Below are 110,636 nucleotides of genomic sequence, written 5' to 3'. Positions count from 1 at the left end.
GGATTGCGACGATTGCCAGGAGCGCTGCTGCCGCAGCGGCCCAGGACCACCGCATCGGGCGCCTGTGCACAGTGGCGGCGCTTATTCCCTTGACGGAATAGGCGTGCACCGGTGTCGGGATATTCTTCAACTTGCGTGAACCCAGATCTTGAAATCCGATGTTCGGCAGGTGCTTCACCTGCTCGTAGAGTGTGCCGGACACGCAAATGCCGCCCGGCTCGGACAGCCCTTCGAGACGCGCGGCCACATTCACTGCCTCGCCATACAGATTGCCCTGCTCGACGACGGCATCCCCGAGGTTGAGGCCGACGCGAAATCGCATGCGCCAATCCTCGTCGAGCTTCTCATCCAAATGGGCCAGCTGGTCCTGGATTTCGACGGCGCAACGCATCGCTTCAACCGGGCTCGGAAATTCCGCGATGAGGCTGTCGCCCGCGCCCCCGAAGACGCGGCCCTCATGAATCCGAATGCGCTCCTCGATGATCGCAGCATGCTCCTTGAAGAGCGCAAGAGCGGCGTCTTCATCCCGTGCGATCAAACGGCTGTAGCCGACCGCGTCCGTCGCTAGAATTGTGACTAGCCTGCGCTGCATCAACCCTTCCACTTCAGCCACCGTAGCGGCATTCGACCCGGACGAAAAACGCGTATCCGGGCGTCAGTTCGGCTCTGCAGAAAAGGGGGATCATTCGGCCATGCGCGCCGAGCGATCAAGAACATGTGCAAGCCGCCCCAACGAGTACATAGGCATACGCTAATATACTTTGAGCGCGATTGGGCGTTTTAGCAAGACAAGGTTTCACTGAGCGGGCAATGCCATTCAGGCGACGCTCTTGGCAACGCGGCTCAACGCTGAAGCGATGATCCCTTCGATCAGTGCGTTGTACGGAAGCCCTTTCAATCGCGCCAGCAGAGGCAAATCGGAGTCCCTGGGATGCAGCCCCGCCAGAGGGTTCGCTTCCAGGAAGTTGACCTTGCCGTCCGCATCGCATCGCATGTCGATACGCCCCGCGTCGCGACAGCCGAGCCCTCTCCAGGCTGAAAGCGCCAGTTCCGCAGCGGCAAGACCGACGGTATCCGTTGCCAGGCGAGCATCGACCCGTTCTTCGAAGTGTTTCTTGTTCTCGTAGGAGTAGATGTCGGGTTCGGCCTCTGCCCGCAGCACCAGCTCCATGACTCCAAGCACCGTCGAGGCGGATCCTGTGTCAAGGATTCCCACGGTGAATTCACGGCCCGGCAGGTAACGCTCAACCAAGACCGGCTGGCGATGACGCGCCAGCAGTCTGTCGCATCCTTGCCTCAACTCGGTCCGGTCGCGGATCCTGGACGCGGCGGAAATTCCCTTGCTCGTGCCTTCGGCAACAGGCTTTATGAACAGCGGAAATGGCAGCGTCACATTCTCGACATCCGAAAGAGCCTCGACAACCGCAAAATCTGCTGTGCAAAGACCGTGATCGCGGACGATGCGCTTCGCGGCCGCCTTATGCAGCGTGACGGCGAGGGCGAGCGGATCGGAGAAGGTGTAGGGGATCCGATAGGTGTCGAGCAGAGCCGGCACCAGGGCCTGGCGGCCAAAACCATGCATTCCTTCGGCAATGTTGAAAACCAGATCCCAACGGTCACCATCGACCAATCGCTTTGCAAGGGCGCGAGCATGGCCGATGCGATCCGTCATGTGCCCCAGAGACTGTAAGGCGGACTCGATCGCTAGAATGGTATCGACGTGGTCAAACTCGGCCGTTTCTTCCTCGTCATACCCTTCGCGCGCATAGTCTTCACGCAAATCGAATGTGATGCCAATCCTCATGCTCGGCCACCTCTGTGTTTTCAAAACGGTCAGAGGGCGCGCCCGTCGCGCCGCGGCATTACTTGCATTTAAAATTGAAAACTTCCGGACGACAGGGTCGCCCGGAAATCTGATGATGCTGCCTCAAGGACTAATGGTCCTTTCAAGGCGTCTGTTCAACCGTTCAATAGCGGTTAGCTGCACCCGCTCGTCGCACCGCATGTGTCGCACTTCTCGCACGTGCCATTCCGCACCATCGTAAAATTCTGGCACTCGCTGCACATGTTGCCCGTATAGCCTTGAGCGATCGAGCGGATGCGGCGGGCGGCTTCCAGTTTCTTGGCGTCCGACTTGGCGGCGGCGGCTTCGGCGGCTGCCTTGTCGGAGAACAGGGCGGTGACGTCCGGTTCGGCCTCGCCGGCGATCTCCTCGGCGAGTTCGACGGCGCGTTCCTCGTAGTCGCGCTTGAAGGCGACGATTTCGGAGGTGGAGATCGATATTGCCGGTTCGAGTTTGCGGGCGGCACTGCCGGAGAAGGCGGTGACATTGGCGCCGCCGGACGAGGCCTTGGCGGGGGCAGCGGTGGCCGCACCCTTCGGCTCGCCGGAGGCGCGGTCTATCTGGCCGCCCTGGATCAGCGTCGGCTTGTGGCCGCGGGTCCAGCCGGTGGACAAGAGGTTGGTCTTGCCTTCCTGGATACCCTTGCCGAGCGCCGTGTTGGAGAAGTCGGACGTATCGACATGCGCCAGATCGTGGCGGTTGAGGTAGGAGACGGCGAGTTCGCGGAACACGTAGTCGAGGATCGACGTGGCGTTCTTGATCGCGTCATTGCCCTGCACCATGCCGGCCGGCTCGAACTTGGTGAAGGTGAAGGCCTCGACATATTCCTCCAGCGGCACGCCGTACTGGAGACCCAGCGAGATGGCGATGGCGAAGTTGTTCATCATCGCCCGGAAGGCAGCGCCTTCCTTGTGCATGTCGATGAAGATCTCGCCGATGCGGCCGTCGCCGAATTCGCCGGTGCGCAGATAGACCTTGTGGCCGCCGACGATCGCCTTCTGGGTATAGCCCTGGCGGCGGTTCGGCAGTTTTTCGCGTTCGCGGGTGACCCGCTCGATGACGCGTTCGATGATCTTTTCGGTGACGGTGACGGCCTGGGCGGCGGCGGGCGCTGCCAAAAAGTCCTCCATCGCATCCTCGTCCTCATCATCCTCGATCAGCGAGGCGTTGAGCGGCTGGGAAAGCTTGGAACCATCGCGGTAGAGCGCGTTGGCCTTCAGCGCCAGCTTCCAAGAGAGCATGTAGGCGGCCTTGCAATCCTCGACCGTCGCCTCGTTCGGCATGTTGATGGTCTTGGAGATCGCGCCCGAGATGAACGGCTGGGCAGCCGCCATCATGCGGATGTGGCTTTCGACCGAGAGGTAACGCTTGCCGATCTTGCCGCAGGGGTTGGCGCAATCGAACACGGGCAGGTGCTCGGCCTTCAGGAACGGGGCGCCTTCCAGCGTCATCGCGCCGCAAACGTGCACGTTGGCCGCTTCGATGTCCTTCTTCGAGAAGCCGATATGCTCGAGCAGGTTGAAGCTCATGTCGGAAAGCTGCTCGTCGGTGACCTTCAGCGTGTCCTTCAGGAAGTCGACGCCGAGCGTCCACTGGTTGAAGACGAACTTGATGTCGAAGGCAGCCTTGGTGGCGCCGTTGATCGCCTCGATCTTGTCGTCGGTAAAGCCCTTTGCCTTCAGCGAACCGGGGTTGACCGCCGGTGCCTGGTTGATGTTGCCATGGCCGACGGCATAGGCCTCGATCTCGGCGATCTGGCTTTCCGAATAGCCGAGCGTGCGCAAGGCTTCCGGAACGGCGCGGTTGATGATCTTGAAGTAGCCGCCGCCGGCAAGCTTCTTGAATTTCACCAGCGCGAAATCGGGCTCGATGCCGGTCGTGTCGCAATCCATGACGAGGCCGATCGTGCCGGTCGGGGCGATGACCGAGACCTGGGCGTTGCGGTAGCCGTGCTGCTGACCGAGTTCCAGCGCCTTGTCCCAGGCAGCCTTGGCATGGGCGATGAGGTCCTGATCCGGGCATTCGCCATGGATCAGCGCCACCGGATCGACCGACAGGCCTTCATAGCCCTGCGTTTCGCCGTGCGCAGCGCGGCGATGGTTGCGGATGACGCGCAGCATCGATTCGCGGTTCGGCTTGAAGCCCGGGAAGGGCCCGAGCTTGGCTGCGATTTCGGCCGAAGTGGCATAGGAGACGCCGGTCATGATGGCGGTCAGCGCACCGGCAATGGCGCGGCCTTCCGTCGAATCGTAGGGAATGCCGGAGGACATCAAGAGGCCGCCGATATTGGCGTAGCCGAGACCGAGCGTGCGGTATTCATAGGAGCGCTCGGCGATTTCCTTGGAGGGAAACTGCGCCATCATCACCGAGATTTCGAGAACCAGCGTCCAGAGGCGCACGGCATGCTCGTAATCGGCGATGTCGATGTTCTTGGTGGCGGCATCCTTGAACTGAAGCAGGTTCAGCGAGGCAAGGTTGCAGGCCGTGTCGTCGAGGAACATGTATTCCGAGCACGGGTTGGATGCACGGATGGAGCCGGCGGCCGGCGAGGTGTGCCAGTCGTTCATGGTCGTGTTGAAATGCAGGCCCGGATCGGCCGATGCCCAGGCGGCATGGGAGATCTGCTCCCAGAGGTCGCGCGCCTTCAGCGTCTTCATCACCTTGCCGTCCTTGCGGGCGGTGAGGTTCCAGTTGCCGTCCGCTTCCACGGCGCGCAAAAAGTCGTCCTTCAGGGAGACCGAGTTGTTGGAATTCTGGCCCGACACGGTGAGATAGGCTTCCGAATCCCAGTCGGTGTCATAGGTCTTGAACTCGATGCCCTTGTAGCCCTGCTTGGCAAACTGGATGACGCGCTTGACGTAGTTTTCCGGAACCTGGTCCTTCTTGGCGGCCTTGATTTCGCGCTTGAGGGCAGGGTTCTGCTTGGGGTCGTAGCAGGCATCGTTGTCGGCGGTGCAATTGATGCAGGCCTTCATGATCGCCGTCAGGTGCTTGGCGACGATCTTCGAGCCGGTCACAAGGGCTGCGACCTTCTGCTCTTCCTTGACCTTCCAGTTGATATAGGCCTCGATATCCGGGTGATCGATATCGACGACGACCATCTTGGCCGCGCGGCGGGTGGTGCCGCCCGACTTGATGGCGCCGGCGGCGCGGTCGCCGATCTTCAGGAACGACATCAGGCCCGACGACTTGCCGCCGCCCGACAGCTTTTCGCCTTCGCCGCGCAGGTAGGAGAAGTTGGAGCCGGTGCCGGAGCCGTATTTGAACAGGCGGGCTTCACGCACCCACAGATCCATGATGCCGCCTTCGTTGACGAGATCGTCACCGACCGACTGGATGAAGCAGGCATGCGGCTGCGGATGCTCGTAGGACGACTTCGACTTCACCAGCTTGCCCGTGAAGGGGTCGACATAGAAATGGCCCTGGCCGGGGCCGTCGATGCCATAGGCCCAGTGCAGGCCGGTGTTGAACCACTGCGGGCTGTTCGGTGCAACGCGCTGGGTGGCGAGCATGTAGGCAAGCTCGTCGCGGAAGGCGAGGGCATCTTCTTCGGAGGCGAAATAGTTGCCCTTCCAGCCCCAATAGGTCCAGGTGCCGGCCAGACGATCGAAGACCTGGCGGGCGTCGGTTTCGGAGCCGTAATGCTGCTCCTTCGGCAGATCCTTCATCGCGGCAAGGTCGGCTTCGGAACGCCAGAGCCAGGACGGAACGGAATTTTCCTCGACCTTTTTCAGGCGCGCAGGCACGCCGGCCTTGCGGAAATATTTCTGCGCCAGGATGTCGGCGGCGACCTGGGAAAACTGCGCGGGTACGTCGATATCCGCGAGACGAAACACGATCGAGCCATCGGGATTCTTGATCTCGCTGATGGCCTTGCGGAACTCAATCTCGGCATAGGCCGACTGGCCAGCCTTGGTGAAACGACGTTCGATCTGCATTTGTCCCTTGTCCTTTGTTTGCCGCATACCCGAACCCGTATCGGGCTCAGGGCACAATTGTCCCCGTCCGGCCGCACGGAGCTTCGCGCAGCCAGTTTTCCGTTTTCCGCTCTGATGGGAAACCCGTCTCGGGTCACCCTGTATCTTGTGCTGAATTTGGCTGCAAACACTAAATATAGTATCAACAACTTCTTTACGCCAGCTTTTTGTGACGTGTTTGGCGCCTGAGGAGATCACAAAAAATAACCGTCGCGACCGGCGGATCATCCACCGGGCCGCCTGAAACACAGACGATTTTTCTGAAATGAACCGGCCTCGTAACTTGCCCGGTCCCGCCGCCGCCGCAACGTAAAAACCATTAACGGCATTGTACCCGATTCCGTCAAGGGCTGGTTTGTGCCGTATTTATGAACACCAGATGTTGTGTGTGCAGCCTGTGGAAAACGGGGACAGAGGGCAAATACAGCAAAATCAGGTGCTTCGCCGGCTTACCTCCAGCGACGTCCGCAGCGGCAGGCTATTTTACGAAAATTCGCGGGTGAAAAACCACACTGGATTTACCATTACGATCATCCGCGATAGCCAAACGGGCAAGACTGTGGACTGGGGAAAAACTGATTCGGTAGACCGAGATCAATCGGCTTCAAAATGAGGGGGAGGATGACGGGAAGCTTGAAAAGCCGCTTTAGGTTTTTATCCCAAGCCGCTCTTTGAAAAACCACTTGGCCCGTTACAACGCATCGAGATTGATGCCGACGGTGATGGCGCCGATCGGCTGGCCGGTCTCTGGATCGCAAATCGTGAGGCTCGCCTGGGACTGCAGCGTCTGAGTCGATTCGTCCTTCTCTGCGCGATCGACGAAAAGGATGTCGGGGCCAACCAGATAGGTCTTCTGCCATTTCAACTCGTCGCCCTGCCAGTAATCCGAGCTGACCTCGCTCTCGCCGATGCTCAGGCCCTTGGCATCGATCACGAAGATCTCGGTGATGACGCCACCGGAGGCAACCTGCTTGTCCTTGAGGAATTTCGACAGCGGGCTGCCCATGACCGAATCGATCAGCGGCCGGACGTTGCTTGAAAATTCGGTGCGCCAGGCGGCGTCCAGGTCATCAATGTCGGCGGGCGTCAGGTGTGCATGACGTTCGTTCTGATCCTTCAGCCCTTCGATGATGACCGGAGCCTCTATCCACGCCCGGACATTGGCCTCGATATAAGCCGTGACCGGCTCGACGTGGGCGCCCCCTGCCATTGTTGCAGAGACCTGGGCCAAGCAGAGGCCAAAGCCAACCGCTGCCGAAACGAGCGTCCTGCGTAATATGGTCCGTCCTCCTCACTGCGATCCGTTGAGAAAGCCTCGGGCTTCCGTCCGGATTCTTGCTGCCGCGGCAATATCGCGGCGGACGAAGGCTCAATGTATCAGATCAGGCCACGGTAAAACCAGACCATATTCGAAAAGGCTCATCAATGAACCGATGCTGCAGACAAGCGAGGCGAGGCGCGGCAAAGGTGTCCGCGGAGAGCTGGGGTGTGCTCAGCCGCGCGAGCCCTTGGCGATCGGTTCCTGGTAGGTGAAACCCATGTCCCAGGGGAAATAGATCCAGGTGTCCTGACTGACCTCGGTGACGAAGGTATCGACCTGCGGCCGGCCCTTCGGCTTGGCGTAGACGGCGGCGAAATGCGCCTTCGGCAGCATGGCCCGGACCACGGCCGCGGTCTTGCCGGTGTCGGTCAGGTCGTCGATGATCAGGACGCCTTCGCCGCCATCGGCCTTCAGCTCTTCCGAAATGCCCTTCAGCACGTACATCTGCCCCTGCGCATCGTAGTCATGATAAGAGGCGACGCAGACCGTCTCGATCAACCGGATGTTCAGTTCGCGGCAGACGATCGCCGCCGGGACAAGGCCGCCACGGGTGATGCAGACGATCGCCTTCCACTCACCGCCATTGCCGGCAAGTCGCCATGCAAGCGCACGCGCATCGCGGTGAAACTGGTCCCAGGAAACGGGAAATGCTTTTTCAGGAAGTGACATGTTCAAGCTCCAGTTGATCGGGCATCCGGTTCGGGGAAGTGGTGCGGACGACGGGGGTCGAACCCGTACAGATTGCTCCGAGGGATTTTAAGTCCCTTGCGTCTACCAGTTTCGCCACGTCCGCATCTATATAAATCATGTACTTAGAGCAATGTTTCAGATATTCTGGCGCAAAACAATCCTTCGGTTTTGCAATATGCATTCATCGTCTGTTCCGTTCGGCGGTTTAAACAGAGTCCTTGCCCGTGGCAAGTGGTCCGTGATGACCAGAAGGACGATGTCAATCATTTCCGTTCAAGACATTCAAGGAGCCCATGGGGACGACCGGCTCGGCGGCCGCGTTATCGACTTGATCGGGTTTTAATTCGGAATCAAACGACTTTGGTCTCAGGCAAATGCCAGATCGTCGTCGGGTCGATCTATGTTGCAGCCACAATGGCGCGACCAATTCAGTCCTTCGGCAGCCCGCGATCACAGCGTCGAAGGCCTGGTTGACGTCGTAACTGCGGCGCCCAGTTTCCCAAAAACCGGATGCCGCAGTTACGACCTTCAGATGAAGTTTTGCATGAAGCGAGCGCCGGACTTCATGGCGTACTTTCGAACAAGCGCCGCCACCTCATGGATACCCTCGTTCCTTGAGGTCAATGACGTTTCCACCTTCCGGTCCGACATGGCGATTGGCTTGCCGAACAGGGAGTTCGTGTACTGAATGGAAGCCAAGAGCCGGGATTCGGATTCGGGGTGAGCACCCTTGTGCAGGCAACTGGTATCGACCAACATCACCGTTCCGGCTTTGCCCGTAATCTGCACTACATCGTCCGCCAACCCGGCTTGAGCGATGGCATCGTCGCTATGGCGACCATCGGCCCACAAGTGGGGAGGGCGCTTTCGGTGGGTTCCCCGAACAAGCGTATGAGGGCCGGACGAAAGTTCAACATCGGTCAAATAGACGAAGACCTTCACAAAGCCGAGCCGGTGCATATCGTGGTGGAACAACTGGGCCGTATCCGACAGTGCCTTGGTATTCTTTGCCTTCACGAAGGAGTTCAAAATCGAAACCGGGGTGTTGAAGATCGGCGGAACGCCCATGTAGGCCTGCACGATCGACATCAGCAGAGGGTCGGAGGCGATTTCGTACATTTCGTCAAAACTGGTGGCGAACCGCGAATTGAGCTTGATCTGCATGGGAGCGCCGTCTTTGCCCTCCACGGCAGCCTGAACCGCATCGCCGTTATCCTTGACCAGTTGATTCATGATCTTGTTGGACAGGCTTTTGACAATGGTGTCGGGGAGAAGCACCTTAGACTTCCACCAGCCGTACAGCTCGAGATGACGAGCAGCGCCGTTGATGACCTTCGCCCATGCATCCGCGTTCTGATCTTCGCCGTCTTCACCGTTCAGCATCGTGACGGCGGTATCGCCTTTATCGCCGGGCTTCTTGACGTAATCACTGAAGACGGTTGTAGCCATATCATAGGGGATATTGCGGATGTGGCTGGCCAGGACGTCGGAAAATACCTTGTTGCTGCGCCCTTCGGTCTCCGAATAAGCAGAGCGGAAATTGGCATAGTCCGCTTCGGTGGAGCGGCCGTTCGAAGCGACGTAGGATCTCCAGGATTCGATCATGCGGCGGGTGCGCCAATTGGGCTGAAGATAGCCGTCAATGTTCCGATCAAGATCGTCAACGGCCAATTGCTCAAGCTGAATGCTGGCATCTCTGGCTTCGATAAGCAGGCGGTCAGGAAAAGTATTCATTAAGTCCTCCTCGTTTTATATACCAAAAAATTACACCTACGCGTTCTCCGGTGAAATGAAGTGAGCGCTCTTGAAGGCAGAGACAATATTGGAAACAACCCAGTTTGCGACATGGCGGCCATCGTCTTCCCGAAAGCTGAGCGGTGCGTTTGCCATGACGATTTCATAGGACGGGAAGTAGGTGACATTCTCGTATTTGCGGGCGAGCGCACCAAGGGCTACCCGCAGAATGCTCTTGCCTTCGGTATTGGCGACAAGGATATCGTCCTCGCCAAAGGTGCGGGCCAGTCCCACGGGAGAAACAGTCACAACTATTTTCGCGCCGGGCCGGACTTGGTTGATTATCCCCACCACCCGGGACATGTTCTCCAGGTTTTCCTCGTAGGTGGACATGTAGAATTCGGTCTCGTCGGCGCCGGCGCCTCCCGAGTAGCCCGGCTTCTGACAGGCGATCTTGCCTGTACGTTTATTGCGAAAGACCTCTGCCATTCCCATGGTGAGGAAAAATACGGAAGCCTCGCGAATGCCGCGGTCGATCGCCACATCAACCAGTTCGTTTGCCTCAAGAAGGTCCTGCGGCGTTCGGGCCAAAATGAGCCGGCGATATGGATCCTGGTAGGCTGTCTCACCGCCCCAATAGGGATCCTTCGCGAGCCAATAGTCTTCTGGGTCCCTATCCCATTCGCCGATATGGCGCTCGAATTCCTGCAGGATCGTGAAAGTGTTGAAATAGTCGCTATGCGGTCGCGCGGGGAGGCGATCGATGCGGTATCGATCGTGTGCCATCGGCACGTCCTGCATCGGCGGTCCGACATTGAGACCTTCGGCCGTCAGGGCCACTCTGATGCGCTCTGCAAAACAACTACCAATCGTAAAAATCGTGTCCGAAGAACCGAATATCGGTTTTTTGGGGACGGTCATGAGTTTGTTCTGAAAGTGTGAACTCCAGCGCGGGTTGGGCGTATCCCTCGCCTGTATCTTCTGGATCAATGCTGATTTCGGCGTCGGTTGATTTCCGACCGGGGCTGCATTCTCATCATCGTTTGCCATGGTGACCCTCGGCGGCTGGTGTGCAGCGTCTCAGCATTCGTTCAGAAGTTGAGAAAAAGCTTTTTATCCCGTAAAACAGGCAGATGGCAATAGCGGTGACGACCTGAAAGAAGCGTCGGGCGAATGTTCGAAGGGCTGACGCCCAGCAAGCGTCGCGAAGAAATCGCTGCCTATCAAACTTTGACCGAGCGTTTTCCGACTATGGTTTTACACTTCAAAGCCCTATATTGACTGCTAGGTTATTTTGATTTGAGAAGTCGAATATGAGCAAAATTTCAGAAGTTCACGACGCTTTGGTTTATCAGATTGTGCCACTCATTTTGACCGGGCCGCTTGAGGTCGGTGGTGATGTCGCGGACGTGATGACGGTGCTCACAAGTGTTGTCGTTGGAATCGTGGCCGTTTGCGCGAATTTTGGAGCTGATGAGACCGCGGTGGATTTCATGGTCGCGGAAGTTCGACGGCGGCTTGCGGAGCAACGATTGGGGAAACCCGAAGGCACGGCATAGACTATCGAGGCTCCTTCGCGGGCCTTTTTTATTGCTCACCAAACTTCGATACTCGACGGCGAGTTTCCCGCCGGTTACGCAACAATGCCGGATTTAGAAAAAACCCCTCAAACGACAGGGTTATGCGCAATCGGTCACCGCTTTATATTTCATATGGTGAGGAAACGCCGAGGAGCCGTCGAAGTGTTGCAGGAAATCCCGTTGACGTGGAGACCGATCCGGAATCGCTCCTTCGCCGGCATGCTCGGTCAGCAAGAGCTTGCTTATGTGCTGCAGCACGATGGCCAGACGAATTGGAAATGGATGGTCTCCGGCTGCAACGGCACGGTCCGCTATGATTTCCAGTCCGCCGATACGCTGGATGAGGCAAAAGCCGCGGTGCAGGAGAGCGTCGAGCGGTGGTTCCGGCAGGCCGGATTGCTGGCAGAGGAGCCTGCGCGTTAAACAGGCGTCTCTCAGGACGGCCGCTTCATAGCGTGTGTTTCAAAAAAGAGCAACTAGCGATAATTATCGTCGATAACTTGCAGTTGAATCATAACCATTGAATATTACTATCGATCTTCGTAACCATCTCAAGAATGGGAGTTCCAGATGTCACATCGAGTGCATGTCACGGACCTTTTGGAGGCTGCAAAATTACTGGCCGACGCACAGCAGGATGTCATGCTGAGTTATTTGATCTGCATGGCAATTCTTGAAGCGAGACAGACACAGAAGGAAAACACCGCGAAAGCGGCGTAACGACCGCAAGGCCGTTGAACACGAGCTGACGAACCAAACATTGTTGGAAATTTGAAGGCTAATCCCAGGATTAGCCTTCTGCCTGTCAGCCGACGCGGCGCCATTAACCCTACGCGTGAAGGTTAATAGAAGCTTTCAGTTGATGCGCCGGGATGTTCCGGCTTAGATCACCGTGCCGAGGGAGGGAAACTCGGCATTTTCAGCACCAAAGAATATGCCCCTCTTCGGCGCCGGGGAGGGGCAAGGCGCTCGAATTCATCGCCGAGTTCTGAAGCACTTTGCCTCTATCGATCAATGCGAATTACTTGTCTTCTACGATGGCTTCCGGACGATCGCCACCATCAGCGTGTTCGAAATGCCAGTGGCCGCTCTGATCCTGAAAGCTGATTTCCTCATCGTCGCCGCCGACCTGCTGCTCGGCCGCCGCCGCTTTTGCCGCCGCCACAGCCATCTCGCGGTTCGGGAAGGCCTCGGAGAAAACGTCGGCAAGCTTGTAGGCCCATCCGCCATCATGTTGAACGATCGCATATACCACTTTCGTCATTTTCAACTCCCTGGAGCATGCCGTATTCAAACGCCCTTGTGGCGTCGGCGTGACCGGACAGGAACGGCCAATGCGGGCAATCGTTCCAGCAGCCGAAATACGCGTCGCGAATTTTCGTTTTGCGTCTTCGTTTTGCGTCCGGGCGGTTCAAGCTAGCACGAAACAGCGGCATTTCACCACTTTTACGGCGGATTGGCGGAGGACGGCGATTTCCGTTGCTCGTCTGCAAACCCTTCGCGATATCAACCGGCATGAAAAAGGGTGACCTTTCGGCCACCCTTCGATTGCGTTCGATTGCCGTGGAAATCGTCAGGCAGACAGCTTGGCCGCGATCTTGGCGACGTGGGCACCCTGGTAACGGGCGGCCTCGAGTTCGATTTCGGACGGCTGGCGGGCGCCGTCGCCGCCGGTAATGGTGGAGGCGCCATAGGGCGATCCGCCCTTGATTTCTTCCAGGCCCATCTGGCCCTGGAAGGCGTAGGGCAGGCCGACGACGACCATGCCCTGGTGCATCAGGGTCGGGATGAAGCCGAGAATGGTGGATTCCTGGCCGCCGTGCTGCGTCGCCGACGAGGTAAAGACCGAACCGACCTTGCCGACCAGCGCGCCCTTCATCCACAGACCGCCGGTCTGATCGACGAAATTGCGCATCTGCGACGCAACGGTGCCGAAACGCGTGCCGGCGCCGAAGATGATGGCGTCGTAATCGGCAAGTTCATCCGGCTTGGCGATCTCGGCGGCCTGGTCAACCTTGAAATAGGATGCCTTGGCGACGTCTTCGGGAACCAGTTCCGGTACGCGCTTGACAGTGACGTCTGCGCCCGCGGACTTGGCACCCTCGGCCACCGCGTAGGCCATGGTTTCGATATGTCCGTATGCCGAATAGTAAAGCACCAATACCTTGGCCATCGTCTTCTCCTGTGATTTGGCAATTCCTCTTGATTGCCTCTGGAGATAAGATTTATCAGTTTGCGTGCCGAATGTCTGAACCGAAGCGTGCGACAGACTGTTCGAGAATAATAGACAGTCGGATTTTCGACTGAACGATCTCCGTTTGACACAGGACCTTCCGATGACCAGCGAAAAAATCGTCACCGCCGCCATGCTCGCCATCGGCGACGAACTGCTGTCCGGTCGCACCAAGGACAAGAATATCGGCCATCTCGCCGATATGCTGACGCTCGCGGGCATCGACCTCAAGGAGGTGCGCATCGTCGCCGACGACGAGACTGCGATCGTGGCTGGACTGAACGGGCTGCGGGGGCAATACACCTATGTCTTTACCTCCGGCGGCATCGGCCCGACGCATGACGACATCACCGCCGACGCCGTGTCGCGCGCTTTCGGTGTCGAATGCGTACATGACCCGGAGGCCATGGAGCTGCTTGGTGCGATGTATGAACGGCGCGGCATGGAATTCACCGAAGCGCGGCGGCGCATGGCCCGCATGCCGAATGGCGCGCGGCATATCCCGAACGCGGTCTCGACGGCGCCGGGTTTCATCATCGGCAATGTCCATGTGATGGCCGGCGTGCCGCAGGTCTTCCAGGCCATGCTGGACGCGCTGCTGCCGCAGCTGGAAAGCGGTGCAATCGTGCAATCGCGTACCGTGCGGTCTCCGTTCGGGGAAGGGGATATCGGCGGACCGCTCGGAGAGGTGCAGAAGGCTCATCCGCTGACCAGCATAGGCTCCTATCCGAAATTCGACGGCAAGTCGTTTTCAACCGATCTTGTCATCCGCGCCCGCGACGAAGCCTTGCTCGATGCCGCGGAAGCCGACGTGAAGGCGATGATCGAAACGATCGCGGCGGCGAAGAAAAGCGCCTGACGCAGCTTACGGCGCTGGGGATGCCGCAGCGATCGTGAATTTCTGATCGACGCTGGCGGATTTGCCGCTGTTGAGATCATTGAAATGAAACCGGAGAACATAATCGCCGGCCGCCGCGCCGCTGACGTCGGTGGTCAGCGTCGCGTAGATCTCCTGGTTGCGGAAGAAGCCGGTAAAGGTGAAATCGCCAAAGGCCTTCTGGCTTGCCAGAACCTCGCCGGAGGCGCTGAGAATGTCCAGATCGACAGTGAAATGGGTCTGGATCTTGCCTGCGACCGTCGCCGGTTTCCAGCTCAGTCCGACGGGCTCGACATAGGAGACGAGGGCTTCGCCGGACTTGAACGACGGGCTCGGCTTCGGGTCATACATCGCATAGCCCACCGGATCGGCGGTGACGAAGACCGCCTTGCCGATGGAAAAGGGCAGCGTCGCGGAAAAATCGCTGATGGCGGAGCGCATGACATCATGGGCGCCGATGGCGTCGCCGGAGGCAGCCAATGCCTCGGCTTTCGCGGCGGCGTCCGCGAGTTGCCCGGCAGCAGCAGGCGCGGCCAGTAGCGACAGAACCATGGCCGCGCAGATTGCGCCTGTCAGGCCGCCTTTTTTATTGCCGGTGCGCATTGTTTCTCCCCCGATGCCATGTCCGTCCGGATTTTCGGGATTTGCCGTTCTGTGTCAAGGAGAAGCGACTATCCTTAAAGATGATTATAATATTCAACTTATTTGCGAATAGCTGTGGTTTCGGGACCGACGTTGTGGCATAGGCAGGGCGACACGAACCCGAACGAAAGACCGCACTCCATGAAGCAGGACGTTGATAACGCCGTCGAGGCTTTGCGCACGCTGTTCCCGGCGACGCCGCTGCAACTCAACGAACACCTGAGCGCGCGCTACGGTGCGGCGATCTACCTGAAGCGCGAGGATCTTTCGCCGGTTCGTTCCTACAAGATCCGCGGCGCGTTCAACTTCTTCCGCAAGGTCATCGATGCCGGCGGGACCGGAAAGACCTTCGTCTGCGCCTCGGCCGGCAATCATGCGCAAGGGTTTGCCTTCGTCTGCCGGCACTTTGGCGTGCCCGGCGTCGTCTTCATGCCGGTGACGACGCCGCAGCAGAAGATCGACAAGACGCGGATGTTCGGCGGCGAGTTCATCAGCATCAAGCTTGTCGGTGACTTCTTCGACCAGTGCTATCAGGCGGCACGCGAGCATGTGGAGCGGATCGACGGCGTCATGGTGCCGCCTTTCGACCATGCCGATATCATCGAGGGCCAGGCGACGGTTGCCGCCGAAATCGTCGCGCAATTGCCGGAAGGCACGGTTCCCGATCTGATCATCATGCCGGTGGGAGGCGGCGGGCTTTCCGCCGGCATGACCGGCTATCTGAAGGACGTGGTCCGGCCAGAAGCTTTCATCTTCTGCGAACCGGAGGGCGCACCGAGCCTGCGCCGCAGCCTGGAGACAGGCTCCGTGGTGACACTCGACCAGATCGACAATTTTGTCGATGGCGCCGCGGTCGGGCGGATCGGCGATCTCAACTTTGCGGCACTCAGGCACTTTTCAACGGATCAGGTGCTGCTTTTGGCGGAAAATGCCATCTGCGTGACGATCACCGATATGCTCAATGTCGAAGGCGTCGTGCTCGAGCCGGCAGGCGCGTTGTCGATCACTGCGCTCGAAATGCTGGGGCGCGAGGCTCTTGAGGGAAAGACTGTCGTCGCCGTCGTCTCCGGCGGTAACTTCGATTTCGAACGCCTGCCGGATGTCAAGGAAAGGGCCATGCGGCATGCGGGACTGAAGAAATACTTCATCCTGCGCATGGCGCAGCGCCCGGGCGCTCTCAAGGACTTCCTCGGCCTGCTGGGCGAAGAGGACGATATCGCCCGCTTCGAATACCTGAAGAAATCGGCACGCAACTTCGGCTCGATCCTGATCGGCATCGAAACCAAGCATCCGGAGAATTTTCCCCGGCTGAAAGCAGCGTTCGATGCGGCGGGGCTACGCTATCAGGATATTACCGACAACGAGATTCTCGCCAATCTGGTGATCTGATATTTATCCAGCAATATCCGTTAATTGCTTGATTTCTCTAAACCAGCTCAGGATGTTATCCACGATGCGGTTTGTCGTTGACGGCGACAGCGCATCGCCGGCGACCACATGCCCATGGGGGTCGCCGATTTCGCCCGGATCGATGATGGCCGCCGAGCCGCCCCAGCGGCCGGCGACGGCATCCGTTTGGGTCGCATCGACGACCTGATCTCGCGGCGATCGAATGAACAGCGCAGGCACCCGGATCGTTTCGAATGGCAGCGCCCGGACCTGCGCGACCAGGGTCGCCATTGGCAGCAGCGCCGGGACTGGATATTCGGTGGTCCAATAGGCGGCATGCAGATCATTCATCGGCGTGAAGGAACGGCGGCGGCCGAGGATAAGGCGCGCGCTGAGGCGGGCAAGAGGGGCAGTCAGCAGGAAAGCCCCACGTCCTTTGATCCTGAAGTTCGGCGCGAGAAACACGGCGCCCGCGACACGAGCGGCCAGCGGCGGCTGCGACAGCGCCCAGGTGGCGAGCGACGCCCCGGTGGAGGTTGCGATGATCAACGTCCTGTCGCCGAGCCGCGCGGCAATCTCCAGCGCTTCCAGCATATCCTTCTGCCAATCCCCGACCGATGCTTCGGCCATGGCATCGCCGCTGCGTCCATGTCCGGCAAGGCGCGTGTAGGACAGGTTGGCGCCGAGCGCTTTTGCCACGAGATCGGGTAGGGGGCGGACCTCGCCTTTCGATGCCGAAAATCCATGAATATAGACGACGGCGAGCGCTGTTCGGCTTTTTGCTGCAGGATCGGTCCAGATGATTTCCTTTGCCAATCCCGGCCGGATGTCGGGGAATGCCGATTCGCTGGCGGCAAGCCGTTCGTCGATACCGGCAATCGGTGCAATCACCTCAAACCCTGTTGTCATGATCCGGGCAATGCCTTTGCCATTCCCTTTTCTCCCAAGCCGGCGATGCGATCGCCGCCGATGAGAAACTTAGCCTTTGACAGCCCTGTTTGCCATGAGTAAGTCTTTCGCATGGCTTCCTTTCTGTCAAAATTGTTCGGTTTTTCCAGTGGCTCCAGCGCCGAGGCGAGTGCGTCGTCCGGCAAGACGGAAACCTATGGCGACTGCCTGATCCGGGCCAACCCGATGCGGGAAGGCGCCCAGTTCCGGCTGGCCGGCTCGATCGAGAAAGAGGTCGATGGGGTAGTGCGTGTTCGCACGTTTATTCGCGCCGACCTTTTCAGTTCGGAACAGGACGTGATCGACGCGACATTGCGCAAGGCGCATCAGATCATCGACCAGCACGGTCCGTCGCTGTTTTCTGACGACGCAGCCTCCCGTCAGGTCTGAACCCCGGACAGCCGAAAGTTGTCGATCGGCTGCGCACTGGTTGGTCACGTATTTCGAAATCCTTTTCGTAACACCGGAAATGCGGACGCACCCCAACTTTGGTTGAATATGAGCCAATTCACAGTGCCGCCGACAATCTGCGGGCTACACCCCTAAACTTTTCTTTAAACTTGCCGTTTATAAAGCACCGGAAGCCAATCCAAGCGAATGCCTGCCGATGACCAATGTATTCCTGTTTCTCTGCGAGGGCCTTGTCTATGTCGCGGTCATGGTCACGCTGCTGCATCTGCGCCATCTGCTCGGTATCGGCGTTTTCATCGCCGCGCTCGGCGTCCTGCATTTCATCGAGACCTATCTCGCCGCCGTCTTCTACGTGCAACTGCCGTTCGGGGTGATTTCGCCGGGGTCCGCCGTGCTTTTCGCCGGCAAGCTGATGATGATCCTTCTCCTCTATGTGAAGGAGGACGCCGCCACGGTGCGCCAGCCGATCTACGGCCTGCTCGCGGGCAACTTCCTCACCGTTGCGCTCAGCCTGCTGCTTCAGATGCACCAGACGGTATCGGCCGTACCGAATCGCACCGCCGATCTTGGCTTCATCGACGAGATGGGCTGGCTGATGCTGTGGGGAACGCTTCTGCTCTATCTCGATTCACTCATCATCATCCTGCTCTACGAGCGGATCGGGCGCTGGATGCGCGGCCTCCTCACCCTGCGTTTCCTCTTCTGCGGCATCGTCGTGCTGACGTTCGACCAGGCCGGATTCTATATCGCACTGCATGCCCTGAACGGTGCGCCGGCCGAAGTGTTCTGGGGCGGCTGGATTGCGAAGATGGGCGCCGCGGTCCTCTATTCGGTCGTCCTTGGCGCCTATCTGCATTTTTCCAGCCATTCCGTGATCTCCGTCTCACGCCTGCCGATCGGCGACATCTTCAACGCGCTGACCTTCCGGGAACGTTACGAGGATCTGCTGTCGAAGTCGGGGCGCGACATGCTGACGGGTGTACTCGACCGCAGCCGTTTCGAGTTCGAGGCCCCGCGGCTGATCCGCAATGCAGTGGCATCCGGCAGCGTCGCCAGCCTGATCATGATCGATGCCGACCATTTCAAGAGCGTCAACGACCGGTTCGGCCATCTGGAAGGCGACCGGGTGCTGAAATCACTCGCCGACGCAATCCAGTCCGGGCTGCGGCAGAGCGATCATCTCTTCCGCTACGGGGGAGAAGAGTTCGTCGTTCTGTGCGACGGCCTCGATCATGCAAGCGCACTGTCGCGCGCCGAGGACCTTCGCCAGCGCGTGCTCACGGATGTGACGACGTCGGACCGTTCGGCCGTTACCATCAGCGTTGGCATCGCCTCGACGCCGGTCGACGGCTCGACGACGCGTGATCTGCTGTCGAAGGCGGATGCCCGTCTCTACGAGGCAAAGCGCCGGGGCCGCAACTGCGTGGTCGGAAACGTTTGAGAGTTTTCAGGCCGGAAGCCGTCAGACGCCGACATTCGGCCGGTCGATGATCTCGCGCAGCGAGAAGCTGGAATTGATCTTGACGACATGCGGCAGCGCGGAGAGCCAATCCCTGTGGATGCGTTCGTAGTCTTCCAGATCCTTGGCAGCGACGCGCAGGATATAGTCGTATTCGCCCGACATGAGATAACAGACCAGCACATTAGGGCAGAGTTTCACCGCGGCCTCGAACTCGGTCAGGGTCTTGGCGAACTGGCCCGACAGCGAGATATGGACGATGACCATGATGCGGTAGTCGAGCGCCTTGTGCGACAGGCGCGCGTGATAACCGCTGATGACGCCGGATTTCTCCAGGATATCGACCCGGCGCGAACAGGCAGACGCTGACAGCCCGACCTTTTCGGCAAGCTCGGCATTGGCGATCCGGCCGTTCTGCTGGAGAATCCGCAAGATCGCAGCATCAATTGCATCCATCGCCGACAATCGAATATCCTTCGAATTTTTCTCTATAAACGCAATAGTCAGCGAAATAATACGGTATTGACCGACCTCTTTGCAAGGACATGCGGCGCGCTTTCTGTTTCGCTATGCGGGTAAAACTGCAACGGCGAAAGCCGCAAATGAGAGGAACGTGAGGATGCGTGTCGGTTGCCCGAAGGAAATCAAAAACCATGAATATCGTGTTGGCCTGACGCCGGGATCGGTGAGGGAATATGTGGCGCACGGCCACGAGGTGATCATCGAAACCAAGGCGGGCGCCGGGATCGGTGCGGAAGACGACGCCTACCGCGCGGCGGGCGCGAAAATCGTGGCCACCGCCAAGGACGTCTTTGAACAATCCGACATGATCGTCAAGGTCAAGGAGCCGCAGCCTTCCGAATGGGCGCAGCTTCGCGACGGCCAGATCCTCTACACCTATTTGCATCTTGCACCCGATCCGGAACAGACCAAGGGGCTGCTCGGCTCCGGCGTGACGGCGATCGCCTATGAAACGGTGACCGACGACCGCGGCGGCCTGCCTCTGCTGGCGCCGATGTCGGAAGTGGCCGGACGCCTGGCAATCCAGGCCGGCGCCACGTCGCTGCAGAAGGCCAATGGCGGCCGCGGCATCCTGCTCGGCGGCGTACCGGGTGTGCTGCCTGCCAAGGTCACGGTGATCGGCGGCGGCGTTGTCGGCCTGCATGCGGCGCGCATGGCGGCCGGTCTCGGCGCCGATGTCAGCATCCTCGACCGCTCTATTCCGCGCCTGCGACAGCTCGACGACCTCTTTGCCGGCCGCGTCCACACCCGGTTTTCGACCATCGACGCACTGGAGGAGGAAGTCTTCTCCGCCGATCTCGTCATCGGCGCGGTGCTGATCCCCGGTGCGGCGGCGCCGAAACTAGTGACGCGCGAAATGCTGTCGGGCATGAAGAAGGGTGCTGTCATCGTCGATGTCGCCATCGATCAGGGTGGCTGCTTCGAGACCTCGCATGCAACGACCCATTCGGATCCGACCTACGAGGTCGATGGTGTCGTTCACTACTGCGTCGCCAATATGCCGGGAGCCGTCCCGGTGACGTCGGCACATGCGCTGAACAATGCAACGCTCTATTACGGCCTGCAGCTTGCCGACCGCGGGTTGAAGGCGATTGCCGAGGACCGGCATCTGCGCGCCGGTCTCAATGTTCACAAAGGCCGGGTGACCAACAAGGCCGTTGCCGACGCGCTTGGCTATGAGAGCCATGCGCCGGAGGCCGTGCTGAAGATCGCCTGAGCGAGGCACCGACATCAATGATCCGGGCGGGGTCGGTTTTGCCGGCCCCGTTTTCATGCACGCTCGACACGGCACTGATAACAATTGTTGCGGGCCGAGCGGACATGCACATAGGCGATTTCCGGATACTCGAGCAGTTCGGCAGCGCGGGCATCGAGTTCATCGACCGGCGTCACTGCGCCACTGCCATAGACGATGCGATCGTCCGCGCCGTAGCCGCGCAGCAGATAATCCTTGCTCGTCGTCAGGATCGGCGGAATGTCAGCGCCGCCCGCATAGGCAACACACTCTTCCGCATGCAGGAAGATCGGACCGGTTTCCGCATAGGGCTGGAGCACCGGGAAGGGGCGGTAGGCGAGGATAAGGTAGGGATCGCCCGCGGCGATATTGGCGAGGCAATGGCGGCAGGGCATGCCCTGGCCGTCGGAGACATGCAGCTCCGGTGGCAGGCCATAGGCGTCGGGCTCGCGGCGGCGATAGCGTGCGGCAAGATCGCTCGGCATAGGTTGGTAATGCAGGGTCATCGCGGTGTTCCTCCGGTTTCAATGCCCGAGGAAATGCCATGCGCCGCAAGAGAACGACACCCGTTTCTTGCGGGCGCCAGGGCCTTCAGAAACCGCGTGCGAGTGCCAGAAACTCCTCGTCGCTCAGTGGCAGCACCGTCGCGTCATGGGTTGAAACCGGCGAGAAGCCGAAGCGCTGGTAGAGTTGAAGTGCGCGGGGATGGTCGAGCGTGTTGGTCGCGACACGGACAACTTTAGGATTGGAGTTCCAGGCGGCATAGAGCGTCTGCAGCAGAAACCATTTACCGAGCCCGAGCCCGAGCGCATGCTCGAACATGCCGAAATGGGACAGCTCGACATTGTCCTCATCCACCTGCAGGAGCTCGAAAAAACCGGCCGGGGCGCCGTTGACGTAGATCACGCTCACCGAGTTGCGCTTGTCATGCAGAGTGGCCGTGAGCTCTTCGTCGCTCATCCGCAGCCGGTCGACCCAGTTCCAGCGCCGGCCGACCTGCAGATAGAGGAAACGATAGAACGGTAGCGGGATTTCCGGCACGCGCATGATCGCGGTCTGGATATTGACCGGCACGGGCAGGCTCTGCTTGGGCGGTGCGGTCATTTCCAGTTCGGTGACGCGAACTTCGAGTGGCTCGATGCCTTTACCCTGTGTCATTCTGATCATTCTTTCCCGGTAATGACGGATGTGTCCGAACGGCTGCCCCATTCGGACCAGGAGCCATCATAGAGCCTGTTGTCGGTATGGCCCAGCGATTGCAATGCGAGCGTGATGATCGCCGCGGTGATGCCCGAGCCGCAAGTGGTAACCACGGGCTTGTCGAGATCGATCCCCGCCGCCTCGATGGTCTCGCGCAGGGCTTCCAGCGACTTGAACCTGCCGCCCACCGAAAAGACACCGGAAGGCAGGCTTTTTGCGCCGGGCATGTGGCCGGACCGCATGCCGGGCCTTGGCTCCGCTTCCTCGCCGGTAAAACGGGCGGCACCGCGCGCATCGGCGATCTGGCGGGAGCCTGTCGCGACGATCGCGCTCATTTGCGCAAACGAGGTCACCGCTTCGGCATCGAACCGCGGATGGAATCGCGCTGCAACGGGCTCAGGAACCTCTGTTGTCACAGGGCGGCCATCCGCCTTCCAGCCGTCGATGCCGCCATCCAGCACGAAGACTGACTTTGCACCCATGGTGCGCAGCAGCCACCAGACGCGCGGTGCCGTAAAAATGCCCGGACCGTCATAAACGACGATCGTGTCGGTCTCGCCGATGCCCAGACCACCGACGGCCTCGGCGAAAGCGTCAGGCGAGGGCACAGTGTGGGGGAGGCCGCTGGTCAGATCGGCGATCACATCCTGATCGTAGAAGACGGCACCCGGAATATGGGCAGCCGCATATTCGCCCTTCGGATCGCGGTTCTGCGCCGGCAGATACCAGGAAGCGTCGAGGATTTTAACTGACGGATCGGTCAGCCGCTGCTCAAGCCAGTCGGCGGAAACCACGAAGGCGCTCTTCTGTTCAGTCATAGGATTGTTCTCCGGTCAAAGGGCGGACGCAGTTTCCGGCTTACCGAACCGGATGCGGAAACGTCTATTTTCTTTGCCCTTTTTTTCGATCTTGGCGATGAAGATAGGGCCGACTTCCTGGGTTTCCGACACATGCGTGCCGCCGCAGGGCTGGCTGTCGATCGCGGCGTTTTCTCCAATGCAAACGAGGCTGACGCGGCCAAGGCCCACAGGAGGCCGGACATTCTTCGATTTGACGATATCGGGATTGGCGGCGAGTTCCTCGTCGGTGATCCATTGGAGATAGACCGGATGATTGCCATCGACCAGTTTCATCATCGCAGCGGTGACCTCATCCTTGTCGATGGTTTCGCTCATGTCGAAATCGACACGGCTCTCATCCTCGCCGACGGCGGCACCTGTTATCGGAAACTGGCAGACGACCGAGAGAAGATGGCAGGCGGTGTGCATGCGCATCAGCTTGTAGCGGCGCGGCCAGTCGATGTGCAGCACCAGCCTTTCACCGACCAGCGCAGCGGGCTGCTCGGCGACCGGAACATGGATGACGATGTCCTTGGTGTCGCCGTGGCGCGTGGTGGCGATCTCGATGCGGCTGCCATCGGCGCGCTCGAAGAAGCCGCTGTCGCCGGGCTGGCCGCCCGACGTCGCATAAAAACAGGTCTGATCGAGTTCGATGCCGCCGTCTTCCCGTATTCCCGTGACGATTGCTTCCGTGGTTGAAAGATAGAAATCGTCGCGAAAAAGGGCAATGGTCATGAGATGCTTATCCGACGGGTTCGTATGGCACCGTTATGCCGGAATTCCGCGTCAGCCAGGCCGGAACGGGAAGGCCCTTGGACTTCAGAAACGCCGGGTTGAACAGTTTCGACTGATAGCGGTTACCATAGTCGCAGAGGATCGTCACGATGGTATGTCCCGGTCCCAGATCTTTTGCCAGGCGAATGGCACCGGCAATGTTGATACCGGTGGAACCGCCGACGCAGATGCCTTCGTTTTCAATGAGATCGAACACCAGCGGCACCGCCTCGGTATCGGGGATCTGGTAGGCGAAATCCGGTGTGAAGCCTTCGAGGTTGGCGGTGATGCGCCCCTGGCCGATACCTTCGGTGATCGATCCGCCGGCCGATTTCAGCTCGCCATTGGCGTAATAATTATAAAGTGCCGCTCCTTCCGGATCGGCTATGCCGATCTTGATGTCCGGGTTCTTCGTCTTCAGGCCAAGGGCGACACCTGCCAACGTGCCGCCCGAGCCGACCGCGCAGATGAAACCATCGACCTTGCCGTCGGTATCCCGCCAGATTTCCGGCGCTGTGGTCTCCACATGGGCGTCGCGATTGGCAACGTTGTCGAACTGGTTGGCCCAGATGGCGCCATTCGGCTCGGTCTTAGCGAGATCCGCAGCAAGGCGGCCGGACAGCTTCACGTAGTTGTTGGGGTTCTTGTAGGGAACGGCCGGTACCTCAACGAGTTCAGCACCCAGAAGACGCAGTGCATCCTTTTTTTCCTGGCTCTGCGTCTCGGGAATGACGATGACGGTGCGATAACCGAGCGCCTGGGCAACCAAGGCGAGACCGATGCCGGTGTTGCCGGCCGTGCCCTCGACGATGACGCCGCCGGGCTTCAGCTGGCCGGACTTTTCCGCCTCCCGGATGATCGACAGCGCCGCGCGATCCTTGACCGACTGGCCCGGATTGAGAAATTCGGCCTTGCCGAGGATCGTGCACCCCGTCGCCTCCGAGGCGCCCTTGAGGCGGATCAGCGGCGTATTGCCGATGGCGTCGAGAACGGAAGGCAGAACGGACATAGGCGAACCTCTTGGCTGCGGGTAACTGCGTCAGGCAGGTGCCTGAACCTGATGATGAGCTGGACGGGGCGTATGCGAACGTATCGGCCGTGGCGGGCCTTCGCAATTCAACATACCGGAATCCTAGCGTCTTTTCGGCCGGGTTGCCCGGTGAAGCAAGAAATAGCGTTTCAACTCGGCGCCGTCACGGGCAAAAATCGACCCGGCTCAACTCTACGGTTTCAAAAACCGCGGTGATCCAAATCTTGACCCCCGGCGTAGTGAGGCGATAGTTTCCGCTGCGCGATGCGGCAAGACAGGTACAGAAAATCGATGGCTGATGTTCAGCTGGATACAGTGGATGCCTTGATGGCACGTTACGCTGCGGGCATTCTGCCAGAGCCGGCGCGCGTCCTCGTCGAAGCCCATCTCGAAATGCAATCCGTCAACAGGCCGAAGGTCTCCAAATACGAAGCGGCTGTCGGTGATATCCTGGAAAAGATGGAACCGGTTGCGCTCAATTCAAGAGACGCTGTCCTGAAAGCCGTCTTCGCGGCAGATCCGCTGGCGGCGGCCAAGGTTTTGCCGCGGCCGGCAAACGCACTTTTTCCCAAAGCCATCCGAGACTTTGCCGGGCTGGAAGCCGAGGAAATTCCGTGGAAAAGGAAGTTGCCGGGCTTCAAGGAGTACAGCCTTGGAAAAATCGACGGTTGCGACGTCAGCTTCTTCTGGCTCAAGCCCGGCCGGGTGATTCCTGCCCATACGCATGAAGGCTACGAACTCTCGCTCGTTCTGGACGGTGCCTTCAACGACGCTCGCGGGCGTTTCGTCAAGGGCGACATCTCGGTGGCGGACGAAAGCATCGATCACCGGCCGATGGCCGAGTCCGAGCGCCCGTGCATCGGCTTTGCCGTCTCCGACGCGCCGCTCAAATTGACGGGCTCGCTGCGCCAGTTGATCGGCGATCTCATCGGCTGACGCTGCTGCCGTCGAATGGCCCGAATGCGGGAACAAACTGCATTTCAATGCGTATTGTTGAGTGATCCCGTTCTTTCGGGAGCCAACGTCGAGCAGCGAAAGGAAAACCCATGACCGATTTTGTCGCACGCCCCGAACTGGGACTGGCCTGGGTCACGGGCGCAAGTTCAGGCATCGGCCGCGCCCTGGCGCTACGGCTGGTGAAAGACGGTTTCACTGTCGTCGTCACGGCCCGTGATCACGAGAGACTGGTCAAGCTTCAGCATGAAGCGGCAGGGCCTGGCAAGATCATCGTGCTGGACGGCGACGTGACCGATCCTCGCGACATGGAACGTATTCTCGCAGCCATCGAATACGAACACGGGTCGATGGTACTCGCCGTCCTCAATGCCGGTGTCTACATTCCGGTTCATGGCGAGGACATGCACCGCGAGGATTTCGAGAAGACCTTTGCGGTAAACCTGCACGGCACGGTCAATTGCATGCTGCCGGCGGTGCGCCACATGAAGGTGAGGGGCCACGGCCAGATCGCCATCGTGTCTTCCGTCACCGGATATGGCGGCCTGCCGACCAGTGCGGCCTACGGGGCAACCAAGGCGGCATTGATCAACATGGCGGAAAGCCTGAAATTCGATCTCGACAAGGCGGGCATCCGCCTGCAGATCATCAATCCCGGTTTTGTCGAAACGGAGGCAACGGCAAAGAACGAATTTCCAATGCCGGCTCTGGTCAGTCCGGAAACCGCGGCCGATCGTATCGCCGATGGCCTGAAGTCCAGCGGCTTCGAAATCACGTTTCCCAAGCGTTTCACTTACGCCATGAAGCTGGTCAACCTGCTTCCCTATGGTCTCTACTTCTGGCTCATCAACAAAGTAACAGGATGGAAGGCCCGTCCGCCCGTCACCGCTCGTCATGCCGTTGATGTGCTGAAGCGGGATCCTCAGGCGGTGTGAAGGACGACCACGGCGCCGAAGACCAGAACGAGCCCGACCCAACCGATCGGCTTCAGCCTCTGACCGAAAAGAACCCGCGCCGAGATCGCCGTGCCGAAAATCCCTGTGGCGCCGAGAATGGCGTAGGCGATCGCCAGTTCCATGCCTTTCACGGCTTCGACCAGCAAGGCAAAGGCCGCCAGCACCAGAAGGATGGAGAGTATCCCCCAGCCGCGACGGGCAAAACCGTTCGACTTGGTCGAGGCGAGATTGGCCGCGACATCGAGAATGCCGGCCAGGACCGCGAAAATGAAATAGACGTTAGGCGCGGTCATCGGCAATCTCCTCGTCCTCGTGGACTTCACCCGCATTGACCAGAATGATGCCGCCGACGGCCATCAGCAGCCCGATCATCTCCTGGTAATTCAGCACGTGATTGAAAACGAACACCGAAACGAGGGTAATCAGCGCGATACCGGAACCCTCCCAGATGGCATAGGCAACGCCGACCGAGATTGTCTTCACCGCCTTGGCAAGAAAGACATAGGAGAGCGCGATCGACACGTACATGACGGCATAGCCCCAGATGCCACCACCTGACGACGCCGCCTTCATGACCGTCAGGCCGATGACTTCGGTAGCAATGGCGAGCGCCAGAAAAACCCATGCAAGACGCACGTCATCACCTTTGAAACGATCGGTTGAAAAGCTGCGGCTTCCATAGGCATTTTGCCACGGACGGTAAAGCCGGGTGGCTAAGTTTATTGCCGGATACGGGCTTGCAGCGCAGCCTGCGCCGCCTCATCCAGCGGAAAGTTCCACATCAGCGCGATTGCCGCCAGTTTCAGGCTGATCGGAACCCAGGCGTAGATCACGGCAAGCGCAAACAGCGCGGTCGCGCCGTTCTCCGCACCCGGTGCCGGATCAAATCCGAAAAAACCGAGCATGGGGAAGACGATGCCGACGCCGGCGGCCAGCGAAAGTTTGGTCGCAAGGCCCCAGGCAGCGAAGTAAAAACCGCTGCGCTGATCGCCGGAGGCCGCGGTATCGGCGTCGATCACATCGGCCTGGATCGACGGCGGAAGCGAAAGGTCGAAGCCGAGCAGGAGCCCGGTCATGGCACAGATCATCGCGAAGGAAACGAGCGCACCAGGTTGGAGCAGGGGAGCAACTGAAAAAATGACACAGGCAACGATCATCGCGATCGCCCATGCCCGATGCTTGCCCAGCTTTCGCGCGGCCATGGCGGCAAGCGGTATGCCGACGATCGCACTGAGGAAATAGAGGAAAAGCAGAGGGCCGCGCATTTCCGGCAATTGCAGCCGCGCCGAAACGAAATAGAGGAACAGCGTCGCCGGAATGCCGTTGGCAAGGCCATTGAGGAAGAACGCCGCGATCAGCCGCAGAAATGGCCTGTTGCTCCGGAGAAAGAACAGGGCCTCTTTCAGCGGCAGGGGACTTCGCGTCAGATTGGCGGGTTCCGGCACGATCCAGACGGTGAGCCCGCCGAAGAGCACAAGCATCGCCGCCACGACGATCCCGAGTACAGCAAGGCCGGAAAAGCCCTTCTCCTCAAACCCGATCGCAAAAGGCAGCACGATGGCGATCAGCGTACCCGCCAGCGTCAGACCTTCGCGCGCGGATGTCAGCCGCGTGCGGCCATGATAATCGGCCACCAATTCGGCGCCCCAGGCGGAATAGGGCACGATCGCGAGCGTGAACCCCAGCGATGTGAGCATGCCCCACACGGCGAGCCAAGCAACGCCGGCGCCGTCCGCGGGCCAATAGAGCATCAGTGCCGACAGGGCGGCAATCGGCAGGGCCAGAAGGAAGAGCAGGCGCCGGCGCCCGAAACCGGAATTGATTCGATCGGCGGCATAACCGGCCAACGGATCTGTGATCGCATCGAAGAGGCGGACCAGCAACAGCGCCCAACCGGCGGAGGCGATCGGAAGACCGAGCGTTTCGGTGTAGTAGGTCGGAACGAGCGAGTAGAGCGGCAGGCCGAGCGCTGCCAGCGGCGCGGCGGGAAGGGCATAGGCAAGAAGCATCCGGCGGCTGATCTGCGATTGGGCAGCGCCGCCGGCTGCGCGCCTATTCATACACGATCTGTCTGACGTCGATGTTCCTGGCACGGAAACCGGCTTCGCAGTAAAACAGATAGAACTCCCAGAGGCGCTTGAAGCGGATATCGAAACCGAGTGGCTCGACCTTGTCCCAGACGCTCCAGAAGCGCTCGCGCCATTCGGCCAGCGTGCGCGCGTAATCGAGACCAAAACCGAAATCGCCGCTGATCTTCAAACCCACCTTGCGGCCGAGATCGATGAGGTGTTGGGGGGTCGGCAGCATTCCGCCCGGAAAGACGTATTTCTGGATGAAGTCCGGATTGGCGCGGTATTCCCTGTAAGCTTCAGGCTTGATGGTGATGATCTGCAGGCCGGCTTTGCCGCCGGGCTTCAGACAGCGTTGCAGCTGCGAGAAATAGGCCGGCCAGTATTTTTCGCCGACGGCTTCGAACATCTCGATGGAGACGATCCGATCATAAAGGCCGGTTTCGTCGCGATAGTCCTGGAACTTGATCTCGACCTTGTCGGACAAGCCGGCCTTCTTCATGCGCTCGTTGGCAAAGGCGAGCTGTTCGCGGCTGATGGTCAGGCCGGTCACCTTGCAGCCGATCTCGCGCGCGGCATATTCGGCAAAACCGCCCCAGCCGCAGCCGATCTCAAGCACGTGATCGCCTGCCCTGATGCCGGCGGCATCTGCCAGTGCCTTGTATTTGGCCCGTTGCGCAGATTGCAGATCATTGGCCCCCGTCGAGTAGAGCGCCGAGGAATAGGTCATGGTCGGATCGAGCCATTCCTTGTAGAAAGCGTTTCCGAGATCATAATGAGCCGAAATGTTCTTCCTGGATCCGGATTTGGTGTTGGCGTTCATCCAATGGCGAAATTTTTCGACCAGCCGCAGCACACCGCGCGCGCCGTTGGAGAAATTCCGGCCGACATCGGTGTTGACGAGGAACAGTTCAAGGAAGGCGCCGACGTCGGGACTGTCCCAGTCGCCGTCCATATAGCTTTCGGCGACGGCGATGGTGCCGCCGGTCAGTGCGCGCTGCAACAGGTTCCAGTTGTGAAGCGTAACGGAGGCAACAGGCCCCTGGGCCTTGCCCTTGATGACCACCGTTCTGCCGTCTGGCAAAGTAAGCTTCAAGCAACCGGCCTGCAGGTGAACGAGACCGCGCAGAACCATCTGCGCCTTTGCCGGCAGACCTTTGACAATCCGTGACAAACTTTCAGTTGAAAGACGCTCTCCGTCTTTCGGATCACAATAACCGGTGCCTGCTGTACTCATTCGACAGATCCTCAGCAATCATTGTTCTTGGTGCAAAGTAACCTCATTCCGCCGGTCCGCCAACCTGGGATTCATCGGAAAATATGTGCGTTGTTCTGCGACCATCCCTCCAGACGCTCATTGCTTCGGGCGCCTGTGGCCGTGCAATAGTGCGGACGCCTTTGACCCACAGCTTCAACGCCTCCCAGTGAATCCCTGCGACAATCTTGAGTGTAAGATGCGGGATGCGGGCAACAAGACGCAAAATCTTGCCTGTTTTCAACGGCACCTGAACGCCTGAGAACGTTGCCGACAGCAGCGGCCCGTCCTTGTCGGTCTCCAGAATGCGCCAGCGGATTTCTTCTCCTGGCGGCAGCATGCGGAACTGGTAGCGCATCGCCATCGGAATGAACGGCGAGACGTGGAAGAGCTTGTCGCATTGCTGGCGGATACCGGCGTTCGAGATGTCGTCCAGTTCGATCGGGCAGACATAGGTGTGCCGTTCGCCGAAGGTGTTGCGAACCTCGTAGATCATCGCGGTCAATGCACCGGCGTCGCCATAGCAGTAGTAGACGGCCAGCGGATTGAAGACCAAGCCGAGAATGCGCGGGTAGCAGACGAGAAGGACACGCGCAGCCCGACCCGGCAAGCCGGTCTCGACGAGCAGCGCGTCGACGTAGCTGCGCAGCGATCCGCCGCTATCGCTTGTATGATCCGTCTCATGAAACGACAGCAGGTTGCGGCGGTTGACCGAGAAAACGCGGCTCAGCCCATCGGCCTCGTCCAGCCGGTCGAGATCGATCATCAGCGAAAAGACGTCATAGCTGAAGCGATGGCCGACGGGCTTCATCCGCTGGTGCATGACCCGGCCGGCGTAGAGCACAGCCGCCGCGACAGGCGATGCGCCGTTCTTCGCCATGTCCGAGCCGGATGAAACACGCATCTACTCTGCCGCCTCCTTGAAAGCGGAGGAAATCTGCTGGCGCCAGGGGATGATGCCGCCGAGCGCCTCTGCCGCGGCAAGCCCCGATGCCAGGCCATCCTCGTGAAAACCGTATCCGGTCCACGCGCCGGCAAAGAAGGTGTCGTTGTCGCCCTGGATGGATTTCAAAGCACGCTGCGCGGCCATCGAACGGGCGTCAAACTGCGGGTGATCGTAGGAAAACTCGGCAAAGACCGTGCCCGGCGCCGGTTCACGCTCCGGGTTCAGCGTCACGAACAGAGGATACTGCTGCGGAATTCCCTGCAATCGGTTCATCCAGTAGCTGACGGCGACCCCTTGCGAACCGCAGGGTTTTGTCGACCGCAGATAATTCCACGATGCCCACACCTTCTGCCGCTTGGGCATCAATGCCGTGTCACGGTGGAGGATGACCCGATTCGGGTGGTAGGGAACAGCAGACAGCAGCGCGCTTTCCTGCGGCGTCGCATCGGAGAGCATGGCCAGCGCCTGGTTGCTGTGGGCAGCGATGATCACCTTGTCGAAGATTTTCGTCATGCCGTGCTCGTCGACGATGGTGACCCTGCCGTCCTCGCGGCGGATCGAGCGCACGCCGCAACCGAGGCGGACGCGGTCTGCGAGCGGCCGGAGAAGCTTGCGCAGATAGTTGCGGCTGCCGCCCGTTACCGTGCGCCAGGGATGGGGCTTGGAGTAAATTAGCCGGTGGTTGTCGAAGAACTGTATGAAATTCTCGGCTGGAAACTCCAGCATTTTCGCCGTCGGCGACGACCAGATGGCCGCGGCCATCGGAGCCAGATAGTTGTTGGTAAAACCCGGCGAGAAACCGCGCCAGTTGAGATAGTCGCCGATCGACATGGCTTGCAGCAGGCCGGCGCTTCGGTCTTCGAGGCAGATCCGGTTGAACCGCAGGATTTCGCGCAGCATCAGCAGAAACGAGGGCCTGACGAGATTGCGTTTCTGGGCAAAGACGGTTGCCAGATTGTCGCCGCTCCATTCCAGCCGCCCCTGATCGAGTGATACGGAAAAACTCATATCGCTCTTGTGCGTCGTCACATCCAGTTCTGCAAACAGCGCCGTGAGGTTCGGATAGTTGGCCTCGTTGTAGACGATGAACCCGGTATCGACCGAGATCGGCGCGCCGTCATAGTCGATATCGACGGTGGCGGTATGGCCGCCGGGGCGACGGTCCTTTTCGTAGAGCGTGACATCGTGGACGGGATCGAGCGCCCAGGCGGCCGAACTGCCGGAGACGCCGGAACCGACGACGGCGATCGACAGGCGCCGGCCGGGGTGATGATTCGGGCCATGGGAAAAGGGGGCGTTCATGCTGCGTCCTTGATCTTGTTATAGGCAGCAAGTGCGCGGTCGCGCGCCTTTGCATGGTCCACCATGGGTTTGGGATAGGTCGTGCCCAGCACGATGCCGGCGGTATCGAGTACGCTCGCTGGAGCCTCGAACGGCCGATGGACGAATTTTGCGGGCAGGTGCTTCAGTTCCGGCAGGAAGGTTTTGACATAGGCGCCGTCCGGATCGAATTTCTCGCCCTGCAGCACGGGATTGAAGACCCGAAAAAACGGCGCAGCGTCGGCGCCGCTGCCTGCCACCCATTGCCAGCTTGCCGCATTGGAGGCCGGATCCGCATCGACCAGCGTATCGCGAAACCAGGCTTCGCCACGGCGCCAGTCGATCAAAAGGTCCTTGATCAGGAAGGACGCGGCGATCATGCGGACGCGATTGTGCATCGTGCCGTGCCGCCAGAGCTGGCGCATGCCGGCATCGACGACGGGATAGCCGGTTTCACCTTTGGTCCACCGATCGAACCACAGGTCGGTTCCACTCCAGGAAAAACCGTCATATTTCCGATTGAGATTTTCGCGCGGCAGATCGGGATTGTGGAAGAGCAGGTGATAGGAGAAATCGCGCCAGACAAGCTCCTTGCGGAAGGTGATCACGTCACCGGCCGGCACGTCCTTCAGTTTGCGTGTGGCATGCCAGATGCGGGCAGGGGAGATTTCGCCCATTGCCAGATGCGGGGAGAGCCTGGACGTGCCATCGACGGCCGGCAGATCGCGCCTGGTCTTGTAGCCGGATAGACCGTCCTTAACGAAAGCCTCCAGCCTTTCGAGCGCCGCAGCCTCGCCGGGAACCCAGATTTCGGAGAAGGTTTTCGCCCAGTCCGGTTTCCCTGGCAGCAGTTTCCAGTCGCCCAAATCTTCGCCGCGCGGCCATTTTGGCAGCGAGACCAGCGTATCAGGCGCGTCAAGCGGTGTGTCCGGCTCCCCGGATGCTTCGAGTGCGCGCCAGAAGGGCGTATAGACACGGTAGGGCGTGCCTGCTCCCGTCTTCAGCCGCGAAGGCTCATGGAGAAGCTGTCCGGCAAAACTCTTGACGGACAGGCCCTTCGCACCCAGCCAGTCTTTCAAGGGACCATCGACCGCAATGCCGTTCGGATCGTAACGGCGGTTCCAATAGACGGCTGACGCGCCGGTCTCGGCAATCAGTTCGGCAAGCACGCTGCCGGGTTCGCCGGTACGTATAATAAGCCTGCTTCCGAGGCCGTCGAGCACCTTTGCCAGTGATTCCAGCGAATGATGCAGCCACCAGGCCTGGGCAGCGCCGAGCGGACCGTTGCCGCTTTGGGATGGTTCGCGGATATAGACCGGGACGACATCGCGGCCGATTTGAGCAGCCGCGTGAAGCGCGTGGTTGTCGTCCAGCCGCAGATCGTTGCGAAACCAGACGATGACGGGGCCATCAGGGGAAGCGTCGCTGTTTTTCATTTTCGTCCGTACATCGTGTCATGTCACAATGTACGCAGGTACGGACGCGGCGGATCAAAGGTTTCGCGGAGAAAGCTTTTTATTTCATCGTTTTGCGGGAAACGCCGGCGAAGGGCAGCGGGCAGCGGGCAGCGCGCCGTACGCAACAACCGTTGCGGATCAGCCTTTCTGAAAGGCGAGATGCGCTCCCAGCCCGACCAGCATCGCACCACCTGCTCGCTGCATCAGGCGCTGCGCCTGGCTGGAACGGCGCAACCGTGCAATCACCGCACCGGCCAGAAACACGCAGACGATATCGGCGGACGAAAACATCAGGTTGACGATCGAGCCGAGAATGGCGAGTTGCAGCCAGACCGGAAAAGCAGCGGACGCATCGACGAACTGCGGCAGGAAAGCCACGAAAAAAATCGCCGTCTTGGGATTGAGAACCTCGACGGTGACGCTTTCGAAGAAGGCGCGCCGGCCGGATTTCGGCTCGATGCCGGGCAGGGCGGTGTCGCCCTCGACCCTGGCGCGAAACAGCGAAATGCCCAGCCAGACGAGATAGGCCGCACCGGCGAATTTCACGATCATATAGAGTGTCGGCACGGCGTGAAACAGGATGGACAGACCGGCCGCGGCGGCGATGACATGCATGTAGCCACCGAGATGGATGCCGAGCGCCGCCATCAGGCCGGACCAGCGGCCGCGTGCAATCGTCTGGGCAGCGGCATAAAGCATCGCCGGGCCGGGGATATAGGCAAAGACCACCGTCGTGGCGAGGAAAGCGATCAGCAGCTCGGTCGATGGCATTGTCTGTTCCTGCTTCGGTTGAGGTCGTTTCTCTATACAATACCGCCGCAAGAAAGTCGCGCATCCGCGATCCATGGCTTTTTAGCGCTGGATGGCAGTATTGGGTTTTTGAAGGAAATCCTTAAAACAGAAAAGGGTCTCTTGAAAACTCAAGAGACCCTTTGAAATCTGGCTCCCCGGGCCGGATTCGAACCGGCGACCTGTCGATTAACAGTCGAATGCTCTACCGCTGAGCTACCAGGGATCATCTGCGCGGTGCAGAAGTGAGGCTGCTAATACAAATGCTTTTCCGATTTGCCAAGCGGTTTTTCAAAAAAAGTGCACAATCTTGTCTGACTGTGGAGAACTCCCCATGTGAGGGAGGAGCGCATTGTCGATATTGTCGGTAAACCGGATCCGCACCATTGCGGGATTGGCGACATCGCTGCGCGTCCCGCATTCAACAGGTGGAGTTTATGGCAGAACCGCAGAAAACGAAAAAATTCGGCATCGATGCACGCACGCACGAACTCGTTATCGGATCGCGGCGCATGCGGCTGCCGCAATCGCGGGGGCTGCGCATCGCCATCGGCGGGGTGCTGATCTTCGGCGGCATACTCGGTTTCCTGCCTGTCCTCGGGTTCTGGATGGTACCGCTGGGCCTGATCGTGCTGTCGCACGACCTTGCCTTCGTTCGACGCCAGCGCCGAAAACTGTCCGTCTGGTGGGCACGCAAGTGGCAGGCTTCGAACTAGGGTCGGTCTGATCGCTCGTAGAACCCTCTCTCAAATCCAGTCGTCAAACAAAAATCCCCGGTCTTTGAAAACATTCGATGAATTTTAGGGACTTGCGGAACACATATGGAACATATAGTGTTCGTTCTTGATTTGTTTCTCGATTCTGGAGTGATCTTTCATGCTGACCCGCAAGCAACAGGAACTGCTTCTGTTCATTCACGAAAGAATGAAGGAATCGGGGGTACCGCCGTCGTTCGACGAGATGAAGGATGCACTGGATCTCGCGTCAAAATCCGGCATCCACCGACTGATAACAGCACTCGAGGAACGCGGGTTCATCCGGCGCCTGCCAAACCGGGCGAGGGCGCTGGAAGTGATCAAGTTGCCGGAGGCCTATTCCATGAGCCTCCAGCCCAAGCGGGGGTTTTCCCCGAGCGTTATCCAGGGCAGCCTCGGCGTTCAGCCGGCTGCACCGGCCAAGCCCGCGGCCGCCAATAGCGACAGCGTCTCCATACCTGTCATGGGGCGAATCGCCGCCGGTGTGCCGATCTCGGCGATCCAGAACAATACGCACGACATTTCCGTGCCGCTCGAAATGGTCGGAACCGGGGAACATTATGCGCTGGAAGTTCGCGGCGACTCGATGATCGAGGCCGGCATTCTCGACGGGGACACGGTCATCATCCGCAATACCAATACCGCCAGCCCCGGCGAAATCGTCGTCGCCCTGGTGGACGATGAAGAGGCAACGCTGAAGCGGTTTCGCCGCAAGGGCGCGTCGATCGCGCTGGAAGCCGCCAACCCCGCCTACGAGACCCGTATTTTCGGGCCCGACAGGGTGAAAATCCAGGGAAAACTGGTGGGGTTGATCCGTCGCTACCATTAAATCCGGATCGTTCCGTCCGGCGGGCGGCTGCCAGACCGGCATGGATTTTTCTCAAAACGATTGTCGACTGGGTGGAGCGGAACCGGTACCGGACGGTATGGGCCGTTTTGCAACGCCCCGTGGTTTTGGAAGGAGTGAAGCGATGGCGGCAATGGCCATCGCTTCTCCCGCGAGAAAAACTTGGAATCCGACCGAGGCGTCTTGCACTGGATCGGAAATCGGTCTAAACGCCCGTCACGATTAAGTGAAGATCGTAACGAGGCCTCGTGGCGGAGTGGTGACGCAGAGGACTGCAAATCCTTGCACCCCGGTTCAATTCCGGGCGAGGCCTCCAAATTTCCCCACACTATTACAGTGCGTTATGTCCGAACTCGATGATGGCAAGCCGGTTTCGCTATGAACAGGTTTCGGCCTTCCTTCTGAACGGATGTTGGCGGAGGCCGCCATCACGAGCGCGCAGGCTTCCCTGTCGCGTTATATTTATCGGCAACCTTTTTCGCGGCAACGCGACGGGTGGACCCGTCAGAGATCACTTGTAGCCTCTTCGTCCCGCAAAGAGGCTACGCTCACGTTGATGGCGATGGATCCACGTCGTCAGGAACGGCGATCGGTCAATGATAATAGAAGCACTCGCAGTCAGCTTTGCTGTCGTCCGGTGCATTCCAGACCCGCACCGCGAGTTTCTTGGCCGCGCCGGTCTCGTCCAGCCTCAGCCCCAAAAGCGACACGGCCGCGAGCTTTGGATTGACCGCGTCGATCTCAATCGTCGATCCGACCTGATGGACGCCCTGCTTGGGGGTCCAGGTGAAAAACTGCACGCTGTAATGCATTGCATTCTCCTCCGCCGCGCTTGGCAATCTCCGGCATGAATGGTGCGACAGGCCAGCAACGGGCGTCACACTAATCGATGCAGTGTGCCTGCCGGGGCACAATAGCATATTTCGCCGAATGCATGAAACATTATTGAGCCGCCATCGGCCCATGCGGCGGTCCCGAGGATGACTGAACAGACGTGCACCACTAGACACGGACGATGGCAAGTATCGACTGTATGTTGAATTCCAATCGATCAGCCAGAGCCTCTGGACTTGCCATGTTCCGCTCGTAGACGACCGAGGCGGTGTGGTGGTTCGTCAAGTAATAGTAACCCAGGGCACTGATGGTGATATTGAGCTGTATTGAATCTATTCCTGACCGGAAAATACCCTCTTCCACACCCCGGTCCAGTATCTGTCGGACCAGATCGCGCGACTGGCGAGCCTGGTCCTGGATAATCTGCGACCGCTTGAAGTGTTTCGCCTGGTGAAGGTTTTCGCTGTTTAAAAGCGTTATGAATTCCGGGTGGGCGATGTAATAGTCCCAAGTGAAGACGACCAGGCGACGCAATGCCTGCTCGGGAGGCATGTGGTTGAGTTCCAGCGTGGCCTCCGCCTGCCAGATCTTCATGTAGGCTGTTTCGATCACCGCCTGGAAGAGGTTTTCCTTGCTTTCGAAGTAGTGGTACAGCATGCGCTTGTTGAAGCCTGCCCGTTCCGCGATCGTGTCGACGCGGGCGCCACCGAGGCCTTTGGCAGCAAATTCCGCCGTGGCGACCTCGAGGATCTGGGCTCGCGTAGCGATTGCATCGCGCGATTTTCCAGCCGGTTTTGATTGCCGAGACACGGGAAGTCTGGGCTTACGCCGTTTCAAAGGCGTACCTTCAATAGGCAAAGCTGCGCTTTTGCGGCGCGCACGGGCGGCATTTGTTTTCTTTCGCTTCGCTACGGGCGTATTGCCGCTCGTTGCATCGTCATCAGGATGATCGGTCATCGCGGTTGCACCCTATCGATCGGAATGTTTTCCCAGCCTCGCGCGCGGCTCAGGCGACGGATGGTTCGATAGCCGGCGGCGATGATCGCCTGTAACGATGCCTCCAGGCCGACGCCGACCGTGTCGGGGCCGTGACTGTCGTCGCCCAGGGTCACGCCAACCCCCATGCGGCAGGCCATCTCCAGCAAGATTGGCAGCGGATAGGCATGGCCGTAACCATTCCGGACGGGGGCAGAATTGACATCGAGAATGCCGCCGGTTGCCTTGACGGCCTCCAGCAGGCGCTCGGCGGCGTGCAGGGCGGGTTTGCCGAAGGCAAAATTCGCGGGTTCGAATTTTCGCACGAGATCGATGTGGCCGACGACCTCGGGGCGTAGCTCTTCGACCATATCCGTCAGCCGGGCGAACCAGGCCAGATGCAACGCCTCGTCACCCCCCAGATCGGACTTGAGCGCCTCGGTGCTTTCCGGGTTGTAATCCACCCAGCGTCCATCGATGTCGTGAGAACTGCCAACGATATAGTCGAAGGGCTGTGACAAGCGCAGGGTCTGCATCGTCTTCAACCAAGTGCCTGGCGGCAATGTTTCCGTTTCGAAGCCGATCAGCAGCTCGATGCGGTCTTCGTACTGCTCGCGCAACGCAAAAGCCGTATTCGCATAGGCCAGGAAAGCCCGCATGAGCCCGTCTGTCCCGAGGTCTTCCTCCCCCGGATAAAGATCCTCCGGTCTGAAACGCGGTACATGCTCGGTAAGCCCGTAATGCGTGAAGCCCCGCGCAATCGCACGCTGCACCACCTCATCCAAGGTCCCCTTCGCATGGGCACAGAATTCGCCGCTGTGGCCGCCGTGAAAGCTGAACCAGGTCATTTCGCCGGCGCCGGGTAAAGGGAACCGTTGAAGTCCTCGATATAAAAAGTTTCGAGACCGGGAACAGGATCGAAGCCGGCTGTCATGCCGTGCTCGGAGAGGTCGAGGATTGTCACCCCCATGATCTCGGTGCCATCCTGGGCGGGCATGGAACTGTTGCGTGTCAGGAAGCTGGTTGCCGGTGTCCAGAAGAAGGCAGGCCCACGGGCCGGGACGGCCGCAAGCGCGCGATGCATGTGAGCCGAGACGACCGCTGACGTGCCGGTCATGTCCAGTAGCCCGCGCATCCGCTGACGCGGTACGCCGCAGGTGGCCCAATAGGGACGGTCACCTTCATCCCAGCGCTCCAGGAAGAGCGGCTGATGGGTGAAAAGCACTGTGCGCCGGTCGCTGCGCAGCGCCGTTTCCAGAAACGCCCATTGCTCTTCCTCCCGTTCCAGGCCGGTGCCCAGGATCTGGCTGTCGATTCCAACGAGCCGCCAGCCCGGCACGGCATCGCAAAGCCAGTAGTCCGGACCAAATGTCTCCGTCCAGCGCGCGATGCGCTCCGCATCTGCCGGCTGCGGGCTCGACCGATCGACGTCGCCGACATCGTGATTGCCCGGCAGGACGAGACATGGACCGTGTAGCGCAGAGAGTGATGTCTGCGCGAAATCCAGGTCTGACCGGCTATTGGCGGCGTCGAACGTAAGGTCACCCAGGATGACCGTCAGGGCACATTCGCGCATGTTCACATGCGAAACGGCACGATGCCAGTTTTCAACAAAAACCTGGCTCCCTATACCAATATGGGGATCTGCGATCACCGCGATCTTTGTCATTCCCTTGCTCCAATTTTTTTGGTCGCAGCCGACCGCTTGAGGTCTTGCCGCCCAATTCACATTAGTAACCAAATAGTTATTTAATCTCAAGGCACAAAATTACTGTTTTATTTCAGATGATTGTCTCGCATATGTCATGAATGTTTCATGAGACGCGTGATAGGAGGCAAGCGTTCCCGCCAGAGATTGCGGGCAGAGAAAATTCATAGACTTCCGTCGGGATGGCCCGGAACCGGCCCGTTTGACGGCAGGACAGATAGGAAAGGAAACGACATGGCGTTCTTCGATATTAGCCGGCGTGGATTGCTCCGTGGAAGCTCTCTTGCACTCGGTGCATCTCTCCTGAACATCAAGGCGCCTGGCCTTGCGCTAGCAAGCCCGGTCCCGGCAGCCGATCTCGTATCGGCCGCTCAGGCGGAAAAAGTACTCAACACCATCGCGCTGTCACCCAACTGGGTCTACGGCAAGCTGATGAAGGACTTTTCGGCGAAATACGGCGTCGAGGTCAATCCGACCAATCCTGAAGGCAATTCCTCCGAGGAATTGCAGGCGATCCGCAGCCTGAAGAAGCAGGAACGCGGGCCTGATTGCGTGGATCTTGCCCCGTCATTTGCGCAGCAGGCGATGGGAGAGGGCCTTTTGCAACCCTATCAGGTTGCTACCTGGCAAGACATTCCGGATTCGGTGAAGGATAAGGACGGCCATTTCTACGGCTGCTACTACGGCATTATCTCGTTTGCGGTGAACAAGTCGGTGGTCAAGACTGTTCCCCGCACGTGGGCAGACCTGTTGAAGCCGGAGTATCGCGGCATGGTGGCAATGGGCGGCAATCCGATGCGGGCGGGCGACAGTTTCGCAGCTGTCATGGCGGCAAGTCTGGCCAATGGCGGAAGCCTCGATAATATCGAGCCGGGTGTCGAGTTCTTCGCGCGTCTCGCCGCTGCGGGCAACTACAATCCCATTCAGAGCGACAAGGGCAGCATGGTGAGTGGCCAGACGCCGATTGCCCTGCGATGGGACTATCTCGCCCTGACCATTCGCGATGAAGAGGCAGGCCGCACCGAGTTTGAAGTTGTGGTTCCAGGCGACGGCGCGCCATTCGGCAACTATTATGTGCAGGGCATCAGCGCCTATGCGCCGCATCCGAACCTTGCCAAGCTATGGCAGGAATTCCTGTTCAGCGACGAGGGCCAGCTCGGCTTCCTTTCGGGCTTTGCGCAGCCGATCCGTTTTGGTCGCATGCTCGAGCAGGGCGTCGTACCGAAGGCGGTTCTGGATCGCCTGCCGACGCCTGAAGCATACAAGCAGGTCCGTTTCGCATCCCAGGCGCAACTCGACAAGGCCAAGCAGGTCGTTGCCGATCTTTGGGCGAAAGAGGTCAAGATCTGAAACACCGATGAACCTCGCACATTCAACCAAACACAACCGGGAGGTCGCCGCGAAAACGCGGCGGCCCCTATTGCCGATGCATGTCCTGTGGGCCGTTGCGATGATCGCACCCTTCCTGCTGCTCACTGTGATCGGCATGATCGCGCCGGTGATCCTGCTCGTTGCGCAGTCGGTTTCCGGGCCGCACGGATTCACGCTCGATTACATCCAGTCCCTCGCCAATCCCACATACCGCCTGGCGGCCTGGAATTCGATCGTTCTCTCGTTTGCCTCGGCGTCGGTTTCACTGGTCACTGGCGGGGTCGTCGCCTTCATCGCTTTTGGTTCCGGTGCCCAGTCCCGCCTCGGTGCGCTCGTCACCAGTTTTAGCGCGGTTGCAGCCAATTTTGCAGGCGTTCCGTTGGCTTTCGCCTTCATTTCCACACTGGGCATGTTCGGCCTCCTGACACGGGTGTTGCGGACGGCGGGAATAGACATCTATGCGATGGGTTTCTCGCTCTATTCGATCTCGGGCCTGACGCTGGTCTATACCTATTTTCTGACGCCCCTGATGATTATCCTGATCACACCCGCCATCCGCGCCATCAGCCAGGACTGGCTCGCGGCGGCAAAAAGCCTGGGGGCCAATCCAGCTCAGCGGTTGCAGCTGGTTGTGCTGCCCATCCTTGCGCCCTCGCTGATCTCGGCGTTCATTCTGCTGTTCGGTTCCGCCTTTTCCGGCTACGCCACCGCCTATGCGTTGACCTCCGGCAATATCGTGCTGTTGACGACCGAGATCGGCAATGTCCTGACGGGTGATGTTGCAAGCGCACCGCAGACCGGCGCAGCCTTGTCCGTCGGGATGATCGTGGTGATGGCAGTGCTGGTGTGGATCAGCCGCTGGTTTGGCCAGAGGACGCGGAGGTGGAAATGATCGGGAAAAGCCTGCGTATCGTCTTTCTTGCCGCTCTTTTCATATACTTCGCCCTGCCGTTGATCATGACGGTGATCTTCAGCCTGTCGCGGGGACAGGCGGGTTTCGGCCCGGACGCATATGTCGCGCTGTTGTCGCGTGGTGATCTTCTGGCTCCGCTGTGGATGTCGGCGCAATTGGCCTTGGCGACGGTCGCTTGCATTCTGCTTGTCATGGTTCCCGCGGTGATCGCCGTTCATCTGTTTGCACCCCGGTTGCGCATGCTTCTCGAACTCGCTGCCATCTTGCCTTTCGTCATACCGGGTATCGCCCTGGTGGCGGGTCTGTCTGTGCTGATCAGCGGACCGGGCTGGCTGATCGGCTCGCCGTTCTTTCTGACGCTGCCCTATTTCTTCCTTGCGTTGCCTTATGCCTACCGGGCGATCGATATCGCGATCTCGAATCTCGATCTGGCGCAGTTGCGCCTTGCGGCGGCAAGCCTGGGTGCCGGCGTGGGGAGGACGATCCTCTGGGTGGTCATGCCCAACCTATGGCCGGCGCTGGTGAACGCGGCACTGATGACATTCACCGTCGTACTCGGCGAATTCACCGTCGCCAACATCCTGCTTTTCCAGACGTTTCCGGTCTCGATCAACCTGGTCGGCAAGTCGGAACCCGCCGAGGCAGCGGCGCTCACGATCGTGAGCTTCCTGCTCACATGGATCGCCTTGCTGATCGTCCTGTTGGTGGGGCGCAATAGCCGGAAAACCTTCGACCCAGTCCAATCCGGGGCTTCTTCATGACCATGGCGTTTGAATCCATCAACTATACCTATCCCGGCAGCGGAACCGGGGTGCACGATCTGTCAATGACGGTCGGGCCGGGGGAACTGGTGGCACTGATCGGTGCGTCCGGCTCCGGAAAGACAACCGCGCTGAAGCTTCTGGCGGGGTTCACCCGGCCGCAGGCTGGTCTTATACGGATCGGTGACAGAGACGTGACGGAGGTTACCGCCGAAGAGCGGCGTCTCGGCGTGGTGTTTCAGAACTACGCCCTGTTTCCACACCTGTGCGCCTGGGAGAACGTGGCCTTTCCTCTGCGGGTACGAGGTGTGCCGCATCCAATACGGCGTGCGCAGGCCATCCAGATGCTGGAGCGTGTCGGCATGGGCGCGCGGGTCGGCTCGATGCCGCACATGCTGTCGGGTGGACAGCAGCAGAGGGTCGCACTGGCGCGTGCATTGGTATTTGACCCGAAGGGGCTTCTCCTGGATGAGCCCCTCTCGGCGCTCGATGCGGCACTAAGGGTCGAGATGCGTGACGAAATCCTGCGCGTGCAGCGGCAATCGGGTATTGCGACGCTGCTTGTGACGCACGACCAGGAGGAAGCCCTGTCCGTAGCCGACCGGGTGGCCGTGATGCGCGAGGGGCGCATCGTACAAATCGGCACCCCGCGTGTACTCTACGACACCCCGGTGGACGCCTATGTGGCGGGCTTTGTCGGCCAATCGAACCTGTGGCCGGGGATTGTCGAGCGGGAAGGGCTGGTGGGCACGTCGGTCGGGCCTATCGCTTGCGTTACCGGGACACGCACACGGGGAGATGCGGTGATCGTCTTTGTCCGCCCGGAATGGATCGAGCCGCTGGCGCGTTCGCCGCGGGCCGAGGTTGCCGGTGAAATCGCAGGTGAAACCCTGTCGGACCGGTTTCTGGGGCCAGTTCGCCGGATCGATCTGGCTGTCGGCACCGGGATGGTTCGCCTGGAGACACATCTGAGAACTCCGGTCTCCGCCGTCAGGATTCCCCCTGAGCGTGTGCGTCTCCTGCCACCACTGGAGTGACTATCGATCCGGGCGATGTTGCGTTGTCTGCAAGCGCAGCCGGATGGCAGCACGTCGCCTTCTCCGCCGATTTCGCAGTTTGGCGGGCTTGTGCTTCGCCTCATGGCAAGGAAATATGTCCTACCCCATAGGTTTGAACGTCTTTGCTCCCCTGCTGTTGCCCTTCCGGCGGGACACGCCAAAGCCGAAATTTCACCAATGTCCAGCCGGTCGGATCGAAAGCCGCAACAGCCGCGAGCGCGCCGCCGCGAACCGCCGTTTGTGCGTCGATGACCGCGTCGGTTCGCAATGATGCCAGATCGGAATGAGATCGGATCGGAACGATCTCGCGGGTCGCGAACCTCGCTTCGCCAAGGTCGGGCTCGAGTTCGGCGTGCCAGACCACCCATGTCCGCACCAGTGGCCATCCGAAATCCCGCGACACAGCGGCAAAGCCGGGACCGGTCAGAAACGCGTCGAGCCCTTCCGGCTGATCCCAGAGGTAGAACGGCGCATAAAGGTTGTCCGCGCTTGTGAAGCCGTTGTCGTGCTTGCGGGCAGAGAGATACGCCTTGAACCGCAGGCGTGGAAAACCGTCGAGCAACGGCCCCTTGTCGCGGATGCGCCGGTCAATGACCGTCATATCGTAGTCGGCTGGCAGGACGAAGCTATATTGCATCGCGATCATGAGCATTCCTCCATAGGCGCGACCGGTTCCATCCAATGGACGGCGGTTCCGTCCTTGACCGGCTGGACGCTGATGTAACCGAAGGGGCCAGCAGGGCTCGCGCCGTGCCAGTGGCGTTCGCCGGGGGCAAACCAGATGCAGTCGCCCGCGCAGACTTCGATAACATCGCCGCCGTCGCGTTGAACGAGACCAGCGCCGTCCAGCACAAACAAAAGCTGTCCACGCGGATGGCTGTGCCAATGGGTGACGACACCCGGATCGATGAAGGCGCGCATGGCCGTCATCTCGCCCTCGGCCCTGCTTGAAAGCAGCATCTGCACGCGGAACGGCCCGGTTGCGATACCTTCAGGCACGGATGTGATTCCAACGCCGTCGCGCACTATCGCCATTGCCTGCGGGCAGGCGGTCTCCATGTCGAATGGATTGCTCATCATTCGCCGTCCTGTGCCGGCGCGGCGGCCGAAATGCCGGAAGCAAAGGACCAATCCTCGAAGGTCGAATTGGCGATTACAACCATCACATCTTCCGGCCTGACGCCCGGCGCTTTGGCAAGGTTGTCGACCAGACGGCGAAAAAATCGTGCCTTGGTTTCCGCAGAGCGGTTCTTTCCTGTGGTGATGTGAAAGACCATATAGTCATCCGAACGCGGACCACCACGATACGTGCGATCGAATACAAGCTCTCCGGGCTGATGCGAGTGGAACACGGCGAAACGATCATTTTCCGGCACGTCGAAACAGTCGACAAGGGCGCGGTCGAGACTGTCGGAAACGGCGGAAATGTAGTGGGAAGACTTTCCCGCCAGTAGGGATACTCGGGTGAAGGGCATGGCAGACTCCGTGAGGTGATTGACATGCGCATTATCGGGCCTCACAATAATCCTGAAAATCAAATTATTCAGGATTAACAATCCTGTTAAACGGGACGACTGACGTGCGCCTTACCAACCTGGACATGGACGCCCTGCGCAGTTTCGCCGCCGGCATGGAGGCAGGGTCCTTTGCCCGGGCTGCCGACCGGCTGGGCCGGTCGACCTCGGCGGTCAGCGCGCAGCTCAAGAAGCTCGAAGAGCAGGCTGGCGTGACATTGGTGCGCAAATCGGGACGCGGACTGACGCTGACCGATAGCGGCGAAGTGCTCCTGTCCTATGCACGGCGACTGCTCGACCTCAACGACGAGGCGATGAGCGCCGTACGGGGCGTGGAACTGGAGGGCTGGATCAGGTTCGGACTTCAAGAGGATTTCGGCGAAACCGTTCTGCCGCAGGTGCTTGGTCGCTTCGCGCGCGCCCATCCAAAAGTCAGGATCGAAGGACGCATCGCGCGCAACGTCGAACTCAAGGATAGAATCGCGTCAGGGCATATCGATCTCGCGCTTGCCTGGGACGACGGCTCCCCATCCGCCGCCGCCGACCGGATCGCCGCCGTACCGCTATGCTGGCTGGGCGCGGCAGGCCGTGAGCCTGTATGGCTTCCAGATGGCCGGGAACCACTGCCGCTTGCTGCCCTGGAAGCCCCATGCCTCCTGCGCACCATTGCATGCGAGCATCTCGACAGGCAGGGCCTTGCCTGGCGTATCGCCTTTGTCAGCCCGAGCCTCGGTGGACTTTGGGCGGCCACCGCTGCTGGACTGGGCATCGCTTTGCGTACGCCCGTTGGACGACCGCAATCCATCCGGCAGCTTGAGCCGCGATCTCACGGCCTGCCAGACTTGCCGTCGCTCGGCCTGGCGCTCTTTCGAGCCGGAAAAGACCCGAGTCCCTTGACCGCGCATCTGGCCGCGATCATCCGGCAGGCCCTTTGGGAAACATTGCCCGCCGAATGGCTGATACAGGATGCCATCGAACGTTCACCGGCCGCCTGATGTCTCATACGGTTGTCCGCATGGGTCTTTGACTTGGTGTGCAACCGTCCCGCCAAGCGGCGCACGATATGAGCGGTCCTGCGATGCAAGCCGGATCGAATGCGATCACGTTTTACTGGGTAAGTACCTGAGTCTGTTGCGGCGGTGGCGTACCTGCCGCGCAGAATATCGCACCGTGGCGTGCAATCGCAGCGGTGGCGGAAGAGGTGTCCTCTAAACTATTACTGTCAGAGAGTGTCAGAACGTAATATTTATGCACGCTTTTTCAGCTAGTTAGCACGACCGTCAATTATTCCGACACTTCGTGATATTGTCTGACATACCGCTCAATGCGATGCTCAAAGTGGGACGCAAAGTGGGACGGAAAGTGGGACGGAAAGTGGGACGCATGGCGAGGGTTGCAAATAAACTAACCGCACGCAGAGTTGAGACCATCAAGGAAATCGGAAAACATTCGGACGGGGGCGGGCTTTACCTGAAGGTCGCGCCGGATGGAAAGCGTTGGGTCTTTATGGGGACCCTCAACAGCAAGCGCATTGAACTCGGCCTGGGCAGCGCCTTGAGTGTTTCGCTTGCGGGCGCCAGAGAGAAGGCTGCGGAATATCGTGCGATCTTCGCTAGTGGCAAGGATCCTCGGAAGGTGCGAGAGGAGCAGGAGGCTGCCGCCGCGGCTGACGCTGCCGCACAAGCCGCCCGCCCCACCTTCGGCGCGTTCGCATTCGACTATATCGAGGCCAAGAAAGCGGGCTGGAAAAACGACAAGCACCTGTCGCAATGGTATTACACGTTAAGCGTCCGGAAGGACGACAAGGGTGCCTTTATCAACGACGGCTATTGCATCCACCTTCGCGACCTATTCATCGACGAGATCACGACAGAGGACGTCCTGGCCGTCCTCAAGCCCATCTGGACGAAGCTGCCCGAAACGGCGGCGCGGCTTCGAGGCAGGATAGAGGCGGTGCTCGATTCCGCGAAGGCGCTCAAGAAGCGGAGCGGTGAGAATCCGGCGGTTTGGAAAAACCACCTGCAGCAAATCTTGCCGAAGAGATCGAAGCTGTCGCGCGGCCACCATGCCGCGATGGCCTACGGCGACGTGCCCGCTTACATGAAGGTTCTCACGGCCAATCCGACGGTAAGCAATCTTGCGCTCAAGTTCGTCATCCTCACCGCCGGCCGATCCGGCGAGATCATCGGCGCGAAGTGGAGCGAGGTTGACGAAGACGCTCGAGTCTGGACCGTTCCGAAAGAGCGTATGAAAAACGGCAAGGAGCATGTGGTGCCATTGAGTGACGGCGCCATGGAAGTCCTGACGGAAGTCAAGAAGGTGCGGCGAAACTCCGACTTCGTTTTCCCAGGACCGCGAACTATGCTTTCGGTTATGGCGATGACGATGGCTATGCGCCGGACCGGGGCAGGGCAGTACACGCCGCATGGGTTCCGCTCGGCATTCCGCGACTGGGCAGGGGACACCACCAGCTTCATGCGCGACGATATCGAGCTCTGCCTTGCCCATACCATCAAAGACGAGACTGAGCGCGCTTATCGTCGCGGCAATGCTGTAGAGAAGCGCCGGAAAATCATGGATGCTTGGTGGAAATTCACCTCTGAGAAAAGCGACACGGTCATCCAGCTAGCAGATCGTCTTTTTGTTTAGCCTGCCAAAGCGCCGTAAAAATCGGAACAGAATCGCACTCATTGCCATTCTGCCCTGAGCGATTCACAATAAATGCGGAAAAGGCGAGCTTTAAACCATAGCCAGATTTCGAATCGATGAAATTCCCGTTATGGTAGAGGACATGGACTTGCAAATGGACAAACCGGTAAAGACACCGAAACGGAGGAACGGCTATGTCGGTCCCTCGCGGTCTTTCACTGACACATTGCAAAATCTTCTTCAAAAATACGGCCGTTCAGGCGGTGGCGATGGTCAGTTCGATTTACTTCGCTCATACGGAGCGAAGGACGTGTTCGTCTATTGCGCTGGCGACATTCGGTTTCTAGCATCTAAAGTTGTCTCGATTGTCGGCACGCGTGAAATTTCTGAAGCAGGCATCAAACGCGCTAACCGCTTGTCTCGTGAACTGGCTGAGATGGGTGTCGTTGTCATGAGTGGGCTTGCAAAAGGTGTGGACTCTGTCGCGCACCTTGGGGCCATTAACGCAGGCGGAAAGACTGCGGCTGTAATTGGCACGCCGTTGGATCGGGCGTATCCCGCGGAAAATGCCCAGCTTCAAATGGACATTTACAATCATCACCTCCTCATATCCCCGTTTGGGGTTGGCGAGGAAGTGTACCGTTCCAATTTTCCAACGCGGAATCGGGTCATGGCGTTGCTCAGTGACGCCACCGTTATTGTCGAGGCTTCCGACACTTCCGGCACTCTCCACCAAGCTGTCGAATGTCAAAAGAACGGTCGTTGGCTATTCATCATGAAATCAGTTGCGGAAGATCCTAAGTTGTCCTGGCCTGCCAAGTTCCTCAATCATCCTCGCACCCAGGTACTAGAATCGACGTTGGATATTATCGAGGCGCTTCGGTAATGCCGACCATCGAGGTTCACTGCCTATTGCGTTATTGCACAGATGTTAACATTCGTCGCGAGGCCAGGGAGTGGCAGGCACACCATGGCGTAAGAATCGTCAAAGGAAATACGCTCAACGGCACCTTTAATTTTTGGATCACGGGCCGTGGTGGAATATCGATTAATGCGCGCAACTCGGATCTCTTCCTAGAAGAGGTTTGTTACAGGAGCGCTCTTCGAATTCGCGAACAATTCGGTAAAGACGTCTGTATTGTGCCCATTCCCAATAGCGGCGCATTAGCCTCGTCCAGGAACACGTTTCAGACGTATATTCTCGCCAAAAAGATCGCAGCGATATTGGGACATCCTTGCACGAGCTCCGATTTACTGAGATGGCAAACTGTCGTCGGAATGGCCCACAAAAATGAGCGATCTCGCTCCGCCGCCGCCCACAAGGCCGCGCTTAGGGTAATGCGGACAACCGACCAACCAATTGTCCTTTTCGATGATGTCGTGACATCTGGGTCGCAGATGCTGGGATCAAAGCTTGCTCTCGAGGAAGCGGGGATGAAAGTCGCCGGCATGATCTCAATATTTGAGGTCGTAAATCAGGGAATACGAAGTGATGATCCAGGTTGGCGGGTGACAACTCGAAGACCGTGGTTGGACGGGGACCAATTTGATTTTAGCGACGCTGTGTAGCGTTGGGGAGAATGACAATGGACGGTGAGCGCGCGAAAGCTTTAGTCGACCACTACCTTGAATTGGGAGGACTTCGCGAAGCCGACGGAAACGATGGCGGGGGCACAGTTCGGGCCTGGAGTCCTGAACCGCCGGAAGCAGCTGCTTTTTGGGGAGAGCATATAGCTACGCTGACGTTGATTGACCAATTTGAGGTCTTTAAGTTTCTGCCTCGGAAACCAAAGAAACAATGAATCTTGGAGGCGACTTAGGCAAACAAGGGGAGGTTATATAGTGGGCATTTACTCGGATGAATTCAATGCAGAGTCAGCGAGACAGAAGCAGAAAAAGGCGGATGACGCTGCCGCAATGGAAAGAATAAATCAACGCACCGAAGAAAGCCTGAAAGTCGGCGAAAAGCATTTGAACGAAACTGTTCTGGAAGAACTGAGCCTAGCTAAGAAGGATTTGAAAGGGTCGGTCGATGTGAACATCTCGCCGATTTCGATTGCAGACGAAGGCCCCTGGAAAGCCCGCTCGGTTTCGGCAGTATTTTCTAGTTTGAAGAAGACGATCACCATGTATCTCCAAGTAGTCGTCGACGAGAAGGGAAATTGGGAGACAAAAGTTAGCGGTGATCTTGTATCGCCCGGCGGTGCGAAATCATCATCATTCAATCCGGAAGAGCTTCGCGGATTGATCAAGGACATCGTGCGGGAAATAGCCAGGCTCGAGGGCTAATGCTTCACGCTGCGATCACGAACTCTTGGTCAAACTCCGCCGGCGAGATCGTAGGGAATGGCAAGATGACGGCCGCCGCCCTCCTGCGGTAATAGTGGACCTTCGAAATACACGTCTTGCTGCAATATTTCGCGGTCGAAACGTTGGTCACGAACGACGTCCCACAGCATTCGCATTGCCGGAGGTGGCGCTCCGCTTTCCGGGCTGCGTAATAGCAAGGCCGGCTGCAATACCGGTTTACCTTCGCAATAGACGGAAGAAAGGAAGTGCCGCAGTGCTCGCATCGCCGCTCGCACCTCGTCTTCAACGATGCGTTTCGGCATGGCTTTGAGCAGAACCGGTCGGGAGCAGATTTGCTGTGGACATGGAATTCCGTGCCGCAGTGCTCGCATTGCCGTGGGTGTATTTTATTCGCTTTGCGGACCATCTCATAGGCTCTTCGCGCCGCCCCGGAGGTTTTCCAACCCGTCTGCTCGATTTGCGTTTTCGCGCAAGCCATTGAGCAGAACCGCGCGCGCAACTTCTGCTGAGCCTCGCTGAGAGCGGCGAAGCAGATCCGGCAGAAAGCCTCACACTCTGTATAGTCTGGCTGCCCTGCGCCCCAGCTCGGCCTCACCGCACCGTTCTGCTTTAGGCCAACATCGATAAGTGCAGATGCCTCCGTGTCAGCTGCCGGCCAGCCATGGCCCTCCAGGCAGAGTGCAGCGCGGAGTATATATCGACAATCGCTCTCATGCTCGAAGGGCGATAGGCGCCAGTCATCCAGCGCGTCGATGATCTGGCCCAAGATAGCATCGCGTTCCTTGCCCTTGAAAATCGGCCTATGCTTGAATTTCCGACTGTACTGGTCGAGGTAGGGCATGGGTCATCCTCACGCGAAAAGAGCGTCGAGCAGATCGGGGGTTATGGCTTGGCCGGTGTGTCTTTGCTGCGGTTTCCCGCCGGCTTGCACGCGGGCGTGGGCCTGCCTGAAATGCTCGAGGTAGGCTTCGTCCATGGCCGTCAGGACCTCGATATGACGCTGCTCGAGCGGCCAGCGCCGGACACGGCAATAGGCCTCGATTTCGCAATAGGAAATCGCGTTTGGACCGGCCGCGTGCCAGGTGCGGGTGCGATTGAGATCGATGAACCACTTCCAGCAGAGATCACCGCCGGCGGGCAGCCGCGGAACTCCGCCCGCTCGGAGATTGGCGCGTAGCGCTTCAACGAGATGCCGCTGAATCCGCATCTATCGCTTCCTCGGATTCTGGTTCACCTGCTTGATGCGGTCGGGGATGGTCTTGTTGTATTCCTTGATTCCGGATGTCGTTGCCGAGCGCGCCTCCTTCTGGGAAACGTCGGTGACGTAGGCGATCAGCGCGCCGTCATCGGCCACACTCACCTCCACCCCCACTTGGACGGACGTCGAGCCTTCGCTGCCGGCGCCGCGCAGGTCCACGGGGATCCGGCGGCCATCCGGCAACGGTACGGCCGCCTCGGGCCCAGCCTCGCCAAAAATCGCCGGCCTATCTGAAACGCCGCCACCGGCAAACGTCGACACGCCAACCGACCGCATGCCCGCCCATGGGTCGGAGGCGCGGCCACCGAAGAGACTGCCGAGACCGCCACCGAAAAGGCCTGCCAACGGACCTTCGCCCAGCAACAACGCCTGCGCGGCGGCCTCGGCAAGTTTGTTTATGAATGAGTCGAGCGCCGCGTTTCCGGTTTCGATCTGGGGAATCAACGATTTGAAGCTGTCGTAGGCGGCATCCTTGAAAAACTCCGACGCCTCGGTCGCCCGCTTCTGGGCTTCCTCCTCCTGGTGGAGCGCTTCGTTGAGGGCGATGATCTGCGCGCGCTGTTCTTCCGTAGCCGCGGCGCCTGCCTGGCGGCTGATAACCGCTGCCCGGCGCTGCTCTTCGGTCATGGACAGAAGCGACCGTTCGAATTCCAGATCGGCGATCAGTTCCTTGACGGCCTCAGCTTCTCTGATCGCTGCCTCGGCTTCCGAGTTGCGGGAGGCCTTGCCGCCGGTCGACGGGGATGGGCCGCTGTCATCATCGGTGGATGCCGGTCTGACCAGCGGCTCGCTCGGCTTGCGAGAGCCGAGAATGTCGAGAATCGACTTCTCTTGCTGGCCTAGCTCATCGATCTGCTGTTTTCGGGCGGCGATCTCCCCGTCGAGCGTCTTGTTCTCGAATCCACCAAAAAGGGCGCCCGCGTTTTCGCGCTGCTTGTCCTGAAGCTCGAGGATCTGGTTTTCCAGTTCCAGGCGCTGGCCACCGATGGTCGACAGTTGCGTGTTCAGGCCGGTGGTGCTCTGGTTTTCGAGATCGCGCATCCGGTCAACGATGCGGGATATGGCGGCGGCCACATCGCCAGCCAGGCGCGCTGCGTCGACCATGAGCGGTGCGAGATCGACGAGGGCCTTTGAAAACTCCGCGTTTATAACCTTCGTCGCCGTGTCCAGCTGGTCGCCGAGTTCTTCCGTGCGCGCGATCACGTCACGGTCGATGATAAGGCCAAGGTCGCGGGCGGATTTAGCCGTCGCGTCGATCGCTGCGGAGCCGCCGCTGAAGACCTCAACAAGCCGGGTGCCGGCGTCACCGAAGAGCGTTGCCGAAAGCGCAGCTTTCTCGCTCGCTGATCCGGCGGCGTCGATGGCGTCCGCAGCGAGGCGAACGCGCTCCTCCTGTGTCGTGGCGGCGAGGATGTTTTTCAGGAGCTCTGGATTCAGCGCCTGCAGCGCCTTCACCATTTTGCCTTTTCCTTCGGCAGCCAGACCAGCGTTTTTGCTGAAGGTCTCAAGCGCGCCGGAAAGCTGATCGACTGCTACACCCCCAAGCTCCGACTGGTGGGCGAGTACCTGGAAAAACTCGGCATCAAGACCGGTCGCTTTTGCGGAGTCGCTGATGGCCGAGAATTCGTCCATCGCACGTTTGGTTTTATCCAGAGCGGCCGCCACCGAGAGGATGGGAGCGATCACCGCAAACGCCGCGCCGCTCAGCGTGGCGAACGCACCGATGCCGAACGCCTTCCCAAAGGCACCGACCCTCGTGGAGACCGTTGCAAAGGCTTGGTTGATGCGCGTCGAAGATCGGATGGCATCCTGTTCCATCATCCGCGTTGCACGTGAGGAACCGGCCACAAGCTGTTGATACGTCCGCGTTCCTGTGCGCTCCGCCTTCTGGAAATTCTTCTCGAAATCCCGGATCCGGGCTTCGAGTGATACGACCAAGCGCTCTTCGTCCGTTGCCATGTTCAATCCTCTATGCCATCGCCCAATTTTCGAAATCGTCGCCAAGGGTGTCGTAGATCGATTGCCCGGTATCGCCCGCCGCCGCGCACTGCACGGCCATCGCACAGGCAACGGCGCCGTCGATGGAGAGCCAGCGTTTCGATTTGGTGAGACGGACAATGTGCCCGTGGCTGTTCGTCTGCGCCTCGGCGTTGGCGAAGGTCCACCGCAGGACAGGATGGCCGCCGTGGATGAACCTGCCGGCGATGACGGCCCGCTCCAGCTCGGCAAGCGCCGGCATCATGGTCAAGGCGCCCTGGCGCATCTCGATCGCAGGCAACCCCTCGTCGGCAAGGTTGCTCATGGTCGCGCGGGCAAGCGCGGGGTCGAAGGCAATTTGCTGGACGTTGAAGCGGGCACACAGTTCGCGAATGACGTTCTCGACTTCTCGGACATCGATCGTGTTGCCCTCGGTCGCGGTGACGAGCTCCTCTTCGACCCACCGCAGATAAGGCGCGCCGGAGATGTCCTGCCGTTCCAGAATGTTTGCCTTGGGAATGAAAAACCATGGCTGGACGAGAAAACCATCGTTGCCGTCCGGCCATGCCGCGACAATCACGGACAAGTCGATGCTGCTGGAAAGGTCGACGCCCAGCCAGCAAGGCGTCTGGTCCGCCTCCAGTTGATCGAGATCGACCGGGCCGGCGCCCTGGTCATAGGCATCCATCGACACGAAAGGATTTTCCGCACTATCCAGCCAAGTGTTCAAATTCAGCTGCCGAAATGCCTCTCGATCGTTGGGGCGCCGCTCTGCTTCCCGGGCAAGTTGGCGAAGGCCTTCGATGTCCGGATAAGCTGGAGTGCAGGACAGGCCTGGATTCGCCAGCCTCCAAACGCTCTCGTCCCGCCAATTGGCATCGGGCGACGTTTCGAACAGGATCGGCAGGAAGGTCTCGTCGACGATATCGCCACGCGCAACACGACGGGCATCGGCGATGATGTCGTGGGCGAGATTGTCTTGGCCACGCCCGGCGGTGGTGGCAACAACCAACAAGCTGCCGGGCACCTTGACGAGGCCAGACTTAACCACGTCCCAAAGGTCGCGTTTCTTCCATGCGTGCAGTTCGTCCGCCAAGGCAAAGCAAGGCGTGCGGCCGTGCTGCGTGCCGGCGTCGCAGGACATGGCCTCATAGAAGCTGCCGTATTTCGTCGAGACCAGCCGATTCTTATAGTCTTGAATCGAGGTGACGGCATTGATCTTCGGATGCGCCCGCACGAGTCCAACGGCCTCCGTGAAGCCAAGACGCGCCTGCTTGCGATCGGATGCTGCAGACAGCACCTCACCACCGGGAACACGTTCCGGGCCAACGGTATGAAGCAATGCCAGCGCCGCCGACAGTGCGGTCTTGCGGTTGCCGCGGGGCAGTAGCAGCACCACCGTCTTGACGATGCGGGTGCCGTCTGGATGACGCGGACCGTAGATGCGACGGATAATCCGCTCCTGCCAACGGTCCAGCTGGAACGGATTGCCCGGGGCGGGGTTCTTCGGATGCCGCAGCGCCCGGAGGAACTTCACGGCGCGTTCGCCGTATCCCATCGGGTCGGCAATCGGGGAGTCGTCATAGACCCAGGTCGGCAGCGTCGTCGTCATTGCTTCCTCCCTTGGGTGAGAAACCCTGTTTCGCCCGCGCGGCTGGCGTCAGGCCAAGTTCTGCGCCCAGGCGGGCAACGGCCTCGAAGGCTGACTTCAATGTCCCGCACGCTGGATTGGGTTTCGGCATTCCATGGGCTGTTTTCACGAGGAGACCAATCGCGGCGATTTCCTTCTGCGCCTCTCTCACCATCCACAAAGCGGAGACGTAGGTCTCGACGAGCCCAACCATCGATGCCGTCAGAATCCGGCGCTCCACCAACTCTGCGGCAATGACGTTCCACTCTGCGACCATGTCCGGCTTGAAGTGCGCCGGTGCCTTTGGCACACCGCTCAATCCTCCGTCGATCGCCTGCAGCGTGGCCTTCGCGCCGCGTGTGCCCTTGCTGCTCATTCGTTCACCGCCTTGACGCAGCGCAGGTCCATGCCCTTCCGGCGGCCGATCTCTTTCGTTTCCCGGATATTGAAATAACCACCGTCGTAGTGGATGCGACCAGCGTTGGTAACACCATCGATCCAGCGGGTGCGAAAGATGATCACCGTGTCATCCGTCGCGCCCTGTGCCTCCAAGAGCTCCTGAGTGGACGCCTGGATAATCTGTGCGCGTAGGGTCGCAAGCGGCGTGAAACCCGGCGTAGGTGTACCGAAATCATTCACCGCACCCGCGTCGAAGGTGTCGATGCGAATGGTCCTGTCCATCTTCCCGGCCCGCATTAGATTTCCTCCACAATTGCTTCGACCGTCACGACTGCATGGCTTGTTTCGCCATCGGGATCGCGCAGGAACCGGGTGTTGGCGATGCGGCAATCGGCAAAATGAAACCCGTCAACTCCAGCAAATCGGCCAATGCGGACGGCGTTGCGGATGGCTCCTGCGATGGATTTTGATCCCTCCGTCGACGGCTCTTTCACCCAGATATGGAGATCAGCGTAGACGCGGGTCAGGCTGCGGCCGATGCTGTCGCCTTCGTCAACACTCTGCCCCTCGCCAATGATGACCGACGGGCGCGGATTTGGGCGTTGGTTGCGGTCGAGGATCGAAGCAGCCGGCACCAGCGCAACGACTTCCTCGGTCAGTACGAGGCGGGTGCGGACCGCCTTCTGTAGGGCAATTTCCGGGCTCATTGTCCACCCTTGCTATTTCGGACTGCCTTGCTGATCGCTCGCTTGATCCGGTTGGTGATCCGTTTTTTCGTCAGACGGACAGCCGGCCAAAAGAAAGGCTGGGCGTGCGCATGGGCGGTCCCGTATTCCTGCAAGTGGGCGTATCGGACCTTAGAATTTCCAGCCGTGACGAGGACTTCGTTCTCTTGCGCAGTACGGCTGCCTCCCGGCTGACTATAGGCTGGCGTTCGCTGTCCCGGTGCCGTGACGGTGATACTGCCCTTGAGATCGCCCTGCGCTTCCGGTGCCAGTTGCTTCATGACCGCGGCGAGTTCATCGCCACTCTTAACCAGAGCGGGCTCTACGGCCTCCCTGACGGCTATCGGAATGGCACGCATCCGCTTCTGGAAACTGGATAGTCCGCCGTCGCTGCTCATCCGCATGTCCATTCACGGTAACCGCTTACGATATCCCAGACGCCGAGCGGCAATTCTTGGGCGCTTACTCCAACGAGCGTTCCTTCTCTATTCTCGTAAAGGTGCCCGGCCAGCAGGGCGACAGCCTCGATCAATGCCGGCGGCACCGGGTCTTGATCGACACCTCCGTAAGTGGCCTCAACCTTGTACCCGAGCATCCTCTCGAGGTGATCTTGCGCAACCGCAATCTTCCGCGTGAGCAAGGCGTCATCCGCGGTGCCGAAATCGTCGGTCAGGTTGAGCTGTGCTTTCAGTTCCTCGAGCGACAAAATCACGGCGATGCACCTTTTTGGTGTTTTAAAAATTTAGTTCCATTTGGGGTCCATCTTGCGCGACGGGACCCCGCCGGTCCTTTCCCATAGCCCCGCAAGTCGTTGACCACCCGGGGGGCCAAGATCAGGTTGCGGAGGCATTGGTACGGATGACGTTGGAGTTGATCGCCAACGATGCGTTGAGCTTCATCAGGTTATCGGCGCCATCCAACTGCTCGCTTGCGCTCATCACCAGCGCGACAAACATGCGGGTGGAGTTCTTTGGGCTCGCGCCGGTTGCCGGTTTATCGTTGAATTCAACCTTGAACGCGAATTCGTGAGGGCTCTTCTCGGCGGCGATCAGCGCCAACTGCCCAGCATCTGTGTATGAGAGGCCAGCAACCAGTTCCATGGTGCCGCCATCCCTTGCGCCCTTCATCCGAACGACACGCGCACGATCGATGAAAGTGCCATCGACGGAGTTCGACGTGTCACCCACGGCACCGATGGTTTCCAGGTTGCCGATCGACGTCCAAACGATATCATCGAAGTCATCCACTGTGAGTTCGCCGGTGCCGCTTTCGAGAGCGGTTCCGATGTAAACCTTGCTGCCTGCTGTTGCGAATACGGGCATCGTTACTTCCTTTCACTCCGCTCTGCTGCGGCATCTCTTGCGTTGCACCTCTGACAGCCTGGGCGCCAATTGGTGCGCACCATTCTCAGATCAGGGCGTGTTCGAATGCTCTGGATGTGCATGACGACAGACGCCTTGCGGCCGCAGTTGCACAATTCATTCTCTGGGCGGGCGAGGAAGGCCTTTGCCTCCCTCGACCATTCCGCGTCATAGCCACGCTGGCGCGCTGTCGGCCGAGTCTTGTCGAAATCAGCCTTCCTCGCTCGCGCCCTGACTGCCTCACAAGGGCATGTCACTCCAGATGGAATGACTTTTCCGCAGAAGCAGAGCCGGGGCGCGCGCGACGGCATCAGGCCACCGGTGCCAGGTGAGGCGTGCCCTTCACGAAGACAGCGCCAACGGCGATCGAGGTGCCGCCGGTTTTCGTGACGACGGCGCGCGTGTAGCGCCGCTTGCCGATGTAGGCTTGGCGATACACCGTACTGGCCTCGAGAGTGGCCGGCAGCGTGCCGATGCGATCGGTGGCAGGGACGTCGACAAAATCACCGTCGGTGGTGGTGTCGGAGTGCTGCATGGTCATGACGTAATCGCCAGCACCGACGATCGCTCCGGTGTTCACGATCAGCAGGGCGGTCGAAAAACCCTTCAGATCGACAATCGAGCCTTTGAGGGTTGCCGCCTGGACTGCCGGGACCAAGGAGGCCACGACAGCGACGTTGCTATAAGAATCCTTGCGCATGTTGGTCTCCCTTATGCAGCCGCGATTTTGATGAATTTGATGGCGTTGAAATCGCCGCAACCGCCGCCGACGCGCTTGTAAACGTCGAAGATCACGCGGCCCTTCACGGTGATTTCGTCGAGGCGGACGCTGATGCCGGCGCGATCGACGACGACATAGCCCTGCCGGAAGTCGCCGAACGCGATCGGATGAGCGCCCGCGCCGTCGGCGATGTCAGGCATGCCTTCGTCGATCTCGACCGGATACCCAAGGAGCGGATGCTCCACGCCTTCGATGAGGTTGCCGGTCGGAGCCCACAGGCGGCGGCCGTTATCGTCCACGATGCTCATGAGACGGGCCGCCGTGGTGGAGTTCATCAACCAACGAGCGTTGGCCTTGTAGGGCTTGCGCAGCTTGGCGACGATAGCGATGCAAGCGGTGACGAGATTTGCGTCGGTCGGCGCCGTAGCGTGACCGGCAGCGACGTACTGGTGTTTGCCCCAGACACGGGTGAAGTCTTTTTCGACTGCCGTACCGTAGTCGAGCAGCCCGCGCGGCTTGCCGTCGACACCATCCCCCTCCAGGAAGGCCTCGCCTTCGGTTTCGCTGAAATCGTGGGTAGCACCGTTGATCAGCCAGCTGGCGATATCCGTGGCGGCATCGTCGAGAAGATGGCGTGTTGCAGCCGGCGCGGCATAGAGTTCGGAAACCGGATACGTCTGCTTGACCAGATCCGGGCGCGCAGTATCCTGCGGGCGCGTATCGCGTTCTGACACCCACTGGGCACCGCGCTTGTTCATGCTGTAGAAGCGTTCGTACTTGTCGGTGCTGATGCTGACGACTTCAGCCAGGCCGCGCATCGGCGACAGGTCCGTCATGAGCGTGCGGATCGACAGATCGATCGTCGGCAGGACGAGATATCCGCCGGCCGTGTCGGTGTCGGAGGACGCCGCCTTGACCTCGATATCGGAGCCCGTGCGGAGGAAGTTAGCAAACGCCTTGCGCTCGATCTCTTCCTGTTCCTTCGAGTCTGCCTTGCCGGCACCCGGGCGGTTTGTCTTTTTCTCGACTTCGGCAAGCCGGTCCATGAGCGCCTTCAGCTCGGCGCCGCCCTCAACGCGCTTCAGGCGCTCGTCGATGCTTTTCTGAAGATCCTCAAGGCTCTTGGTGACGATCGATACCGGATCAGCATCATCGTCGGCCTTGCGGGTGATTGCTACGCTGCCGAGCAGCGCCTGTTTTGTCACGTGTCGCATAATTACCTCGCTGCGAAATGGGCCGCGGCCCGGTTGAGGGCAGCGGCAATATTGAGCGCCGTCACTGCCGATTTTGCTGAAGTCACCGTGGCACCCGGGTGCATTCCGATGGTGACGAGGGAAACTTCGAGGAGTTCGAGAGATTTGATCAGCCGGCCGCCGGGCCGAGATTCGGCTTTACCGGTGATGAAGCCGACGCTGAGACCCTTGATCGCTCCGGACCGGACGAGCGCACGGACTTCGCGAGCTCGGCTCACCTCGTCAACGAGCAGCTTTCCCTTGATGTGCCACGCACCGCCCTTGTCCTCGGCGGTGTCCCATGTGCCGATCGGATCGCCCATGTCGTGAAACGCGAGCATCGGGATGGGGAAAGCAGCTTTGGAGAACGCACCCGGCGCGATCATGTCGCCGACACGGTCCGCCTGGTCGTACTTCCACGCGATGCCCGATATGGCCCCCGCGTCGTCGGTCAGGACCTTGGTCTCGAAAAAAATGCGATCCACTATTTCCGCCTCCAAAAGTTCGCGACCAGAAGGACGGCGACAAGAAAAACACCCAATAGGATTGCAGCGTGTTCGCTCTGGTCGGTCACTTCTGACCTCCGACGAAATTGGCCCGGTTGCCGGCGAAGGCGTCGACCTGCTCGCGAGCCCAGGCGGCCGAAAGCAAACGGACTGCGGTAGCCTGGGATAGGGGCAATGACTGTCCGTCCTCGGTGATTTCCCAACGCAGGATGCAGGACGCCAGAGACGCCACAGAAGCCCGCTCGCGATCTTCGGCACCGACTGTCCCGTCTGCCCGTGCAAGCTCAGAGAGTGAGTCGGCCATCGTCAGCCGGGCACGGCGTTGTGTCAGGGAATCAGGACCGGCCAAGGTCAGCTTTATGCCGGTCGGCGCGCCGGTGACCGGATGCCGCAACTCAAGCTCAGCACCGCGATCCGCGTCCGCAATGAATGCCAGGGCGTCACTCATTTCCATCGTCGACATCCTTGGCGTTTGGTTCAGGTAGCTTTTCAGCCGGCGTGGCTGTCGGCGAGCCGGGCTGGCTGCTGCCTGTATTCGGGTTGGCAAACTCGGATCCTGCCGGATAAGGCGGGAGGTCCAGCCACGATCTGGCTTCGTTCGGATTGATTGTCCTGGAGGAAACGAGGCTGGAAATAGCGGTCGCGCGAGCGGTCAAATCGACATTCGAAAAGTCGTCTCTTTCGAACCGGACAGCGAAACGCGGGCGTTCTTCCTTCGTGAAAAGCGCACGACGGAAGGCCGACTCAAGGGCGCGCAGCCAAGGCTCCAGGCACAGCTGGAGAAACTGGCGCTGCATTTCCGCAGCGTTCATGAATGTACCGCGTGACAGATCCCCAATCATCGTGACGGGGATGTTGAAGGCCCGGGCGATTTCCTGAAGCTGAAATAGGCGCAACTGCTGGAATTGGGCGTCAACCGATGAAAGCTGCATTTGCTTCCACGTCGCGCCGCCGAACAGAATGCCGGTTTTCCCGGCATTGTCGGAGCCCTCCATCGCGGCCTTCCAAGCCAAGATCATCCGCTTGGCGGCCTCTTCGGTCATCTTCTCGCCGGTCTCGATCACACCGCCGGGACGCGCAGACTTGCCAAACAACCGGCCTGCATGCTGTTCCATCGCGATCGCAACGCCGACGGCCTCGCGGCACAACGAGAGCGGCGCTTTGCCAAAGGTGCTCTTGAGGTGGATGACGTTCTGCTGAGGCTCGACAACGCCGCGGATCCGGTAGACTGGTGCTAACGTGTCATCCGGAAAATCGCATTGGATATACCCGGGGCGATATCTGATGATCTCTACAGGCTTGGCCTCAGTGCGGCTCCAATTGACCCAAGCAAGGCCGCCCTGGTCGCGCGTCAAGGCATCGACCATCAGCGCGCGGATCAATTCAAAGCCGCTGGTGAAATCGTTGGATTCGCCGCGCAGGAGTTCGGTGACCGGATGGCCCGGCACTTCTGTCTCGCGGCCGTCGGCGCCGATCTCGACAACCTTGATCGTGAGGCTGGCTGCGGCTTCGCTGATGGTGCGGACCGCTGACGCAACTGCCGGCACACGCAGTGCTGACTCCGCCGATACTGCAACGCCGGTCGCCGTCGGCATGCCGCCGCCGAGCATCTCAAGGATTTGCTCGTCTGTAAGGGCTTTCTTTTCGGTGCGGAACGGCCATAGCTTCATAGATCAGGTTATCGCTGATCCGCAGCGTAATATGATAACGGTTTGATCTGGGAATTCCGGGTTTCACGGGGGGATACATGGGGCCGATATCGTCAATCTTGAAGTGGCGCGATGACCGCCACCGATTGGCCAAGTTGAGATTCGATTTAGAGGACCTCGACATTGCATTCCGCAACAAAGTAAAGGTCGAAAAACTGCGACGCGGTTCGGAAGAATGGGAGAGAGCCTACGCCGATTTCGACAATTATCGCGAGTTGTACGACGCTGATATTGCTCAGCTTGAAACAACGAACCAGATTCGCCGTGCCAGTGCCTGGGGTGTCCCCATTCCGTTTCGCCCGATCTCAGAAGAGCCAGTCTATGATGACAAATACTGGGATTGGCATCGTCCCCACGCAAGCTATTATCTCTCCGATGTTGGAAAGGCCTTCCTCCGCCGTGAAACTTACGCAGAAATGGAAATGCGCTCCAAACCTTGGATCCCATGGATTGCTATTGGTATCAGCGTAATTAGTCTTTTGGTGTCGCTCCTTAAAATGTAAGAATGCAAACAACGTCGTCGTATACCTATACCTGCCACCAATCTGGCTGATCGGCGTGCCGGGCTGTCTCCGTACCCGCATAACGGTTTGAGTGGCCATTTCGTGTTTCTATCTGGCTTCTGAGCCTTGCAAATGACACGCAATGCTGCTGACCTCTCGACGAAAACAAGTAGGAGACAGGTATGACGCTCAGGAAGAAAAACAATCCTTTCAAGACATCGGCCGGCATCGTCTTCGATGTTTACGACGTCGGCGGCGCAGTTTACCGCGTCGAGGTCACTGAGGAAGCAATTGAAGATTTTTGCGATCCCCGTGGTATCAAGCTGGAGGGCGATGACCTCCCTGCGGCATTGCTTGAAGCGATCCTTCTGGCTGCGGATAAACTCGTCCAGCGCGCTCCAGCTGGCATCAAGTCTGTGATGGTCGATAAGAAAGCTCTTAACGGCTGAATTTACTTCCGCAGAAAAGCGATTAGGTCATCTTCAAAAGCGTAATATCGGCCGCCGATCTCCTTGATCGGCGACCCTTCCTGGCGTGCGAGCGTATCGCGAATAAAGTCTGGACCAACGCCGATCCTTTGACCGATCGCCGGCAACGTCCAAATAATCCGGGATCCGGATGGCCGAGACTTACCTTCCAGCATCCTGTCCAGTTGCTCCGGTGAAATCGATTTTGTCATCTTTTGAACCTCGGTTTCTCCGGCGCCCCTCGCACCAGTTCCCGCGTCGGCACGCCGGCAGCCTCCAGCAATTCGATCACTTGTTTTGCATCGCCTGGGAAAAACTGAAGCTCGGATGTTGTCGGCTCCCCGTTCTTCATGACACGGAAGCCAACGGTGTTGCCGCCCTCGATCCAGTTGCAATCTTCGTACTGAATATAGACTGGTGGTAGGTCGAACAGATTTCGGTTCCTGCTCATGCTGCACCTTTTTGCGGAAGAGAGATGACCTGTGCTTCGTCCGTCTTTGTTTCTCCGTAGCGGAGTTGCCCGGTTCGGATGCGCAGCAAGATCACCGGCAGAGCATTGAGAATTTTCGCAGTGGGGCGCTCGTCAGCCCATTGGAGGAGATCAAGCTGTTTCATGCCGCGAGACTCCTGGCTTTCTCAGCAGTGAGCGTCCCTTGAGCGAGAAGGGCCAGTGCCCAGCTAAGTTGACTGCGATCGACGCAGTTCTTTCGCAACCACGCTTGCATGGCTTTCTCGTCATTGATTGGAGGCTCTTGCCCTATACCGACAAAATCCGGTGCCAGCGGTGGCGCACTAACTAAGGGCGGGATTCGACCAACGGGAGAATCGTCCGAAGGACTGCCGAAGGCGCCTCCGCCCGATTGCAGTGGCACGAGCTCGTCAGGGGTTATATTCGAAGGTTCGATGGAGAGGTTATCTTCAGAGGTTAGGTGGCCAGAATTAGTCACTTCGTGCGCCCAATTTTGGTCACTTCGTGCGTCTGATTTCGGTCCCTTCGTGTGACCAGATTTGGTCGCTTCATCATCCTCACGAACTGACTGATTTTGGTCACTTCGCAAATGAGCCGGTAAGGCCAAAAAATACGTCAGGCTCCCGTTGAATTTTGTCTTCTGGCTTTGAATTAGGCCGGCTTTGCGAAGGGCGTCGATGCCGTTGCGTGCACTACGAAGTGGCATCGCGCACGCCTCGGCGATCGCTTCGAGCGATGGAAAGCATCGTCCCGACGAAGCGTTGAGAAATTCATCTGTAAGAGCAAGGCCAACGCGGAGAGCGGAGGCGGGGAGATCGACTTGACGGAGCCCCTTCCGCCACCGCCACGGCGTTTTCGAAAGCGCACGATGTTGTGCTAGGTCGATGCTCATTCCGCACCGTCTTTCCGCAGATAGGTCGGGAGGTCGCTCGCTCGGCAAGCCTGAGCGGCAGCCAGGATTTCCGCCTCCTCAAGTTCAACGGCGATCAGGATGCCGCGCTCAAGCTGTTCAGCCGGAACACCGTGAAAAATTTTGAGGAGGTCGAATACGAGATGCCGTGCTTTCGGAGGGGCATTCAAAATGAACCTGGCGATCTCAGCTGCTTTGTCGCTCATGCAGCGCCTCCGCCGGCACGAAGATCGAAGGCGAGGGCGGTTGCTTCGCAAGCCTGCAGCGCCGTGAGGCCAAACCGTTCTTTCAGCGCAGGGACCACTGGTCGGGGAGGGCTCGGTTCAAGCGCAAGCCACCGTGCGGCCACTTCAACCGAAGCGGTCCCCTCATGGTCCAGGCCAGTGCCGATAGGCACACGCCTCTGTGCGTGCGTCATCGCATTATATGCAGCATCGATCAACGAACGACGCCACCGAACACCACGAAGGCCTACACGTTCGCCAGGGGGTATAAGACCGGCTGCAACTTGACGATAGAACGTGTTTTGGGAGATTTTCTTCCAGGCGCAGATTTCGCTAGCCTTCAGAAGCTCGTCATCATCCGCCACTTTTTTCACTACCATTTCGCTTTCCTATTCTGAAGGCTCGTTGCCTTCGGTAAGGAAGCACCATGGCGGTGACGCTTCGGAGCATATCCATCCCTCCGCCACGGGGGGTGTCTTTGCTCCTATCAGCGCCACAATTGGCGTTGCGGTCGGGCCGCATGCGGTCTAAACCGCCGACAATCCAGATCGGGTTGCCTCACAGATACGTAAGATTGATGTCAGAGGCTGTCAAGCGCCCACGAATCGTATCCTAACGTATCAGCAGCTTGCCGAAAGTGGGACGTAAAGTGGGATGGAGATCGTCTCCATATAAAATATTAAGTAAAAACAGCAACATAAGCCAGATATCTGGCGGAAGAGGTGGGATTCGAACCCACGGTACGGTTTCCCGCACGCCGGTTTTCAAGACCGGTTCCTTAAACCACTCGGACACTCTTCCTTGCGACGGGCTTTGAAACGGCACCGGTTCGGTCGAGCGGCGGTCTTTCCCCACGAACATCGGCAACCCTGTCACGGCACGCTTTATAGCCTGCGGATTGGGAACGTCAACCGGTTCTGCGACCCTTTGGCGGCTCCATCAATCCCAGGCAGATTATGAGAAGCAACCGGCTCCCCGCCGGCAGCAAGGCCGGCATTGGGACGGATCGGAACAAGGCACTCAGTATATCCCCGCCCTGTTCGCCATGCCGATGGAACCATTGTCGGCACCAGCGACGATATTACTCAATATCAGTACTCAGTCGGCCCGATAATCCTTGCAAGAGACGAATATCGATGCATTTTAAGGCTACAATCGAGCGGCATGCCATATTTGGCTTCCCGGCGAGCGTTAACTCTTCATAAACCATAACGCCAATTGTTTCGTTCCGGCACGGTTAACCATTCGCAATTTCGCCACGTTGTTGTCATGATTAATCGACTGTTACGTTTCGTGACGCCGGTTCTTTCGCGGGGGGGCAAGCGCGAGAGATTACCGAGTACGGCTTTTACGAATGGCGATGTGGGGCTCATGACATCCAATCAGACTGCTGCTTTTCTCTTCAAGGGGTTGCGTGTTGCCGCCGTTCCCGTCTTCTGCGCCGCGCTGACGGCCTGTGGCTCGACGACAAGCATCACGAAAGACAAACCGCGCAGCAAGGAATATTTCGCCGAGTCGATCTATGGCGTGAAAGCCAGTCCGCGTGTTGTGGCCGAGGGCAAGAGCGTTCCCAAGGGCGGCGGCCGCTATCAGGTCGGCAAGGCCTATCAGGTCAAGGGCAAATGGTATCAGCCGAAAGAGGATTTCGGCTACAACAAGACCGGCATGTCCTCCTGGTACGGCTCGGCGTTCCACGGCCGCCTGACGGCAAACGGCGAGGTCTACGACAAGTACCACCTGTCCGCCGCCCATCCGACATTCCCGCTGCCGAGCTATGCCCGCGTCACCAATCTCGAAAATGGCTCTTCGGTGGTGGTGCGTGTCAATGATCGCGGCCCTTATGAATATGGCCGCATCATCGACGTTTCCTCCAAGACCGCCGATTTTCTCGACATGAAACGCAAGGGCAGCGCCAAGGTCCGCGTCCAGTATATCGGCAAGGCGCCGCTCGAGGGCAACGACATGCCATACCTGATGGCTTCTTACGTCAAGAAGGGGGATCGCAGCCCGAACGCATTCCCCGAAGGCCAGATCGCAACGGGCGTGATGGTCGCTTCGAACGAACCGCTGCGCAAGCAGGCGGGCAATCTCGGCACGCTGACCATCCCGTCCAAATCGAACATGGATATGGGAGTGCCGGTCAATGCCCTTGCCGAAACAGAGACTCGGTCCGCTTCGTCGGCCGCGCTCGATGCCTTCGCCATGCTGCCGGAAATCGGCCCGATCCCGCAGGAGCGGCCGGAATACATTCCGCTGCCCGATGGCAACATGGCTTATGCGGCCGCCTACGTCGAGGCACGGGTGAGCGACAGCGAAACGGCTTTCGACGCCATTCTCGTCGACCAGAACCCGCTGACGCCCAATTCCATCGTCCAATATGCCAAACGCCAGAGTGTCGTGCGCTAATCCGAGCCTCAGCGATTGCCCCCCGGTAGGCCGGCTGCTATTGCCGGAGAAGGCGCCGGAGTTTGGAATGCATATACGACTGGTCTCGCTTTTCATTGCCCTTGTTTTGCTGGTCTGCACGCCTTTGGCAGTGCAGGCGCAGGCCTTCGAAACCAAGGCGAAGCAGGTCTACCTGATCGATGCCGAAACCGGTACGGTCCTGTTCGCCAAGGATGAAAATGCGCCTGTGCCGCCGGCATCGCTTGCCAAGCTGATGACCATGGAGGTCGTCTTCGATGCGATCCGCAGGAACGAGCTGACGCTCGACACCGAATTTGCCGTCTCGGAACATGCGTGGCGCACCGGCGGGGCGCCATCCGGAACGTCGACAATGTTCGCAGCCTTGAAATCGCGCGTGCGTGTCGGCGATCTCATCCAAGGCGTCACCGTCCAGCTCGCCAATGACGCCTGCATCATTCTGGCCGAGGGAATGACCGGCAGCGAGGAAGCCTTTGCCGAGCGGATGACGAAGCGTGCCCGCGAACTCGGGCTCTCCGCGTCCACGTTTCACAATGCGACCGGTCTTCCTGATCCGAAGAACATCGTCACCATGCGCGACATGGCGCTGCTCGCGCGGCATATCCAGACGAGCTATCCGGACTTTTTCAGATACTATTCCCAAGCCGAATTCGAATGGAACAAGATCCTCCAGCGCAACCGCACGCCGCTGATATCAGCCAATATCGGCGTCGACGGGTTTGCGACCGGATTTGCCGAGGGGTTTGGCTACGCCATGGTCGCGACTATGCAGAAGGATGGGCGGCGTGTCTTCCTCGCGCTCGGCGGCCTTGCCAGCGACAAGGAGCGCATCGAGGAGACGCGCAAGATACTCGACTGGTCGATGACGGCGTTTGAAAAGAAAAGGCTGTTCGAAGCCGGCGATGCCGTCGGCGAAGCGAGCGTCTATGGCGGAGCGGTGTCGCATGTGCAACTGGTCACCCACGACGCGGTCGATGTTCTCGTGCCCGTCAACAATCCGGAGCGGCTTTCGGCCAAGGTGATCTATCGCTGGCCCCTGGCGATGCCGGTGAAAGCGGGCGCGCAGGCAGGTACGCTGAAGATCTGGAGCGGCGAGCGGCTCCTGCGAGAGGTTCCTGTCGAAACCGCCGCCGCTGTCGGAGAGGGCTCGCTGGCAAGCCGGGCGGCTGACGCGCTGCAGGAACTGCTGTTCTTCTGGCTTTAGAAATGCCGTCGCCAACGGTTTCGCCACCGAACACAATCAGTTAAACAGGCATCATGTTGCGCGCCGGGACGGCCATAAAGGCTATCGGGTTTGCGCATGCGACGATGAAAAACCTCCCGCAAATCGCGGACGGGTGATCATGCGCGATAGAGGCATACGGGAAACAAGAGTGTCGGTCGGAAACGGGTTGTTTGTTACATTCGAAGGCGGCGAGGGGGCTGGGAAGTCGACCCAGATCCGCCTGCTTGCCGATGCCTTGCGGGAACGCGGCCGCACGGTGCTGACGACCCGCGAGCCGGGAGGCTCGCCCGGGGCCGAGGCCGTGCGGCATGTGCTTCTTTCGGGCGCCGCCCAGGAATTCGGCGTGCGCATGGAAGCGATCCTGTTTGCCGCGGCGCGTAGCGACCATGTCGAGGAGATTATCCGGCCGGCTCTCCTCAAAGGTGCCGTTGTCATCTGCGACCGGTTCATGGATTCGTCGCGCGTCTACCAGGGCGTCACCGGCAATCTGGAACTGCCGTTCATCGAGGCATTGGAGCGGGTGGCCGTCAACGGCGTCATCCCCGACTGCACGATCATCTTCGATCTGCCCGCCTCGCTCGGTCTGGAGCGGGTCCGGCGGCGGGCAAGCGCCGCCGAGGCTCCGGCGGGCCAGGAGGTCGAACTCGACCGGTTCGAGAAGGAAGAGCTCGAAACCCACGAAAAGCGCCGCGAGGCATTTCTCGATATTGCCGCGGCCGATCCCAAGCGCTGCCATGTGGTCGATGCATCGGCGGCGGCAAGCGACATTGCCGCGGCGGTGCTGGCGATCGTCGAGCCCCTGTTGCCCAGATCAGGCGGCGGCGGGCCGGATACGGAAGCAGCACAATGAGCAGCGACAGGTTCGACGTTCTGGACGGCGCCGTCTCGCCGGCCGAAAACATGCGGCTCTTCGGCCATGCCGAGGCCGAGCATTTTCTGGCGCAGAGCTACCGGTCGGGGAAGGGGCATCACGCCATCCTCATCGAAGGACCGGAAGGGATCGGCAAGGCGACGCTCGCCTTCCGCTTTGCCAATCACGTGCTGACCCATCCCGATCCCATGCTCGCGCCGGAAGCGCTCGCCGATCCCGATCCGAATTCGATCGTCAGCCGGCAGATCGCGTCGGGCGCATCCCACAACCTGCTGCACCTGACGCGGCCGGTCGATGAAAAGACCGGCAAGGTCAAAAGCGCGATTACCGTCGACGAGGTGCGCCGGGCGGGCAAATTCTTCTCGCAGACATCCGGGACCGGCAACTGGCGGATCGTCATCGTCGACCCGGCCGACGATCTCAATCGCAACGCCGCTAACGCGATCCTGAAAATCCTCGAGGAACCGCCGAAGCGTTCGCTGTTCCTGGTCTTGACCCATGCGCCAGGCAAGCTCTTGCCGACCATCCGCTCGCGCTGCCTGCCGCTGCAATTGAAGCCGCTGGCACCGGACGCGCTGCGTGATGCCATGCGCAATCTCGGCTTGGATCTCTCCGGCCCCAATGCGCAGAAGGTGCTGGCTGCGGCGGATGGCAGCGTCTCGGAAGCATTGAAGCTGATCAACTACGGCGGCCTCGACATAATGAGCGCCTTCGAGACGATTCTGGCCGGACAGGAGCCGGCGATCCGCAAGGATATGCACAAGCTTGCCGAGGTCCTGGCCGCGAAAGACAGCGAAACCATCTTCGATTTCTTCGTGGCGCTTGTTACGGGCCATGTGATGGGCGAGGCCCGCAAAGCCGCGCGCGACGGCGATATCGACCGGGCCGACAGGTTTGCGAGGCTTTCGAGCAGCGTGACCGAGCGTATTTCCGTGGCACAGGGTTACAATCTCGATCGAAAGCAAACGGTTCTGACTGTTCTCGACGATCTCAGGGCGGCGTCCCGCACGATGGCCTGAATTTCCATTTGCGCTCGACCGCAGCCGCCAGATCGATATTGTTTTCCTCAGCGAAGAGCAGGACATGGCCGAGCAGATCGGCCGTTTCGTCGGCAAGGGCGCGATGCAGTTCCGCCTCCGATTGGCCTTTCAGACGGCCGCGGCCGGTTAGCTTGTTCCAGACCTGGGTGAGTTCGCCCAGCTCCTCCTGCATCTTGAGGATGAACCAATCCCGGTCGCGTTCGATCCGGTGCATTTCGGCATAGGCTGCCGATGCACGCGAGAATGTCTCGCCGAGCTGTTTCAGCATCACAGGGAACCTCCATTTTGTTCACTGAATGTTCATGGCGCGCGCAGGAATTGTCAAGCCGCCTTCTTAACGCCCCGACACCTTGGAATGCCGCGGCAGCGGGTAGCTTTTCTGAGGGTGCACTGTTTCATCCCGCCAGCGGATGCGCTAATAGCCAGACATCAAAGATCAGACACAGGCCGAAACCCGATCATGACCGAGAAGTCTCCATTCTACATCACCACCGCGATCTCCTATCCGAACGGCAAGCCGCATATCGGCCACGCCTACGAGCTGATTGCGACCGATGCGATGGCGCGCTACCAGCGGCTGGAGGGGCGCGAGGTCCTGTTTCTGACGGGGACCGACGAACACGGCCAGAAGATGCAGCAGACCGCGCGCAAGGAGGGCATTTCTCCGCAGGAGCTGGCCGACCGCAACTCGGCCGAATTCCAGAAGATGGCCGTTCTGCTCAATGCGTCCAACGACGACTTCATCCGCACGACGGAAGCGCGCCATCACGAAGCGGTCAAGGTCATCTGGAACCGCATGGGCGAGGCGGGCGACCTCTACAAGGACAGCTATTCCGGCTGGTACTCCGTGCGCGACGAGGCCTACTACCAGGAAGGCGAGACCGAACTGCGCGCCGATGGCGTGCGCTACGGGCCTCAAGGGTCGCCGGTCGAATGGGTGGAGGAAGCGAGCTACTTCTTCAAGCTGTCGGCCTATCAGGACAAGCTCTTGAAGCATTACGAGGACAATCCGGACTTCATCGGTCCGGCCGAGCGCCGCAACGAGGTGATTTCCTTCGTCAAATCCGGCCTCAAGGACCTCTCCATGTCGCGCACGACGTTTGACTGGGGCATCCCGGTTCCCAACGATCCCGGCCATGTCATGTATGTCTGGGTGGATGCGCTGACCAACTACATCACCGCGACCGGCTATCTCACCGATCCGAATGGCCCGCGCGCGAAATTCTGGCCGGCGGATATCCACATGATCGGCAAGGACATCATCCGCTTCCACGCGGTCTATTGGCCCGCCTTCCTGATGTCGGCCGGCCTGCCTTTGCCGAAGAAGGTGTTTGCCCACGGCTTCCTGCTCAACAAGGGCGAGAAGATGTCGAAGTCGCTCGGCAACGTCGTCGATCCCTTCAATCTGGTCGCGCATTTCGGTCTCGATCCGATCCGCTATTTCTTCCTGCGCGAAGTCTCCTTCGGCCAGGACGGCAGCTATAGTGAGGAGGGCATTGCGACGCGCATCAACTCCGATCTCGCCAACGGCATCGGCAACCTCGCCAGCCGCTCGCTGTCGATGATCGTCAAGAACTGCGACGGACAGATCCCCGAATGCGGCCCTTTGACCGATGAGGACAAGGCAATGCTGGCGGCTGCCGATGCGCTGCATGCCTCGACGTGCGACGACATGAACGCGCTGATGATCCATCGGGCGCTGACTGCGATCATCGCTGTCGTGTCGGAAGCGGACCGTTATTTCGCCGGCCAGGCGCCGTGGGCGCTGAAGAAGACCGATCCGGCCCGCATGGCGACCGTGCTCTATGTAACCGCCGATGTCGTTCGCCAGATCGCCATCCTCCTGCAGCCCTTCATGCCGGAATCGGCTGGCAAGCTGCTCGATCTCGTGGCCGTTCCGGCAGACAAGCGTGATTTCGCCTCGCTCGGGGAGGCGGGACGTCTCGTGGCTGGAACGGCGCTGGAAGCGCCGAAGCCGGTTTTCCCGCGCTACGTCGCGCCGGAAGCTTGAGGGACGACGAGATGCTGATCGACACCCATTGCCATCTGGATTTTCCGGACTTCGAGACCGAGCGCGACGCGATCGTTGAGCGCGCCCGTGCTGCCGGCGTCGGCCAGATGATCACCATCTCGACGCGCGTGAAGAAGTTCGACACGATCCTGGCCATTGCTGAAACCTACGCCAACGTCTTCTGCTCGGTCGGCACACATCCGCACAATGCCGACGAGGAACTGGATATCGAGACAGCAGATCTGGTGCGCCTGTCGGTGCATCCGAAGGTGGTTGCGATCGGTGAGGCCGGGCTCGATTATTTCTACGACAACGCGCCGCGCGACGCGCAGGCGATCGGGCTGCGCCGCCATATCGCTGCGGCTCGCGAAACACAGTTGCCGCTGGTGATCCATAGCCGTTCGGCCGACGAGGATATGGCCGATATCCTGACCGAGGAAACAGGGAAGGGGGCCTTCCCTTTCCTTCTCCATTGTTTCTCGTCAGGCCCGGACCTTGCCAAGGTCGGCGTCGCGCTCGGCGGCTACGTTTCCTTTTCCGGCATCCTGACCTTCCCGAAATCGGAGGAACTGCGCGAGATCGCCAGGACCGTTCCGCACGACCGGATGATCGTCGAGACGGATGCGCCGTACCTGGCGCCAAAGCCGTTCCGGGGAAAACGCAACGAGCCCGCCTATGTCGCCTACACGGCGCAGGTTCTGGCCGAGACGATCGGGGTTTCGACGGACGAGATTGCCGCGATCACCACGGACAATGCTTTCCGCGTCTTTTCCAAGATGCCGAGGCTCTGAGATGGCGGTGAGGCGGGTCTTCACCATTCTCGGCTGCGGCTCGTCTCCGGGCGTGCCGCGCATCAACGGCGATTGGGGCGCCTGCGACCCAAGCAATCCGAAAAACCGCCGCAGCCGCGCCGCACTGCTGATCGAGCAGATCGCTCCGGATGGCGGCACGACCACCGTCGTCATCGATACGGGACCCGATTTTCGCGAGCAGATGATCGCCGCGAACGTCCGGAATATCGACGCCGTGTTCTATTCGCATCCGCATGCCGATCATATTCACGGCATCGACGATCTGCGCGGATACGTCCATTACAGCGGAAAACGCACGCCGATCTGGGCCGACGCCCTGACGATGCAACGCATCCGGGAAGGTTTTCGCTACTGCATGGAAACGCCGGCGGGCAGCGGCTATCCGCCGATCGTCGAGCCCAGGATCATCGATCCGTCGCTTGCCCCGATCGCAATCATCGGCGCCGGCGGCACGATCGCGTTCCAGCCGCTGCTCCAGCACCACGGCAGCATCATGTCGATGGGTTTTCGCATCGGCAATTTTGCCTATTGCAGCGATGTCAGCGATTTTCCGGACGACACCGTCGCCAAGCTGGCGGATCTGGACATGCTGGTGATCGACACGCTGCAATACAAGTTCCATCCGAGCCATCTCTCAATGGAGCAATCGCTCGGCTGGATCGCGCGTTTCGCACCGAAGCGCGCCGTGCTGACGCATATGCATGTGCCGCTCGACTACGAGACGGTGATGCGCGAAACGCCGGACCATATCGAGCCGGCCTATGACGGGATGCGGCTGGAATTCGAGTTGAGCGACGAGGCAGCCGATATCAGCTGAAATAGGGCTGGAGATTGCCCCGGATGCGATCGAGAACGGTGGCACCGGAAAGATCGGCGACGAAGCGCTGGCCGGTGATCGTCTCGTAGGCCTCGATATAGACCTTGGACGTCTGATCGACGAGTTCGGCCGGAATCTCCGGTATCGGGTCCTTGTAGGGATCGCAGCGTTCGGTCACCCAGGCACGGACGAAATCCTTGTCGAAGCTTTTCGGCCGCTCGCCGGAGATAAAACTCTGTTCGTAGCTCTCGGCAATCCAGTAGCGGCTGCTGTCGGGCGTGTGGATTTCGTCGGCGAGAACGATGCGGCCGTCCTTGTCCGTGCCGAACTCGTATTTGGTATCGACGAGAATGAGGCCGCGTTCGGCGGCGCGCTGCTGGCCGCGCGCAAACAGCGCCAGCGCATATCGGGACACGGTTTCCCATTGTTCAGGCGTCAGGAGTTTCTGCGCCAGAATTTCATCGGCGGACAGCGGCTCGTCATGGCCGCCGTCGAACGCCTTGCTGGTCGGCGTGATGATCGGCTGGGGAAGCTTCTCGTTGTCCTTCATGCCATCAGGCAGCCGTATGCCGTACATCGCGCGCTCGCCATTCCTATATTTGGTCAGGATCGACGTGCTGGTGGTGCCGGCCAGATAGCCGCGCACGACGATCTCTACCGGCAGGATGTCGAGACGCGTTCCGATAACGACATTGGGGTCGGGATAGGAAACGACATGATTCGGGCAGATGTCGGCGGTTTCCTCGAACCAGTAGCGGGCCGTCTGCGTCAGCACCTGGCCCTTGAACGGGATCGCGGTCAGGATGATGTCGAATGCGCTCAGCCGGTCCGTGGCGATGATGATCCGGTTGCCATCCGGCAGATCGTAGTTCTCGCGAACCTTGCCGTTGTAGCGTCCCGGCAATTCGGGAATGAAAGCGTCTGAAAGAATACGCAATTCGCTCATCGGGTCCGGTCTTCCGCTGACTGTTTAAACTGGCATCGGCTTAAGCCCGGGAGATATCGAAGGTCAAGCCTTGGAGCGGACAACACCACGATTAGGTGGTTTCCATCCCACCGTTAGTTCCATAATCTATCTTATGTGATCAAACCGTGTAGCTGGGTGGGTTCAAGGATGAAGTGCGACTTGCCAACGGATTTCGTCGGCCGGATTGCTGTTTTTCCTTCTCAAGCAACACCTGCCATGCAGAATGATGTTTTGACCCTGATGAAGGCAGAGCATGTCCGCAGCCCCCTTGCCCACGAGCCTTTATGCCGACACCGGGCTTGCCGCACCGCCGACGCCACCGCTTGATGTCGACCGAACGGTATCGGTGGCGATTGTCGGCGCCGGTTTCGCAGGACTCTCCGCCGCGCTACACCTCGCCGAAATGGGCGTCGATGTCTGCGTGCTCGAGGCCAACGAACCCGGATGGGGAGCGTCGGGCCGCAATGGCGGTCAGGTCAATCCCGGGCTCAAGTTCAATCCCGATGAACTGCTTGCGCGGTTTGGAGACGATCTTGGCCGGCGCATGATTGCGATGGCCTGGGGAACGCCGGATTTCACCTTCGATCTCATTCGCCGTCTTGGCATCGATTGCGATGCACGGCAGAATGGCACGCTGCGCGCGGCGACGAACGCACTCACCGTCAAGGCGTTGCAAACCACCGCCGCCCAATGCGCCGTAAATGGCATGCCGACACGGTTCCTCGACGCAGATGGCACGAAGACCGCAACGGGCACCGGCCGCTATCCCGCAGCGCTGCTTGATCCGCGCGGCGGCGATCTGCATCCGCTGAACTATGCACGGGGCCTTGCCGTGGCGGCGCAGAAAGCCGGTGCGGGAATCCATGGTAACAGCCGTGTTCTTTCCGCCCGAAAGCAGTCGGGAAAGTGGCTTCTGCGCACGGAGAAAGCGACGGTCAATGCGGATAAATTGCTTGTTGTTACAAATGCCTATGCGGATGGGCTGTGGCCTCACTTGAGGCAGTCTCTGGTTCCCGTTTTTAGCTCCATCGTCGCGACCGAGCCCCTGCCCGACGATCTGGCGGCCGGCATCCTGCCGCATCGTCCGGTGCTTTACGAAAGCGGCCATATCACCGTCTACTATCGCCTCGACCAGCAGAACCGGCTGCTGATGGGCGGGCGTGGGCCGCAGCGTTCGCTGCAAGGCAACAGTGGTTCGCTCGGCTATCTCAAGCGTTACGCCGAAGTCCTATGGCCCGCACTGAAGGGAACCCGCTGGACGCACGCCTGGAACGGTCAGCTTGCAATCACACCGGACCACCTGCCGCATCTACATGAGCCGAGCGAAGACGCGCTGATTTATCTGGGCTGCAACGGCCGCGGCGTAGCGCTGGCGACAACCATGGGCAAGCAGCTGGCCGAACGTCTGGTGGGCGGACAATCCGCCCGGATCGACCTGCCCGTCACCGGCATCAAACCGATGCGCTTTCATGCGTTTTGGCCTGTCGGCGTGCACTCCGCCGTGCTCTGGGGCAGAATGAAGGACCGGCTGGGCATCTAATGCGGACGAAATCATCGGTGAATTAGATATCACGAACAGTTTACCGTGTATTTTCAGGTTTAATATACTACCACAACATATTGTAATAATACACTAATTATAAAATTTCATTGGGAACCGCAGATGCCGCTGAGAAACCGCGTGCCGTGGATCAGCGTACGATGTTCATTCGTGTGACAGGATAGGAGACCGAGCCAATGATACGAATGCCTAGAGCCTGCGCATACATCATGGCCCTGTCGCTTTCCGCACCGTTGGCTTTTGCAGCGGAACCGGTGGATACGGCGCAATCGATCATCCAGAACCAGATCGAGGCGTTTCTCAACGACGATGCAGAAACCGCCTATTCCTTTGCCTCGCCGCAGATCAAGGGCAAGTTTCCCGACAAGAGCATCTTCTTCGACATGGTCAAACGCGGCTACACGCCGGTCTACCGCCCCGGCAATTTCGCTTTCGGGCGCAGCAAGATCGACGGTGGTACGGTGGTGCAGGAAGTTCTGATCTCCGGTCCGGACGGCAAGGACTGGACAGCGCTGTATTTTCTGGTGAAGCAGCCGGACGGCACCTACAAGATCAACGGCGTGCAGATGCTGCAGCAGGCCCCCGGCCCTGAAATCTGATCGGAACCCCGCTCACAGCGGCGCAAGGTCACCCTGCCGCCACATCTCCTGGGTCTCTTCCATGAAGGCAGCGTAGCGGCCCTCCTCGATCGCCTTGCGGATGCCGGCCATCAGGTCCTGGTAGTAGGCCAGATTGTTCCAGGTCAGCAGCATGCCGCCGAGGCTCTCATCCGCGCGGACGAGGTGGTGCAGATAGGCGCGCGAGTAATCGCGGGCCGCCGGGCATGACGACTGGTCATCCAGCGGGCGCGTATCCTCGGCATGACGGGCGTTGCGCAGGTTGACGCGGCCGCGGCGGGTGAAGGCCAGACCGTGGCGGCCGGCGCGGGTCGGCATGACGCAATCGAACATGTCGATACCCCGCGCCACGGACTTGAGGATATCGTCGGGCGTGCCGACGCCCATCAGGTAGCGCGGTTTTTCAGCGGGCAATTCCGGGCATGTGATGTCGAGCATATCGAGCATCACCGCCTGCGGCTCGCCGACAGCAAGACCGCCGATCGCATAGCCCTTGAGATCAAGCGACGACAATGCCTGGGCGGAACGGACACGCAGCGCCGAAACGTCGCCACCCTGGACGATGCCGAACATGGCCTTGCCCGGCTGATCGCCGAAAGCCGTCTTGCAGCGATCGGCCCAGCGCAGTGACATTTCCATTGCGCGTTCAATATCAGTGGCTTCTGCCGGAAGTCTCACACATTCGTCGAGCTGCATCTGGATATCGCTATCGAGCATACCCTGGATTTCGATGGAGCGCTCCGGCGACATGTGATGCAGCGCGCCGTCGACATGGCTCTTGAAGGTCACGCCCTTCTCATCGAGCTTGCGCAGGCCGGCCAGCGACATGACCTGAAAGCCGCCGCTGTCGGTTAGGATCGGATAGGGCCAGCGGATCAGTTCGTGCAGGCCACCCAGACGTGCGACGCGCTCCGGACCGGGACGTAGCATCAAGTGATAGGTGTTGCCGAGGATGATGTCGGCGCCGAGATCGCGCACCTGGTCGAGATACATCGCCTTGACCGTGCCGACGGTTCCGACCGGCATGAAGGCCGGCGTGCGGATCTCTCCGCGCGGCATCGATACCGTGCCCCGACGGGCCTTGCCGTCGGTTGCCTGAATGTTGAACTGGAATGTCTCGGTCATGGATTGTCCCGGAAAAGCAGGCTGGAATCGCCGTAGGAATAGAAGCGGTAGCCGGTTTCGATCGCATGCACGTAGGCGCGCCGCATCGTCTCCATACCGCTGAAGGCCGAGACGAGCATGAACAGCGTCGACTTCGGCAGGTGGAAATTGGTCATCAGCATGTCGACGGCGCGGAAGCGATAACCCGGCGTGATGAAGATGCCGGTCGGGCCGGACCAGGGACGGATATCGCCGTTTTCCTCAGCAGCGCTCTCGATCAACCGCAGCGACGTCGTGCCGACGCAGACGATGCGCCCGCCCCTCGCCCTCACGGCGTTCAACCGTTCCGCCACCTCGGCGCTGACATGGCCGATTTCCTGATGCATGACATGATCGTCGGTATCATCAACCTTCATCGGCAGGAACGTACCGGCCCCGACATGCAGAGTAACAAAATGGCGTTCGACGCCGAGTGCATCCAATGCGGAGAAAAGCCGGTCCGTGAAATGCAAGCCTGCGGTAGGTGCCGCTACAGCCCCCTGTTCGCGGGCGTAAACCGTCTGGTAGTCGGTGCGATCCTTCTCGTCCTCCGGTCGTTTGGAAGCGATATAAGGCGGCAGCGGGATATGGCCGACGGCAAGGATCGCCTCGTCCAGCGCAGGGCCGGAGAGATCGAAGCGCAGGGTCACCTCGCCCGCCTCGCCCTTCTCCTCGACCGTCGCATCGAGAGAGCCAAGCAGACAGGTATTCGAGCCGTGGCCGAATGCGATGCGGTCGCCGGGCTTCAAGCGCTTGGCCGGGCGTGCAAACGCCTTCCAGCGATCCGGCGCGGTACGCATGTGCAAAGTCAGCGACACTTCGGTCACAACGTCTTCGCCGCGTCTGCGCAAGCCTTCAAGCTGGGCGGGAATGACCTTGGTATCGTTGAAGACCAGAGCATCGCCGGGACGCAGGAACGACGGCAGGTCCATGACGCCATGATCCGACAGCGGCTCGCTTTCGTGCGGCTGGACGACGAGCAGACGCGCGCTGTCGCGCGGGCTGACGGGCCTTAGCGCAATATTGTCTTCGGGGAGATCGAAATCGAACAGATCGACGCGCATCAAGAAATCTTCTTTAAACGGCAAACCCGCCCCGGCGCCCTTTGAGGCAGCGGGACGGGTTTTGGCAATAGCCTGAATTAGGCGTTGGCAGCAAGTTTCATCGACACGATGCTGTCGGGATCCTTGACGGGCTCGCCCTTCTTGATCTTGTCGATATTGTCCATGCCTTCGATGACCTGGCCCCAGACGGAATACTGCTTGTTCAGCCATGGGCTGTCGGTGAAGCAGATGAAGAACTGCGAATTGGCCGAGTTCGGCATCTGGCTGCGGGCCATGGAGCACGTGCCGCGCACATGGCTCACATTGGAGAATTCAGCTTTCAGGTCCGGCTTGGAAGAGCCGCCCATGCCGGCGCGGGCCGGGTTGAAGTCCTTGCCGCCTGTCTTGCCGAACTGCACGTCGCCGGTTTGCGCCATGAAATCGTCGATGACGCGGTGAAACACGACGCCGTCATAGGCGCCCTCGGCGCACAATTCCTTGATGCGGGCAACATGGCCCGGCGCCAGGTCGGGCAGAAGCTGGATGACGACCTGCCCCTTGGTGGTTTCCATGATGATGGTGTTTTCCGGATCCTTGATCTCGGCCATGGTTTTCTCCTTCGTGTTTGTAGCGGCGTGTCTGTAGCAGCGCGCTTATCGTGTGCCTGTTTAAAGCGGTTGTTACTTGCCGACCTTGACGCTGATCATGCGGTCGGGATCGGTGACGGAACCATTGTTGGCTTCGTCGCCCTTCTTGATCTTGTCGACATTCTCCATGCCTTCGACGACCTGGCCGACGACCGTGTACTGGCCGTTCAGGAAGTCGCCGGGCGCGAACATGATGAAGAACTGGGAATTCGCGGAGTTCGGATCCTGGCTGCGCGCCATGCCGACCGTGCCGCGTGCGAACGGAACCTTGGAGAATTCAGCCTCGACGTTCGGCTTGGACGAGCCGCCCATGCCGGCCATCTCCGGCTTGAAGTCCTTTTCCATATTGCCGTACTGGACGTCGCCGGTCTGGGCCATGAAGCCCGGGATGACGCGGTGGAAAGCGACATTGTTGTATTCGCCGGCTTCCGCCAGTTCCTTGATGCGCGCAACATGCTTCGGTGCAACGTCGGGCAGAAGCTCGATAACGACAGGTCCGTCCTTCAGAGTGATGGTGATGTATTCCTTGGCCTGGGCAAAGGCATTGCCGGTCAGCGATGCAAGGACAACGGCGCTGGCGAAAGCGAGTTGGAGGATTTTCATGATAGCTCCCGTGAAGATGAAATGGACGCGTCAGGACTTGCGTTTTGCGCTGAGCGCTTGGTGAACGGCTTTCGGCACGAAGGCGCTGACGTCACCGCCCATGGCCGCGATTTGGCGGACCAATGTGGCGGTAATGGGCCGCGATGCCGTTCCGGCCGGTAGAAACAGGGTCTGTATATCGGGTGCCATCTGCCGGTTCATGCCCGCCATCTGCATTTCATAGTCGAGGTCCGTTCCGTCGCGCAACCCGCGCACCAAAAGGAATGCGCCGTGTTTTCGCGCGGCATCGACAACCAGATTGTCAAAGGCAACGACCGAGATGTCGCCGGCTCTTTCCGGAAGGAACTCGCTCAGCGACTGGCGAATGAGCGTTGCGCGCTCCTCGAAGGAAAACAGCGGCGTCTTGCCCGGGTGGATACCGATCGCAACGATGACGGTCGGCGCCACGTTCAGCGCCTGCACCAGCACATCGAGGTGACCGTTCGTCATGGGGTCGAAGGAGCCGGGGTAAAAAGCAGTGGTCATCGCGCCTGTTTCCGTTTCGAAGCCTTTTGTCACGGACCGAGCGCAATCGCAAGGGAGTGCCGTCGCCGCGCAACCGTGTTCCCTTGGAAACAGCGCCTGGGCAGGATGAACGCTAAATGAATGTAACGTTCAAGGTCGCTTCAAAGAGAATTGCCTATCTTGCGAAGTACAGAACGGAACTTTTTACCAAGGTAGCCGTTATAAGGCTGAAGGGATCACAGCTATGGCACTTATTCTTCTGTCGATGACCATGTTTTTTGTCATGCTTTTTGCAACGGCAAACGCAATCAGAAACGAAGCGCGCAACGACGGCTCCGGTCTTACCCGCGGCCGCCTGGCAAAGTAGAGAGAAGACCGCAATGGCCATCACAATGATGCTCATATCGGCAGTGATTAGTATCGTGTTCCTGGTCGATTTCTCCAAAACCATTTTCGAACTTCAGCGCGACAGAAACGCGATGAAGGCCATCAGTCAGGATGCCGGTGGTTTTCCCGTGTAACGCCTGCGATATTCCAGATTTTCCCACAGCGGTAACCTCCAGTACCCGCTGACATAAAAAACCGGACGGTTCCCCTGCCAGTCCGGTTTTTCTTTGTCCTGATAAGGTTTAACGCCCGCGATAGCTGAGACAACCGCTGCTTCTTGCCGGAAAGACCAAAGGAAAACCGGCCGCATAGAGCGCGCCGACATAACCTGCGTCATCGCTGGCAAGGATGGCGAAAATATCGTTCCACTTCAGGACGGAGATGCCCGGGGGCAGCTCTTGCGGCGACAGATGACGACCTGGAAACAGCACCAAAGCGCCCGGTGCCTGCTCGGAAAGCCTGAACAGCCCGGCCATTGCACCATACCAGACGAAAACGAGCGCAACGGCCGTCACAAGGGCCTTTGCCGGCTTAATAATCAAAGACATGTTCGAGCCCGGGATCAGCCAAGGGCGCGATCCGCAGCAGAGCGGCAAGGTCGCTGACCTTCACAGCCATCAGCACCCTGCTGCCGTCAAAGCCCTCCCTGTTGACACGGGCAATCTCGGTTCCGGGCAACCCCGGAGAGGTCTGATCCGGCTTCTCCGTGACGGACACCATGATGTCGTCATTGCCGGCAATCTCGCGGATCGCGCCACCCTTAGCGGCGACCTCCACCAGAATGCGCGTGAAAAGGTCGTAGCGCGGGGTCTGTATCTCGATATCGCCGCCGCTTTCGCCAATCACCGTGACGCCGGCAATGGCCAAAAGTTCGCTTGCGGGCAATCCGCTGACAATGCTGCGAATTTCGAGCTGGGCAGCACCCGTGGTGCCGGCAACGGCACTGGCGATCATGCCTGCGTATAGCGTCTTTGCCCGCCATTCCGTGCCGAGAGCGAAGCGGCGCTCCCAGCCGCGAATCGGATCGGTCATCGGCGCTTCTTCAAGTTTCGCGACCTGACGATCGAAGGGGTACATGTACCAGGGGGTCTGGCGCAGGAAGGCGGCGTATTCGACCGCCATGCCCGCCGCCACCTGATCCTGCGGCGTTTTCTTCTCGCCGCGCAGCATCGCCGTCACACGGCCAATCGTTTCTTCATAGGCGGCCTTGAGTGCCATTTCGAGGGTAAAGCTGACGCCGATCGTATGGATTGTCATGCGTGTCGCCGAATCGGCGCCGCCATGTGCGTCTGCGATCTTCGTCAGCGCGCAGGTCGATGTCCAGAAACCACGAATGCTGGAAAGGTAATCGAAGGCATGCTCGTCACCGGTCTTCAGCGTCTCGGCCAGTCCGTCATAGGCGTAGACGATGTGCCACTCCGGATAGGTGAGAAATGTATTGGCCTCACTTCTCTGGAATGCAGCGTCCTTGATCAAGGGCGTATAAGGATCTTGCTTACGCGCGCCATGACAGAATGTCTCGATATAGGCGACCGGGCTCAACAGCAGCAGGACCGCCAGCAGGATCGCTGCAAGGCTCCATTTGAGGAGCTTCCACACCACCCGCATCAGGCAACTTCCTTGCGGAAGAGGAAAACCGACAGAACGGCGAAACCGCCCAGAGCCAGATGCGGCAGGTTGGCGAGAATCTTGAAGCCGAACGGCAGGTCCTGGATGCCGTAGTTGATGATGCCGAGGTCAAGATAGCCGGAGCCGGTGATCAGCCCCAGCAGACCGTCGCCGAAATAGAGTACGCCGAAATAGAGAAGGAAGTTTTTTGCCGCCCGGTTGGACAGCCATGCCGCGATCGCCGCCCATGCTGCCGACGCGACATGCAGGCTGTCATCGTAGATATCGAGGGCGAAGATGCCGAAGGCCCTGCCCTGATCGTCGGTCAATCCGGGGATATAGTTCAGCGACGCAGCACCCAACAGGGCGATGGCATAACAGGCCGCAATGATGCGCAATTTCCCCACGAACGATCCTTTCAAAGCTTGCCGAGATAGGCGTCCCACAAATGATTGCGGAAAAGAAGACCCTTGTCGAATTCGCGTTTTTTGACGGCAAAGGCAGCGGCGCGTGGATAGGCGCGGACGAATTGGTCGACCGAGGCATGCGGACGATAAGGCAGATAGTAGGTCCCGCCGATGGAAAGCACCCGCTCGATCAGTTCCCGCGTCATGCGCGCCATGTCTTCCTCGCCACGCACCGTCTTTTCCTGCGAAAACAGCATGACGGCGGCGATGCGCGGCTCGGTGGCATAGGCAAGCACGCTGTCGCGATCGGTATCGACGTAACGCAGCGTCACGTTCAGCAGCTGCTGGAAAGACGCCGGAATGACATCCCGGCAAAGCGCAACGAATTCGGCAAAGCGCGAAGGTGCTACGAAATATTCATGCAGGATATCGGTGCGCAACGGATCGAGATCGTCGAGCGTGACGACCGGTTCATTCATCAGGCTATTGCGCGTCGCCTCGCCTGCGATCCCTGGTCCAAGCGAGGTTTCGGTCCACCAGCGCGCGTGCTTCATCCAGTCCGACCCCACCTGCCGACGGAAGATTTCGCGCGACACGCGGCTGACGAAACCGGAGCCGGTGGCCGCCGGAATATCGGACTGGTTTGCTGCGGGGCGATAGGAAACCAGCAAACCATCCTCGAAGAACCGGTCGAGCGACACATCGAGACGACCATAGGCCATCAGAATGGAGGGATCGGCATCCAGCATCTTTGCAAACCGCCAGCCGAGATCGGCGCCGGCGACGGGCTCGAATGTCGGGCCGAGGCGGCTGTTCGGCACCATGTCGAGTTCGAGTTCGGTGATGACACCGATCAGGCCGTAGCCGCCCATGGCGTGCTGAAAAAGCTCGGTGTTTTCGCTGCGCGAGCAGGTAACGAGCGTGCCATCCGCAAGCAGCATCTTCACCGAGCGCACGGTACTGCCGCAGCCGCTGAAACGCACGGGCCACCCATGGGCATTGACAGAATAGGTGCTGGCAACGCCGAAATCATTGTTCGACTGCATGACGGCCGGCGAAAAGCCGATGGCATCAAGCCTGGCGATGACGGTGGACCAGCGTGTGCCGGAGGCGACGCGATAGGTTTTGGCGGCGGTGTCGGCTTCCACCCATTGTTGGTCCAGGGTAAGGACCGTGCCATCCTTTGCGAGACTCTGGCCGCCCATCGAATGGCGCGCGGCGCTGGCTGCAAAAGGTTGGCCGGCATTGCGCGCCTCCGCCATCATCGCGCGGATGGTCTCGACGGTCTGCGTCACGGGATCGGCCGTGACGGTGATGTGCCTGGCAACGGACGTCGGCAAGAGTTCGCTGGCATCGTTGAGGACTATGCCGCCGTTCTGCGCCGCCATCGGTGCTGGAAAAACAGGACCGGAGGCACTTGTCGGTGCAAGCAGGGTGCGCCCGGCATAGACGCCAAGGCCTGCCGATGCTCCAGCCACCAGCGCGCGCCGTGTCAAACGCCCCATGATGTTCCCCATCCCCCGCACCGATCTCCCATGCGGGAATCATCTCTGTAACGGTACAGCAGCAGGATTAATTCTTGGGCGGGCGAATTCAACCACAAAGAAAAAGCCGGGCGATCATGACCGCCCGGCTTTTGATGATGTGATGGAAGATCTTATTCTTCCGTTGCGACCGGCGGCTCGGTCGGTGCCTCGCCCTCCGGCAGGTCCGCCCCATCAGCGATTTCCTCATCCTCTTCGGCGGGTTCGCTGATCCGCTCGACGGAGACCACCTTTTCGTCCTTGGCGGTCGTGAAGATCGTCACGCCCTTGGTGGCGCGGCTTGCAAGCCGGATGCCGCCAACGGGAACGCGGATCAACTGGCCGCCATCGGAGACGAGCATGATCTGGTCCTTGTCTTCCACCGGGAAGGCTGCGACCAACTCGCCGATTTCGCCGGTCTTGGACGTGTCCGTTGCACGAATACCCTTGCCGCCGCGGCCGGAGGTCCGGAAGTCGTAGGTGGACGAGCGCTTGCCGAAGCCCTTGACGGAGACCGTGAGCACGAACTGTTCACGTGCCTTGAGTTCCTCATAACGGGCATCATCAAGCTGACCTTCTTCAGTCACGTCCTCGCCGACCAGAGCGATTTCCTCGTCCTCGCCGGTTGCCGCACGCCGTTCGGCTGCAGCACGTTTCAGGTAGGCTGCACGCTCCCACGGTTCAGCATCGACATGGCCGACGATGGTCATCGATATGATCCGGTCGCCCTCGCCCAGCGTGATGCCGCGAACGCCGATCGAATTGCGGCCCGCAAAAACGCGGACGTCGTCGACCGAGAAGCGGATGCACTGGCCAAGCGCCGTCGTCAAAAGGACGTCGTCGTCTTCCGTGCAGGTCTCGACGGAGAGGATCTCGTCGCCCTCCTCCTCGAGCTTCATGGCGATCTTGCCATTGCGGTTGACCTGGACGAAGTCCGACAGCTTGTTGCGTCGGACCGTTCCGCGCGTGGTCGAGAACATGACGTCGAGGTTTTCCCAGGTCGTCTCGTCCTCGGGCAACGGCATGATCGTGGTGATGCGTTCGCCTGGCTCCAGCGGCAGCATGTTGATCAGCGCCTTGCCGCGCGACTGCGGCGTGCCGACCGGCAGACGCCAGACCTTTTCCTTGTAGACGATACCGCGCGACGAGAAGAACAGCATCGGCGTATGGGTATTGGCGACGAACAGGCGCGTGACGAAATCCTCATCGCGCGTCGCCATGCCGGAGCGGCCCTTGCCGCCGCGGCGCTGGGCACGATAGGTCGCCAGCGGCACACGCTTGATGTAGCCCAGATGGGACACGGTGATGACCATGTCTTCCTGGGCGATCAGGTCCTCGTCGTCCATGTCCGGACCGCCTTCGACGATCACGGTGCGGCGCGGTGTGCCGAATTCGTCGCGAACGGCGATAAGCTCGTTCTTGACGATAGTCATGATGCGGATGCGCGACGACAGGATATCGAGGTAGTCGCTGATCTCGGCGCCGATCTTGTTCAGTTCGTCGCCGATTTCGTCGCGGCCAAGCGCTGTAAGGCGGGCAAGGCGCAGTTCGAGGATCGCGCGGGCCTGCTCTTCCGAGAGATTGTAGGTCAGGTCCTCGTTGATCCGGTGGCGCGGATCGTCGATCAGGCGGATCAGGCTTTCGACGTCCGATGCCGGCCAGCGGCGCGTCATCAACTGTTCGCGCGCTGTCGCCGGATCCGGCGCACTGCGGATCAGCTTGATGATCTCGTCGATATTGGCAACGGCGATGGCGAGACCGACCAACACGTGCGCCCTGTCGCGCGCCTTGCGCAACAGGTACTTGGTGCGCCGGCTGATGACTTCCTCGCGGAAGGCGACGAAGGCGCGCAACATGTCGAGCAGCGTCATCTGCTCCGGCTTGCCGCCGTTCAACGCCACCATGTTGCAGCCGAAAGAGGTTTGCAGCGGCGTATAGCGATAAAGCTGGTTGAGGATGACCTCGGCGTTGGCGTCGCGCTTCAGTTCGACGACGACACGATAGCCCTGGCGGTCGGACTCGTCGCGCAGGTCGGAAATGCCCTCGATGCGCTTGTCCTTGACCAGTTCGGCCATCTTCTCGATCATCGTCGCCTTGTTCACCTGATAGGGAACTTCGGTAATGATGATCTGCTCGCGGTCGCCGCGCATCGGTTCGATGATGGCGCGGCCGCGCATGATGACGGAGCCACGGCCGGTCTCGTAGGCAGAACGGATACCGGAGCGGCCGAGGATGAAGGCGCCGGTCGGGAAGTCGGGGCCTGGAATGATCTCCATCAGCTGATGCAACTCAAGCGCCGGCTCGTCGATCAGGGCGATACAACCGTTGACGACTTCGATCAGATTGTGCGGCGGAATGTTCGTCGCCATGCCGACGGCGATGCCGCCGGCGCCGTTGACCAGAAGGTTCGGGAACTTCGCGGGAACGACCGAGGGTTCGCTCAGCGTGCCGTCATAGTTGTCGCGAAAATCGACTGTTTCCTTGTCCAGGTCGTCGAGCAGCGCGTGCGCCGCCTTCTCCAGACGGCACTCGGTGTAGCGTTCGGCTGCCGGAGGGTCGCCGTCGATCGAGCCGAAATTGCCCTGACCGTCAATCAGCGGCAGGCGCAGCGACCAGGGCTGCGCCATACGCGCCAGCGCATCGTAAATGGCCGAGTTGCCGTGCGGATGGAATTTACCCATCACGTCCCCGGTGACGCGGGCGCATTTGACGTATTTCTTGTTCCAGTCGATACCGAGTTCGCTCATCCCGAACAGGATGCGGCGGTGCACGGGCTTCAGGCCATCGCGAACATCGGGAAGAGCACGGCTGACGATAACGCTCATGGCGTAATCGAGATACGACCGCTGCATTTCCTCCATGATGGAAATAGGCTCGATGCCTGGTGGATTCTTGCCGCCGCCGGGTGTGGTTTGTTCAGTCAATTTCGATCACGATCTTTGTTCAGAATCAGACAGATTTTTATAGCCGAATGCATCGGCGAGCGCCAATTTCAGGGCTGGGTTTTGAACAGCCTTTTAGGCTCTTCGGCGCTCTCAAAGGCATTTGCAAGGCAAAAGCGGCAGAACGGTGGAAGACAGCCCTTTCATTCGGCGCTGCCGTCGCCTAACAATCCATCAGACGGTCATCATAAACAAGGCCGCGAGGGGAATGGGATGACTCACATCGACCTTCTGATCAATGCGCTGACCACCATCCTGGTCACCATCGATCCGCCCGGCCTGGCACCGATCTTCCTCAGCCTCACCGTCGGCATGAGCCGGCACGAGCGTTTTCTTGTTGCTCGGCGCGGCACGCTGATCGCGTTTTTCATCCTCTCGGCCTTCGCGCTGTTCGGAAACGGCATTCTCGGCTTGCTCGGTATCTCCATCGGTGCCTTCCGGATCGCCGGCGGGCTGCTGCTCTTCTGGATCGCATTCGAGATGATTTTCGAGAAGCGCAACGAGCGGAAGGAAAAGACCGGCGAAGCCGCCATTACCCGCGACCACATCCACAACATCGCGGTATTTCCGCTGGCGCTACCGCTGATTGCCGGCCCCGGCGCCATCTCGGCGACGATCCTGCTCTCTGGCTCCTTCTCGGCGACGATCGACCGGGTTCAGTTGATCCTGGTCATCGCCGTCTGCCTGGCCATTCTGTTTGCTGCGCTGGTGATCGCAGAACGCATCGACCGGTTCCTGGGCGTGACCGGTCGCGCCATCCTGACCCGGCTGCTCGGCGTCATTCTCGCCGCCTTGGCGGTGCAGTTCGTCGTCGACGGCGTCAAATCGACGATGGCTTTGTGAACACCCAGGATAAACCCAGGTCCCACTGACGAAAAAGGCCCGATTTCCCGGGCCTTTTTGACTGTTAGCGCTTTGATCAGAACGGAATATCGTCGTCCATATCGCGCGAAAAGTTTCCGCCGCTGCTGCTCGCGCCGCCGGAGCGGCCCGATGGCGCCGAGGACGGCCGATCGTAATCGCCGCCATAGTTGTCCGAACCACCACCGGCGTTGCCGCCGCCGTATTCCGAGCCGCCCCGGCCACCGCCGGCACCCTGCCCGTCACCGCGACCGCCGAGCATGGTCAGCGTCGAATTGAAGCCCTGCAGCACAACTTCCGTCGAGTAGCGGTCCTGGCCATCCTTGTCCTGCCATTTGCGGGTCTGCAGCTGGCCTTCGATATAGACCGTGGCGCCCTTTTTCAGATACTGTTCGGCAACCTTGCAGAGGCCTTCGTTGAAGATCACCACACGGTGCCATTCGGTCTTTTCCTTGCGCTCGCCGGAATTGCGGTCGCGCCAGCTTTCCGACGTTGCAATGTTCAGGTTGGCGATCGGCTTGCCGTCCTGCGTGCGCCGGATTTCCGGGTCTGCCCCGAGGTTGCCGATCAAAATCACCTTGTTGACACTGCCTGCCATCTTGCTTTTCCCGCTATCCTGCCGGGCTTTTCAACCCGGCTACCAAATTCAGAGCGCGCATCTTAGCGGCTGACCGCCAAGCATACGCCCCTTTGCATTGTGTCATCCACAACAGATTTCGAATTTTGTTCTTTCTTTGTTCTAATAAGTTTGTAATATCCTGTCAACCGACTCGGAAAGCCCCGCTGTTTTTGACCTTGTGCCTCGACATGGCCGCTGGCGACCTTAAATAAGGAGCTTTCCAATGCAGATCAAAAGCTGGGCACGATGAGCAAACTCGAGACCATTTCCATCCGCGGCGCGCGCGAGCACAATCTGAAGGGCATCGATCTCGATCTGCCGCGCAACAAGCTGATCGTCATGACCGGTCTTTCCGGCTCCGGAAAATCGTCGCTCGCCTTCGACACGATCTATGCGGAGGGCCAGCGGCGCTATGTCGAGAGCCTGTCGGCCTATGCCCGCCAGTTCCTCGAAATGATGCAGAAGCCTGACGTCGACCAGATCGACGGCCTGTCTCCGGCGATCTCGATCGAACAGAAGACCACCTCGCGCAATCCGCGCTCAACCGTCGGCACGGTCACCGAGATCTACGACTACATGCGCCTCTTGTTCGCCCGTGTCGGCGTGCCCTATTCGCCCGCGACCGGCCTGCCGATCGAAAGCCAGACGGTCAGCCAGATGGTCGACCGCGTCGTCGAGTTCGGCGAAGGCACGCGCCTCTACATTCTCGCGCCGATCGTGCGTGGCCGCAAGGGCGAGTACAAGAAAGAGCTTGCCGAACTGATGAAGAAGGGCTTTCAGCGCGTCAAGATCGACGGGCAGTTCTACGAAATCGCCGAGGCGCCGACGCTCGACAAAAAATACAAGCACGATATCGATGTCGTCGTCGACCGCGTCGTCGTGCGTCCCGACCTGACGGCCCGTCTGGCCGACAGCCTTGAAACCTGCCTGACGCTCGCCGACGGCCTGGCGATTGCGGAGTTCGCCGACAAGCCGCTGCCGCCGGAGGAAACCTCGGCCGGTGGATCGGCCAACAAGTCGCTGAACGAGACGCACGAGCGCGTTCTCTTCTCCGAAAAATTCGCCTGCCCGGTGTCCGGCTTTACTATTTCGGAGATCGAACCGCGGTTGTTCTCGTTCAACAACCCCTTCGGCGCCTGCCCGACCTGTGACGGTCTCGGCAGCCAGCAGAAGATCGACGAGGCGCTGATCATCCCGGAACCCGACCGGACGCTGAAGAACGGCGCCATCGCACCCTGGGCGAAATCGTCGTCGCCCTATTACAACCAGACGCTCGAAGCGCTTGGCAAAGCCTTCGGATTCAAGCTGTCGAGCAAATGGACCGATCTGTCCGACGAGGCCAGACACGCCATCCTGCAGGGCACGGAAGAAAAGATCAGCTTTCACTACGAAGACGGCGCCCGCTCCTACAACACCACCAAGAATTTCGAAGGCATCGTGCCCAATCTGGAACGCCGCTGGAAGGAAACCGACAGCGCCTGGGCGCGCGAGGAAATCGAACGCTACATGTCGGCGGCCCCCTGCCCGGCCTGCGCCGGCTTTCGCCTGAAGCCGGAGGCGCTGGCGGTCAAGATCAACAAGCTGCATATCGGCGAAGTCACGCAGATGTCGATCCGCGTGGCGCGCGACTGGTTCGACGTCCTGCCGGAGCATATGAATGCCAAGCAGAACGAAATCGCGGTGCGCATTCTCAAGGAGATTCGCGAGCGGCTGCGGTTCCTCAACGACGTGGGTCTCGAATATCTCAGCCTGTCGCGCAATTCCGGCACGCTGTCGGGCGGCGAGAGCCAGCGCATCCGGCTGGCCTCGCAGATCGGCTCGGGTCTCACCGGCGTTCTCTACGTCCTCGACGAGCCGTCGATCGGCCTGCACCAGCGCGACAATGCCCGGCTGCTCGATACGTTGCGGCATCTGCGCGATATCGGCAACACCGTTATCGTTGTCGAGCACGACGAGGATGCCATCATGTCGGCGGATTATGTCGTCGATATCGGACCGGCGGCCGGCATTCATGGCGGCGAAGTCGTCGCTCAGGGAACGCCGCCGGAAATCCTCGCCAATCCGAATTCGCTGACCGGCAAATACCTGTCCGGCGAAATGGCGGTTTCTGTTCCGGCCGAGCGGCGCAAGCCGAAAAAGAAAAAGGAAATCACCGTCGTCGGCGCCCGCGCCAACAACCTGAAGAACGTCACGGCATCGATCCCGCTCGGCATCTTCACGGCAGTCACAGGCGTATCGGGTGGCGGAAAATCCACCTTCCTGATCGAGACGCTCTACAAGGCGGCGGCGCGGCGCATCATGGGTGCTCGCGAAAATCCGGCCGAACACGACCGGATCGACGGCTTCGAGCATATCGACAAGGTGATCGACATCGACCAGTCGCCGATCGGCCGCACGCCGCGCTCGAATCCCGCCACCTATACCGGCGCGTTCACGCCGATCCGCGACTGGTTTGCCGGCCTGCCGGAGGCAAAGACGCGCGGCTATCAGCCGGGCCGCTTCTCCTTCAACGTCAAGGGCGGCCGCTGCGAGGCCTGCCAGGGCGACGGCGTCATCAAGATCGAGATGCACTTCCTGCCGGATGTCTACGTCACCTGCGACGTCTGCCACGGCAAGCGCTACAACCGCGAAACGCTCGACGTCCATTTCAAGGGCAAGTCGATCGCCGACGTACTCGACATGACCGTCGAGGAAGGCGTCGAGTTCTTCGCAGCGGTTCCTGCCGTGCGCGACAAGCTGCAGGCGCTGCAGGGCGTCGGTCTCGGTTATATCAAGGTCGGCCAGCAGGCAAACACCCTGTCGGGCGGCGAGGCGCAGCGCGTCAAGCTTGCCAAGGAACTGTCGAAACGCTCGACCGGCCGCACGCTCTATATCCTCGACGAGCCGACAACCGGCCTGCATTTCCATGACGTCGCCAAGCTGCTCGAAGTGCTGCACGAACTGGTCAACCAGGGCAACTCGGTCGTCGTCATCGAACACAATCTCGAAGTCATCAAGACGGCCGACTGGGTGATCGATTTCGGCCCGGAAGGCGGCGACGGCGGCGGCGAGGTGATCGCGGCGGGAACACCCGAGGACATCGTCAAGGAAAAACGGTCGCATACCGGCGCCTTCCTGAAGGAATTGCTGGAGCGGCGGCCGATCCGCAAGATGGCCGCGGCGGAGTAAAACTTACAGCGAGGAAAACATGACCAAATCAGGCACGATCCGCTGCGGCATCGGCGGCTGGACCTTTGATCCCTGGGAGGGGACGTTCTATCCGGAAACGCTGTCGAAGAAGCGGCAGCTCGAATTTGCCAGCAGCCAGCTAAAGGTCATCGAGGTCAACGGCACCTATTACGGTTCGCAAAAGCCGGAAACCTTCGCCAAATGGGCCTCGGAAGTTCCGGACGGTTTTGTCTTCTCTCTGAAGGCCAGTCGCTTTGCCACCAACAAGAAGGTGCTGGCGGAAGCCGGTGAATCGATCGGCAAGTTTCTTGGACAAGGTCTGACGGAGCTGGGGCCGCATCTCGGCCCCATTCTCTGGCAGTTAATGCCGACCAAGAAGTTCGATGCCGACGATTTCGGCGCGTTTCTGGCGCTGCTGCCGGAGAAGCAGGATGGCCTGACGCTGCGTCATGTCGTCGAGGTGCGCCACCCGTCGTTCCGCACGCCGGAATTCATTGCGCTTTTGGCGAAATACAATGTCGCCGTGGTCTGCGCCGACCATGCCGAATATCCGATGATCGCCGACGTCACGTCGGATTTTGTCTATATCCGGCTTCAGACAGGCAGCGATGATGTCGAGACTTGCTATGACGCGAAGCGGCTCGATCTCTGGGCCGATCGCGTCAAGACCTGGGCTTCCGGCGGAATGGTCGATGAACTCGAACTTGGCGATCCCACGCACAAGCCGGAAAAGAAGCCGCGCGACGTTTTTGCGTTCTTCATTACCGAGGGCAAGGTCAATGCGCCGAACGGTGCACGGGCGCTGCAGAAGCGGGTCGACTGATCAGGAAAAGGCAGGGAGCGGTTCGATTGCTGCTGCAAGGTCTTCCGCCGTCAGCCCCTCGCCGGCTTTCGCCCCCGCCCGCCCGTGACGCCAGACACCGGCTGCGGCGGCCTCGAAGGCCGGCATGCCCTGCGCCAGATGCGCGCCGATGATGCCGGCGAGCGTGTCTCCTGATCCGGCCGTCGCAAGCCAGGGCGGCGCGTTGGTGTTGATCGCGGCGCGGCCGTCGGGCGATGCGATCACCGTATCGGCGCCCTTGTAGACGATGACGGCGTGACTGCGTCTGGCAGCAGCGATGGCGCGGTCGACCTTCGAGAGACTAGGGTCAGCCTCGATGTCCGGAAACAGCCGGGCGAACTCGCCGTCGTGCGGGGTCATGACCAGCCGGGTTTCTCCCCCGGCATAGGCGTCGAAAAGCGACGCCGGATCGCCCTTGAAAGCGGTGATCCCATCGGCATCGAGTACCAGTGCACGGTCGCTGAGCATCAGCGCATATCGGCGCGCTGTTTCCATATCGCCAAACCCCGGGCCGAGCACGAAGGCACTGACCCGCTTGTCAGCAAGCCAGAGGGCGAGAGCGCCGGCATCCTCGACTTCCTTCAGCATCACAGCTGTCAGATGGGCTGCATTGACATTGAGCGCGGCGGAGGCCGACGCCAGTGTGACCAGCCCCGCTCCGGCCTTCAGCCCGGCCATGGCGGAAAGGCGCGCGGCGCCGGTTGCCAGCGGGCCGCCCGAGAAAACGGCGAGATGACCACGTTTGAATTTATGGGCCGAAGGGTCAAGGGCACGCGCATGACCGGCCCAGAGATGCGGGCCGTTTTCGCAAAGCCCGGCTGTTCGGATGCGCAGGATTCGCTCGGGTATGCCGATGTCGAAAATCTCCAGCCTGCCGCAGAGCGTCCGGCCCGGCATCAGCAGATGGCCCGGCTTTCGCGCCATGAATGTGACGGTGTGGCTGGCGTGAAAACTCTCGCCCAGCACCTGCCCGCTGCGACCGTCAACACCCGACGGCAGGTCTACGGCGATAACAGGCAGGTCCTCGTGTTTGATGGCCCGGATCACGACCGCCGCTTCATCCGGGACCGGGCGCGACAGGCCGGCGCCGAACAGGGCGTCGATGACGACGTCCCCGGGCTTGGGCCTGTATTGCGCAAGCGATTCCGCGGTGCGTCCCCATTCCGCATGGGCGCGGGCGGCGTCGCCTTTGAGACGAGCCGGATCGCCCAGGGCATAAACCCCGGTTGGCACTCCGCTCCGGCATAGGGTGGCGGCGGCGACATATCCGTCGCCGCCATTGTTGCCAGGCCCGCAAAGGATCACAAACCGCAGTGCTTCGGGATAAAACCGCAAGGCGGCGGCCGCAACGGCCATCCCGGCCGATGTCATCAGCCTGAAACTGTCGATTCCCGACAGGGCCGCATCGCGATCGATCGCGGACATTTCGGCGGGAGTAATGATGAAGGCATCGCGGTCCATTGGCATGGCATCAAAATGCCCCCAAGCCGGCGAACCGACAAGCATAAAATACAGGCTAATTTTGTATATTTTTTATGCATTTGCACATATTTGGCGCTCAATTATGACGCTTAACGGAGTGTTAAGCGCAACAAGCTGCGCACAACCACCGTTGCCACAGAAAAATTCATAAAAAATAGGCAAAAGGCGCTGTTTATTCCGAATAAAGGGATATGATCATGACAGATGGAGGAGTTTTCATCCAAAAAGACATCGCATTTGCCATATCTGGCATGTAAAATGCATATTGAGGGCGAGCGGGCATAAGCCTGCCATAACGGGAGAAGCGGAGAGACATTTTCTCATGAAAAAGATCGAAGCGATCATAAAGCCTTTCAAGCTTGACGAAGTGAAGGAAGCCCTTCAGGAAGTTGGCCTGCAGGGGATCACCGTCACGGAGGCGAAGGGTTTTGGACGCCAGAAGGGCCACACGGAACTGTATCGTGGGGCGGAATACGTTGTTGATTTTCTCCCGAAGGTGAAAGTCGAAGTCGTGCTGGCAGATGAAAACGCGGAGGCCGTGATCGAGGCCATACGGAACGCCGCCCAGACCGGACGTATCGGCGACGGAAAGATTTTCGTCTCCAATATCGAAGAGGTCATTCGAATCCGTACCGGTGAAACCGGCATCGACGCCATCTAATCCGCCTGGCCGTTCGGCCCGGGCATACCTCGTCATCTCAAAAGAGGGACTTTCAAAAAATGACGACTGCAAATGATATCCTCAAGCAAATCAAGGATAACGACGTCAAGTTCGTTGACCTGCGCTTCACCGATCCGAAGGGCAAGCTGCAGCACGTGACGATGGACGTCGGCTGCGTTGACGAGGACATGTTCGCCGACGGCGTCATGTTCGACGGTTCTTCGATCGGCGGCTGGAAGGCCATCAACGAGTCGGACATGGTGCTGATGCCGGATCCGGCAACCGTGCACATGGACCCCTTCTTTGCGCAGTCCACCATGGTTATCGTCTGCGACATCCTCGACCCGGTTTCCGGTGAGGCCTATAACCGCGATCCGCGCGGCATCGCCAAGAAGGCCGAAGCCTATCTCAAGGCATCCGGTATCGGCGACACCATCTTCGTTGGCCCGGAGCCGGAATTCTTCGTGTTCGACGACGTGAAGTACAAGGCCGATCCCTACAATACCGGCTTCAAGCTCGATAGTTCGGAATTGCCGTCCAACGACGACACCGACTACGAGACCGGCAACCTCGGTCACCGTCCGCGCGTCAAGGGCGGCTATTTCCCGGTTCCGCCGATCGACAGCTGCCAGGACATGCGTTCCGAAATGCTGACGGTGCTGACCGAAATGGGCGTCACTGTCGAAAAGCAGCACCATGAAGTGGCGGCCGCCCAGCACGAGCTCGGCGTCAAGTTCGACACGCTGGTGCGCAACGCCGACAAGATCCAGATCTACAAGTATGTCGTGCATCAGGTCGCCAACGCCTATGGCAAGACGGCGACCTTCATGCCGAAGCCGATCTTCGGCGACAACGGCTCGGGCATGCACGTGCACCAGTCGATCTGGAAGGACGGCAAGCCGACTTTCGCCGGCGACGAATATGCCGGCCTGTCGGAATCCTGCCTGTTCTACATCGGCGGCATCATCAAGCATGCCAAGGCGATCAACGCCTTCACCAACCCGACGACCAACTCCTACAAGCGTCTGGTTCCGGGCTACGAAGCGCCGGTGCTGCTCGCCTATTCGGCCCGCAACCGTTCCGCGTCCTGCCGCATCCCGTTCGGGACCGGCCCGAAGTCGAAGCGCGTCGAAGTCCGCTTCCCCGACCCGCTGGCAAACCCCTATCTCGGCTTTGCCTCGATGCTGATGGCCGGCCTCGACGGCATCAAGAACAAGATCCATCCCGGCAAGGCGATGGACAAGGATCTCTACGACCTGCCGCCGAAGGAACTGAAGAAGATCCCGACCGTCTGCGGCTCGTTGCGCGAAGCGCTGGAAAGCCTCGACAAGGATCGCAAGTTCCTGACCGCTGGCGGCGTGTTCGACGATGACCAGATCGATGCCTATATCGAGCTGAAGATGATCGAAGTCATGCGTTTCGAAATGACCCCGCATCCGGTCGAATTCGACATGTACTACTCGGCTTAACGGCCTGTTTCGGACCCGCCCTGGCGGGTCCTCTCCTCAAACGAAAGGCCGGCTTCTCGCGAAGCCGGCCTTTTATTTTGGAGATCTTTCCTCGCCTTACTTCTTCTTCAGCCGCTGCTTCAACAGGTTGAGATACTCCTCGTTGCCATCCGGCTGCTGGGTTGCCGCTTCCGGCGCCTTGCACGCCGGCTTGTAGTCGAGCGCCATGCCCGCCTTGACGCAGACGCCGACCTGCCAACCCGGCGGCAGTGCCGTCAGATCGACATCCTTCCACTTCGGATGGCCGGTCTCTTGCAGCGTGTCGAGATTGTTGAGAATGAGGTTCGAAAATTCCGACACGGCCTTGCAGCTTTCCCGCTGATAGGCATTGCGCTTGATGTCGTAGTCATAGGTCATCATCACAGCCTTGACGGCGATCAGATCGACAGGCTCCTTCTGGAAGGCATAGGTGCCGCCATCGATGCGTGACTGCGTGTAGGTTGCCAGCAACGGCGCTTCGGTGATCGGCACGAGATGGAACTTGGTCCCGTCGATCGGATTGTTCTTGAACAGCGCCGCCGGCGCGCCGGCCACATAGAAGAAGGCATCGATCTCGCCGGACAACAGTTTCGGCAGCGCCGCGTCGGGATTGAGCGGCACACGCTCACCGGTCTTCACCTGCAGGATATCGAGGATCAGGGAGGATGTCAGGAACGTGCCGCTGTCCTTGACGCCGACGGCAACCTTCTTACCGGCCAGGCCTTCCATATCCTTGATGTCGGCGCGCGCAAGGACATGGATTTCCTCGTTGTAGAGCGGAAACATGATGCGCACGCCGCGCACCGCCTGCTGCACCTCCGGATCGTCGGCCTCGAACGTCTTCAGGTATTCAAGCACGTCGCTCTGAACGATACCGAACTGGGTGTTCTTGCTGTTGCGGACACCGACGAAGTTTTCGAGCGAGCCGGCGGATTCCTTGACGTTGAGCGTCAGGCCGCACGTCTTGCCGAGTGTGGCGACATCCCGCCCGATCTGGATATAGGTCCCCTGCGGTCCGCCGGTCATGATGTTCTTTTCGAACTCGGCCGCCGATACGGGATTGAGCGAAAGAGCCGCACATATCGTGGCGGCAGCAAAACTCAGTCGAAACATCATGTCTTCTCCACCAAAGACCGCCCGGCTTGGCAGGCGGATGCCGATTGTCAGCAGTCGCTCTTAAAATCACGCATCAGGTTGCGCATCAGGATCAGCGGCACCTTGTCGAAAACGCTTTCAAGCGCATCCGTGACGCAGGCGCCTGACGCCAGCTGGTCCTTGAGGCGTTGTTTCTTTTCATCGTCGAGAAAGCCCACGCCGCGTGTCGCGCCAATGATATTTTCCACCAGCAGGCGGTCGCGCGGCCTCGATCCGACACTTGGAACGGTCTGCTCGGTTTCGGATACCGGCTCCTCGGCGGCGGGCGTATCGGACCGGGTCGTGACCGTCACTTTTGCCGCGGCCGCTGCTGCGGCCTGATCCTCAAGCTGCTTTTCCAGCACTTCGACCTTCCGGCGTTCCTCGCCAAGGCTCTGCTCCAATGTCTGGATCTGGACGTCGCGTGCCAGGTCAAGCGCGGATTTGAACGTGGTGGGCTTTTTCTCGGCCTCCGTCACCTTCTGCTCCAGCGCCTTTCGCGCCGCAACGGTATCCGCCATGGCCTGTTCCAAAGCCGCTTTCAGACCGGTGACCTGCTTGTTCAAGGTGATCTTGTCGGCGCCGAGACTTTGCGCCTGTGCCGCTGCGTCGGCGGCATCCGCCTTTGCGGCGCTCAGTTGCTCGTTGAGCCTGGCAATCGTCGCGGTGAAATCATCAGCGGCGGATTTCGCGGCGGCCTTTTCCGTCGCAAGCAATTTTTCCAGCGCGGAAATATCGGCGTCGCGCTTGTCGAGCAGCCGATTGAGCTTCGGTACCTCGTTCAGCTTCAGGTCGGCATAGTCTTTTTCCAGCTGCTCGGCCCAATTGCCGGAATTCTTCTTGAGTTCGACCAGATTGCTGGTCGCCTTATCCTTTTCAACCGTGACTTTGGCGAGTTCGGCAGTCAGCGAGGCCGTCTCGGCTTTCAGCGCCGCGACTTCCGTCTGCAGTTGCTGGCGGGCAAACCAGAAATAACCGCCGGCGCCAATCAGCGCCAGGCAAAGGACTGCGGGCAGCATAAGGCTGGACGCACCACCGCCGCGCGTCGGCTGATTGTTCCTGCCCCACTGATTGGTCATGCGATATCCGCCACGAAAAACTCCTCGCAAATGAGGTACGACGAATTTCCGGGAGAGGCAAGCAACGGCATCTTGTGTGCTTGCTCGCCAAATATTCCAACGACCGGACGTCGGCGCTCTCGCTGAGCTTCGCTATTGATGTTTGTTGAAAAACCACCACATAATAACGCGAAAGGAACCTAACATGATGAAACAAAGAGACGCTAAATTTCAGATTGGACAGGTTGTTCGCCATCGCGTGTTTCCATTCCGCGGGGTCATCTTCGACGTCGATCCGGAATATGCCAACACCGAGGAATGGTGGAATTCAATTCCCGCTGAAGTTCGCCCGAGCAAGGACCAGCCGTTTTACCACCTGCTCGCAGAGAATGACGAAACGGAATATGTCGCCTATGTCTCCGAACAGAACCTGGTTTCGGATGAAAGCGGAAAGCCTATGCGTCATTCGCAGGTGAACGCTTTCTTCGATCCGGAGACCGTCGGTCAATACAAGCCCAAGGCGGTCGTCCAGCACTGAGATAGGCCATCCGTGATGGCTTTACCCTGAAAGCAAAACAGCCCGGACTTTCGTCCGGGCTGTTTTTTTGCTTGATTGGATCGGCAATCAGTTTGCCTTGGCGGCCTTCTGGGCTTCTTCCAGCTTCTTGCGGGCATCCTCGGCCTTTTTCTGCATTTCTTCCTGCAGCAGGCGCTGACGCTCTTCGAGCTTGGACTGTTCGATCGGTTCGCCATCGAACACGCCGGTGAAGCCTTCGAGCGACATCTTGATCGGGTTCGGCGCGCGCTGGAAGTTCACCGAAGTGAAGACCACTTCCCCGCCCTTTTTCAGGTTGGCAAGAACGGCGTCGCTCAGCGGCACTTCGGCAACGCACTTGTCAGGCATGCAGATGGCGTAGTCGAGCTTGGAGCCCTTGCCTCCGTCGATCTGCATCTGGATGCCGGGCGGAATGAGGCGTGCGGACGGAACCGAAACCTGCAGCACCTTGCGGTTGACCTTGCCCTGAACGCTGATGAGGCCTACGGCGGTGATCAGCTGGCCATTGCTGGCCGTCATGAGGTTCTGCACGATGCAGACATCGTTGTCTTCCTGCTTGGTGCAGACCTTGAACCAGCCCTGCGGCGGACGGCCGGCGCCAGCAGCCTGCTGCGCAAAAGACACGGCCGGCATCGCGGCAACGGCGACTGCGCCGGCAAATACCGACAGCGCAGCCTTTTTGGTGAATTTCGACTTGAAGATCATAACGATATCCGTCTCCTGAATTCCGGTGTCTGAGCAGTCTCAAGCCGCTCGTCATCAATGGTCAGCTGCCCGCTCTCCTGTTGGGCAAATAAGGCAATTGCATGACCCTCGTCTCCGGGAACACCTGTTACAGTGAGCGGCCACGGATATCCAGTCTTTCCGGAATTTTTTTGCAATCAACTCTTGGGTCGGCTTCAGTTTTTTAAAGTATCTGCCGGTTGGAAATGCTGGTCAACGTGATAATTTGCCGTGATTCACATGATCGACGACAGCGGGAGGCGGGCTTGCGCGCATTATTTTTGGGTTTGATTTCGCTGCTGGCCGCACTCAGTACGGGGGTGGCTGCTAAGGCCGAGCCGGTCCATGGCATTGCCATGCATGGCCAACCCGCCCTGCCCGCCGATTTCAAGAACTTCCCTTACGTCAAGCCGGATGTGAAAAAGGGCGGCCACGTCTCCTATGGCGTCGTCGGCACGTTCGACAGCCTCAACCCGTTCATCCTGAAAAGCCAGCGCACCACGGCGCGCGGCATGCTCGATCCGGAATATGGCAATCTCGTCTATGATTCGCTGATGCAGCGCTCGCGCGATGAGGCGTTTTCGCTGTATGGCCTGCTGGCCGAGACAGTGGAATGGGATGACGACCGCACCTTCATTCAGTTCAACCTGAACCCCAAGGCCAAGTGGGCCGACGGTCAGCCGGTGACCCCCGACGATGTCATCTTCACCTTCGAGCTGTTTCGCGACAAGGGCCGTATCCCGTTCAGCACGCGCCTCGACAGTGTCGCCAAGATGGAAAAGGTCGGCGACCGCAGTGTCCGCTTCACTTTCAACGACAAGGCCGACCGCGAATTTCCACTGCTGATCGCCTTGACGCCAATCCTGCCGAAGCATGCGACGGACGTGGCCACGTTCGACCAGACTTCGCTCAAGTTCCCGCTCGGTTCCGGTCCTTATAAGGTGGCCGATGTCCGACCCGGGGAGCGCATCGTCTACAAGCGCAATCCGGATTACTGGGCAAAGGATTTACCGAGCAAGGTTGGTTTTGACAATTACGATCAAATTTCCGTAGAATATTTCCTGCAGGACAACACCCTGTTCGAGGCCTTCAAGAAAGGCGAAATCGACATCTATCCAGAAGGCAGCCCGACGAAATGGTCGCGCAGCTATAACTTCCCGGCGGTCCAGTCGGGCAAGGTGATCAAGGACACGTTCACGCCGAAGACGCCCTCCGGCATGCTCGGCTTCGTCTTCAATACACGCCGGCCGATGTTTCAGAATATCAAGCTCCGCCAGGGTCTGGCCCTCGTCTTCGATTTCGAATGGGTGAACAAGAACCTTTTCGACGGCGCCTATACGCGCACGCAGAGCTTCTGGCAGAATTCGGCCCTTTCCTATCTCGGCGTTGCCGCCGATGACCGTGAGCTGGCTATTCTCGGTGATATCAGGAATCGTATCAATCCTTCCGTCCTTGACGGCACTTATAGGCTGCCCGTCACCGACGCCTCCGGGCGCGACAGAAACGTGCTGCGCGAAGCCGTGACGCTGTTGCGCGAAGCCGGTTACGGCGTCAAGGACGGCAAGATGGTCAACGAGCAGGGCGTACCGCTTGCCTTCGAGATCATGACCCAGAACGAGGGACAGGAGAAAATGGCGCTCGCCTATCAGCGCTCCCTCGCAGCGCTTGGCATCAGTGCGTCGGTGCGAACCGTCGATGATTCGCAATATCAGCAACGCAGTCAATCTTTCGACTACGATATCATCGTGAAGTCCTTTCCTTCCTCCCTCTCGCCGGGCATCGAACAGGTTGGCCGCTGGTCTTCGGAATCGCGCGACGAGCAGGGCAGCCAAAACTTCGCCGGCGTCGCCGATAAGGATGTCGACACGCTCGTCAACGCCATCCTGCGTGCCACCAGCGTCGAGGACTTCACCGCTGCGGTTCGCGCCCATGATCGCCTGCTGGTCTCCAATTTCTACCTCGTGCCGCTCTATCACGTCGGCGCGCAATGGGTGGCGCGCGAAAAACGCATCGGCCGGCCGGGCGTCGTACCGCTCTACGGCTATCAGCTGCCGACCTGGTGGGATGAAACTGTGCAGTAGCACTGATTTGGCGTCGGTATACTTTTGGTAACGCATTGAAAGCGGAAACGCGGGCGCCTATGTCGCTGATCGATGATTTTCAGCGCAAGGAGCAAGCGCCATGGACCATGTAAACATCGACGTCGTCTCCGACGTCGTCTGCCCCTGGTGCTATCTCGGCAAGGCGCGGCTCGATCAGGCAATCGCCAATGTTGCGGGGGAGATATTTGTCACGGTGAACTGGCGTCCCTATCAGCTCAATCCCGATCTGCCGCCGGAAGGCGTCGATCACAAGACACACCTTGCCGCCAAGCTGGGTGGCCAGGCAGCGGTCGATCGCGCCCACGATATGCTGACCGGGCTTGGCCAGCAGGATGGCATTGCTTTCAATTTCGATGCGGTGAAGGTCAGCCCCAATACGCTCGATGCCCACCGGCTGGTCCGCTGGGCCCTGACGGAAGGCCCGCAGGCACAAAGCAAGGTCGCCACGCTGCTGTTCAAGGCGAATTTCGAAGAGGGTCGCAATGTCGGCGATCACGCGGTATTGCTGGATATCGCGGCCGAGGCCGGTCTCGACCGCGCCGTGATCGCAGCACTGCTCGCTTCGAATGCCGACAAGGATTCGGTTTCCAAAGAAATCGAGATGGCCCGCGACATGGGCGTCACCGGCGTTCCCTGCTTCATCATCGACAGCAAATATGCCGTGATGGGCGCGCAGTCCGTCGATGTGCTGACGGACGCCTTGCGCGATATCGCCAAGATGAAAGACTCTTCCCAGATCAATTGATCAGCGCGCTCTGCTGTCCGAGAAGCCGCGCAAGTTCCGCGTGGCTTTTTTTGTCATTCAGGCAGTCTTTGCCAGCCCAGCAAGCTGCGTCATCACCACCGCAGCGCCGGCGAGCCGCTTTTCCGGAGTCGGGAAATCGCGCTGGAAGAAGATGCTGTGATCGGGCCGGATCTTCGCCATGATGCCCTGCTTGGCGATATAGCCGACCAGCGCACCTGGATTGGGGAATTCGCGGTTGCGAAACTGCACGACGACGCCCTTCGGCCCCGCATCGAGCTTTTCGACATTGGCCGTACGGCAGAGCGATTTGATATAGACGATCTTCAGAAGGTGCTGGACTTCAAGCGGCAGCGGCCCGAATCGGTCGATCAGTTCGGCACCGAAGGCGTCGATATCGCCAAGCTCGGTAATCTCGCCCAAGCGACGATACAATCCGAGGCGCAAATGCAGGTCCGGCACATACTCGTCCGGAATCATCACCGGCGTACCGACGGAAATCTGCGGCGACCAGCCACTGTCGGTGATCTCCTCGTCACCCTTCAGCTCGGCAACGGCTTCCTCCAGCATCTGCTGGTAGAGTTCGAAGCCGACCTCCTTGATATGGCCGGACTGCTCGTCGCCTAGCAGGTTGCCGGCACCGCGGATATCGAGGTCGTGGCTCGCCAGCTGGAAACCGGCGCCCAGCGTATCGAGCGATTGCAGGACCTTGAGGCGGCGTTCGGCCATGCCCGTCAGCGTCCGGTTGACCGGCAGCGTGAACAGCGCGAAGGCGCGCACCTTGGAACGACCGACGCGGCCTCTGAGCTGGTAGAGCTGCGCCAGGCCGAACATGTCGGCGCGGTGGACGATCAGCGTATTGGCCGTCGGCACGTCGAGCCCGGATTCGACGATCGTCGTCGAAAGCAGAACATCATAGCGGCCTTCGTAGAAGGCGTTCATGATGTCTTCCAGTTCGGTCGCCGGCATCTGGCCGTGGGCGACGGCGACCTTCAGTTCAGGTACATCCGATTTCAAGAAATCATGGATTTCCGAGAGGTCGGCAAGCCTCGGGCAGACATAGAAACTCTGGCCGCCGCGATAATGTTCGCGCATCAGCGTTTCGCGGATCACCAGGGCATCGAAGGGCGAAATAAAGGTGCGCACCGCCATGCGGTCGACCGGCGCTGTTGTGATCAGCGACAGTTCGCGAACGCCTGTCAGCGCCAGTTGCAGCGTGCGCGGGATCGGCGTTGCCGACAGCGTCAGCACATGCACGTCGGATTTCAGTTCCTTCAGCCGTTCCTTGTGCTTGACGCCGAAATGCTGCTCCTCGTCGATGATCAGCAGCCCGAGATTGGCGAAATTGATCGACGCGCCGAGCAGCGCATGCGTGCCGACGACGATATCGGTCTTGCCCTCGGCCACTTCCTTCTTGGTCAGTGCCAGTTCCTTGGAGCCGACGAGGCGCGATGCCTGGGCAATGCGCACAGGGAGCCCCCGGAAGCGCTCGGTGAAGGACTTGAAATGCTGGCGTGCGAGAAGCGTGGTGGGGACCACGACCGCCACCTGAACGCCGTTCATGGCCGCGATAAACGCGGCGCGCAAGGCCACTTCGGTCTTGCCGAAGCCGACATCGCCGCAGACGAGCCGGTCCATCGGTCGGCCGGCGCCGAGATCGTCGCGCACGGCCTCAATGGAGGTCATCTGGTCTTCGGTCTCGTCATAGGGGAAGCGGGCGGCGAATTCGTCGTAGAGGCCCTCGGGCGTCGTCAGCACCGGCGCATGGCGCGTCAAACGCTCGGCCGCGATGCGGATCAGGCCGCCGGCCATGTCCAGAAGGCGTTTCTTCAGCTTGGCCTTGCGCGCCTGCCAGGCGACGCCGCCGAGCTTGTCGAGAACGGCATCGCTGCCTTCCGAGCCATAGCGCGACAGAAGCTCGATGTTTTCCACCGGCAGGAAAAGTTTTGCCTCGTCGGCATAGACGAGTTCCAGGCAGGCATGCGGTGCGCCTGCCGCTTCGATGGTGCGCAGGCCGATGAAGCGGCCGATGCCATGTTCGGCATGGACGACGATGCTGCCTTCATCGAGGCCCGCTACTTCGGCGATGAAATCCGCGCCGCGCTTGCGGCGCTTCGAACGCCGCACCATGCGGTCGCCCAGAATATCCTGCTCGCCGATGACGACGAGATTGCCGGTTTCAAAACCGCTTTCGAGGCTGAGAACGGCGGAGGCCGCCTCGCCGGATTTCAGGCTGTTGAGTTCCGACAGCGCCTTAATCGGCTTGATGTTGGCGAGGCCATGCTCGACCAGCACCTGCAGGAGCCGATCGAGTGACCCCTCCGACCAGGCGGAAATCAGCACCTTGGCACCCTTGGCCCGGCGGTCGGCGATGTATTTGACGGCCAGATCGAAGACATTGACCCGCTCGGCATCGCTGGTCGTTTCCGTCGCGTTCTTCGCCCAGCGCACGCCGAGCCGCGCATCGATCGAGATGACCTGCCGCGCTTCACCGTCATGTTCGCTGAAGGGCGAGAGGCGCACGGCATTGCGCGAAATCAATGCGGCATTGAAGTCATCCGCACTGAGGTAGAGCATTCCGGGTGAAACGGGCTTATATGGCGTCCCTTGTGAAATCTGCGACTTGCCCGGGGCAACGGACGACTGGCGTGCCTCGTAATAGTCCTGAACAAGCTTGGAGCGTTCGGCCGCCGCTTCGCGGACGACGTGATCAGTGACGATGTGGAAACCGCCGAGATAGTCAAACACCGTATCCAGCCGGTCGTAGAACAGCGGCAGCCAATGCTCCATGCCGGCATAGCGCCGGCCTTCCGAGACCGCCAGGTAGAGCGCATCGTCCCGCGTTGCCGCGCCGAACATCGACAGATACTGCGTGCGAAAATGGCTGATCGTCTCGGGTGTCAACGACACCTCGCTCATCGGATTGAGATCGAGCGAGCGGGCCTGGCCGGTGGTGCGCTGGCTGGCCGGATCGAAGGAGCGGATGGTCTCGAGCGTATCGCCGAAGAAATCGAGGCGGACAGGCTCTTCGCTGCCGGGAACGAAGACATCGAGAATGCCGCCGCGCACGGCAAATTCACCGACTTCACGGACCGTTGCGACGCGCTCGAAGCCGTTACGCCCGAGCCTTGCGGCGATATCGTCCATGCGGATATTCGCCCCGGGCCGCGCGGAGAAGGCAAGGCTTTCGATGATATCCTGCGGCGCCATCTTCTGCAGCGCCGCGTTGACGGTGACCAGCACGATGGCCGGATGCGGTTTTTTCGCATGCGCGATCAAACCGCTCAGCGTCGCCAAGCGCCGGGCCGATGTATCGGCGCTGGGCGAGACCCGGTCGTAGGGCAGGCAATCCCAGCCCGGCAGGGTCAGGACCGGAATGTCCGGTGCTGCGAAACCCAGCATCTGCTCGACATCGGCGATGCGCTGGCCATCCGAGAGAATATAGGCAACCGGGCCGTTGGCGCGGGCAAGCTCCGCCAGGATCAGCGGCTCAACGCCGGCAGGCACGGGGCCGATGGTCAATTCGCGGGTGGCGCGTGCAACTTTCCTGGGATCAAAACCGGCAATCATCAGTCGTTTTTGTCCTTGTCGGTGAAGAGCACATCGAAATCAGGGCGATAGGAAACGATGCGTGCGAACAAGGGTGTGCGGTAGCGTTCGGGCACCGGCTGCGATCCGAGGATCCACTTGACTAGATCGTTGTCTTCTTCCGCCATGATGGTTTCGAGTTCGTCGAGATCCGTCTCGGCAAGATTGGCCAGTTCGTTGTCTGCGAACTGTCCGAAAACGAGATCCATCTCGCGGATACCGCGATGCCACGCACGAAAGAGAATCCGCCTGCGGCGCGGATCGAGATCGGCGCTCGTGCGCGTGATGCCCGTCATGAAAAGTCCTTCCTGTCGCCGCATCCGGTCAAGGCAGCGCGTTGCCATGGCTCTATAAACGCTGAATAGACGATTGTCAGCCTTGCCAAAGACCGATTCCTCGTTTCAGTCTGCCCACCATGCGCCCGGCCCTTCTCGATCCACTTTTTGCCCCCTTGAACTCGCTTCCCGGCATCGGTCCGAAAGCGGGCGAACTTTATGCGCGGCTGCTTGGCCGCGAAAGTATCGACGATTGCCGGGTGATCGACCTGATCTTCCACGCGCCGCATTCGCTGATCGACCGCCGTCACCAACCGGGCATCGCGCGTGCACCGCAGGGGGTCATCGTCACCATCACCGGCCGGGTCGACCGCCACCAGCCGCCGCCGCCCAGAACCAGCCAGCCCTACCGCGTCTTCCTGCATGACGATACCGGCGAGCTAGCACTGACCTTCTTCCGCGTGAAGGGCAACTGGCTGGAAAAGGCATTGCCGGTCAACGAGACCGTCACCGTCAGCGGCAAGGTCGACTGGTTCAACGGCCGCCCGTCGATGGTGCATCCGGATTATATGGTGCGGGCAGCGGAGGCCGAAAACCTGCCGTTGGTCGAACCCGTCTATCCGCTGACGGCCGGGCTTTCGGCACGCATCCTGCGCAAGGCGGTTGAAGCGGCCCTGCCGCGCATCCCTGATTTTCCCGAATGGATCGATGAAGCGCTGACCGAGAAACAGAGCTTTCTATCGGCGCGCGATTCGTTCCTGGCGTTGCACGATCCGCGTGACGAAACCGATCTCGATCCGCAGGCACCGGCCCGCCGGCGGCTTGCCTATGACGAATTCCTCGCCGGGCAACTCTCCTTGTCCCTCGTTCGCCAGCGGCTGCGCAAGGTGGCCGGCACGCCGGTGCATGCAACGGGAAAGCTGAGCAAGCCGGTCCTTGCCGCCCTGCCCTTTTCGCTGACTGCGAGCCAGACGACGGCCATCGGTGAAGTGCTGGAGGATATGGCGGGAACGGAGCGCATGCTGCGGCTGCTGCAGGGCGATGTCGGCTCGGGAAAGACGGCGGTGGCGCTGATGTCGATGCTGGCCGCCGTCGAAAGCGGCGGACAGGCCGTGCTGATGGCGCCGACGGAAATTTTGGCTCGGCAGCATTTTACGACGCTCACGAAGATGGCCGCACCCGCCGGGATCAACATCGATGTGCTCACCGGCCGCACCAAGGGGCGCGAGCGCGAGGCTATTCTCGAGCGCATCGTCTCCGGCGAAACCCAGATCGTCATCGGCACGCATGCGCTGTTCCAGGATACCGTCGTTTACAACAATCTGCTTCTTGCGGTCGTCGACGAGCAGCATCGTTTCGGTGTGCACCAGCGCCTGCGGCTGACGGCCAAGGGCATCTCACCGCATATGCTTGTCATGACCGCCACGCCGATCCCGCGCACGCTGGTACTGGCGGCCTTCGGCGACATGGACGTCTCGAAACTCACCGAGAAGCCCGCTGGGCGCAAACCGATCCAGACGGTGACTGTCTCGACCGAGCGCACCGGCGAGATCGTCGCAAGGCTTCGCACTGCGCTTGACGAGGGCAAAAAGGCCTATTGGATTTGCCCGCTGGTGGAAGAATCCGAGGCCTCCGACCTGATGTCGGTCGATGAACGGTTCCAGACGCTCAAGAGCCATTTCGGCACTGAGGTGGGTCTGGTTCACGGGCGAATGAACGGCGCGGACAAGGACGCGGTCATGCTTGCCTTCAAGAACAGCGAGATCCGCTTGCTGGTCGCGACCACCGTCGTCGAAGTTGGGGTCGACGTGCCCGATGCGACGATCATGGTGATCGAGCACGCGGAACGGTTCGGGCTGGCTCAACTGCATCAGTTGCGCGGCCGCGTCGGGCGTGGCGACGAGGCCTCGACCTGCATATTGCTCTATAAGGGGCCTTTAAGTGAAAATGGCCGGGCGCGACTGTCCATCCTGCGCGAAACGGAAGATGGCTTCCTGATCGCCGAAGAGGATTTGAAACTGCGGGGTGAAGGCGAATTGCTCGGCACACGGCAGTCCGGTACGCCTGGTTTCCGCATCGCCAGCCTCGAGGCGCATGGTGATCTGCTTGAAATCGCGCGCAAGGATGCGGCTTACATCGTCGAGCGCGATCCTGATCTGACATCGGCGCGTGGTGAAGCTTTGAGGACGCTGCTTTATCTCCACCGCAGGGACGAAGCGATCCGTTTTCTCAGGGCCGGCTGAGCATCTTGCCGCGCCTGGAGACGACTGGAGCTGCCTCCTGCGACGGCGCCAAACCCTTCGGCAGATAGTCGGGCGCGACGAGACCGCCGGAGAGCAGCAGCTTGGCAGCGTCCTCGGGGCTCATGTCGAGCGGAACGATCTTTTCACGCTGTACGAAAATCAGGAATCCGGCCGTCGGCACCGGCGTTGGCGGCAAGAATACGGCTACCATGTCCAGGCCGCGCTCGGTGAATTTGACCGCCATCTCGCCCTTGGCGTCCGTCGCGATGAACACCAGCGACCAAAGGCCGGGGCTTGGATATTCGATCAGGCCCGCCTTCTTGAAGGAGTTCGACTGATCCTGCAGCACCGTCTGGAAGATCTGTTTCAAACCCTTGTAGATCGAACGGACCAGCGGCGTGCGGACGAGAAGGGATTCGCCGAAGCCGACGATGCTCTTTCCGATGAGATTGGCCGTGAAAAACCCAACCAGGGTGATCAACATCAAAGCCGTCAGAAGGCCGAAACCGGGTACAGGATAGGGCAGGAAATTGTCGGGATTGTAGTCGAACGGCAGATAGGGTTTGACCCAGCTATCGGCCCAGAGGATGAACGACCAGGTGATCCAGGCCGTGATGGCAAGCGGCGCACAGATGATCAGGCCGGTCAGGAAATAATTCCTCAACCGCGTGGCCAGAAACCCACGTGCCGGTTTGTCTGTCATGCCGCTCCGTCTATCCGTCTACGCCAGCGTAAAACGCCGCGTTGAATGTCACCATGCCGGACGCCGGAGTGGACGACAAGGGCTGCGTTAAAAAATATTGCGGCGCACAATCTGCGTAGCTCATCCGGGCATCGTTCTGAAACCCGAACTTGCGATAGAGTTCGGGATTGCCGACCACGACGCATCCGGCTGCGGCCTGCTCTCTCAGCATTTCCAATCCTCTGCGGATCAAGGCGCCGCCTACGCCCTGCCCCTGATGGGACGGCATTACAGACACGGGACCAAGCCCGAACCATTGCTTCGAACCATCGGACAGCTCGACCGGAGAAAAGGCGATGTGGCCGACCACCTCGCCCCCAACCTCGGCAACCAGCGAAAGGCTCAGCGCACCCGCGTCCCGCAGTCGATCGACGATCAGATGTTCCGTCTGGTCGCTGTACGACTGCCCCTTGAAGGCTTCCAGGGTTATGGCGTGGATCGCCGCGATATCAGCCGGCCCTTCGGCACGAATGATCATTCCACGGTGACCGACTTGGCCAGGTTGCGCGGCTGATCGACGTCGGTGCCCATGAAGACGGCCGTGTGATAGGCGAGCAACTGGATCGGCAGCGAGAAGATCATCGGTGCGATGATCTCGTCGACATTCGGCAGGATGATCGTGCTCATCGTTTCGAGCTTCGAGGCAGCAGCCCCCTTCTCGTCGGTAATGAAGATGATGCGGCCGCCACGCGCCGCGACCTCCTGCATGTTGGACACCGTCTTTTCGAAGAAACGGTCATGCGGCGCAATGACGATGACCGGCATGTTTTCGTCGATCAGCGCGATCGGGCCGTGCTTCAGTTCGCCCGCTGCATAGCCTTCGGCATGGATATAGGAAATTTCCTTGAGCTTCAGCGCGCCTTCCATGGCCAGCGGATAGCTGGTGCCGCGGCCGAGATAGAGTACGTCCTTGCATTTCGACAACTCACGAGCCAGGCTTTCGATCGTCGGCTGGATGCTGTTGAGT

The 110,636-nt window shown here is 59.9% G+C and carries 118 protein-coding genes and 4 tRNA genes (2 of these 122 only partly in view); 44 read left to right on the top strand and 78 right to left on the bottom strand.

From position 1 onward, the window contains the following. The 8 genes from J2Z75_RS02030 to J2Z75_RS01995 all read right to left on the bottom strand — a co-directional run. Window positions 1–592: the start of an adenylate/guanylate cyclase domain-containing protein gene (locus J2Z75_RS02030; protein WP_209846981.1), read on the bottom strand. It extends 1,247 nt beyond the left edge of the window; only the first 592 of its 1,839 coding nucleotides appear in the window; it begins with the start codon at window positions 590–592; the stop codon falls past the left edge of the window. Window positions 593–817: 225 nt separating this feature from the next. Further along, a complete protein-coding gene (locus J2Z75_RS02025) occupies window positions 818–1,804 on the bottom strand; it encodes a D-alanine--D-alanine ligase family protein (protein ID WP_209846980.1) in 987 nt (328 codons plus the stop codon). A gap of 173 nt (window positions 1,805–1,977) precedes the next feature. Further along, on the bottom strand, window positions 1,978–5,781 hold the full coding sequence (locus tag J2Z75_RS02020; RefSeq protein WP_209846978.1) for a vitamin B12-dependent ribonucleotide reductase: 3,804 nt from the start codon (window positions 5,779–5,781) through the stop codon (window positions 1,978–1,980). A 730-nt stretch (window positions 5,782–6,511) separates the two neighbouring features. Further along, complete coding sequence (locus J2Z75_RS02015; protein ID WP_209846976.1) at window positions 6,512–7,030, bottom strand: hypothetical protein; 519 nt, start codon at window positions 7,028–7,030, stop codon at window positions 6,512–6,514. 282 nt (window positions 7,031–7,312) lie between these two features. Next, window positions 7,313–7,810 (bottom strand): xanthine phosphoribosyltransferase, encoded by a 498-nt coding sequence (gene gpt, locus J2Z75_RS02010; protein WP_209846974.1) that lies wholly within the window; start codon window positions 7,808–7,810, stop codon window positions 7,313–7,315. A 39-nt stretch (window positions 7,811–7,849) separates the two neighbouring features. Continuing rightward, a tRNA-Leu gene (locus J2Z75_RS02005) sits at window positions 7,850–7,934 on the bottom strand. A gap of 425 nt (window positions 7,935–8,359) precedes the next feature. After that, window positions 8,360–9,565, bottom strand: coding sequence for a phytanoyl-CoA dioxygenase family protein (locus J2Z75_RS02000; RefSeq protein ID WP_209846972.1), 1,206 nt, complete (start codon window positions 9,563–9,565; stop codon window positions 8,360–8,362). Between the two features lie 36 nt (window positions 9,566–9,601). Next, window positions 9,602–10,615: a GSCFA domain-containing protein gene (locus J2Z75_RS01995; protein ID WP_209846960.1), complete on the bottom strand. Its 1,014-nt coding sequence runs from the start codon at window positions 10,613–10,615 to the stop codon at window positions 9,602–9,604. Between the two features lie 263 nt (window positions 10,616–10,878). Here J2Z75_RS01995 and J2Z75_RS01990 point away from each other — a divergent pair, with 263 nt between their 5' ends. Continuing rightward, window positions 10,879–11,124 carry a hypothetical protein gene (locus tag J2Z75_RS01990; protein ID WP_209846957.1) on the top strand — a complete coding sequence of 82 codons (246 nt, stop codon included), beginning with the start codon at window positions 10,879–10,881 and terminating at the stop codon, window positions 11,122–11,124. A gap of 201 nt (window positions 11,125–11,325) precedes the next feature. Further along, window positions 11,326–11,568: a hypothetical protein gene (locus J2Z75_RS01985; RefSeq protein ID WP_234937090.1), complete on the top strand. Its 243-nt coding sequence runs from the start codon at window positions 11,326–11,328 to the stop codon at window positions 11,566–11,568. A gap of 598 nt (window positions 11,569–12,166) precedes the next feature. Here J2Z75_RS01985 and J2Z75_RS01980 read toward each other — a convergent pair. After that, window positions 12,167–12,409: a DUF2188 domain-containing protein gene (locus tag J2Z75_RS01980; protein WP_209846954.1), complete on the bottom strand. Its 243-nt coding sequence runs from the start codon at window positions 12,407–12,409 to the stop codon at window positions 12,167–12,169. Between the two features lie 309 nt (window positions 12,410–12,718). Then, complete coding sequence (wrbA, locus tag J2Z75_RS01975; protein ID WP_209846952.1) at window positions 12,719–13,318, bottom strand: NAD(P)H:quinone oxidoreductase; 600 nt, start codon at window positions 13,316–13,318, stop codon at window positions 12,719–12,721. Window positions 13,319–13,481: 163 nt separating this feature from the next. Between wrbA and J2Z75_RS01970 the strand changes: the two genes are divergently transcribed. After that, entirely contained in the window at window positions 13,482–14,237 is a 756-nt protein-coding gene (locus tag J2Z75_RS01970; protein ID WP_209846950.1) for a competence/damage-inducible protein A, read from the top strand. 6 nt (window positions 14,238–14,243) lie between these two features. Here J2Z75_RS01970 and J2Z75_RS01965 read toward each other — a convergent pair whose 3' ends face one another. Beyond that, window positions 14,244–14,807, bottom strand: a complete 564-nt coding sequence (locus J2Z75_RS01965) for a hypothetical protein (protein ID WP_234937145.1) — start codon at window positions 14,805–14,807, stop codon at window positions 14,244–14,246. Between the two features lie 231 nt (window positions 14,808–15,038). On the opposite strand from J2Z75_RS01965, the gene ilvA reads away from it, so the two are divergent. Then, window positions 15,039–16,286: a threonine ammonia-lyase gene (gene ilvA, locus J2Z75_RS01960; protein ID WP_209846947.1), complete on the top strand. Its 1,248-nt coding sequence runs from the start codon at window positions 15,039–15,041 to the stop codon at window positions 16,284–16,286. A 3-nt stretch (window positions 16,287–16,289) separates the two neighbouring features. Here the strand turns inward: ilvA and J2Z75_RS01955 are convergent, their stop codons facing one another. Then, window positions 16,290–17,195, bottom strand: coding sequence for an alpha/beta hydrolase (locus J2Z75_RS01955; protein WP_234937089.1), 906 nt, complete (start codon window positions 17,193–17,195; stop codon window positions 16,290–16,292). 111 nt (window positions 17,196–17,306) lie between these two features. On the opposite strand from J2Z75_RS01955, the gene J2Z75_RS01950 reads away from it, so the two are divergent. Together J2Z75_RS01950 and J2Z75_RS01945 are read left to right on the top strand one after the other, a co-directional pair. After that, window positions 17,307–17,624 carry an HlyU family transcriptional regulator gene (locus tag J2Z75_RS01950; protein WP_209846945.1) on the top strand — a complete coding sequence of 106 codons (318 nt, stop codon included), beginning with the start codon at window positions 17,307–17,309 and terminating at the stop codon, window positions 17,622–17,624. Window positions 17,625–17,841: 217 nt separating this feature from the next. Continuing rightward, entirely contained in the window at window positions 17,842–19,086 is a 1,245-nt protein-coding gene (locus tag J2Z75_RS01945; RefSeq protein ID WP_209846943.1) for a GGDEF domain-containing protein, read from the top strand. Between the two features lie 21 nt (window positions 19,087–19,107). Here the strand turns inward: J2Z75_RS01945 and J2Z75_RS01940 are convergent, their stop codons facing one another. Next, the gene (locus J2Z75_RS01940; RefSeq protein WP_209846940.1) at window positions 19,108–19,569 is read right to left on the bottom strand and encodes an Lrp/AsnC family transcriptional regulator; all 462 of its coding nucleotides are present in this window, start codon (window positions 19,567–19,569) and stop codon (window positions 19,108–19,110) included. A 154-nt stretch (window positions 19,570–19,723) separates the two neighbouring features. Here J2Z75_RS01940 and ald point away from each other — a divergent pair, with 154 nt between their 5' ends. Beyond that, complete coding sequence (gene ald, locus J2Z75_RS01935; RefSeq protein ID WP_209846938.1) at window positions 19,724–20,842, top strand: alanine dehydrogenase; 1,119 nt, start codon at window positions 19,724–19,726, stop codon at window positions 20,840–20,842. A 53-nt stretch (window positions 20,843–20,895) separates the two neighbouring features. Here ald and J2Z75_RS01930 read toward each other — a convergent pair whose 3' ends face one another. From J2Z75_RS01930 to J2Z75_RS01910, 5 genes are all read right to left on the bottom strand, one after another. Continuing rightward, a complete protein-coding gene (locus tag J2Z75_RS01930) occupies window positions 20,896–21,366 on the bottom strand; it encodes a DUF1203 domain-containing protein (RefSeq protein WP_209846934.1) in 471 nt (156 codons plus the stop codon). A gap of 85 nt (window positions 21,367–21,451) precedes the next feature. Then, window positions 21,452–22,018, bottom strand: a complete 567-nt coding sequence (locus J2Z75_RS01925) for a GNAT family N-acetyltransferase (protein ID WP_407692727.1) — start codon at window positions 22,016–22,018, stop codon at window positions 21,452–21,454. A 5-nt stretch (window positions 22,019–22,023) separates the two neighbouring features. Further along, the gene (gene sseA / locus J2Z75_RS01920; protein WP_209846928.1) at window positions 22,024–22,878 is read right to left on the bottom strand and encodes a 3-mercaptopyruvate sulfurtransferase; all 855 of its coding nucleotides are present in this window, start codon (window positions 22,876–22,878) and stop codon (window positions 22,024–22,026) included. A gap of 15 nt (window positions 22,879–22,893) precedes the next feature. Then, window positions 22,894–23,634: an alanyl-tRNA editing protein gene (locus J2Z75_RS01915; protein WP_209846925.1), complete on the bottom strand. Its 741-nt coding sequence runs from the start codon at window positions 23,632–23,634 to the stop codon at window positions 22,894–22,896. Window positions 23,635–23,641: 7 nt separating this feature from the next. Next, window positions 23,642–24,682: a cysteine synthase A gene (locus J2Z75_RS01910; protein ID WP_209846922.1), complete on the bottom strand. Its 1,041-nt coding sequence runs from the start codon at window positions 24,680–24,682 to the stop codon at window positions 23,642–23,644. A gap of 312 nt (window positions 24,683–24,994) precedes the next feature. On the opposite strand from J2Z75_RS01910, the gene J2Z75_RS01905 reads away from it, so the two are divergent. Beyond that, entirely contained in the window at window positions 24,995–25,639 is a 645-nt protein-coding gene (locus J2Z75_RS01905) for a ChrR family anti-sigma-E factor (protein WP_209846919.1), read from the top strand. 110 nt (window positions 25,640–25,749) lie between these two features. Further along, window positions 25,750–26,592 (top strand): SDR family NAD(P)-dependent oxidoreductase, encoded by an 843-nt coding sequence (locus tag J2Z75_RS01900; RefSeq protein WP_209846905.1) that lies wholly within the window; start codon window positions 25,750–25,752, stop codon window positions 26,590–26,592. Here J2Z75_RS01900 and J2Z75_RS01895 read toward each other — a convergent pair. The 9 genes from J2Z75_RS01895 to J2Z75_RS01855 all read right to left on the bottom strand — a co-directional run bounded on the left by J2Z75_RS01895 (window position 26,580) and on the right by J2Z75_RS01855 (window position 34,675). Further along, window positions 26,580–26,906 (bottom strand): SMR family transporter, encoded by a 327-nt coding sequence (locus tag J2Z75_RS01895; protein ID WP_209846902.1) that lies wholly within the window; start codon window positions 26,904–26,906, stop codon window positions 26,580–26,582. The two genes, J2Z75_RS01900 and J2Z75_RS01895, sit on opposite strands and share 13 nt — an antisense overlap. Then, window positions 26,893–27,249, bottom strand: a complete 357-nt coding sequence (locus tag J2Z75_RS01890; RefSeq protein ID WP_209846899.1) for an SMR family transporter — start codon at window positions 27,247–27,249, stop codon at window positions 26,893–26,895. Before J2Z75_RS01890 ends, J2Z75_RS01895 begins: the two co-directional genes overlap by 14 nt. A gap of 83 nt (window positions 27,250–27,332) precedes the next feature. Then, window positions 27,333–28,673: an MFS transporter gene (locus tag J2Z75_RS01885; protein WP_209846896.1), complete on the bottom strand. Its 1,341-nt coding sequence runs from the start codon at window positions 28,671–28,673 to the stop codon at window positions 27,333–27,335. After that, window positions 28,666–29,919 (bottom strand): SAM-dependent methyltransferase, encoded by a 1,254-nt coding sequence (locus J2Z75_RS01880; RefSeq protein ID WP_209846893.1) that lies wholly within the window; start codon window positions 29,917–29,919, stop codon window positions 28,666–28,668. Before J2Z75_RS01880 ends, J2Z75_RS01885 begins: the two co-directional genes overlap by 8 nt. A 43-nt stretch (window positions 29,920–29,962) precedes the next feature. Then, complete coding sequence (locus tag J2Z75_RS01875) at window positions 29,963–30,841, bottom strand: DUF1365 domain-containing protein (RefSeq protein WP_209846890.1); 879 nt, start codon at window positions 30,839–30,841, stop codon at window positions 29,963–29,965. Next, window positions 30,842–32,185 (bottom strand): NAD(P)/FAD-dependent oxidoreductase, encoded by a 1,344-nt coding sequence (locus tag J2Z75_RS01870; RefSeq protein WP_209846887.1) that lies wholly within the window; start codon window positions 32,183–32,185, stop codon window positions 30,842–30,844. It abuts the gene before it with no gap. Next, complete coding sequence (locus J2Z75_RS01865) at window positions 32,182–33,639, bottom strand: cryptochrome/photolyase family protein (protein WP_209846874.1); 1,458 nt, start codon at window positions 33,637–33,639, stop codon at window positions 32,182–32,184. The genes J2Z75_RS01870 and J2Z75_RS01865 overlap by 4 nt, the downstream gene beginning before the upstream one ends. Window positions 33,640–33,798: 159 nt before the next feature. After that, on the bottom strand, window positions 33,799–34,431 hold the full coding sequence (locus tag J2Z75_RS01860) for a LysE family translocator (RefSeq protein WP_209846871.1): 633 nt from the start codon (window positions 34,429–34,431) through the stop codon (window positions 33,799–33,801). A 169-nt stretch (window positions 34,432–34,600) separates the two neighbouring features. Then, window positions 34,601–34,675, bottom strand: a tRNA-Asn gene (locus J2Z75_RS01855). Window positions 34,676–34,886: 211 nt separating this feature from the next. Here J2Z75_RS01855 and J2Z75_RS01850 point away from each other — a divergent pair. The 3 genes from J2Z75_RS01850 to J2Z75_RS01840 all read left to right on the top strand — a co-directional run bounded on the left by J2Z75_RS01850 (window position 34,887) and on the right by J2Z75_RS01840 (window position 36,367). Then, the gene (locus J2Z75_RS01850) at window positions 34,887–35,165 is read left to right on the top strand and encodes a hypothetical protein (protein ID WP_209846868.1); all 279 of its coding nucleotides are present in this window, start codon (window positions 34,887–34,889) and stop codon (window positions 35,163–35,165) included. Window positions 35,166–35,325: 160 nt separating this feature from the next. Continuing rightward, window positions 35,326–36,033: a transcriptional repressor LexA gene (lexA, locus tag J2Z75_RS01845; protein ID WP_209846866.1), complete on the top strand. Its 708-nt coding sequence runs from the start codon at window positions 35,326–35,328 to the stop codon at window positions 36,031–36,033. A 260-nt stretch (window positions 36,034–36,293) separates the two neighbouring features. Next, window positions 36,294–36,367 (top strand) — tRNA-Cys (locus J2Z75_RS01840). Between the two features lie 277 nt (window positions 36,368–36,644). Here the strand turns inward: J2Z75_RS01840 and J2Z75_RS01835 are convergent. The 4 genes from J2Z75_RS01835 to J2Z75_RS01820 form a co-directional block, all read right to left on the bottom strand. Continuing rightward, entirely contained in the window at window positions 36,645–36,863 is a 219-nt protein-coding gene (locus J2Z75_RS01835; RefSeq protein ID WP_209846863.1) for a hypothetical protein, read from the bottom strand. A gap of 190 nt (window positions 36,864–37,053) precedes the next feature. After that, on the bottom strand, window positions 37,054–37,842 hold the full coding sequence (locus tag J2Z75_RS01830) for a TetR/AcrR family transcriptional regulator (protein WP_209846860.1): 789 nt from the start codon (window positions 37,840–37,842) through the stop codon (window positions 37,054–37,056). Then, window positions 37,839–38,708 carry a histidinol-phosphatase gene (locus J2Z75_RS01825; protein WP_209846857.1) on the bottom strand — a complete coding sequence of 290 codons (870 nt, stop codon included), beginning with the start codon at window positions 38,706–38,708 and terminating at the stop codon, window positions 37,839–37,841. The genes J2Z75_RS01830 and J2Z75_RS01825 overlap by 4 nt, the downstream gene beginning before the upstream one ends. Beyond that, entirely contained in the window at window positions 38,705–39,529 is an 825-nt protein-coding gene (locus J2Z75_RS01820; protein WP_209846855.1) for a metallophosphoesterase family protein, read from the bottom strand. Before J2Z75_RS01820 ends, J2Z75_RS01825 begins: the two co-directional genes overlap by 4 nt. 273 nt (window positions 39,530–39,802) lie before the next feature. Between J2Z75_RS01820 and J2Z75_RS01815 the strand changes: the two genes are divergently transcribed. From J2Z75_RS01815 to J2Z75_RS01800, 4 genes are all read left to right on the top strand, one after another. Further along, window positions 39,803–40,918, top strand: a complete 1,116-nt coding sequence (locus J2Z75_RS01815; protein WP_209846852.1) for an ABC transporter substrate-binding protein — start codon at window positions 39,803–39,805, stop codon at window positions 40,916–40,918. 100 nt (window positions 40,919–41,018) lie between these two features. After that, entirely contained in the window at window positions 41,019–41,831 is an 813-nt protein-coding gene (locus J2Z75_RS01810; protein WP_234937088.1) for an ABC transporter permease, read from the top strand. Beyond that, window positions 41,828–42,613, top strand: coding sequence for an ABC transporter permease (locus J2Z75_RS01805; RefSeq protein WP_209846849.1), 786 nt, complete (start codon window positions 41,828–41,830; stop codon window positions 42,611–42,613). Before J2Z75_RS01810 ends, J2Z75_RS01805 begins: the two co-directional genes overlap by 4 nt. Further along, window positions 42,610–43,650, top strand: coding sequence for an ABC transporter ATP-binding protein (locus J2Z75_RS01800; protein WP_234937087.1), 1,041 nt, complete (start codon window positions 42,610–42,612; stop codon window positions 43,648–43,650). Before J2Z75_RS01805 ends, J2Z75_RS01800 begins: the two co-directional genes overlap by 4 nt. A gap of 100 nt (window positions 43,651–43,750) precedes the next feature. Here the strand turns inward: J2Z75_RS01800 and J2Z75_RS01795 are convergent, their stop codons facing one another. Genes J2Z75_RS01795 through J2Z75_RS01785 form a run of 3 tightly spaced genes read right to left on the bottom strand, consistent with a single transcriptional unit; the run spans window position 43,751 to window position 45,146 of the window. Continuing rightward, window positions 43,751–44,317: a DUF4865 family protein gene (locus tag J2Z75_RS01795; RefSeq protein WP_209846846.1), complete on the bottom strand. Its 567-nt coding sequence runs from the start codon at window positions 44,315–44,317 to the stop codon at window positions 43,751–43,753. Next, on the bottom strand, window positions 44,314–44,748 hold the full coding sequence (locus tag J2Z75_RS01790; RefSeq protein ID WP_234937086.1) for a cupin domain-containing protein: 435 nt from the start codon (window positions 44,746–44,748) through the stop codon (window positions 44,314–44,316). The genes J2Z75_RS01795 and J2Z75_RS01790 overlap by 4 nt, the downstream gene beginning before the upstream one ends. Further along, window positions 44,748–45,146: a tautomerase family protein gene (locus tag J2Z75_RS01785; RefSeq protein ID WP_209846842.1), complete on the bottom strand. Its 399-nt coding sequence runs from the start codon at window positions 45,144–45,146 to the stop codon at window positions 44,748–44,750. The genes J2Z75_RS01790 and J2Z75_RS01785 overlap by 1 nt, the downstream gene beginning before the upstream one ends. A 104-nt stretch (window positions 45,147–45,250) precedes the next feature. Between J2Z75_RS01785 and J2Z75_RS01780 the strand changes: the two genes are divergently transcribed. The 6 genes from J2Z75_RS01780 (at window position 45,251) to J2Z75_RS01755 (ending at window position 50,123) form a co-directional block, all read left to right on the top strand. Beyond that, on the top strand, window positions 45,251–46,180 hold the full coding sequence (locus tag J2Z75_RS01780) for a LysR substrate-binding domain-containing protein (RefSeq protein WP_209846839.1): 930 nt from the start codon (window positions 45,251–45,253) through the stop codon (window positions 46,178–46,180). Between the two features lie 388 nt (window positions 46,181–46,568). After that, on the top strand, window positions 46,569–47,834 hold the full coding sequence (locus J2Z75_RS01775) for a tyrosine-type recombinase/integrase (RefSeq protein ID WP_209846836.1): 1,266 nt from the start codon (window positions 46,569–46,571) through the stop codon (window positions 47,832–47,834). Window positions 47,835–47,988: 154 nt separating this feature from the next. Next, the gene (locus tag J2Z75_RS01770) at window positions 47,989–48,720 is read left to right on the top strand and encodes a DNA-processing protein DprA (RefSeq protein WP_209846833.1); all 732 of its coding nucleotides are present in this window, start codon (window positions 47,989–47,991) and stop codon (window positions 48,718–48,720) included. Next, window positions 48,720–49,403 (top strand): phosphoribosyltransferase, encoded by a 684-nt coding sequence (locus J2Z75_RS01765; protein WP_209846822.1) that lies wholly within the window; start codon window positions 48,720–48,722, stop codon window positions 49,401–49,403. Before J2Z75_RS01770 ends, J2Z75_RS01765 begins: the two co-directional genes overlap by 1 nt. Before the next feature lie 17 nt (window positions 49,404–49,420). Then, complete coding sequence (locus J2Z75_RS01760) at window positions 49,421–49,636, top strand: hypothetical protein (RefSeq protein WP_209846819.1); 216 nt, start codon at window positions 49,421–49,423, stop codon at window positions 49,634–49,636. Between the two features lie 40 nt (window positions 49,637–49,676). Then, window positions 49,677–50,123, top strand: a complete 447-nt coding sequence (locus J2Z75_RS01755) for a hypothetical protein (protein ID WP_209846815.1) — start codon at window positions 49,677–49,679, stop codon at window positions 50,121–50,123. Between the two features lie 29 nt (window positions 50,124–50,152). On the opposite strand, the gene J2Z75_RS01750 is transcribed toward J2Z75_RS01755, so the two are convergent. The 15 genes from J2Z75_RS01750 to J2Z75_RS01680 all read right to left on the bottom strand — a co-directional run bounded on the left by J2Z75_RS01750 (window position 50,153) and on the right by J2Z75_RS01680 (window position 61,623). Further along, window positions 50,153–50,446 (bottom strand): hypothetical protein, encoded by a 294-nt coding sequence (locus tag J2Z75_RS01750; protein WP_209846812.1) that lies wholly within the window; start codon window positions 50,444–50,446, stop codon window positions 50,153–50,155. A 548-nt stretch (window positions 50,447–50,994) separates the two neighbouring features. Continuing rightward, on the bottom strand, window positions 50,995–51,351 hold the full coding sequence (locus J2Z75_RS01745; protein WP_209846809.1) for a phage tail assembly chaperone: 357 nt from the start codon (window positions 51,349–51,351) through the stop codon (window positions 50,995–50,997). Then, complete coding sequence (locus J2Z75_RS01740; RefSeq protein WP_209846806.1) at window positions 51,352–53,406, bottom strand: hypothetical protein; 2,055 nt, start codon at window positions 53,404–53,406, stop codon at window positions 51,352–51,354. It lies immediately after the preceding gene. Then, window positions 53,372–54,991 carry a terminase large subunit gene (locus tag J2Z75_RS01735; RefSeq protein WP_209846804.1) on the bottom strand — a complete coding sequence of 540 codons (1,620 nt, stop codon included), beginning with the start codon at window positions 54,989–54,991 and terminating at the stop codon, window positions 53,372–53,374. The genes J2Z75_RS01740 and J2Z75_RS01735 overlap by 35 nt, the downstream gene beginning before the upstream one ends. After that, window positions 54,960–55,385 carry a phage terminase small subunit P27 family gene (locus J2Z75_RS01730; protein WP_209846802.1) on the bottom strand — a complete coding sequence of 142 codons (426 nt, stop codon included), beginning with the start codon at window positions 55,383–55,385 and terminating at the stop codon, window positions 54,960–54,962. The genes J2Z75_RS01735 and J2Z75_RS01730 overlap by 32 nt, the downstream gene beginning before the upstream one ends. Continuing rightward, entirely contained in the window at window positions 55,382–55,705 is a 324-nt protein-coding gene (locus J2Z75_RS01725; RefSeq protein ID WP_209846800.1) for a phage head closure protein, read from the bottom strand. The genes J2Z75_RS01730 and J2Z75_RS01725 overlap by 4 nt, the downstream gene beginning before the upstream one ends. Further along, window positions 55,705–56,115, bottom strand: coding sequence for a DUF3168 domain-containing protein (locus tag J2Z75_RS01720; RefSeq protein WP_209846798.1), 411 nt, complete (start codon window positions 56,113–56,115; stop codon window positions 55,705–55,707). Before J2Z75_RS01720 ends, J2Z75_RS01725 begins: the two co-directional genes overlap by 1 nt. Further along, complete coding sequence (locus J2Z75_RS01715; protein WP_209846796.1) at window positions 56,112–56,531, bottom strand: HK97-gp10 family putative phage morphogenesis protein; 420 nt, start codon at window positions 56,529–56,531, stop codon at window positions 56,112–56,114. Before J2Z75_RS01715 ends, J2Z75_RS01720 begins: the two co-directional genes overlap by 4 nt. Continuing rightward, on the bottom strand, window positions 56,528–56,845 hold the full coding sequence (locus J2Z75_RS01710) for a head-tail connector protein (protein ID WP_209846794.1): 318 nt from the start codon (window positions 56,843–56,845) through the stop codon (window positions 56,528–56,530). Before J2Z75_RS01710 ends, J2Z75_RS01715 begins: the two co-directional genes overlap by 4 nt. Window positions 56,846–56,966: 121 nt before the next feature. Further along, window positions 56,967–57,455, bottom strand: a complete 489-nt coding sequence (locus tag J2Z75_RS01705) for a hypothetical protein (protein ID WP_209846791.1) — start codon at window positions 57,453–57,455, stop codon at window positions 56,967–56,969. Between the two features lie 349 nt (window positions 57,456–57,804). Further along, on the bottom strand, window positions 57,805–58,194 hold the full coding sequence (locus J2Z75_RS01700) for a hypothetical protein (protein ID WP_209846789.1): 390 nt from the start codon (window positions 58,192–58,194) through the stop codon (window positions 57,805–57,807). An 11-nt stretch (window positions 58,195–58,205) separates the two neighbouring features. Further along, a complete protein-coding gene (locus J2Z75_RS01695) occupies window positions 58,206–59,429 on the bottom strand; it encodes a phage major capsid protein (RefSeq protein ID WP_209846787.1) in 1,224 nt (407 codons plus the stop codon). A gap of 2 nt (window positions 59,430–59,431) precedes the next feature. Continuing rightward, complete coding sequence (locus J2Z75_RS01690) at window positions 59,432–59,932, bottom strand: HK97 family phage prohead protease (RefSeq protein ID WP_209846784.1); 501 nt, start codon at window positions 59,930–59,932, stop codon at window positions 59,432–59,434. 85 nt (window positions 59,933–60,017) lie between these two features. Then, window positions 60,018–60,407, bottom strand: a complete 390-nt coding sequence (locus J2Z75_RS01685) for a hypothetical protein (protein ID WP_234937083.1) — start codon at window positions 60,405–60,407, stop codon at window positions 60,018–60,020. After that, window positions 60,394–61,623, bottom strand: a complete 1,230-nt coding sequence (locus J2Z75_RS01680; RefSeq protein WP_209846780.1) for a phage portal protein — start codon at window positions 61,621–61,623, stop codon at window positions 60,394–60,396. The genes J2Z75_RS01685 and J2Z75_RS01680 overlap by 14 nt, the downstream gene beginning before the upstream one ends. A gap of 77 nt (window positions 61,624–61,700) precedes the next feature. On the opposite strand from J2Z75_RS01680, the gene J2Z75_RS01675 reads away from it, so the two are divergent. Both J2Z75_RS01675 and J2Z75_RS01670 read left to right on the top strand, forming a co-directional pair. Continuing rightward, on the top strand, window positions 61,701–62,165 hold the full coding sequence (locus J2Z75_RS01675) for a hypothetical protein (protein WP_209846777.1): 465 nt from the start codon (window positions 61,701–61,703) through the stop codon (window positions 62,163–62,165). Window positions 62,166–62,347: 182 nt separating this feature from the next. Beyond that, the gene (locus tag J2Z75_RS01670) at window positions 62,348–62,614 is read left to right on the top strand and encodes a hypothetical protein (RefSeq protein ID WP_209846774.1); all 267 of its coding nucleotides are present in this window, start codon (window positions 62,348–62,350) and stop codon (window positions 62,612–62,614) included. A 2-nt stretch (window positions 62,615–62,616) separates the two neighbouring features. Here the strand turns inward: J2Z75_RS01670 and J2Z75_RS01665 are convergent, their stop codons facing one another. The 7 genes from J2Z75_RS01665 to J2Z75_RS01640 form a co-directional block, all read right to left on the bottom strand. Beyond that, window positions 62,617–62,844, bottom strand: a complete 228-nt coding sequence (locus tag J2Z75_RS01665) for a hypothetical protein (protein WP_209846771.1) — start codon at window positions 62,842–62,844, stop codon at window positions 62,617–62,619. Then, window positions 62,841–63,083: a hypothetical protein gene (locus J2Z75_RS01660; protein WP_209846769.1), complete on the bottom strand. Its 243-nt coding sequence runs from the start codon at window positions 63,081–63,083 to the stop codon at window positions 62,841–62,843. Before J2Z75_RS01660 ends, J2Z75_RS01665 begins: the two co-directional genes overlap by 4 nt. Continuing rightward, a complete protein-coding gene (locus J2Z75_RS01655) occupies window positions 63,080–63,247 on the bottom strand; it encodes a hypothetical protein (protein ID WP_209846766.1) in 168 nt (55 codons plus the stop codon). The genes J2Z75_RS01660 and J2Z75_RS01655 overlap by 4 nt, the downstream gene beginning before the upstream one ends. Continuing rightward, a complete protein-coding gene (locus J2Z75_RS29645; RefSeq protein WP_407692726.1) occupies window positions 63,244–63,993 on the bottom strand; it encodes a helix-turn-helix domain-containing protein in 750 nt (249 codons plus the stop codon). The genes J2Z75_RS01655 and J2Z75_RS29645 overlap by 4 nt, the downstream gene beginning before the upstream one ends. Continuing rightward, window positions 63,990–64,217, bottom strand: a complete 228-nt coding sequence (locus J2Z75_RS01650) for a hypothetical protein (RefSeq protein WP_209846764.1) — start codon at window positions 64,215–64,217, stop codon at window positions 63,990–63,992. Before J2Z75_RS01650 ends, J2Z75_RS29645 begins: the two co-directional genes overlap by 4 nt. Beyond that, a complete protein-coding gene (locus J2Z75_RS29640) occupies window positions 64,214–64,615 on the bottom strand; it encodes a helix-turn-helix transcriptional regulator (protein ID WP_407692725.1) in 402 nt (133 codons plus the stop codon). The genes J2Z75_RS01650 and J2Z75_RS29640 overlap by 4 nt, the downstream gene beginning before the upstream one ends. A 331-nt stretch (window positions 64,616–64,946) precedes the next feature. Continuing rightward, a tRNA-Ser gene (locus tag J2Z75_RS01640) sits at window positions 64,947–65,036 on the bottom strand. 570 nt (window positions 65,037–65,606) lie between these two features. Between J2Z75_RS01640 and J2Z75_RS01635 the strand changes: the two genes are divergently transcribed. The 4 genes from J2Z75_RS01635 to J2Z75_RS01620 all read left to right on the top strand — a co-directional run bounded on the left by J2Z75_RS01635 (window position 65,607) and on the right by J2Z75_RS01620 (window position 69,774). After that, window positions 65,607–66,641: a septal ring lytic transglycosylase RlpA family protein gene (locus J2Z75_RS01635; RefSeq protein WP_209846762.1), complete on the top strand. Its 1,035-nt coding sequence runs from the start codon at window positions 65,607–65,609 to the stop codon at window positions 66,639–66,641. A 67-nt stretch (window positions 66,642–66,708) separates the two neighbouring features. After that, the gene (locus tag J2Z75_RS01630) at window positions 66,709–67,863 is read left to right on the top strand and encodes a D-alanyl-D-alanine carboxypeptidase family protein (protein WP_209846759.1); all 1,155 of its coding nucleotides are present in this window, start codon (window positions 66,709–66,711) and stop codon (window positions 67,861–67,863) included. 139 nt (window positions 67,864–68,002) lie between these two features. Next, window positions 68,003–68,734: a dTMP kinase gene (gene tmk / locus J2Z75_RS01625; protein WP_209846757.1), complete on the top strand. Its 732-nt coding sequence runs from the start codon at window positions 68,003–68,005 to the stop codon at window positions 68,732–68,734. Further along, window positions 68,731–69,774: a DNA polymerase III subunit delta' gene (locus J2Z75_RS01620; protein ID WP_209846753.1), complete on the top strand. Its 1,044-nt coding sequence runs from the start codon at window positions 68,731–68,733 to the stop codon at window positions 69,772–69,774. The genes tmk and J2Z75_RS01620 overlap by 4 nt, the downstream gene beginning before the upstream one ends. On the opposite strand, the gene J2Z75_RS01615 is transcribed toward J2Z75_RS01620, so the two are convergent. Next, window positions 69,746–70,063, bottom strand: a complete 318-nt coding sequence (locus J2Z75_RS01615; RefSeq protein WP_209846750.1) for a nucleoside triphosphate pyrophosphohydrolase family protein — start codon at window positions 70,061–70,063, stop codon at window positions 69,746–69,748. The genes J2Z75_RS01620 and J2Z75_RS01615 overlap by 29 nt on opposite strands. A 192-nt stretch (window positions 70,064–70,255) precedes the next feature. On the opposite strand from J2Z75_RS01615, the gene metG reads away from it, so the two are divergent. The 3 genes from metG to J2Z75_RS01600 are packed head-to-tail and all read left to right on the top strand — an operon-like array spanning window position 70,256 to window position 73,435. Next, on the top strand, window positions 70,256–71,806 hold the full coding sequence (gene metG, locus J2Z75_RS01610; protein WP_209846747.1) for a methionine--tRNA ligase: 1,551 nt from the start codon (window positions 70,256–70,258) through the stop codon (window positions 71,804–71,806). Between the two features lie 11 nt (window positions 71,807–71,817). Then, window positions 71,818–72,597, top strand: a complete 780-nt coding sequence (locus J2Z75_RS01605; RefSeq protein ID WP_209846744.1) for a TatD family hydrolase — start codon at window positions 71,818–71,820, stop codon at window positions 72,595–72,597. A 1-nt stretch (window position 72,598) separates the two neighbouring features. Beyond that, the gene (locus J2Z75_RS01600; protein WP_209846741.1) at window positions 72,599–73,435 is read left to right on the top strand and encodes an MBL fold metallo-hydrolase; all 837 of its coding nucleotides are present in this window, start codon (window positions 72,599–72,601) and stop codon (window positions 73,433–73,435) included. Here J2Z75_RS01600 and J2Z75_RS01595 read toward each other — a convergent pair. After that, window positions 73,428–74,372, bottom strand: coding sequence for a phosphoribosylaminoimidazolesuccinocarboxamide synthase (locus tag J2Z75_RS01595; protein WP_209848683.1), 945 nt, complete (start codon window positions 74,370–74,372; stop codon window positions 73,428–73,430). The genes J2Z75_RS01600 and J2Z75_RS01595 overlap by 8 nt on opposite strands. 283 nt (window positions 74,373–74,655) lie before the next feature. Here J2Z75_RS01595 and J2Z75_RS01590 point away from each other — a divergent pair, with 283 nt between their 5' ends. Both J2Z75_RS01590 and J2Z75_RS01585 read left to right on the top strand, forming a co-directional pair. Further along, entirely contained in the window at window positions 74,656–75,942 is a 1,287-nt protein-coding gene (locus J2Z75_RS01590; RefSeq protein WP_209846739.1) for an NAD(P)/FAD-dependent oxidoreductase, read from the top strand. A 206-nt stretch (window positions 75,943–76,148) separates the two neighbouring features. Next, window positions 76,149–76,562 (top strand): DUF4864 domain-containing protein, encoded by a 414-nt coding sequence (locus J2Z75_RS01585; RefSeq protein WP_407692736.1) that lies wholly within the window; start codon window positions 76,149–76,151, stop codon window positions 76,560–76,562. Window positions 76,563–76,574: 12 nt separating this feature from the next. Here J2Z75_RS01585 and tgt read toward each other — a convergent pair whose 3' ends face one another. The 5 genes from tgt to coaD form a co-directional block, all read right to left on the bottom strand. Then, a complete protein-coding gene (tgt, locus tag J2Z75_RS01580; RefSeq protein WP_209846732.1) occupies window positions 76,575–77,705 on the bottom strand; it encodes a tRNA guanosine(34) transglycosylase Tgt in 1,131 nt (376 codons plus the stop codon). Then, a complete protein-coding gene (queA, locus tag J2Z75_RS01575; protein ID WP_209846729.1) occupies window positions 77,702–78,787 on the bottom strand; it encodes a tRNA preQ1(34) S-adenosylmethionine ribosyltransferase-isomerase QueA in 1,086 nt (361 codons plus the stop codon). The genes tgt and queA overlap by 4 nt, the downstream gene beginning before the upstream one ends. Before the next feature lie 77 nt (window positions 78,788–78,864). After that, a complete protein-coding gene (locus J2Z75_RS01570) occupies window positions 78,865–79,374 on the bottom strand; it encodes a peptidylprolyl isomerase (RefSeq protein WP_209846726.1) in 510 nt (169 codons plus the stop codon). Window positions 79,375–79,446: 72 nt separating this feature from the next. Further along, window positions 79,447–80,016, bottom strand: coding sequence for a peptidylprolyl isomerase (locus J2Z75_RS01565; RefSeq protein ID WP_209846723.1), 570 nt, complete (start codon window positions 80,014–80,016; stop codon window positions 79,447–79,449). A gap of 30 nt (window positions 80,017–80,046) precedes the next feature. Continuing rightward, a complete protein-coding gene (gene coaD, locus J2Z75_RS01560) occupies window positions 80,047–80,541 on the bottom strand; it encodes a pantetheine-phosphate adenylyltransferase (protein ID WP_209846720.1) in 495 nt (164 codons plus the stop codon). A gap of 223 nt (window positions 80,542–80,764) precedes the next feature. Between coaD and J2Z75_RS29495 the strand changes: the two genes are divergently transcribed. Both J2Z75_RS29495 and J2Z75_RS01555 read left to right on the top strand, forming a co-directional pair. Continuing rightward, window positions 80,765–80,887 (top strand): hypothetical protein, encoded by a 123-nt coding sequence (locus J2Z75_RS29495; protein ID WP_268842024.1) that lies wholly within the window; start codon window positions 80,765–80,767, stop codon window positions 80,885–80,887. Window positions 80,888–80,900: 13 nt separating this feature from the next. After that, the gene (locus J2Z75_RS01555) at window positions 80,901–81,041 is read left to right on the top strand and encodes a hypothetical protein (RefSeq protein ID WP_209846717.1); all 141 of its coding nucleotides are present in this window, start codon (window positions 80,901–80,903) and stop codon (window positions 81,039–81,041) included. A gap of 108 nt (window positions 81,042–81,149) precedes the next feature. Here the strand turns inward: J2Z75_RS01555 and J2Z75_RS01550 are convergent, their stop codons facing one another. The 5 genes from J2Z75_RS01550 to gyrA form a co-directional block, all read right to left on the bottom strand. After that, a complete protein-coding gene (locus tag J2Z75_RS01550; RefSeq protein ID WP_209846714.1) occupies window positions 81,150–81,455 on the bottom strand; it encodes a hypothetical protein in 306 nt (101 codons plus the stop codon). Continuing rightward, window positions 81,439–82,515, bottom strand: coding sequence for a hypothetical protein (locus J2Z75_RS01545; RefSeq protein ID WP_209846711.1), 1,077 nt, complete (start codon window positions 82,513–82,515; stop codon window positions 81,439–81,441). The genes J2Z75_RS01550 and J2Z75_RS01545 overlap by 17 nt, the downstream gene beginning before the upstream one ends. Continuing rightward, complete coding sequence (locus tag J2Z75_RS01540) at window positions 82,515–82,922, bottom strand: DUF4383 domain-containing protein (protein ID WP_209846707.1); 408 nt, start codon at window positions 82,920–82,922, stop codon at window positions 82,515–82,517. The genes J2Z75_RS01545 and J2Z75_RS01540 overlap by 1 nt, the downstream gene beginning before the upstream one ends. Window positions 82,923–82,933: 11 nt before the next feature. Further along, a complete protein-coding gene (locus J2Z75_RS01535) occupies window positions 82,934–84,427 on the bottom strand; it encodes an FAD-binding oxidoreductase (protein ID WP_209846704.1) in 1,494 nt (497 codons plus the stop codon). Window positions 84,428–84,579: 152 nt separating this feature from the next. Next, window positions 84,580–87,369, bottom strand: coding sequence for a DNA gyrase subunit A (gene gyrA / locus J2Z75_RS01530; RefSeq protein ID WP_209846701.1), 2,790 nt, complete (start codon window positions 87,367–87,369; stop codon window positions 84,580–84,582). A gap of 231 nt (window positions 87,370–87,600) precedes the next feature. Between gyrA and J2Z75_RS01525 the strand changes: the two genes are divergently transcribed. Continuing rightward, entirely contained in the window at window positions 87,601–88,230 is a 630-nt protein-coding gene (locus J2Z75_RS01525; RefSeq protein WP_209846698.1) for a MarC family protein, read from the top strand. 76 nt (window positions 88,231–88,306) lie between these two features. On the opposite strand, the gene J2Z75_RS01520 is transcribed toward J2Z75_RS01525, so the two are convergent. Continuing rightward, window positions 88,307–88,846, bottom strand: a complete 540-nt coding sequence (locus J2Z75_RS01520) for a single-stranded DNA-binding protein (protein WP_209846695.1) — start codon at window positions 88,844–88,846, stop codon at window positions 88,307–88,309. A gap of 267 nt (window positions 88,847–89,113) precedes the next feature. Between J2Z75_RS01520 and uvrA the strand changes: the two genes are divergently transcribed. Both uvrA and J2Z75_RS01510 read left to right on the top strand, forming a co-directional pair. Next, the gene (uvrA, locus tag J2Z75_RS01515; RefSeq protein ID WP_209846691.1) at window positions 89,114–92,035 is read left to right on the top strand and encodes an excinuclease ABC subunit UvrA; all 2,922 of its coding nucleotides are present in this window, start codon (window positions 89,114–89,116) and stop codon (window positions 92,033–92,035) included. A 19-nt stretch (window positions 92,036–92,054) separates the two neighbouring features. After that, window positions 92,055–92,858, top strand: coding sequence for a DUF72 domain-containing protein (locus J2Z75_RS01510; RefSeq protein ID WP_209846665.1), 804 nt, complete (start codon window positions 92,055–92,057; stop codon window positions 92,856–92,858). Here J2Z75_RS01510 and J2Z75_RS01505 read toward each other — a convergent pair whose 3' ends face one another. Continuing rightward, window positions 92,859–94,343, bottom strand: a complete 1,485-nt coding sequence (locus J2Z75_RS01505) for an NAD(P)H-hydrate dehydratase (RefSeq protein WP_209846662.1) — start codon at window positions 94,341–94,343, stop codon at window positions 92,859–92,861. 337 nt (window positions 94,344–94,680) lie between these two features. Here J2Z75_RS01505 and J2Z75_RS01500 point away from each other — a divergent pair, with 337 nt between their 5' ends. Further along, on the top strand, window positions 94,681–95,019 hold the full coding sequence (locus J2Z75_RS01500) for a P-II family nitrogen regulator (RefSeq protein WP_018324798.1): 339 nt from the start codon (window positions 94,681–94,683) through the stop codon (window positions 95,017–95,019). Between the two features lie 59 nt (window positions 95,020–95,078). Continuing rightward, a complete protein-coding gene (gene glnA / locus J2Z75_RS01495; protein ID WP_209846659.1) occupies window positions 95,079–96,488 on the top strand; it encodes a type I glutamate--ammonia ligase in 1,410 nt (469 codons plus the stop codon). 96 nt (window positions 96,489–96,584) lie between these two features. On the opposite strand, the gene J2Z75_RS01490 is transcribed toward glnA, so the two are convergent. Together J2Z75_RS01490 and J2Z75_RS01485 are read right to left on the bottom strand one after the other, a co-directional pair. Beyond that, entirely contained in the window at window positions 96,585–97,622 is a 1,038-nt protein-coding gene (locus tag J2Z75_RS01490) for a TAXI family TRAP transporter solute-binding subunit (protein ID WP_209846657.1), read from the bottom strand. 47 nt (window positions 97,623–97,669) lie between these two features. Next, window positions 97,670–98,719: a hypothetical protein gene (locus J2Z75_RS01485; RefSeq protein ID WP_209846653.1), complete on the bottom strand. Its 1,050-nt coding sequence runs from the start codon at window positions 98,717–98,719 to the stop codon at window positions 97,670–97,672. Between the two features lie 187 nt (window positions 98,720–98,906). Between J2Z75_RS01485 and hspQ the strand changes: the two genes are divergently transcribed. Then, entirely contained in the window at window positions 98,907–99,236 is a 330-nt protein-coding gene (gene hspQ / locus J2Z75_RS01480) for a heat shock protein HspQ (protein ID WP_209848681.1), read from the top strand. 87 nt (window positions 99,237–99,323) lie between these two features. On the opposite strand, the gene J2Z75_RS01475 is transcribed toward hspQ, so the two are convergent. Then, complete coding sequence (locus tag J2Z75_RS01475) at window positions 99,324–99,959, bottom strand: invasion associated locus B family protein (protein WP_209846650.1); 636 nt, start codon at window positions 99,957–99,959, stop codon at window positions 99,324–99,326. A gap of 224 nt (window positions 99,960–100,183) precedes the next feature. Between J2Z75_RS01475 and J2Z75_RS01470 the strand changes: the two genes are divergently transcribed. After that, entirely contained in the window at window positions 100,184–102,058 is a 1,875-nt protein-coding gene (locus J2Z75_RS01470; protein ID WP_209846647.1) for an extracellular solute-binding protein, read from the top strand. 100 nt (window positions 102,059–102,158) lie between these two features. Further along, the gene (locus tag J2Z75_RS01465; RefSeq protein ID WP_209846644.1) at window positions 102,159–102,824 is read left to right on the top strand and encodes a DsbA family oxidoreductase; all 666 of its coding nucleotides are present in this window, start codon (window positions 102,159–102,161) and stop codon (window positions 102,822–102,824) included. Window positions 102,825–102,881: 57 nt separating this feature from the next. On the opposite strand, the gene mfd is transcribed toward J2Z75_RS01465, so the two are convergent. Together mfd and J2Z75_RS01455 are read right to left on the bottom strand one after the other, a co-directional pair. Continuing rightward, window positions 102,882–106,391: a transcription-repair coupling factor gene (gene mfd, locus J2Z75_RS01460; RefSeq protein ID WP_209846641.1), complete on the bottom strand. Its 3,510-nt coding sequence runs from the start codon at window positions 106,389–106,391 to the stop codon at window positions 102,882–102,884. Further along, window positions 106,391–106,705: an FAD assembly factor SdhE gene (locus J2Z75_RS01455; protein ID WP_209846639.1), complete on the bottom strand. Its 315-nt coding sequence runs from the start codon at window positions 106,703–106,705 to the stop codon at window positions 106,391–106,393. The genes mfd and J2Z75_RS01455 overlap by 1 nt, the downstream gene beginning before the upstream one ends. A gap of 119 nt (window positions 106,706–106,824) precedes the next feature. Between J2Z75_RS01455 and recG the strand changes: the two genes are divergently transcribed. Then, window positions 106,825–108,927 carry an ATP-dependent DNA helicase RecG gene (gene recG, locus J2Z75_RS01450; protein WP_209846623.1) on the top strand — a complete coding sequence of 701 codons (2,103 nt, stop codon included), beginning with the start codon at window positions 106,825–106,827 and terminating at the stop codon, window positions 108,925–108,927. Here the strand turns inward: recG and J2Z75_RS01445 are convergent. The 3 genes in view from J2Z75_RS01445 to glmS are tightly spaced (at most 10 nt apart) and all read right to left on the bottom strand, a layout consistent with a single transcriptional unit that may run on beyond the window. Continuing rightward, the gene (locus J2Z75_RS01445; RefSeq protein WP_234937081.1) at window positions 108,914–109,630 is read right to left on the bottom strand and encodes a DUF502 domain-containing protein; all 717 of its coding nucleotides are present in this window, start codon (window positions 109,628–109,630) and stop codon (window positions 108,914–108,916) included. The two genes, recG and J2Z75_RS01445, sit on opposite strands and share 14 nt — an antisense overlap. Window positions 109,631–109,640: 10 nt before the next feature. Beyond that, window positions 109,641–110,147 (bottom strand): GNAT family N-acetyltransferase, encoded by a 507-nt coding sequence (locus tag J2Z75_RS01440; RefSeq protein ID WP_209846620.1) that lies wholly within the window; start codon window positions 110,145–110,147, stop codon window positions 109,641–109,643. Further along, a protein-coding gene (gene glmS, locus J2Z75_RS01435) for a glutamine--fructose-6-phosphate transaminase (isomerizing) (protein ID WP_209846617.1) crosses the window boundary here: on the bottom strand, window positions 110,144–110,636 show its 3' end. 1,334 nt of this gene lie beyond the right edge of the window; 493 of the gene's 1,827 nt are visible here — the last part of the coding sequence; its start codon lies beyond the right edge, outside the window; its stop codon occupies window positions 110,144–110,146. Before glmS ends, J2Z75_RS01440 begins: the two co-directional genes overlap by 4 nt.

This window comes from Rhizobium herbae (genome assembly GCF_017873135.1).
GTDB classification, from domain to species: Bacteria; Pseudomonadota; Alphaproteobacteria; order Rhizobiales; family Rhizobiaceae; genus Pararhizobium; species Pararhizobium herbae.
This window is presented reverse-complemented; position numbering and strand designations above follow the sequence as displayed.

Coding starts and splice junctions, on each gene's coding strand:
- J2Z75_RS01705 (WP_209846791.1), bottom strand. CDS start 57,455: ATGCCCGTATTCGCAACAGCAGGCAGCAAGGTTTACATCGGAACCGCT.
- J2Z75_RS01765 (WP_209846822.1), top strand. CDS start 48,720: ATGCCGACCATCGAGGTTCACTGCCTATTGCGTTATTGCACAGATGTT.
- J2Z75_RS01715 (WP_209846796.1), bottom strand. CDS start 56,531: ATGAGCAGCGACGGCGGACTATCCAGTTTCCAGAAGCGGATGCGTGCC.
- metG (WP_209846747.1), top strand. CDS start 70,256: ATGACCGAGAAGTCTCCATTCTACATCACCACCGCGATCTCCTATCCG.
- J2Z75_RS01545 (WP_209846711.1), bottom strand. CDS start 82,515: ATGCGGGTGGTGTGGAAGCTCCTCAAATGGAGCCTTGCAGCGATCCTG.
- J2Z75_RS01785 (WP_209846842.1), bottom strand. CDS start 45,146: ATGCCCTTCACCCGAGTATCCCTACTGGCGGGAAAGTCTTCCCACTAC.
- J2Z75_RS01850 (WP_209846868.1), top strand. CDS start 34,887: ATGGCAGAACCGCAGAAAACGAAAAAATTCGGCATCGATGCACGCACG.
- J2Z75_RS01980 (WP_209846954.1), bottom strand. CDS start 12,409: ATGACGAAAGTGGTATATGCGATCGTTCAACATGATGGCGGATGGGCC.
- J2Z75_RS01965 (WP_234937145.1), bottom strand. CDS start 14,807: ATGGTTCTGTCGCTACTGGCCGCGCCTGCTGCTGCCGGGCAACTCGCG.
- mfd (WP_209846641.1), bottom strand. CDS start 106,391: ATGATTGCCGGTTTTGATCCCAGGAAAGTTGCACGCGCCACCCGCGAA.
- J2Z75_RS01820 (WP_209846855.1), bottom strand. CDS start 39,529: ATGACAAAGATCGCGGTGATCGCAGATCCCCATATTGGTATAGGGAGC.
- J2Z75_RS01500 (WP_018324798.1), top strand. CDS start 94,681: ATGAAAAAGATCGAAGCGATCATAAAGCCTTTCAAGCTTGACGAAGTG.
- J2Z75_RS01925 (WP_407692727.1), bottom strand. CDS start 22,018: ATGACACAGGGTAAAGGCATCGAGCCACTCGAAGTTCGCGTCACCGAA.
- J2Z75_RS01670 (WP_209846774.1), top strand. CDS start 62,348: ATGACGCTCAGGAAGAAAAACAATCCTTTCAAGACATCGGCCGGCATC.
- J2Z75_RS01565 (WP_209846723.1), bottom strand. CDS start 80,016: ATGAAAATCCTCCAACTCGCTTTCGCCAGCGCCGTTGTCCTTGCATCG.
- J2Z75_RS01465 (WP_209846644.1), top strand. CDS start 102,159: ATGGACCATGTAAACATCGACGTCGTCTCCGACGTCGTCTGCCCCTGG.
- J2Z75_RS01770 (WP_209846833.1), top strand. CDS start 47,989: ATGGACAAACCGGTAAAGACACCGAAACGGAGGAACGGCTATGTCGGT.
- J2Z75_RS01635 (WP_209846762.1), top strand. CDS start 65,607: ATGACATCCAATCAGACTGCTGCTTTTCTCTTCAAGGGGTTGCGTGTT.
- J2Z75_RS01660 (WP_209846769.1), bottom strand. CDS start 63,083: ATGAGCAGGAACCGAAATCTGTTCGACCTACCACCAGTCTATATTCAG.
- J2Z75_RS01470 (WP_209846647.1), top strand. CDS start 100,184: ATGCTGGTCAACGTGATAATTTGCCGTGATTCACATGATCGACGACAG.
- J2Z75_RS01880 (WP_209846893.1), bottom strand. CDS start 29,919: ATGAGTACAGCAGGCACCGGTTATTGTGATCCGAAAGACGGAGAGCGT.
- J2Z75_RS01810 (WP_234937088.1), top strand. CDS start 41,019: ATGATCGCACCCTTCCTGCTGCTCACTGTGATCGGCATGATCGCGCCG.
- J2Z75_RS01585 (WP_407692736.1), top strand. CDS start 76,149: ATGCCTAGAGCCTGCGCATACATCATGGCCCTGTCGCTTTCCGCACCG.
- J2Z75_RS01735 (WP_209846804.1), bottom strand. CDS start 54,991: ATGACGACGACGCTGCCGACCTGGGTCTATGACGACTCCCCGATTGCC.
- hspQ (WP_209848681.1), top strand. CDS start 98,907: ATGAAACAAAGAGACGCTAAATTTCAGATTGGACAGGTTGTTCGCCAT.
- J2Z75_RS01505 (WP_209846662.1), bottom strand. CDS start 94,343: ATGCCAATGGACCGCGATGCCTTCATCATTACTCCCGCCGAAATGTCC.
- J2Z75_RS01650 (WP_209846764.1), bottom strand. CDS start 64,217: ATGAGCGACAAAGCAGCTGAGATCGCCAGGTTCATTTTGAATGCCCCT.
- J2Z75_RS01930 (WP_209846934.1), bottom strand. CDS start 21,366: ATGACCCTGCATTACCAACCTATGCCGAGCGATCTTGCCGCACGCTAT.
- J2Z75_RS02015 (WP_209846976.1), bottom strand. CDS start 7,030: ATGGCAGGGGGCGCCCACGTCGAGCCGGTCACGGCTTATATCGAGGCC.
- queA (WP_209846729.1), bottom strand. CDS start 78,787: ATGCGCGTCGATCTGTTCGATTTCGATCTCCCCGAAGACAATATTGCG.
- J2Z75_RS01750 (WP_209846812.1), bottom strand. CDS start 50,446: ATGCCGAAACGCATCGTTGAAGACGAGGTGCGAGCGGCGATGCGAGCA.
- J2Z75_RS01570 (WP_209846726.1), bottom strand. CDS start 79,374: ATGGCCGAGATCAAGGATCCGGAAAACACCATCATCATGGAAACCACC.
- J2Z75_RS01490 (WP_209846657.1), bottom strand. CDS start 97,622: ATGATGTTTCGACTGAGTTTTGCTGCCGCCACGATATGTGCGGCTCTT.
- J2Z75_RS01685 (WP_234937083.1), bottom strand. CDS start 60,407: ATGGAAATGAGTGACGCCCTGGCATTCATTGCGGACGCGGATCGCGGT.
- J2Z75_RS29640 (WP_407692725.1), bottom strand. CDS start 64,615: ATGGTAGTGAAAAAAGTGGCGGATGATGACGAGCTTCTGAAGGCTAGC.
- J2Z75_RS29495 (WP_268842024.1), top strand. CDS start 80,765: ATGGCACTTATTCTTCTGTCGATGACCATGTTTTTTGTCATGCTTTTT.
- J2Z75_RS01795 (WP_209846846.1), bottom strand. CDS start 44,317: ATGATCGCGATGCAATATAGCTTCGTCCTGCCAGCCGACTACGATATG.
- J2Z75_RS01550 (WP_209846714.1), bottom strand. CDS start 81,455: ATGTCTTTGATTATTAAGCCGGCAAAGGCCCTTGTGACGGCCGTTGCG.
- J2Z75_RS01520 (WP_209846695.1), bottom strand. CDS start 88,846: ATGGCAGGCAGTGTCAACAAGGTGATTTTGATCGGCAACCTCGGGGCA.
- J2Z75_RS01800 (WP_234937087.1), top strand. CDS start 42,610: ATGACCATGGCGTTTGAATCCATCAACTATACCTATCCCGGCAGCGGA.
- J2Z75_RS01790 (WP_234937086.1), bottom strand. CDS start 44,748: ATGAGCAATCCATTCGACATGGAGACCGCCTGCCCGCAGGCAATGGCG.
- J2Z75_RS01885 (WP_209846896.1), bottom strand. CDS start 28,673: ATGAATAGGCGCGCAGCCGGCGGCGCTGCCCAATCGCAGATCAGCCGC.
- J2Z75_RS01700 (WP_209846789.1), bottom strand. CDS start 58,194: ATGCGCAAGGATTCTTATAGCAACGTCGCTGTCGTGGCCTCCTTGGTC.
- gpt (WP_209846974.1), bottom strand. CDS start 7,810: ATGTCACTTCCTGAAAAAGCATTTCCCGTTTCCTGGGACCAGTTTCAC.
- J2Z75_RS01895 (WP_209846902.1), bottom strand. CDS start 26,906: ATGACCGCGCCTAACGTCTATTTCATTTTCGCGGTCCTGGCCGGCATT.
- J2Z75_RS01475 (WP_209846650.1), bottom strand. CDS start 99,959: ATGATCTTCAAGTCGAAATTCACCAAAAAGGCTGCGCTGTCGGTATTT.
- J2Z75_RS01510 (WP_209846665.1), top strand. CDS start 92,055: ATGACCAAATCAGGCACGATCCGCTGCGGCATCGGCGGCTGGACCTTT.
- J2Z75_RS01615 (WP_209846750.1), bottom strand. CDS start 70,063: ATGCTGAAACAGCTCGGCGAGACATTCTCGCGTGCATCGGCAGCCTAT.
- ilvA (WP_209846947.1), top strand. CDS start 15,039: ATGAAGCAGGACGTTGATAACGCCGTCGAGGCTTTGCGCACGCTGTTC.
- J2Z75_RS01955 (WP_234937089.1), bottom strand. CDS start 17,195: ATGACAACAGGGTTTGAGGTGATTGCACCGATTGCCGGTATCGACGAA.
- J2Z75_RS01805 (WP_209846849.1), top strand. CDS start 41,828: ATGATCGGGAAAAGCCTGCGTATCGTCTTTCTTGCCGCTCTTTTCATA.
- J2Z75_RS01725 (WP_209846800.1), bottom strand. CDS start 55,705: ATGCGGGCCGGGAAGATGGACAGGACCATTCGCATCGACACCTTCGAC.
- J2Z75_RS01945 (WP_209846943.1), top strand. CDS start 17,842: ATGACCAATGTATTCCTGTTTCTCTGCGAGGGCCTTGTCTATGTCGCG.
- sseA (WP_209846928.1), bottom strand. CDS start 22,878: ATGACTGAACAGAAGAGCGCCTTCGTGGTTTCCGCCGACTGGCTTGAG.
- recG (WP_209846623.1), top strand. CDS start 106,825: ATGCGCCCGGCCCTTCTCGATCCACTTTTTGCCCCCTTGAACTCGCTT.
- J2Z75_RS01600 (WP_209846741.1), top strand. CDS start 72,599: ATGGCGGTGAGGCGGGTCTTCACCATTCTCGGCTGCGGCTCGTCTCCG.
- J2Z75_RS01860 (WP_209846871.1), bottom strand. CDS start 34,431: ATGCCATCGACCGAGCTGCTGATCGCTTTCCTCGCCACGACGGTGGTC.
- J2Z75_RS01605 (WP_209846744.1), top strand. CDS start 71,818: ATGCTGATCGACACCCATTGCCATCTGGATTTTCCGGACTTCGAGACC.
- J2Z75_RS01910 (WP_209846922.1), bottom strand. CDS start 24,682: ATGTCCGTTCTGCCTTCCGTTCTCGACGCCATCGGCAATACGCCGCTG.
- J2Z75_RS02020 (WP_209846978.1), bottom strand. CDS start 5,781: ATGCAGATCGAACGTCGTTTCACCAAGGCTGGCCAGTCGGCCTATGCC.
- wrbA (WP_209846952.1), bottom strand. CDS start 13,318: ATGGCCAAGGTATTGGTGCTTTACTATTCGGCATACGGACATATCGAA.
- J2Z75_RS01970 (WP_209846950.1), top strand. CDS start 13,482: ATGACCAGCGAAAAAATCGTCACCGCCGCCATGCTCGCCATCGGCGAC.
- J2Z75_RS01440 (WP_209846620.1), bottom strand. CDS start 110,147: ATGATCATTCGTGCCGAAGGGCCGGCTGATATCGCGGCGATCCACGCC.
- J2Z75_RS01865 (WP_209846874.1), bottom strand. CDS start 33,639: ATGAAAAACAGCGACGCTTCCCCTGATGGCCCCGTCATCGTCTGGTTT.
- J2Z75_RS01775 (WP_209846836.1), top strand. CDS start 46,569: ATGGCGAGGGTTGCAAATAAACTAACCGCACGCAGAGTTGAGACCATC.
- J2Z75_RS01900 (WP_209846905.1), top strand. CDS start 25,750: ATGACCGATTTTGTCGCACGCCCCGAACTGGGACTGGCCTGGGTCACG.
- J2Z75_RS01835 (WP_209846863.1), bottom strand. CDS start 36,863: ATGCATTACAGCGTGCAGTTTTTCACCTGGACCCCCAAGCAGGGCGTC.
- J2Z75_RS01675 (WP_209846777.1), top strand. CDS start 61,701: ATGGGGCCGATATCGTCAATCTTGAAGTGGCGCGATGACCGCCACCGA.
- J2Z75_RS01760 (WP_209846819.1), top strand. CDS start 49,421: ATGGACGGTGAGCGCGCGAAAGCTTTAGTCGACCACTACCTTGAATTG.
- J2Z75_RS01620 (WP_209846753.1), top strand. CDS start 68,731: ATGAGCAGCGACAGGTTCGACGTTCTGGACGGCGCCGTCTCGCCGGCC.
- J2Z75_RS01535 (WP_209846704.1), bottom strand. CDS start 84,427: ATGGGGCGTTTGACACGGCGCGCGCTGGTGGCTGGAGCATCGGCAGGC.
- J2Z75_RS01870 (WP_209846887.1), bottom strand. CDS start 32,185: ATGAACGCCCCCTTTTCCCATGGCCCGAATCATCACCCCGGCCGGCGC.
- glnA (WP_209846659.1), top strand. CDS start 95,079: ATGACGACTGCAAATGATATCCTCAAGCAAATCAAGGATAACGACGTC.
- uvrA (WP_209846691.1), top strand. CDS start 89,114: ATGAGCAAACTCGAGACCATTTCCATCCGCGGCGCGCGCGAGCACAAT.
- ald (WP_209846938.1), top strand. CDS start 19,724: ATGCGTGTCGGTTGCCCGAAGGAAATCAAAAACCATGAATATCGTGTT.
- J2Z75_RS01630 (WP_209846759.1), top strand. CDS start 66,709: ATGCATATACGACTGGTCTCGCTTTTCATTGCCCTTGTTTTGCTGGTC.
- J2Z75_RS01655 (WP_209846766.1), bottom strand. CDS start 63,247: ATGAAACAGCTTGATCTCCTCCAATGGGCTGACGAGCGCCCCACTGCG.
- J2Z75_RS02000 (WP_209846972.1), bottom strand. CDS start 9,565: ATGAATACTTTTCCTGACCGCCTGCTTATCGAAGCCAGAGATGCCAGC.
- J2Z75_RS01815 (WP_209846852.1), top strand. CDS start 39,803: ATGGCGTTCTTCGATATTAGCCGGCGTGGATTGCTCCGTGGAAGCTCT.
- J2Z75_RS01825 (WP_209846857.1), bottom strand. CDS start 38,708: ATGACCTGGTTCAGCTTTCACGGCGGCCACAGCGGCGAATTCTGTGCC.
- coaD (WP_209846720.1), bottom strand. CDS start 80,541: ATGACCACTGCTTTTTACCCCGGCTCCTTCGACCCCATGACGAACGGT.
- lexA (WP_209846866.1), top strand. CDS start 35,326: ATGCTGACCCGCAAGCAACAGGAACTGCTTCTGTTCATTCACGAAAGA.
- J2Z75_RS01455 (WP_209846639.1), bottom strand. CDS start 106,705: ATGACGGGCATCACGCGCACGAGCGCCGATCTCGATCCGCGCCGCAGG.
- J2Z75_RS01590 (WP_209846739.1), top strand. CDS start 74,656: ATGTCCGCAGCCCCCTTGCCCACGAGCCTTTATGCCGACACCGGGCTT.
- J2Z75_RS02025 (WP_209846980.1), bottom strand. CDS start 1,804: ATGAGGATTGGCATCACATTCGATTTGCGTGAAGACTATGCGCGCGAA.
- J2Z75_RS01830 (WP_209846860.1), bottom strand. CDS start 37,842: ATGACCGATCATCCTGATGACGATGCAACGAGCGGCAATACGCCCGTA.
- tgt (WP_209846732.1), bottom strand. CDS start 77,705: ATGACCGAGACATTCCAGTTCAACATTCAGGCAACCGACGGCAAGGCC.
- J2Z75_RS01555 (WP_209846717.1), top strand. CDS start 80,901: ATGGCCATCACAATGATGCTCATATCGGCAGTGATTAGTATCGTGTTC.
- J2Z75_RS01875 (WP_209846890.1), bottom strand. CDS start 30,841: ATGCGTGTTTCATCCGGCTCGGACATGGCGAAGAACGGCGCATCGCCT.
- J2Z75_RS29645 (WP_407692726.1), bottom strand. CDS start 63,993: ATGAGCATCGACCTAGCACAACATCGTGCGCTTTCGAAAACGCCGTGG.
- J2Z75_RS01950 (WP_209846945.1), top strand. CDS start 17,307: ATGGCTTCCTTTCTGTCAAAATTGTTCGGTTTTTCCAGTGGCTCCAGC.
- J2Z75_RS01665 (WP_209846771.1), bottom strand. CDS start 62,844: ATGACAAAATCGATTTCACCGGAGCAACTGGACAGGATGCTGGAAGGT.
- tmk (WP_209846757.1), top strand. CDS start 68,003: ATGCGCGATAGAGGCATACGGGAAACAAGAGTGTCGGTCGGAAACGGG.
- J2Z75_RS01680 (WP_209846780.1), bottom strand. CDS start 61,623: ATGAAGCTATGGCCGTTCCGCACCGAAAAGAAAGCCCTTACAGACGAG.
- J2Z75_RS01445 (WP_234937081.1), bottom strand. CDS start 109,630: ATGACAGACAAACCGGCACGTGGGTTTCTGGCCACGCGGTTGAGGAAT.
- J2Z75_RS01695 (WP_209846787.1), bottom strand. CDS start 59,429: ATGCGACACGTGACAAAACAGGCGCTGCTCGGCAGCGTAGCAATCACC.
- J2Z75_RS01915 (WP_209846925.1), bottom strand. CDS start 23,634: ATGACCATTGCCCTTTTTCGCGACGATTTCTATCTTTCAACCACGGAA.
- J2Z75_RS01990 (WP_209846957.1), top strand. CDS start 10,879: ATGAGCAAAATTTCAGAAGTTCACGACGCTTTGGTTTATCAGATTGTG.
- J2Z75_RS01995 (WP_209846960.1), bottom strand. CDS start 10,615: ATGGCAAACGATGATGAGAATGCAGCCCCGGTCGGAAATCAACCGACG.
- J2Z75_RS01730 (WP_209846802.1), bottom strand. CDS start 55,385: ATGAGCAGCAAGGGCACACGCGGCGCGAAGGCCACGCTGCAGGCGATC.
- J2Z75_RS01905 (WP_209846919.1), top strand. CDS start 24,995: ATGGCTGATGTTCAGCTGGATACAGTGGATGCCTTGATGGCACGTTAC.
- J2Z75_RS01745 (WP_209846809.1), bottom strand. CDS start 51,351: ATGCGGATTCAGCGGCATCTCGTTGAAGCGCTACGCGCCAATCTCCGA.
- J2Z75_RS01720 (WP_209846798.1), bottom strand. CDS start 56,115: ATGAGCCCGGAAATTGCCCTACAGAAGGCGGTCCGCACCCGCCTCGTA.
- J2Z75_RS01485 (WP_209846653.1), bottom strand. CDS start 98,719: ATGACCAATCAGTGGGGCAGGAACAATCAGCCGACGCGCGGCGGTGGT.
- J2Z75_RS01525 (WP_209846698.1), top strand. CDS start 87,601: ATGACTCACATCGACCTTCTGATCAATGCGCTGACCACCATCCTGGTC.